General features: G+C 36.8%; 117 protein-coding genes and 1 riboswitch (1 of these 118 only partly in view). Of the genes, 22 read left to right on the top strand and 95 right to left on the bottom strand.

All coding sequences use genetic code 11. From position 1 onward, the window contains the following. Positions 1 to 175: 175 nt before the first annotated feature. From BN6559_RS11045 to BN6559_RS10960, 18 genes are all read right to left on the bottom strand, one after another. Positions 176 to 469 carry a hypothetical protein gene (locus tag BN6559_RS11045; protein ID WP_110954760.1) on the bottom strand — a complete coding sequence of 98 codons (294 nt, stop codon included), beginning with the start codon at positions 467 to 469 and terminating at the stop codon, positions 176 to 178. Further along, positions 462 to 680: a hypothetical protein gene (locus tag BN6559_RS11040; protein WP_110954759.1), complete on the bottom strand. Its 219-nt coding sequence runs from the start codon at positions 678 to 680 to the stop codon at positions 462 to 464. Before BN6559_RS11040 ends, BN6559_RS11045 begins: the two co-directional genes overlap by 8 nt. Before the next feature lie 139 nt (positions 681 to 819). Next, positions 820 to 1,290 (bottom strand): hypothetical protein, encoded by a 471-nt coding sequence (locus BN6559_RS11035; RefSeq protein ID WP_110954758.1) that lies wholly within the window; start codon positions 1,288 to 1,290, stop codon positions 820 to 822. Next, the gene (locus BN6559_RS11030; RefSeq protein WP_110954757.1) at positions 1,277 to 1,465 is read right to left on the bottom strand and encodes a Lar family restriction alleviation protein; all 189 of its coding nucleotides are present in this window, start codon (positions 1,463 to 1,465) and stop codon (positions 1,277 to 1,279) included. Before BN6559_RS11030 ends, BN6559_RS11035 begins: the two co-directional genes overlap by 14 nt. Positions 1,466 to 1,495: 30 nt before the next feature. After that, positions 1,496 to 2,278, bottom strand: coding sequence for a DNA-methyltransferase (locus tag BN6559_RS11025; protein WP_234407833.1), 783 nt, complete (start codon positions 2,276 to 2,278; stop codon positions 1,496 to 1,498). Positions 2,279 to 2,283: 5 nt separating this feature from the next. Further along, entirely contained in the window at positions 2,284 to 3,354 is a 1,071-nt protein-coding gene (locus tag BN6559_RS11020) for a DNA cytosine methyltransferase (RefSeq protein ID WP_110954756.1), read from the bottom strand. Between the two features lie 39 nt (positions 3,355 to 3,393). Continuing rightward, complete coding sequence (locus BN6559_RS11015; RefSeq protein ID WP_110954755.1) at positions 3,394 to 3,828, bottom strand: hypothetical protein; 435 nt, start codon at positions 3,826 to 3,828, stop codon at positions 3,394 to 3,396. Positions 3,829 to 4,236: 408 nt separating this feature from the next. Further along, entirely contained in the window at positions 4,237 to 4,554 is a 318-nt protein-coding gene (locus tag BN6559_RS11005) for a nucleoside triphosphate pyrophosphohydrolase family protein (protein WP_110954753.1), read from the bottom strand. Between the two features lie 142 nt (positions 4,555 to 4,696). Further along, complete coding sequence (locus tag BN6559_RS11000) at positions 4,697 to 5,044, bottom strand: hypothetical protein (RefSeq protein ID WP_110954752.1); 348 nt, start codon at positions 5,042 to 5,044, stop codon at positions 4,697 to 4,699. A gap of 4 nt (positions 5,045 to 5,048) precedes the next feature. Further along, the gene (locus tag BN6559_RS10995; protein ID WP_199883936.1) at positions 5,049 to 5,648 is read right to left on the bottom strand and encodes an ATP-binding protein; all 600 of its coding nucleotides are present in this window, start codon (positions 5,646 to 5,648) and stop codon (positions 5,049 to 5,051) included. Then, the gene (locus BN6559_RS19275; protein WP_199883935.1) at positions 5,638 to 6,513 is read right to left on the bottom strand and encodes a hypothetical protein; all 876 of its coding nucleotides are present in this window, start codon (positions 6,511 to 6,513) and stop codon (positions 5,638 to 5,640) included. Before BN6559_RS19275 ends, BN6559_RS10995 begins: the two co-directional genes overlap by 11 nt. A gap of 48 nt (positions 6,514 to 6,561) precedes the next feature. Further along, a complete protein-coding gene (locus BN6559_RS10990; protein ID WP_110954750.1) occupies positions 6,562 to 7,449 on the bottom strand; it encodes a recombinase RecT in 888 nt (295 codons plus the stop codon). Positions 7,450 to 7,470: 21 nt separating this feature from the next. Beyond that, complete coding sequence (locus BN6559_RS10985; RefSeq protein WP_110954749.1) at positions 7,471 to 8,418, bottom strand: YqaJ viral recombinase family nuclease; 948 nt, start codon at positions 8,416 to 8,418, stop codon at positions 7,471 to 7,473. A 105-nt stretch (positions 8,419 to 8,523) separates the two neighbouring features. Further along, positions 8,524 to 9,507, bottom strand: a complete 984-nt coding sequence (locus BN6559_RS10980) for a DUF7666 domain-containing protein (protein WP_199883934.1) — start codon at positions 9,505 to 9,507, stop codon at positions 8,524 to 8,526. After that, entirely contained in the window at positions 9,504 to 9,869 is a 366-nt protein-coding gene (locus BN6559_RS10975; RefSeq protein WP_110954748.1) for a helix-turn-helix transcriptional regulator, read from the bottom strand. Before BN6559_RS10975 ends, BN6559_RS10980 begins: the two co-directional genes overlap by 4 nt. Before the next feature lie 339 nt (positions 9,870 to 10,208). Continuing rightward, positions 10,209 to 10,718, bottom strand: coding sequence for a helix-turn-helix domain-containing protein (locus BN6559_RS10970; RefSeq protein WP_110954747.1), 510 nt, complete (start codon positions 10,716 to 10,718; stop codon positions 10,209 to 10,211). A 59-nt stretch (positions 10,719 to 10,777) separates the two neighbouring features. Continuing rightward, positions 10,778 to 11,104: a zinc-ribbon domain-containing protein gene (locus BN6559_RS10965; RefSeq protein WP_110954746.1), complete on the bottom strand. Its 327-nt coding sequence runs from the start codon at positions 11,102 to 11,104 to the stop codon at positions 10,778 to 10,780. Positions 11,105 to 11,116: 12 nt separating this feature from the next. Next, complete coding sequence (locus BN6559_RS10960; protein ID WP_110954745.1) at positions 11,117 to 11,878, bottom strand: antA/AntB antirepressor family protein; 762 nt, start codon at positions 11,876 to 11,878, stop codon at positions 11,117 to 11,119. Between the two features lie 96 nt (positions 11,879 to 11,974). Between BN6559_RS10960 and BN6559_RS10955 the strand changes: the two genes are divergently transcribed. Continuing rightward, on the top strand, positions 11,975 to 12,283 hold the full coding sequence (locus BN6559_RS10955; protein ID WP_110954744.1) for a hypothetical protein: 309 nt from the start codon (positions 11,975 to 11,977) through the stop codon (positions 12,281 to 12,283). A gap of 28 nt (positions 12,284 to 12,311) precedes the next feature. On the opposite strand, the gene BN6559_RS19270 is transcribed toward BN6559_RS10955, so the two are convergent. Next, positions 12,312 to 12,476: a hypothetical protein gene (locus tag BN6559_RS19270; RefSeq protein ID WP_199883933.1), complete on the bottom strand. Its 165-nt coding sequence runs from the start codon at positions 12,474 to 12,476 to the stop codon at positions 12,312 to 12,314. Between the two features lie 48 nt (positions 12,477 to 12,524). Between BN6559_RS19270 and BN6559_RS10950 the strand changes: the two genes are divergently transcribed. Beyond that, entirely contained in the window at positions 12,525 to 12,731 is a 207-nt protein-coding gene (locus BN6559_RS10950) for a hypothetical protein (RefSeq protein WP_110954743.1), read from the top strand. A gap of 112 nt (positions 12,732 to 12,843) precedes the next feature. Here BN6559_RS10950 and BN6559_RS10945 read toward each other — a convergent pair whose 3' ends face one another. After that, positions 12,844 to 13,080, bottom strand: a complete 237-nt coding sequence (locus BN6559_RS10945; protein WP_110954742.1) for a helix-turn-helix domain-containing protein — start codon at positions 13,078 to 13,080, stop codon at positions 12,844 to 12,846. Between the two features lie 149 nt (positions 13,081 to 13,229). On the opposite strand from BN6559_RS10945, the gene BN6559_RS10940 reads away from it, so the two are divergent. Beyond that, positions 13,230 to 13,580, top strand: a complete 351-nt coding sequence (locus BN6559_RS10940; RefSeq protein ID WP_110954741.1) for a helix-turn-helix domain-containing protein — start codon at positions 13,230 to 13,232, stop codon at positions 13,578 to 13,580. 7 nt (positions 13,581 to 13,587) lie between these two features. On the opposite strand, the gene BN6559_RS19265 is transcribed toward BN6559_RS10940, so the two are convergent. After that, a complete protein-coding gene (locus BN6559_RS19265) occupies positions 13,588 to 13,743 on the bottom strand; it encodes a hypothetical protein (RefSeq protein WP_199883932.1) in 156 nt (51 codons plus the stop codon). Positions 13,744 to 13,878: 135 nt separating this feature from the next. On the opposite strand from BN6559_RS19265, the gene BN6559_RS10935 reads away from it, so the two are divergent. The 3 genes from BN6559_RS10935 to BN6559_RS10925 all read left to right on the top strand — a co-directional run bounded on the left by BN6559_RS10935 (position 13,879) and on the right by BN6559_RS10925 (position 16,488). Beyond that, entirely contained in the window at positions 13,879 to 14,157 is a 279-nt protein-coding gene (locus BN6559_RS10935) for a hypothetical protein (RefSeq protein WP_110954740.1), read from the top strand. Between the two features lie 172 nt (positions 14,158 to 14,329). After that, complete coding sequence (locus BN6559_RS10930) at positions 14,330 to 15,184, top strand: zinc ribbon domain-containing protein (protein WP_110954739.1); 855 nt, start codon at positions 14,330 to 14,332, stop codon at positions 15,182 to 15,184. A 122-nt stretch (positions 15,185 to 15,306) separates the two neighbouring features. After that, positions 15,307 to 16,488 (top strand): site-specific integrase, encoded by a 1,182-nt coding sequence (locus BN6559_RS10925; RefSeq protein ID WP_110954738.1) that lies wholly within the window; start codon positions 15,307 to 15,309, stop codon positions 16,486 to 16,488. A gap of 308 nt (positions 16,489 to 16,796) precedes the next feature. Here the strand turns inward: BN6559_RS10925 and BN6559_RS10920 are convergent, their stop codons facing one another. The 10 genes from BN6559_RS10920 to BN6559_RS10875 form a co-directional block, all read right to left on the bottom strand. Continuing rightward, entirely contained in the window at positions 16,797 to 17,696 is a 900-nt protein-coding gene (locus tag BN6559_RS10920; protein WP_110954737.1) for a hypothetical protein, read from the bottom strand. A gap of 345 nt (positions 17,697 to 18,041) precedes the next feature. Further along, a complete protein-coding gene (locus BN6559_RS10915; RefSeq protein WP_110954736.1) occupies positions 18,042 to 18,539 on the bottom strand; it encodes a plasmid fertility inhibition factor family protein in 498 nt (165 codons plus the stop codon). Positions 18,540 to 18,847: 308 nt separating this feature from the next. Next, positions 18,848 to 19,741, bottom strand: coding sequence for a sigma-70 family RNA polymerase sigma factor (locus BN6559_RS10910; protein ID WP_110954735.1), 894 nt, complete (start codon positions 19,739 to 19,741; stop codon positions 18,848 to 18,850). Between the two features lie 5 nt (positions 19,742 to 19,746). Beyond that, entirely contained in the window at positions 19,747 to 21,042 is a 1,296-nt protein-coding gene (locus BN6559_RS10905) for a type IV secretion system protein (RefSeq protein WP_110954734.1), read from the bottom strand. Between the two features lie 2 nt (positions 21,043 to 21,044). Next, entirely contained in the window at positions 21,045 to 21,233 is a 189-nt protein-coding gene (locus BN6559_RS10900) for a hypothetical protein (protein ID WP_110954733.1), read from the bottom strand. Beyond that, positions 21,230 to 21,589, bottom strand: coding sequence for a hypothetical protein (locus tag BN6559_RS10895; protein WP_110954732.1), 360 nt, complete (start codon positions 21,587 to 21,589; stop codon positions 21,230 to 21,232). The genes BN6559_RS10900 and BN6559_RS10895 overlap by 4 nt, the downstream gene beginning before the upstream one ends. A 5-nt stretch (positions 21,590 to 21,594) precedes the next feature. After that, a complete protein-coding gene (locus BN6559_RS10890; protein WP_110954731.1) occupies positions 21,595 to 22,350 on the bottom strand; it encodes a hypothetical protein in 756 nt (251 codons plus the stop codon). 459 nt (positions 22,351 to 22,809) lie between these two features. Beyond that, positions 22,810 to 23,736 carry a helix-turn-helix domain-containing protein gene (locus BN6559_RS10885; protein ID WP_110954730.1) on the bottom strand — a complete coding sequence of 309 codons (927 nt, stop codon included), beginning with the start codon at positions 23,734 to 23,736 and terminating at the stop codon, positions 22,810 to 22,812. Positions 23,737 to 23,753: 17 nt separating this feature from the next. Beyond that, on the bottom strand, positions 23,754 to 24,956 hold the full coding sequence (locus BN6559_RS10880; protein ID WP_110954729.1) for a tyrosine-type recombinase/integrase: 1,203 nt from the start codon (positions 24,954 to 24,956) through the stop codon (positions 23,754 to 23,756). After that, positions 24,953 to 25,171 (bottom strand): helix-turn-helix transcriptional regulator, encoded by a 219-nt coding sequence (locus BN6559_RS10875; protein ID WP_110954728.1) that lies wholly within the window; start codon positions 25,169 to 25,171, stop codon positions 24,953 to 24,955. The genes BN6559_RS10880 and BN6559_RS10875 overlap by 4 nt, the downstream gene beginning before the upstream one ends. Positions 25,172 to 25,316: 145 nt before the next feature. Here BN6559_RS10875 and BN6559_RS10870 point away from each other — a divergent pair, with 145 nt between their 5' ends. Continuing rightward, positions 25,317 to 25,922, top strand: a complete 606-nt coding sequence (locus BN6559_RS10870) for a helix-turn-helix domain-containing protein (RefSeq protein ID WP_110954727.1) — start codon at positions 25,317 to 25,319, stop codon at positions 25,920 to 25,922. Between the two features lie 427 nt (positions 25,923 to 26,349). Here BN6559_RS10870 and BN6559_RS10865 read toward each other — a convergent pair whose 3' ends face one another. The 17 genes from BN6559_RS10865 to BN6559_RS19730 form a co-directional block, all read right to left on the bottom strand. Continuing rightward, positions 26,350 to 26,679 carry a tyrosine-type recombinase/integrase gene (locus BN6559_RS10865; RefSeq protein WP_267886728.1) on the bottom strand — a complete coding sequence of 110 codons (330 nt, stop codon included), beginning with the start codon at positions 26,677 to 26,679 and terminating at the stop codon, positions 26,350 to 26,352. 768 nt (positions 26,680 to 27,447) lie between these two features. After that, complete coding sequence (locus BN6559_RS10860) at positions 27,448 to 28,179, bottom strand: Fic family protein (protein ID WP_110954725.1); 732 nt, start codon at positions 28,177 to 28,179, stop codon at positions 27,448 to 27,450. Positions 28,180 to 28,479: 300 nt separating this feature from the next. Beyond that, positions 28,480 to 29,223 carry an RNA polymerase subunit sigma gene (locus tag BN6559_RS10855; protein ID WP_110954724.1) on the bottom strand — a complete coding sequence of 248 codons (744 nt, stop codon included), beginning with the start codon at positions 29,221 to 29,223 and terminating at the stop codon, positions 28,480 to 28,482. A gap of 65 nt (positions 29,224 to 29,288) precedes the next feature. Next, entirely contained in the window at positions 29,289 to 30,032 is a 744-nt protein-coding gene (locus BN6559_RS10850) for a ribosomal L7/L12 family protein (protein ID WP_110954723.1), read from the bottom strand. 242 nt (positions 30,033 to 30,274) lie between these two features. Beyond that, positions 30,275 to 30,880: a peptide chain release factor H gene (gene prfH / locus BN6559_RS10845; RefSeq protein ID WP_110954722.1), complete on the bottom strand. Its 606-nt coding sequence runs from the start codon at positions 30,878 to 30,880 to the stop codon at positions 30,275 to 30,277. A gap of 9 nt (positions 30,881 to 30,889) precedes the next feature. Then, positions 30,890 to 31,957 (bottom strand): RNA ligase RtcB family protein, encoded by a 1,068-nt coding sequence (locus BN6559_RS10840; protein WP_110954721.1) that lies wholly within the window; start codon positions 31,955 to 31,957, stop codon positions 30,890 to 30,892. A gap of 385 nt (positions 31,958 to 32,342) precedes the next feature. Then, positions 32,343 to 33,554: a Na+/H+ antiporter NhaA gene (gene nhaA / locus BN6559_RS10835; RefSeq protein WP_110954720.1), complete on the bottom strand. Its 1,212-nt coding sequence runs from the start codon at positions 33,552 to 33,554 to the stop codon at positions 32,343 to 32,345. Between the two features lie 295 nt (positions 33,555 to 33,849). Then, entirely contained in the window at positions 33,850 to 35,361 is a 1,512-nt protein-coding gene (locus tag BN6559_RS10830) for a CoA-acylating methylmalonate-semialdehyde dehydrogenase (protein ID WP_110954719.1), read from the bottom strand. Between the two features lie 237 nt (positions 35,362 to 35,598). Further along, on the bottom strand, positions 35,599 to 36,843 hold the full coding sequence (locus BN6559_RS10825; RefSeq protein WP_110954718.1) for an HD-GYP domain-containing protein: 1,245 nt from the start codon (positions 36,841 to 36,843) through the stop codon (positions 35,599 to 35,601). A 109-nt stretch (positions 36,844 to 36,952) separates the two neighbouring features. Then, entirely contained in the window at positions 36,953 to 37,627 is a 675-nt protein-coding gene (locus tag BN6559_RS10820) for a uracil-DNA glycosylase (protein ID WP_110954717.1), read from the bottom strand. 85 nt (positions 37,628 to 37,712) lie between these two features. After that, positions 37,713 to 38,237 carry a 2-oxoacid:acceptor oxidoreductase family protein gene (locus BN6559_RS10815; RefSeq protein ID WP_110954716.1) on the bottom strand — a complete coding sequence of 175 codons (525 nt, stop codon included), beginning with the start codon at positions 38,235 to 38,237 and terminating at the stop codon, positions 37,713 to 37,715. Further along, positions 38,234 to 39,049, bottom strand: coding sequence for a 2-oxoacid:ferredoxin oxidoreductase subunit beta (locus tag BN6559_RS10810; protein ID WP_110954715.1), 816 nt, complete (start codon positions 39,047 to 39,049; stop codon positions 38,234 to 38,236). Before BN6559_RS10810 ends, BN6559_RS10815 begins: the two co-directional genes overlap by 4 nt. Beyond that, a complete protein-coding gene (locus BN6559_RS10805; protein WP_110954714.1) occupies positions 39,046 to 40,197 on the bottom strand; it encodes a 2-oxoacid:acceptor oxidoreductase subunit alpha in 1,152 nt (383 codons plus the stop codon). The genes BN6559_RS10810 and BN6559_RS10805 overlap by 4 nt, the downstream gene beginning before the upstream one ends. After that, a complete protein-coding gene (locus BN6559_RS10800; RefSeq protein WP_110954713.1) occupies positions 40,197 to 40,397 on the bottom strand; it encodes a 4Fe-4S binding protein in 201 nt (66 codons plus the stop codon). The genes BN6559_RS10805 and BN6559_RS10800 overlap by 1 nt, the downstream gene beginning before the upstream one ends. A 402-nt stretch (positions 40,398 to 40,799) precedes the next feature. Next, positions 40,800 to 42,506, bottom strand: coding sequence for a phosphoenolpyruvate--protein phosphotransferase (gene ptsP / locus BN6559_RS10795; protein WP_110954712.1), 1,707 nt, complete (start codon positions 42,504 to 42,506; stop codon positions 40,800 to 40,802). Positions 42,507 to 42,520: 14 nt separating this feature from the next. Next, positions 42,521 to 42,784: an HPr family phosphocarrier protein gene (locus tag BN6559_RS10790; protein WP_110954711.1), complete on the bottom strand. Its 264-nt coding sequence runs from the start codon at positions 42,782 to 42,784 to the stop codon at positions 42,521 to 42,523. Between the two features lie 392 nt (positions 42,785 to 43,176). Then, positions 43,177 to 45,195 (bottom strand): sigma 54-interacting transcriptional regulator, encoded by a 2,019-nt coding sequence (locus BN6559_RS19730; protein ID WP_110954710.1) that lies wholly within the window; start codon positions 45,193 to 45,195, stop codon positions 43,177 to 43,179. 226 nt (positions 45,196 to 45,421) lie between these two features. Here BN6559_RS19730 and BN6559_RS10780 point away from each other — a divergent pair, with 226 nt between their 5' ends. The 3 genes from BN6559_RS10780 (at position 45,422) to BN6559_RS10770 (ending at position 48,928) form a co-directional block, all read left to right on the top strand. Continuing rightward, positions 45,422 to 46,543, top strand: a complete 1,122-nt coding sequence (locus tag BN6559_RS10780; protein WP_110954709.1) for a tetratricopeptide repeat protein — start codon at positions 45,422 to 45,424, stop codon at positions 46,541 to 46,543. Further along, positions 46,544 to 47,416, top strand: coding sequence for a PRC-barrel domain-containing protein (locus BN6559_RS10775; RefSeq protein WP_110954708.1), 873 nt, complete (start codon positions 46,544 to 46,546; stop codon positions 47,414 to 47,416). A gap of 186 nt (positions 47,417 to 47,602) precedes the next feature. Then, the gene (locus tag BN6559_RS10770; protein ID WP_199883930.1) at positions 47,603 to 48,928 is read left to right on the top strand and encodes a VanW family protein; all 1,326 of its coding nucleotides are present in this window, start codon (positions 47,603 to 47,605) and stop codon (positions 48,926 to 48,928) included. Between the two features lie 48 nt (positions 48,929 to 48,976). On the opposite strand, the gene BN6559_RS10765 is transcribed toward BN6559_RS10770, so the two are convergent. The 4 genes from BN6559_RS10765 to BN6559_RS10750 all read right to left on the bottom strand — a co-directional run bounded on the left by BN6559_RS10765 (position 48,977) and on the right by BN6559_RS10750 (position 53,439). Then, complete coding sequence (locus tag BN6559_RS10765) at positions 48,977 to 51,010, bottom strand: methyl-accepting chemotaxis protein (protein ID WP_456060652.1); 2,034 nt, start codon at positions 51,008 to 51,010, stop codon at positions 48,977 to 48,979. A 364-nt stretch (positions 51,011 to 51,374) separates the two neighbouring features. Next, positions 51,375 to 52,316 carry an AEC family transporter gene (locus tag BN6559_RS10760; RefSeq protein ID WP_110954705.1) on the bottom strand — a complete coding sequence of 314 codons (942 nt, stop codon included), beginning with the start codon at positions 52,314 to 52,316 and terminating at the stop codon, positions 51,375 to 51,377. A 47-nt stretch (positions 52,317 to 52,363) separates the two neighbouring features. After that, on the bottom strand, positions 52,364 to 52,654 hold the full coding sequence (locus BN6559_RS10755; protein WP_110954704.1) for a hypothetical protein: 291 nt from the start codon (positions 52,652 to 52,654) through the stop codon (positions 52,364 to 52,366). Between the two features lie 221 nt (positions 52,655 to 52,875). Further along, positions 52,876 to 53,439, bottom strand: coding sequence for a nitroreductase family protein (locus BN6559_RS10750; protein WP_199883929.1), 564 nt, complete (start codon positions 53,437 to 53,439; stop codon positions 52,876 to 52,878). A gap of 133 nt (positions 53,440 to 53,572) precedes the next feature. Here BN6559_RS10750 and BN6559_RS10745 point away from each other — a divergent pair, with 133 nt between their 5' ends. Continuing rightward, complete coding sequence (locus tag BN6559_RS10745) at positions 53,573 to 54,280, top strand: DNA alkylation repair protein (protein ID WP_199883928.1); 708 nt, start codon at positions 53,573 to 53,575, stop codon at positions 54,278 to 54,280. On the opposite strand, the gene BN6559_RS10740 is transcribed toward BN6559_RS10745, so the two are convergent. The 6 genes from BN6559_RS10740 to dcuC form a co-directional block, all read right to left on the bottom strand. Then, positions 54,270 to 54,521, bottom strand: a complete 252-nt coding sequence (locus BN6559_RS10740) for a hypothetical protein (RefSeq protein ID WP_110956377.1) — start codon at positions 54,519 to 54,521, stop codon at positions 54,270 to 54,272. The genes BN6559_RS10745 and BN6559_RS10740 overlap by 11 nt on opposite strands. 336 nt (positions 54,522 to 54,857) lie before the next feature. Beyond that, positions 54,858 to 57,917 (bottom strand): efflux RND transporter permease subunit, encoded by a 3,060-nt coding sequence (locus BN6559_RS10735; protein ID WP_110954702.1) that lies wholly within the window; start codon positions 57,915 to 57,917, stop codon positions 54,858 to 54,860. After that, positions 57,914 to 59,005 (bottom strand): efflux RND transporter periplasmic adaptor subunit, encoded by a 1,092-nt coding sequence (locus tag BN6559_RS10730; protein WP_110954701.1) that lies wholly within the window; start codon positions 59,003 to 59,005, stop codon positions 57,914 to 57,916. The genes BN6559_RS10735 and BN6559_RS10730 overlap by 4 nt, the downstream gene beginning before the upstream one ends. After that, positions 58,995 to 59,471 (bottom strand): MarR family winged helix-turn-helix transcriptional regulator, encoded by a 477-nt coding sequence (locus tag BN6559_RS10725; protein WP_110954700.1) that lies wholly within the window; start codon positions 59,469 to 59,471, stop codon positions 58,995 to 58,997. The genes BN6559_RS10730 and BN6559_RS10725 overlap by 11 nt, the downstream gene beginning before the upstream one ends. A 175-nt stretch (positions 59,472 to 59,646) precedes the next feature. Next, positions 59,647 to 60,972, bottom strand: coding sequence for an amidohydrolase (locus tag BN6559_RS10720; protein WP_234407832.1), 1,326 nt, complete (start codon positions 60,970 to 60,972; stop codon positions 59,647 to 59,649). 72 nt (positions 60,973 to 61,044) lie between these two features. Then, the gene (dcuC, locus tag BN6559_RS10715) at positions 61,045 to 62,298 is read right to left on the bottom strand and encodes a C4-dicarboxylate transporter DcuC (RefSeq protein WP_110954699.1); all 1,254 of its coding nucleotides are present in this window, start codon (positions 62,296 to 62,298) and stop codon (positions 61,045 to 61,047) included. 302 nt (positions 62,299 to 62,600) lie between these two features. Between dcuC and BN6559_RS10710 the strand changes: the two genes are divergently transcribed. Beyond that, positions 62,601 to 63,479: a LysR family transcriptional regulator gene (locus BN6559_RS10710; RefSeq protein ID WP_199883927.1), complete on the top strand. Its 879-nt coding sequence runs from the start codon at positions 62,601 to 62,603 to the stop codon at positions 63,477 to 63,479. A 41-nt stretch (positions 63,480 to 63,520) separates the two neighbouring features. On the opposite strand, the gene BN6559_RS10705 is transcribed toward BN6559_RS10710, so the two are convergent. Next, positions 63,521 to 64,438, bottom strand: a complete 918-nt coding sequence (locus BN6559_RS10705; RefSeq protein WP_110954697.1) for a hypothetical protein — start codon at positions 64,436 to 64,438, stop codon at positions 63,521 to 63,523. Positions 64,439 to 64,597: 159 nt separating this feature from the next. Beyond that, complete coding sequence (locus tag BN6559_RS10700; protein WP_110954696.1) at positions 64,598 to 65,023, bottom strand: HutP family protein; 426 nt, start codon at positions 65,021 to 65,023, stop codon at positions 64,598 to 64,600. 378 nt (positions 65,024 to 65,401) lie between these two features. Between BN6559_RS10700 and BN6559_RS10695 the strand changes: the two genes are divergently transcribed. After that, positions 65,402 to 66,115, top strand: coding sequence for a phosphatase (locus BN6559_RS10695; RefSeq protein ID WP_110954695.1), 714 nt, complete (start codon positions 65,402 to 65,404; stop codon positions 66,113 to 66,115). Positions 66,116 to 66,412: 297 nt separating this feature from the next. Here BN6559_RS10695 and BN6559_RS10690 read toward each other — a convergent pair whose 3' ends face one another. The 12 genes from BN6559_RS10690 to BN6559_RS10635 all read right to left on the bottom strand — a co-directional run bounded on the left by BN6559_RS10690 (position 66,413) and on the right by BN6559_RS10635 (position 78,990). Further along, positions 66,413 to 67,570: a mannitol-1-phosphate 5-dehydrogenase gene (locus BN6559_RS10690; protein WP_110954694.1), complete on the bottom strand. Its 1,158-nt coding sequence runs from the start codon at positions 67,568 to 67,570 to the stop codon at positions 66,413 to 66,415. A gap of 1 nt (position 67,571) precedes the next feature. Further along, positions 67,572 to 68,009 carry a PTS sugar transporter subunit IIA gene (locus BN6559_RS10685; protein WP_110954693.1) on the bottom strand — a complete coding sequence of 146 codons (438 nt, stop codon included), beginning with the start codon at positions 68,007 to 68,009 and terminating at the stop codon, positions 67,572 to 67,574. Continuing rightward, a complete protein-coding gene (locus tag BN6559_RS10680; protein ID WP_110954692.1) occupies positions 68,002 to 70,107 on the bottom strand; it encodes a BglG family transcription antiterminator in 2,106 nt (701 codons plus the stop codon). The genes BN6559_RS10685 and BN6559_RS10680 overlap by 8 nt, the downstream gene beginning before the upstream one ends. Before the next feature lie 61 nt (positions 70,108 to 70,168). After that, positions 70,169 to 71,578 carry a PTS mannitol transporter subunit IICB gene (locus BN6559_RS10675; RefSeq protein WP_110954691.1) on the bottom strand — a complete coding sequence of 470 codons (1,410 nt, stop codon included), beginning with the start codon at positions 71,576 to 71,578 and terminating at the stop codon, positions 70,169 to 70,171. 193 nt (positions 71,579 to 71,771) lie between these two features. Further along, positions 71,772 to 73,106 carry an L-cystine transporter gene (locus BN6559_RS10670; protein WP_110954690.1) on the bottom strand — a complete coding sequence of 445 codons (1,335 nt, stop codon included), beginning with the start codon at positions 73,104 to 73,106 and terminating at the stop codon, positions 71,772 to 71,774. A gap of 322 nt (positions 73,107 to 73,428) precedes the next feature. Then, positions 73,429 to 74,073: an amino acid ABC transporter permease gene (locus BN6559_RS10665; protein ID WP_110954689.1), complete on the bottom strand. Its 645-nt coding sequence runs from the start codon at positions 74,071 to 74,073 to the stop codon at positions 73,429 to 73,431. Beyond that, complete coding sequence (locus BN6559_RS10660) at positions 74,070 to 74,741, bottom strand: amino acid ABC transporter permease (protein ID WP_110954688.1); 672 nt, start codon at positions 74,739 to 74,741, stop codon at positions 74,070 to 74,072. The genes BN6559_RS10665 and BN6559_RS10660 overlap by 4 nt, the downstream gene beginning before the upstream one ends. Further along, entirely contained in the window at positions 74,742 to 75,566 is an 825-nt protein-coding gene (locus tag BN6559_RS10655; RefSeq protein WP_110954687.1) for a transporter substrate-binding domain-containing protein, read from the bottom strand. It lies immediately after the preceding gene. A gap of 26 nt (positions 75,567 to 75,592) precedes the next feature. Continuing rightward, positions 75,593 to 76,324 (bottom strand): amino acid ABC transporter ATP-binding protein, encoded by a 732-nt coding sequence (locus BN6559_RS10650; protein ID WP_110954686.1) that lies wholly within the window; start codon positions 76,322 to 76,324, stop codon positions 75,593 to 75,595. Positions 76,325 to 76,702: 378 nt separating this feature from the next. Continuing rightward, positions 76,703 to 77,311, bottom strand: a complete 609-nt coding sequence (locus tag BN6559_RS10645; RefSeq protein WP_110954685.1) for a DNRLRE domain-containing protein — start codon at positions 77,309 to 77,311, stop codon at positions 76,703 to 76,705. Between the two features lie 141 nt (positions 77,312 to 77,452). Next, complete coding sequence (locus BN6559_RS10640; RefSeq protein ID WP_110954684.1) at positions 77,453 to 77,734, bottom strand: hypothetical protein; 282 nt, start codon at positions 77,732 to 77,734, stop codon at positions 77,453 to 77,455. 170 nt (positions 77,735 to 77,904) lie between these two features. Beyond that, the gene (locus BN6559_RS10635; RefSeq protein WP_199883926.1) at positions 77,905 to 78,990 is read right to left on the bottom strand and encodes an HD-GYP domain-containing protein; all 1,086 of its coding nucleotides are present in this window, start codon (positions 78,988 to 78,990) and stop codon (positions 77,905 to 77,907) included. A 253-nt stretch (positions 78,991 to 79,243) separates the two neighbouring features. Here BN6559_RS10635 and BN6559_RS10630 point away from each other — a divergent pair, with 253 nt between their 5' ends. From BN6559_RS10630 to dapA, 8 genes are all read left to right on the top strand, one after another. Further along, a complete protein-coding gene (locus BN6559_RS10630) occupies positions 79,244 to 79,618 on the top strand; it encodes a helix-turn-helix domain-containing protein (protein ID WP_110954682.1) in 375 nt (124 codons plus the stop codon). 215 nt (positions 79,619 to 79,833) lie between these two features. Next, positions 79,834 to 82,665, top strand: coding sequence for a sigma 54-interacting transcriptional regulator (locus tag BN6559_RS10625; RefSeq protein WP_110954681.1), 2,832 nt, complete (start codon positions 79,834 to 79,836; stop codon positions 82,663 to 82,665). 174 nt (positions 82,666 to 82,839) lie between these two features. Beyond that, positions 82,840 to 83,256 (top strand): PTS sugar transporter subunit IIA, encoded by a 417-nt coding sequence (locus BN6559_RS10620; protein ID WP_110954680.1) that lies wholly within the window; start codon positions 82,840 to 82,842, stop codon positions 83,254 to 83,256. Between the two features lie 5 nt (positions 83,257 to 83,261). Further along, on the top strand, positions 83,262 to 83,747 hold the full coding sequence (locus tag BN6559_RS10615) for a PTS system mannose/fructose/N-acetylgalactosamine-transporter subunit IIB (protein ID WP_110954679.1): 486 nt from the start codon (positions 83,262 to 83,264) through the stop codon (positions 83,745 to 83,747). Between the two features lie 17 nt (positions 83,748 to 83,764). Next, positions 83,765 to 84,499 (top strand): PTS mannose/fructose/sorbose/N-acetylgalactosamine transporter subunit IIC, encoded by a 735-nt coding sequence (locus tag BN6559_RS10610; protein WP_110954678.1) that lies wholly within the window; start codon positions 83,765 to 83,767, stop codon positions 84,497 to 84,499. A gap of 14 nt (positions 84,500 to 84,513) precedes the next feature. Further along, positions 84,514 to 85,386, top strand: a complete 873-nt coding sequence (locus BN6559_RS10605; RefSeq protein ID WP_110954677.1) for a PTS system mannose/fructose/sorbose family transporter subunit IID — start codon at positions 84,514 to 84,516, stop codon at positions 85,384 to 85,386. Between the two features lie 69 nt (positions 85,387 to 85,455). Continuing rightward, positions 85,456 to 86,397, top strand: a complete 942-nt coding sequence (locus BN6559_RS10600; protein ID WP_110954676.1) for a phosphoglycerate dehydrogenase — start codon at positions 85,456 to 85,458, stop codon at positions 86,395 to 86,397. A gap of 12 nt (positions 86,398 to 86,409) precedes the next feature. Further along, on the top strand, positions 86,410 to 87,297 hold the full coding sequence (gene dapA / locus BN6559_RS10595) for a 4-hydroxy-tetrahydrodipicolinate synthase (protein WP_110954675.1): 888 nt from the start codon (positions 86,410 to 86,412) through the stop codon (positions 87,295 to 87,297). A 142-nt stretch (positions 87,298 to 87,439) separates the two neighbouring features. Here the strand turns inward: dapA and BN6559_RS10590 are convergent, their stop codons facing one another. From BN6559_RS10590 to BN6559_RS10480, 23 genes are all read right to left on the bottom strand, one after another. After that, the gene (locus BN6559_RS10590; RefSeq protein ID WP_110954674.1) at positions 87,440 to 87,712 is read right to left on the bottom strand and encodes a hypothetical protein; all 273 of its coding nucleotides are present in this window, start codon (positions 87,710 to 87,712) and stop codon (positions 87,440 to 87,442) included. Positions 87,713 to 87,934: 222 nt separating this feature from the next. Next, positions 87,935 to 89,623 (bottom strand): methyl-accepting chemotaxis protein, encoded by a 1,689-nt coding sequence (locus BN6559_RS10585; RefSeq protein ID WP_110954673.1) that lies wholly within the window; start codon positions 89,621 to 89,623, stop codon positions 87,935 to 87,937. A gap of 133 nt (positions 89,624 to 89,756) precedes the next feature. Then, positions 89,757 to 89,843, bottom strand: a riboswitch (cyclic di-GMP riboswitch). A gap of 404 nt (positions 89,844 to 90,247) precedes the next feature. Further along, positions 90,248 to 91,168: a transketolase family protein gene (locus BN6559_RS10580; protein WP_110954672.1), complete on the bottom strand. Its 921-nt coding sequence runs from the start codon at positions 91,166 to 91,168 to the stop codon at positions 90,248 to 90,250. After that, on the bottom strand, positions 91,165 to 91,989 hold the full coding sequence (locus BN6559_RS10575; protein WP_110954671.1) for a transketolase: 825 nt from the start codon (positions 91,987 to 91,989) through the stop codon (positions 91,165 to 91,167). Before BN6559_RS10575 ends, BN6559_RS10580 begins: the two co-directional genes overlap by 4 nt. Before the next feature lie 96 nt (positions 91,990 to 92,085). Then, positions 92,086 to 92,772: an L-ribulose-5-phosphate 4-epimerase gene (locus BN6559_RS10570; RefSeq protein WP_110954670.1), complete on the bottom strand. Its 687-nt coding sequence runs from the start codon at positions 92,770 to 92,772 to the stop codon at positions 92,086 to 92,088. A 71-nt stretch (positions 92,773 to 92,843) separates the two neighbouring features. Continuing rightward, a complete protein-coding gene (locus BN6559_RS10565) occupies positions 92,844 to 93,908 on the bottom strand; it encodes a galactitol-1-phosphate 5-dehydrogenase (RefSeq protein ID WP_199883925.1) in 1,065 nt (354 codons plus the stop codon). A gap of 335 nt (positions 93,909 to 94,243) precedes the next feature. Then, positions 94,244 to 95,659 (bottom strand): PTS galactitol transporter subunit IIC, encoded by a 1,416-nt coding sequence (locus tag BN6559_RS10560; protein ID WP_110954668.1) that lies wholly within the window; start codon positions 95,657 to 95,659, stop codon positions 94,244 to 94,246. Between the two features lie 50 nt (positions 95,660 to 95,709). After that, positions 95,710 to 96,012 carry a PTS sugar transporter subunit IIB gene (locus BN6559_RS10555; protein ID WP_110954667.1) on the bottom strand — a complete coding sequence of 101 codons (303 nt, stop codon included), beginning with the start codon at positions 96,010 to 96,012 and terminating at the stop codon, positions 95,710 to 95,712. 16 nt (positions 96,013 to 96,028) lie between these two features. Beyond that, positions 96,029 to 96,478, bottom strand: a complete 450-nt coding sequence (locus BN6559_RS10550; RefSeq protein ID WP_110954666.1) for a PTS sugar transporter subunit IIA — start codon at positions 96,476 to 96,478, stop codon at positions 96,029 to 96,031. 226 nt (positions 96,479 to 96,704) lie between these two features. Next, positions 96,705 to 99,590, bottom strand: a complete 2,886-nt coding sequence (locus BN6559_RS10545) for a sigma 54-interacting transcriptional regulator (protein WP_199883924.1) — start codon at positions 99,588 to 99,590, stop codon at positions 96,705 to 96,707. Between the two features lie 557 nt (positions 99,591 to 100,147). Continuing rightward, the gene (locus BN6559_RS10540; protein ID WP_110954664.1) at positions 100,148 to 101,722 is read right to left on the bottom strand and encodes an ABC transporter permease/substrate-binding protein; all 1,575 of its coding nucleotides are present in this window, start codon (positions 101,720 to 101,722) and stop codon (positions 100,148 to 100,150) included. 1 nt (position 101,723) lies between these two features. After that, positions 101,724 to 102,851: an ABC transporter ATP-binding protein gene (locus tag BN6559_RS10535; protein WP_110954663.1), complete on the bottom strand. Its 1,128-nt coding sequence runs from the start codon at positions 102,849 to 102,851 to the stop codon at positions 101,724 to 101,726. A 240-nt stretch (positions 102,852 to 103,091) separates the two neighbouring features. Then, complete coding sequence (locus tag BN6559_RS10530; RefSeq protein WP_110954662.1) at positions 103,092 to 103,724, bottom strand: GntR family transcriptional regulator; 633 nt, start codon at positions 103,722 to 103,724, stop codon at positions 103,092 to 103,094. Between the two features lie 309 nt (positions 103,725 to 104,033). After that, positions 104,034 to 105,227 carry an IS110 family RNA-guided transposase gene (locus tag BN6559_RS10525; protein ID WP_234407919.1) on the bottom strand — a complete coding sequence of 398 codons (1,194 nt, stop codon included), beginning with the start codon at positions 105,225 to 105,227 and terminating at the stop codon, positions 104,034 to 104,036. A gap of 468 nt (positions 105,228 to 105,695) precedes the next feature. Beyond that, positions 105,696 to 106,355 carry a ribulose-phosphate 3-epimerase gene (locus BN6559_RS10520; RefSeq protein WP_110954660.1) on the bottom strand — a complete coding sequence of 220 codons (660 nt, stop codon included), beginning with the start codon at positions 106,353 to 106,355 and terminating at the stop codon, positions 105,696 to 105,698. Positions 106,356 to 106,375: 20 nt separating this feature from the next. Further along, positions 106,376 to 106,786 carry a PTS sugar transporter subunit IIA gene (locus BN6559_RS10515; protein ID WP_110954659.1) on the bottom strand — a complete coding sequence of 137 codons (411 nt, stop codon included), beginning with the start codon at positions 106,784 to 106,786 and terminating at the stop codon, positions 106,376 to 106,378. Between the two features lie 18 nt (positions 106,787 to 106,804). After that, positions 106,805 to 107,965: a mannitol dehydrogenase family protein gene (locus BN6559_RS10510; protein ID WP_234407831.1), complete on the bottom strand. Its 1,161-nt coding sequence runs from the start codon at positions 107,963 to 107,965 to the stop codon at positions 106,805 to 106,807. A gap of 4 nt (positions 107,966 to 107,969) precedes the next feature. Continuing rightward, a complete protein-coding gene (locus BN6559_RS10505) occupies positions 107,970 to 109,175 on the bottom strand; it encodes a mannitol dehydrogenase family protein (protein WP_234407830.1) in 1,206 nt (401 codons plus the stop codon). A gap of 3 nt (positions 109,176 to 109,178) precedes the next feature. Next, entirely contained in the window at positions 109,179 to 110,009 is an 831-nt protein-coding gene (locus BN6559_RS10500; protein WP_110954657.1) for a PTS system mannose/fructose/sorbose family transporter subunit IID, read from the bottom strand. Next, positions 110,009 to 110,773: a PTS mannose/fructose/sorbose/N-acetylgalactosamine transporter subunit IIC gene (locus BN6559_RS10495; protein ID WP_110954656.1), complete on the bottom strand. Its 765-nt coding sequence runs from the start codon at positions 110,771 to 110,773 to the stop codon at positions 110,009 to 110,011. Before BN6559_RS10495 ends, BN6559_RS10500 begins: the two co-directional genes overlap by 1 nt. 26 nt (positions 110,774 to 110,799) lie before the next feature. Continuing rightward, entirely contained in the window at positions 110,800 to 111,273 is a 474-nt protein-coding gene (locus BN6559_RS10490) for a PTS system mannose/fructose/N-acetylgalactosamine-transporter subunit IIB (protein WP_110954655.1), read from the bottom strand. 16 nt (positions 111,274 to 111,289) lie between these two features. After that, positions 111,290 to 111,916, bottom strand: coding sequence for a beta/alpha barrel domain-containing protein (locus tag BN6559_RS10485; protein WP_110954654.1), 627 nt, complete (start codon positions 111,914 to 111,916; stop codon positions 111,290 to 111,292). A gap of 13 nt (positions 111,917 to 111,929) precedes the next feature. Beyond that, entirely contained in the window at positions 111,930 to 112,856 is a 927-nt protein-coding gene (locus BN6559_RS10480) for a phosphoglycerate dehydrogenase (RefSeq protein WP_110954653.1), read from the bottom strand. Positions 112,857 to 113,086: 230 nt separating this feature from the next. Here BN6559_RS10480 and BN6559_RS10475 point away from each other — a divergent pair, with 230 nt between their 5' ends. Beyond that, positions 113,087 to 115,343 carry the 5' portion of a sigma-54-dependent transcriptional regulator gene (locus BN6559_RS10475; RefSeq protein ID WP_110954652.1) on the top strand. Its footprint extends 428 nt past the window's final position, so 2,257 of the gene's 2,685 nt are visible here — the first part of the coding sequence; its start codon is at positions 113,087 to 113,089; its stop codon lies beyond the right edge, outside the window.

The following is a 115,343-nucleotide window of genomic DNA, read 5'->3' as shown; positions in this document are numbered from 1 at the left end:
ATAGCAACTATTTTTATAGTCATAATGTATTTTAGCGTTACTGTGCTTAACGTACGGAGAACCGCAGCAGGAACACGATGTACAACATATCTGCACTTCTTTTTTTGTTAAATAGTAATAACAGGTTTTAACCTTTTCCCAAAACGACATTTGATTGTCCATCTACTCACCCCAATCAATTTTTCTCAAACATCGCAATTGCACTATAAAGATGAAGCACAGCCATCTGTGCACTACTGCTCTTGTCGTAAATGCCGTCCAATAATTTAGCTTCAATTTCTACATTGTCTATAAAATCGTCTATTTTATCTTGCTTTTTCACCGCATCTACCGCTATCGTCAATGCATCTATAACGACTTGATATTTATCTATGAGGTATTTATAGCGATTTGATTTTGCAAAGTCTTGATCATATTTTTGATGATTTAATTCGCGTTGTAGCCATTCTAGTGCGCCTTTGTTATCCATTTTGATCACTCACTTTAAATAATTTCTTTCCACAATTGTCACAATAAGCATATTTGCTAATTAGCTTTGTAGAAGTTCCGTCATACACATCGAAGTTGTCTACTTCTTCTCCATCAAATCTTTCTTTATAGTATACAACCCCACTTATACGCGCTTTTGTATAATACTTGTCATGCCCACAGTGCGGGCATTCTGTCATTTTACTATCCATGCTTTTACCTCTCAATCTTTTTATTTTTTTATCTATACATTCATGCTTTTCGCCTACGCGGTACAAGTTTCCGCACTTGTCACATCTGTAGCAGCACATTGAGCGTTGTCTACTAATTTCCCTTTACCTCGCTTTTTCTTTAAATAAAAGTGTTTGTGTCAAACGAAAAAACATTTATACCATTTCTCTTCCAAAAACTTATGCTTACGCTTTTATATATCCCTTCCCTAGCAAAAACATTATCTTTATCTATACGGGATAATAAAAGATATCCTAGTCCAAGTCGTCTATATTTTTCTTTGATATAACACGATAAAAATTTCATTTTTTCATTAACAATGTTCTCAATGTCTTTGCTTAAAAATCTTGTTTCATCAAATGATTTATAATAAACATCATCTACAATACAAACTCCGGTATAGCCAAATTTTCGGTGAACAAGAAAAATAATCTCATAATCTCGATTGATATCTTCTTCAATAATTTCTTTTGACAGATTGTAATTATAAGAATTCTCATTTTCATACAGCTTTTCTGTTAAGATGATTTTTGCGGCTTCGGTTAATCCAGCACCTTTATACTTAACAAAATATTTTTCAGCGTTCTGCATCTTTTACCTCGCTTTTTCTTGTATTCCACTTCTTCACAGTATCCGATTTATCTTCAAAACCTCTAAAGCTAACACACGCACCACACTCGCATAAGATATAGCTAATTCCATATGCTTTGTTTTCATCTATTTTTACTTGCCCTAAACAAAACGGACACGGTTTTAATCTACTCACGTTATCACCCTACTTTCTTCGCATACGCTGTTAAAATAAAGCAGCTTCTTTTTCGTAATTAAGCATCTTATCGGTAGCATCACGATAAAAATTCTTATCAACTTCAAATCCGTAACAATTGCGACCAAGTTCTCCGCACGCTCTTAATGTTGTTCCGCTACCAGCTACAGGGTCTATAACCGTATCGCCTTCATCTGTAAAGATCTCAATGAGTTGCTTTAATAAACTAACAGGCTTTTGAGTTGGATGTATTTTAGGATAAATCTTCGAATTATCTCTTTTCCAGTCAAACCAATTGAAAATCATTTTACCTTTTGTCGTATCGGTTTTACCGTTATTAAATTTCGGCAACTTATCGCGATATAGTACAACTGCATGCTCTGTAGCTCCAACGATTTTCATATTCGCTTTTAGAACTTGCGCTGAATAGTTCTTGATAAAAAATAATGGATAACTCTTACTAAATCCGTGTTTTTCTCCATACTGAATTACGAAGGGTATTTGCTGAAAGGAACAAAATACAATCATTGCTGGTGCTTTCCCTTTTTCTTTTGGCTCTTTTTTTAATAACTTGCTGCAAAAATGAAAGTATTCTGCGATATTGAAGTTATTATCAGTATTAAAGAATGATTTACCCGCTTTATCGCTCTCGCCGTTTTTATTGTCACCGCCAACATACCAGCTAGGATTAGAGCCGTAAGCGTTATTTCCTAGATTATACGGAATATCTGCTATTACTAATTGTGCCTTTGCTGGAATGCCATACGATTTATAATTTTGAAAATTGTCATTGAATAATTTTATTTTAGTCACCGTTATCACCCCTTTACCCCTAACCTATTTCCGATCTCATATATTACGTTTACTGTTACGCTGTTACCGGCTTGCTTGTATAGCTGACTATCGCTAATTCCTGCTTCTTTCGCTCTGTGATAATGTTCATCGGGAAACCCTTGCAGCCTAAAACACTCAAGCGGTATCAATTTTCGTATTCTCGCATTATTAAGCAAATAATTGTTCTCATGATAGCTATGTGATGACACGGTCGGTGCTGTGTCATGTATACCGCCTTTGTTGTTTCCTCGCGGTCTTTGCAATATTGCTACTCCGTGTCTGTCTTGACCGGTCAATGTAAGCATTGGTTCGCCCGGGTTTTTAAATCGTCTGCCGTTTTGTCTTTTTTCTAACCGGTCCGGGGTTAATACCGGCACAACCATTACTTTAGGCTGGTGCCCTCCGCCCTGTGCGGTATCTAGGCAAGTGGAAATTCCATTTATGTTTAAAACATCATTTCTTGATCTAAACTTTCCATCTAATTTTCCAATGATCTTAATAGCTTTTCCGTTTGTTCCTCCGATAGGAAATACTTTTCTGGTACTTGCTCCTCTAAGATGTCCGACAATGAACACTCTTTCGCGGTTTTGTGGCACTCCGAAATTTTTAGAGTTACACACCTGCCATTCCGCATCATACCCGATGTCATCCAAGGCTCTAAGGATGGTCTCGAACGTATCCCCCCCATTGTGATTAAGGAGTCCTCCGACATTTTCAAGGAATAAATATTTAGGTCCGAGTATAGATGCGAAGCGCATAATTTCAAAGAAGAGAGTTCCTCTAGTATCTTCGAATCCTTTTCGTTTGCCAGCAATTGAAAAAGCCTGGCATGGAAATCCTCCGCAGATAATGTCTGTATTTCCGATTCTTCGAACATCGTCATCTGTAACGCTTCTGATATCATGTCTTTCCCACTCCCCTTCTGTATTGAAATTTGCTTTATATGTTTTTCGTGCATATTTGTCTATTTCGCAGAAACCGATGCATTTATGACCTGCTCTTTCCATGCCAAGCCTAAAACCGCCAATTCCTGCGAACAAGTCAATAAAATTCATACCCTCACCCCCTATATTTCCCGACATCAGGGAAATGGTTTACCACTTCTTTTTATCCTTGCCGCGCTTATTAAACACGACAATTTTTTTATCTTTACTTTTCGTCTGCTCTATCAGAGCTTTTTCTAATTTTCTGTTGTAAACCGCTTCTGTTACGTTGCTCCAGTAGCAGGCATCTACATGCATTATTAATGCCCCAACTTCTTTTTCGTACCGTTTAACACGTATGATTCTTGTGATTGTCAGATATCTGTAGCCTACGTCTGTCTGATATTCACTTTCTGTTTCTTCGCCTTTATTGGGTATGCGATCGTCTGGCGGTATGTATATTGCTATCGCATTGCGATATTTCTTCTCTCCACGTGGGTCTTCACGATAGCCTAGACAACCCTCACCTTGTCGGTATCTTACCCTATCACCGTCGCAAGTACCGCCGTGGCTACGCCATCTTTCGCATGTATCGCATTCGGTCATGTCCTCACCCCTAATGCTCTATCAAAATAATCCTTAAGTTGTTGATTGCTTGTACTTTTGACATTGCTGGCACCAGCCTTTCAACAAGGATACCCTTCATGCAACTCATCTGGTCTATCCCTGTATGTGTAAAAACTTTGTTGATACATTTCGCATTCTTCGTTATTGCATTTGTAAATATCTCCGTACACCTTTCCATCTTGATGTGATGCAACACGACCAAAATAATCATCATATATTAATTCACAGCTACAATATGGACATTCCATCATTTACCCCTCACTTTCTCCGCATAAATTCGCTCTAAAGTCCGCTCAATCTTCGCCTGCTTGATTTTTTCGAGCTTACCTAACCTATCTATCCCACTCAAGTATTTGACTTGCTCTAGGACGATTTAAAAGAACCTCTTTAATATTTTCTATTTACGCTATCTGTAAAATTAAATCCATTTGGATATCGTTTTTTCAACTTCTCAACGTTACCAATCAAAACGTCTTCGAGCTTCATTCCCATCAACTCGCAGCACAATGCAATATACCAGCATATATCTCCAAGTTCTTTTATTAATTGATCTTTGTCTAAATCATGACCTTGATGCAGGTGTTTTTTTATTAAATCTGCAACTTCTCCACTCTCACCAGCTAATCCTAAGCCGACATTTGACAAGTCATAACATTTTTCACTAGCTGTCCTCATGGCTAATTTTTGATATTCTTCTGTATCCATCACGCTATCCCCAACCTTTTCCGCAATTTATCCGCCTTGCGCCTGTTTTTGAATGTGTCCGGCCGGCTCATAATCCTACGAAGTTTACTGCAATCGTTAACTTGCTTGTGATTGAGATCGTAGGCTGTGTATCGTTGTTTCATCAAAACGCCACCAACCTTTTACCTCGTGCAAATTTTTCATTTATTTTCATAAACCGATCAAATTTTCCAAAAGAATTAATTCCTCTTGGGATATAAACGCCAACATGCAATAGAATACCTCTCGTGATACGTAAATCATTAACCCAGCTCATATCATCGTTTAAATAATCATCAATGAAATTTTTAATATTTTTCGATAACTCATTCCATGGATCTGCAGGTCTAGCAATTTTAAAATTTTTCTCGAACTGTCTTTTAGTAAAAATACGCTTTTCATCCCAAGGAAACGTTACTATGTACTCATTTTTTAATTCTTCAACTTCAAGACATAGTTCATATCGTTTCATCAGCTTACACCGCCTTTCTTTGCGATTCTCCCCTCAACGTAATTACTTTTGATGTGCTTTTTAGCCTGTCGTATATACGCCCAGAATAGGTTCCTTTCAACTCTTCTGTGTTTAGATTTGTTGTAACGATAATCGGTCTTTGTCTGTTGTATCGGTCAGTAATTATCGAATCTACTTTTGAAGTAATCCAGCTTTGATCTGTGTTTTCACCGCCAAGGTCATCGAGTACAAGTATCGGTGTTGTCCGTATTCTGATTTCGTATCGCGCCCACTCTTCCTTATTTAACTTTTGCATAGTGAACAGGTTATCAATCAAACTGCACATTGGCACGAACATTCCAAACTTTCCACGATCAAGCTGATAACGAAGCACCGCAATTGCAAGCGTAGTTTTAAGGGTCCCTACGCCACCTTTCATAAGGATGCCAATTCCTTGCTCTATGTTGTTGTCTAGATCGTTGGCATAATCACAAACTTGCTGATAAATGTCATTGTATCCGTCCGGAAGTCCATGTTTATGTATTGATTCAAGCGTAATGTTTTGAAACCGCTTGTATATTCCACAACGCTCTAATTCATCTACGGTTACTCTATTAGAGTCCATCCGGCTCATTATTCCAGTCAGTTTCCCTTTTTGAGCCTGCTCTTGTGCCTGTTTTACCCTTTCTATCGCGGCCATTATCGCCGTGTTTGCCGATGTTACTGTTTTCAAAGACATCACTTCCTAACACATATTCTAAAAACGGCTTATCCGGGCCTAAAAACGTCGATGCATTTTTTATATATCGTTCATCCGTGCCTTCGTTCACTTTTGCATAATTTTTAGCCGCTGCTATCATTTCTTCTGCTAAATGCTTTTCCTTAATCCTCGTTCTCCAACACCTATACGCTCTAGCCTTATCTTTCTTTTTTGGATACTGATTCCAAAAATTTAGGAACTCTGTCGGATAATCAGCGCCTTTTGATTTTCCAGTTTCAGCATCCTCATTTGGGATTATTTGATCATTTTGCGCACATATATTATTTAAATTATTACATTGTTTAGTTATTACATTATTGATAGGTGTTAGCTCTTTGTTAGCTCTTTGTTGGTCGTTTGTTAGCTCTTTGTTACCTTCTTTGTTAGGTGTATCATTTTCTACTTGATAAGTCCGCCAATTTACTATAGTTATAAGCCTTCCTTGCTTTGTTGATTCGTTTGTTAAAAAATCGAGTTTTTCAAAACGCTTTAGAGCAGTCCTAACATTCTGTGTTGTTATCCCACTTCCGCAACGAGTCACAATACTATCTAAACTTGTAACAAATTGACCTGGAATAACTTTGAATTTTTTACAATTCCACTCCCAATCATTTTCTTTGTGGCTCGCCATCATGAGGAGTGTGATAAGTATTGTTTTTTGCTCGACTGTCGATTTCAACCAGATCGGCTTATCTAGTAAACAGCGGTGAAGCAATATAAATCCATTCATCCTCTCACCACATTAAATTTTCTTTGCGAGGGCAGTTTGGTTGCTGCCCTATTTAACTGATTCGTCTAAAATTTCATCGTCTGTTTTCTCTGCTGCGTTGCTCATAATTTCGCCAGTTTCAGTATCAACAGTTTGTCCATCAACATCTATCGTGTCTGGGTAATCGATCGTTTCATTGCCATTATCATCAACATTGATCATCGCTCCATCTGCTTGCAGAGCTTCTGCCATACCTGTCTGCATATCGATACTTAATACCCCATATTTGCTAAGCAAAAGTTTTAATACTGTTTTGATTGCCATAGCGTGAAAATCAGTTGACCATAAACTGTTTTTACTGTTGTAATTTTTACTGTATTTAGATCCATGTTTTTTTACTTCATCGAGTGTCATATATAAATATTTTTCAAATCCATTAACTAATTTGAAATAAGCTAAATAACCAATAACCTTATCGCTTGTTCTTTCCCCTTCTTCAAACTCGCCAGTAAAACGATTGATACGACCTATTTCTCCCTCGTATACTTCACAAGCATTAATTGTTTTGTACTGCCCAGTACGCATTGCAAGCTGTATAAATCCTTTGTACCCCATCTGAAATTGAGCATTTATAACACCTGCTTTGTTATCGCGATAAGGCACAATGTAAGCAAATCCAAGGTTTGGTTCGATTGGTAGGTTTAAAACAGCTGCTTTCATCCCTGCCGACATTACTGTCATTGGATTAGCTCCTTTTAGCATCGAATTGCTATTTGCAATGCTAATTAAACTACTAATAAATCCGTTTGCACGTTTACCTAATACCTGTTCAAATTTTTGCTTTATATTAACGCTTTGCATTATATTTGTTAGATTAGCAGGAGTTCCGTTTTCCTTCGCACTAACTTTATTATTTACTTTTTCTAATAATGCTGAATTGTTTCTAACGCTTGCCATTTTTTAAAATCCCCCTAAAATTTATTTGATTGAAAAACGTCTACTTGGTACTCCGTCGTTAGTATACTGTTTACATAAATCCGGATACGCCTTGCCGAATGTTTTACTATCAAAAGTTGATCTTCCTTTTGTTGTTTTCCAATTAACCAAACGTCCTGCTATAGTGCCAGATTCGTTTTCACCGAGCATATTTTGTAGTGTGTTTTGCGCTTCAGTTTTTCGTTCTTTAGCCGCTCGTTCTTCGAAGTCGGCTTGCTCATATTGTTTAATATAAATATCTGCTGTATCCGGCAATTCAATAGAGTTACCATTTCCTTCTGGGAATAATTTTTTTAGTGCTGCCGTACATGCTTCAGTTCCGTTAACGGATGGCATAGTTTTATTTTCAACGTGTTTCCAAAACTCTGCGGCACGTTCAAATATAATTTTTATCATTTCTTCATCACGTTCAACTAATTTATATTTAAATTTCTGTCCTCCGATAAGAACCGCTATATACCAAGATTTATATCCAGTAACAGCCATATAATGCTGACATTGTAAATAATAACTGTCTGGTAATTTATCGTCTTCCCATTCGGAGTTATTGTATGCCGATGTGGTTTTACACTCCAACCCTACATCTTGCCCAACGATCAATCGATCAACATTTGCAAGCATATAAGGTATTTCGGGGTGTTGTAGTATCGCATTGCAACGTCTAACTTTTATCGGATTTCCTTCTTCTGCTGTTCTAATTTCAAATTCTTTTGCAACTAATTCTTCGAGCATGTTTCCCCAGTAAGCGGCTTCTGATTGTTCACCATCTTCTGATTGATCAGTCTTGTCCATCCAAATATCAATAGCGGATTTCCAGTTGTTTATCCCAAGAATTGCACCAATATCGCTACCACCAATTCCTAGTTTACGGGCCTTTAACCAATCTTCACGACTTAGATCTCTTGTGTCAATTAAGCGTATCGCTTCCATCACTCATCATCCTCGCTTTCATTCTCTATAAAGTAATCCGGTGCGTTATCTGATTGATATGGATATGGTGCTGTGTACCAAGGTTGCTGCGTTATGTCGGGAGTGTCATTCATTTTCGGATACCTCCACGAATTCATTGTCTACAAGCATGTACCAAACATTTTCCTTTAAATTTTCACCATCAATTTTGGCGGCTTTAATATTTTTTATTACATATGCGTTATTATTATCGCTCCATTCACGTTCAACAAGCACAATTGCACTTCCTAAATTTGCTTTAGCTTTACACTCGACACCTAGTCCACAAGCTACAGAATGTTTTCCTTCTACACTTGCCGCTGACTGATCTCCTGTATTAGTAGCCGCTGACCGATCTCCTGTATTAGTAGCCGCTGACTGATATCCTGTATTAGTAGCCGCTGACTGATCTCCTGTATTAGTAGCCGCTGACCGATATCCTGTATTAGTAGCCGCTGACTGATCTCCTGTATTAGTAGCCGCTGACTGATCTCCTGTATTAGTAGCCGCTGACTGATCTCCTGTATTAGTAGCCGCTGACTGATCTCCTGTATTAGTAGCCGCTGACTGATATCCTGTATTAGTAGCCGCTGACTGATCTCCTGTATTAGTAGCCGCTGACCGATCTCCTGTATTAGACTTTTTATCATCACCCCAATTAACTCTATCTAAAATAAACTTAACTCCTGCCGAAATTAGTCCGGGTAATTTTATTTCCGCGCCTATGCTAATTTTCGAACAAGATAATTTACTATCACCACCATCTTTGTCAAGATCACCGTTGCATTCGACTTCACAAAAGCGGCTGCTTGCAGGTTCGTAGTAATTAAATACGTCAAGCGGACTTTCGCAAGCATGAAAGCCAGAGTTGCAAGCCTTTACCTCGCCTTTATGCTCGTACTCTTTGCCTACTTCATATTGGAAACCACGACATTTTAAATCTTTATCAAAACCTTTGTATGCTTTAATGGTTGTTGGTTTTGAATCAACATAATCAGCTGAACCATACCCACATTTCGCACATACCATTGCACCGTTTTCTTTGAAAAATTCATGTTCACATTTATTCATCTAACACACTCTCCTATCGTTATTAGTTTTGCTCCGAATTGGGACCGTAATTGAGCTTCTAAAATCTCTTTGTCTACACGAGTTACTTTTATTTGAGTCGGTTTTATTGATCGTTCCGGGAAAACTTCTTCTACAGCCATCCCAAGACCAGTTGCAATACGTTTTTGAAGTGATATACCTGCCGTACGAGTACCTTTTTCGATCATGGTATAAGTTAAGTACAAAATCCCTGCGTGAGCTGCAAATTCTTTCGCTGTTACAAATCCTGCTTGAATTCGCATTTCTCTAAGCGTTAAGTAAGAATCATTTTTACTGCGAATTAATCCAAACCAATTTGCCGGAACCCTTGATGTACTAACCATTTTATTCATCACCTTTCGTTTATTAAAAAATCTTAATACATACCCAAATAACGAATCCCCAAAATACAGCTAGTCCAATTACAATTAATCTCCAAACAGTTGCTCTATCCAATCTACTCACCTCACTAGCCATTCGACTACGTAGCAACCAAGTCCGAGTAACGCTACTACAGCCAAACGGTCCATAAATGCATCAATGTTTATCATTTAATGCACCTGCCGTATACAGAGCAAAATTGCTTTCCTTTTGAGAATTTCACGTAAATCTTTATTTTTCATCAGTTTGCAATATCCGTAACGCATTGATATTACCTCGCTTTCGTGTTATAATTTATTAACTTAAAATTTTCTAAGTCCGCTATCTTGATTGCAGTCGAGATAGCATTTTTTATTTGCCAAATTGGTCATCGGGGCCATTGGTGCTAATAGAATCGAAAAACTTGCTGCTATGAGACTTTTAACTTTATCCATGCATTCATTCCAGACTCTTTGTTCGTGCTTGTCCACTCGATTATCACGACCGATTGACGATATGCTATACTCATTTTTACTTGTGTCTTCTAGCTCGACTCTTAAATCCAAGATACTAGATGACAAGTTGCTGACTTTAATTTCTGGCAAGTATCGTTTACCTATCTCGTTATTGATCTTTAAGTGTTGATACGCTAGGTATGGCACGTTGTAAACGCTTGCCATATCGACAACCACGTCATCATGTGGAATTGTTTCACCCCCTTCGTAGGCTCGTATTGACCTCACACTTATATTTAATAGCTCTGCCGCCTTTTCTTGCGTATAACCTGCACCCATTCTGGCAGTTTGATATATTGTTTTACCTAATCTCGACATGTTACTTCGTCCTTTTCTGCGTTATAATTTATATGAGGTTAATTACCTCACCCTATTTTTTAGCCTGTCTTTTGTAGATAGGCTTTCTTTTTATCATCTAAGTTCATTAGAGTAGTTTGATTACGCTTTGCCCATTCAATAACTTCGCTTGTAATAAACCTCTTATCCGAGCCAACAAAGAAAAACGGTATAGGATCATCAATTGCTAATAATTTATAAAGCATTGACCGTGAAACCTTAATGAATCTCATTAATTCTTCTGTAACCATAATCATTGGAACTTCTTGTTGTTTTTGAAGTTCTTGCATTACAATTACTTTTTCTCCACACTCGGGGCAAAATTTCACATTATCCTCAATTTCTTTTTTGCAAAAAGTACATTGCATCTTTATCACCACCTACGCTACATATCGAATCGTCATTTCTTTGACAATATTGGTGTAGATTTCTTTTAGCCGCGGATCGCTTTCGATTACGTCAAGTTTATTAGCTTTTGCAATTCTGGTTTTCGTTTCGCCGTTGTCTTGCAGACGTTTCTTCAAGTTGCGAAGCCGTGAGTTCAAATCGCATTTCCCTCTTTCTTCAAGGAGTTTATAAGATTCTGACCGTAATTCTTGATGATCAATCCCAACATGTCTAGCAATCTTTCTTAACATTTTATTGATTTCATCACGCCAGTTGTCGTCTCGCTTAATGATTGTGTCTTTAACGAGTGTTAGTCTTCGCTCGACGGTTTCAGTTCTCTCTTGCATTTCGAGCAGATCAATTTGCGTTTTAGCTACGCTCTGATACAAGAGATTAAACATCTGCATCTCTGGTGATAGTTTTGCTATGTTAACTGATTCGGATTGCTGCTTATAACGTTTTTCAACTTCGATAAAGTAGTTGCGTGCTTGTTCTCCGCGAGATGATTTGGAAATCATGCAGAGCTTTTTAGCAAAGTCGATCGATAACCAATAATCCTTACTCGGTCTACCGCCTTGAGGGTTTTCGCCTTTTATGGCTAAAACTCCATAATCCTTGTTTCCTTCTGCAAATTCATTGTCTTCGATATTTGTTTTTGACCATCTCGTATAATGAGTAATGTCTAATCCTAGGAACTCATATAATTCTCTTGCCGTCGTTTTTCCGGATTCATCAATTTTTATCAATTGATTCATGATATACCCCTTTCTATGTTTGATTTTGTACTTTGAAAATTAAAAGGTAATTGTTTCCTCCTGTCGAATTTGGTAATTTGAAGGGAGGTGATAATTATGATAAAAGTTAAAACATTAGAATGCTTTGATAAGTTTGTTGAAATAGCTAAAGCGAACGGTGTTCTTTACCAAGTTATAGGCTCCGAACGTGATGAATCTTCTTCGGTTGAAGTATTCACAGAAGATAAACCAAAACCAGTCAAATTTAAATTAAATTATGTTTTATTCTGTAGCCTTTTCAACGTCTATCTTGAAAAGTCGGTAAAGATTAACGAAAAAACATCATTGTTAGAAAAAGTTAAAAAATATGATGTTGAAAAATTTAATCAAATTACTTTTAAAAACGAAACAATCGAATGTGAGTAACCTTTATCGAATAGCTAATTGGCGTTAGCTATTCGATTTCATTTAGAAATTTCACGGCTTCAATTCTTTCCATACTGCCTTCACTGCTACAAACAAGGTTAAACATTGCTTGCTCTAAAATGAATTTACTTGGATTTTCTTTGTATTTTTTTAATCCTAATAAAGTTTCTTCTCTTCTTGATTTTCCGACCATTTTCTCACCTCCTACGCCTTTTTAGTTAATTATGAAAGGATTGATTTTATGTCTGATATAAAACTAACCCCAGAAAAACGAAGAATGTTAGAAGCGGAAATCCTAGATCCTACTGGAATCAAACGATATCTTGATCGCAAAGAACAGGAAAATAAATCAAAAGAAAAACGAAATTATTATCTTCTTATTCTTGGAACATTTTTTTCTGGAATCGCTGCTGTGGTCACTGTTTACCAAGCGCTAATGACACGTTAATTACGGTCATTGATACGCTGATAATTATGAAAATAACTCCGATCAGGGTTATTTCAGCTTCTGATAATTCTCCGAAAAGCTTTTTTGCTATCTTTTTAAACATTAAGTCCTCCTATGCTGTAGTTTTGATTTCATTCTTAGAATCTAAGACTATATTTTCAAAAAAATATTTAGGATTAACCCCAAGTCCTAAAACACAAACATTTTCAAATTCATCAACAGTTAATTTCCTTCGTTCGTGAAATATTGCATTAAAAGTTTTTGGGTTAAATCCAGCTTTTAACGCGACATGATTTTGTTTTATTCCTTTGTCATCCATATACTGCTTTATACGTTGATATACTTTCATATACGCCCCATCCTTTCTTAGTTTTTAAGAACCTTATGTGTATATATTACATCTTAGAAATTAAGAAGTCAATAGTTTTTTCTAAGTTTTTAAGATAATATTTCTTTAAAACAAAGAATACGTGTAGAATATTCTTAAGAGGTGATTTAATGAGGTCTATTGTTGCCGATCGATTAAAAATGGCTAGAATAAAAAAAGGATTAACCCAAACTGAAGTGTACAGATTAACCGGAATAAACAATAAAACTTTGTCTGGTTACGAGAATCAAGTTAGTGAACCGGATTTGGAAACATTAAAAGTTTTAAGTAACTTATATGGAGTAAAAACAGACTATTTGCTTGGGGTAGAAACAATTACCACAAATCATCCAAATAAGGAATTCGCAAAAATATTAACTGATAACCAAATCGAAAAGTTAGAAGTAACTAAAGATATTTCAATTGAAGAATTAAAAAAAATAGTAGAGTTTTACCACACAATAAAAATAAATAAGGAATAGCAAGGTATTAAACCTCACTATTCCCCTTATCTTTATATTTGTTTTTATTTATGTAAGTTATTTTATTTTTATCTTTTATCCTTAGAACGAATTCTAATTCTTTCGGAAAATCACAAATCAACACAACATCACTATTGGAATCAACAACTACATACTTATCCATATATCACAACTCCAATTATTCGTTATTTTGTTAATCGCGATTAACTTAATTCCATTATACATATACTAAACTTATCTTACAATAAATCGCATTTCATTACAAAAAGCGACAATTTATTACAAAGAGGTTTGATGTATGATAGATAAGGATGAGTTAATCAAAAAATATAAAAATAGTGACGACTACTGGGCTGTAAAGTATTTAACTAAAATAGTTCTGTATGATGTTGATCTCGAAACAGGTTATGTATTTGGTGCTACCATTCCGCACCATGGAGAAAAGATTTATTTTGTAAGGCATCTTGATATAGATGATCGCGGATATCTTTATTTTCCTTTGCATCAAAATAGACACTATCAAGATGAATTTGAATGGCTGCGCACCCCTCCTACTCCGCCGGATGGATATGCGTAAATTACAAGCCTACTATAAAGTAGGTTGTTTTTATTTTAATGTGTATTCGACAAAATTCGATATTATAGGACATATGAACTAGAGTATTATTAAAGTAGAATATTTACAAGTAAAACAACAAGCTCTATTAGCTGATTATATATACTAAAATAAGAATAAGGGTGTGGTATTAATGAAATGCACAAAGTGTAATAATGAAATATCCAACGATTCTTCTTTTTGTCCTAAATGTGGAGTAAAAATAGAATCGCAGCCTCAGGCATCAAAAAATAAGTTGATAAAAGAAATACGTTGTAAAAAATGTGGTATAACTATACCTGCGACAGCAACTAAATGTCCTTTTTGTGGTGAAAAAATAAAACTTTCGCCTGGTTGTATTCCTTTAATTATTTTCTTTTTAATAATTGGTTTTATTTTTCATTCGTGTTTTCTAGATGCTAATCCAAATCAACAGGCAACTTCCAATAAACCAGCACAAATCGTGACTAAGGTACAAAATGGTTCTAATGTTTCGGTTGAGCAGGCGCAAAGAATTGTTGATATATTGAAACAATGCGGAATAACGGAAATAAATGAGATTCAACATGATGAAGCACTTGATAATTTTGAAAATGCTAGCGAGAAAGCATATAGATTAACCATACAAAGTAATATCAAGAATGTTATGTTGTATATTGGGCCAGCTGGATCAGTTTATAATATCCGATATGCGGATAAATATCTTTATCAAAACAACGCTGTATTATTGAGTATGAATGATTTTATTTTAACGAATGATGAAAAAGCTAGCTTAACTGTTACAAGTAAAGATTTAGTAAAAAAGGCTTTAAAATCTCCTAAGTCAGCTGACTTCCCTTGGCCAGATGAATGGTATTGGGCTAAAGAACCAGGCAAAATAACTGTACAATCTCACGTTGATGCTCAAAATTCATTTGGGGCAGAAATTAGAGCAGAATTTGAGATCATATATGATACAAAATCAAAAAAGGTTACATCTTTTATCTTTGAAGGAAAGAAATTAATATAAAATCAACCTAATACATACAAAACTCCAAGCATTGAGTTTATAATATAATATATGAATTAAATTTACCGTCTTCTGCTTTGGGAGACGGTAAAATGTAATATCTCTAGTTAGGAGCAACAGAAATGACTACTGTAAGAATCGAACAGCGATCAAAAAAATCTTTAACATTAATAATTGATCACGGTATTGATAAGGTAACTAAAAAGAGGAAAGCGGACTATATTGCTCTTGATACATTAGATTGGGACGAAGCTGAAATAGAGCGTTTAAAAGTATTAACAAAACTCGCTGCAGGTAATTATGTAAAATCAAATAAATCAACACTTAGTGAATATATTGACTATTGGTTTAAAACTCCTACTGCCAAGGGCCTTGGATCGAAAACGATAGAAGGATATAAACAATGTGCTGAATCAAGAATAAAACCGTGGATCGGTCACATACGGCTTATTAAATTAACTAGAGATGATTTATATAAATTTTGTGAAAGAATAATTGACGAAGGTAATTTATCTAATAAAAAAACAAAAGATAAAATTGGTATAGCTACTGTAGAAAAGAATTATCGATTTATACGCAGAATCTTAAACCACGCAGTTTTTGAAGATGGAATTTTAGAAAACAATGTAGCATTGAGGATGAAATTGCCGGAAATAAAATTGGATAATCAACCTAAAAAAAAGGAAAAAGTCAAAGTTCTTTCTACTGATGAAGTTATAAAATTAGAAAATGATCTAAAAGAAAATGAAAATGAAAACTTAGTAACGGTAGCGCTTAGGACAGGTATGCGCAGAGAAGAATTGTTAGCACTTAGAGATGATGATATAGATGCAGAAAATCATACTGCTGAAATCGATGAAGCTCTCATTTATACTAAAGAAAATGGTTTTGAATTCAAAGAAACAAAAAATAAAAAAAACAGAATAATTGAAATAACCGATATTGTCCTTTCAGCTATAAGAAATCAACAATTAATAAATAAAGCTAACAAACTTCGTTTAGGAGAAAAATATATTGACACTGGATTAATTTTTTGTAATGCTGATGGGACAAACCTACACCCAGACAGAATAAGCGAGTGGTTCCCGAAATTCTGCGTAAAAAGAAAAATAAGCAGATTAACATTTCATTGTTTAAGGCACACCCACGCAAGCCACCTATTAGCGGCTGGTGAAGATATTAGTTATGTATCTAAACGTCTTGGACATAGCAGCATAGAAGTTACATATAAATTGTACTTTCATTTTATTCCAAGAGAAAAACGTGAAGCACTTCAAAAGCTAGATAAAAGATTTTCAATCTGATTTAATGTTTTACTGCATGCATTTCTGCATGCAAACAATAAATACATAAAAATACATACATGTACATTGGATAGATATTCAATACTAAAAACAAATACAAAATAACGTAAAAACAGTTAACAATTCTTTCGTAATGAGTAGGTCGTAGGTTCGAATCCTATTATCAGCTCCATAGAGAATTCAAGGCTTCCGAGGTTTTCCTCAGAAGCCTTTTTTGTGCCTAAAAAAGCAAAATCCCCTTTTTAGTCCCCTATCGAAAGAGCTTTAGAAAAAGATCTACATGCTTTCAATACCACGTACTCATATATTCATTCTACTATTCTATAATCTAAATAGTTTAAATTAGTTATTTGAAAGTTTAAATATTGATTTTTATCTCCATTTACTGTTGGTTTGCTATATATGTAAAAAATTATCTTTTGCCTCGCTCTAACTAAATCATTAAGCATATCGCTCCAAGTGTTTTTTCTCCAATGCTTCTGTATAATTGCATTTGCAATATAAATAGATGGGTGAAGACGCTCGCCATCTTTAATAATATTTCCGACGAACTTGATAATAAAATCATTACTCTTTAAAGGTGTTTTAACTATTGTTGCTTCACCAAAATATATCCTATCATATTGGTTTACCTGTGAGAAATCCAATCCCTCAATATTCACAAACATTTGTGAATAAGGGATATTATTGCCTACAATATTTATAAATCGCTTATCTAATAAATTTTCTCGAATATAACGTTCAAACTTCGAAATCAAAGGTTTTATCGTATTATATTTAGAATTTCTAACGTCATTGTCATCTCTTTCAAGGTATTGTCTTTTTTTCATTCTTTTATGCTTATCACCCAAATTCAAGCCTACATCTTTTCCTAGAGACTTTTTCTTAGGCTTATCAAATAAAAAAATGTCCACTTGAGTATCTATATATTTATTTCTTAATCCAATACGATCATCTTTCACATATGAACTTTTTTTATTCTTTCCTCTAAAAAAATCACATTGATGACCTTCTCCTGGAGTAAAGTATGGATCTCTTTTCATTAAAAATCTTGGCTTATCAATATTAGCGCAAGTCATTTGTCCCGAACAGTTAGGTTCTGGACATTCAAAAAGTTTTTTATCAGTAATAAATCCAGACCAATAAAGGTCATATGCCTTTTCAGCGTCAATAATATCTTCATATTCCAAACTATAAGCTATATCCATGTGTAACTCTTCCTCTCTTTATAATATCATGTTGCTTGAATATCCATTCGTGACATAGATGCTTTTTTGATAGCTATATAACAAAGAGGCTAGCTTAAACTAGCCCCTTAACTGAATAAAATCAGGTCATATTCTTGTGATGCGTTGACTGGTCTGTTACCAACGCATCACTCTTATAGCATTTACCTTAAAAGAGTTACTAACCTAACCTCATTCAACCGAAAACGTTCTCTTAATAAGGTACTTTTAATATTATAAACTTGTCTTATAAGTCTTGTAAACAGGATAATATCCTCTTCAACAAGTCTAAAATAAATTATAAATATTTCCAATAGTTAAATTAAACTATTCAGGTATCAATTCTTGAACAGATTTAAATGCTCTATTGGGTAAACCAGCAAATTTTTGAAGTAATTTCGCTTGATCAATACCGCGACATTCAACAGGAAACTTCTCAGCATTTGCTGTTAACAAATAAATAGTACGAGTAACACCATTACATACATTTATACACGGCTTTTTACCTCCCGAAAAAAACACACTAACTTCAGCAAGTGGAACAGGATTAATTTCACCATGCGAAAAACCATCTTCTGCTTCCGGGAATTTTCTATCTTTCTTCCACGTTGAAATATTCCCATTTGCAATTTCAGAATGATTACGGTCTGTAGTATTACGCCAAAGACTAAGAAACCGTTGTGCATCGACTTCAACAATAAATCTTTCATCATTTAAATCATTTGATCTTTCTATCCTCATGAACATTTCACCATAATCGGTTGGTATACGAAAAACTCCAGCCATAGAATATATGATTTTTTCCAATTTATAAAATGTATCCATAGTAAAAATCTCCTTTTTTATTTGTATTTATTTTTTTAATATCACCAAAAACTTTTTTATTAAAGATTATCGCCTAATTTGAAGCTAATTTTCAACAAAGCTAAAACAAATCGTAAAATTGTTTTAGCGCACCCATACAAATACTAGCTAATCTCCCTAATGAACGTTTTTTGATGGCTATAGCTCACGTTAGGAGCGGAGTGAAGTCAAGTGATCATGGAATAGCGGAACGTAGTGAGCATATGCCGTGAAAGCACTTGACGTAATGAGCACCGACAGTATAATTTCCATCACAAAAAACATTATTTCTAGTGCTTTTTTGAATCGTAAAATTGTTTGAGCTTATTAAGAGCCGTTTTTTCCAGATCCTCAAGAATACATAAATTGAATCTTGTTATACCGATTCTCTTACCAATTGCAGTCCTGGTGTAATCCGAATTGCAACCAATACCAAACTTCATACAAATGACAATACGTTCTTCTTTAGATAGAACCTTTAAAGCTTCTGGGAGCTTATCTATTTTCTTTTGCTGTTCTATTTTAGTTTCATTTTCTAATATTAACTCTTCAGGTGTAGGATCCCAGGATGCAAATAAAGCTGTCTTAGTTCCAGCTTCATCAGTTTTTATTAATCCATCTATATCAATAATTGACTCAGACATATTAGCAGCTGAAACGGTCTTGCTCATAAATTTTAGAGTGCAGTTTAATTCTATTGCTAGTTCATTAATCTTAGGTGCTCGGCCTAAGATTTTTTCTAATTTGTTTCTCGCTGCATTATATTCCATAATTCGCCGAGTCATATATGGTCCGCAAATTGCTGAATAATTGTCGGTTATGTATTGATATATATGTTTTCTTATATTAGGAACAGCATATGTACTAAATCGACATTTTTTCTCTAAAGAAAAGCGTTCTATAGCATCATGTAATCCTTTATAACCTTCTTGAATTAAATCTTCTAATTGGATTAAGCATGATGACCTATATATATAATTTTTTGCAGTAGAATTGTATATTTTTTTCGCTACCATAACAACTAAAGCTCTATTACATATAAATAGTTTGGATCTTGCTGAATCGTCTTTATTCTTACACCATCTATGGAGTAAATCGTATTCTTCTTCTTTATTTAGAGTACGAAATAAAGGCTCTATTAATATCTGCTCTTTTTCATCTTCAAGATCAAAAAATTCTTTCAAGCTTTTCACTCCTTTTTAGTAGGTGGGAGAAATTTTTCTGAATTAAAACTTTTGGTATCCTGGCTTGATGTAAAATTAGGTTTTCCATTTCTTCCTTCGTTTGTTTTTTTATCATCACTTTTAATAAAATTTGATGGATTTTCGGAACTTGAATGATTGGCGCTACTAAAATTATTGTTTTTTTCCGATGAACCTCCCCCCATGAAATTGCTTTTTACTTGACTATTAGAACCATCTGTAGGTGGACTAAAGCCTCCACCACTTGAAGTATTATCTGATGCAGTAAAACCACCTGTATCTTGCATTGCACTTCCACTGTCATTTGCACCTGCAGTTGCAATTCTTAAACTATTTGAAACCCCTCTCACTGTATTTGCCAAACCTCTTGCCGTACTCGAAGCAGCTTGAGAAATTTTAGTGGTTGCAAAACTTGCAGCCATTCCAGCCCCTAAAGCTGATCCTGCTGTCAAGGACGGTGCTCCCCCCATAAATCCAGCAGCCATATTAGGAGCTTTCCATGCTAATAAGGCAACTGAAAATACCCCACTAATTAATCGTAAACAATCAACATTCGTCGGATTTTCAGGGCATGTCCATACCTGCATTAATGGTAATGCTGCAGAAATAACAAAAGTTAAAAACATCATTTTCACACCAAATGCAAAGACCATTCCAATTGCTCTTGTAGCAATAAAAGACGTATATTGAAATGCTGCGAAAGGTATTAATATCGGTAATAATGCAGCTGAAATTTTAAATTCTAATAAAGTCATGAATATTTGCCATGCAATAATATAAAACCCAATAATTAAAACAATACTACTCCCAAAGAAAAATAAGTTAGGAAATAACTTTGCTATGGTTAATTCTCCGTTTAAGGTTGCAGCGATTATTTTAATTGTACTCCCAATAAAACTCCCATCTGGATTTTGAGTAGCAGTAAATGAATATATATTTTCACTTAAGTTGTATCCAATCTCAATTATTTTTGATGGATTTGTTAAATCATCAATTGTAATTCCTCCACCTGCTGCCACCGATCCAGCCATAATTAAACTTTCTATTATGGAATTCATTAAAGTTGAGTAAGATTCTAGGAAAAAGGCAAATGTACCATACTTTAATATTTTAGTTATTAAAAACGCATGTATTTCTACTTGTTCTAATTGTAATAATAGTGAAAAGAAAAAATCTAACGTAACAATAAGAATAAGTAAACTTTGAGCATGGGGCATCAGCAAAATTACCCCATTGTCACATATAGTTTGAAAATTAGCTAATAAGCTAGTAAGCAAGCCCATTTTTATTTTCCTCCTATTTTGCCTATGCCAGCACCTTGATCATATTTTTCCCCCTCAACATGCTGTCTTTTTTCTACTGGAGCTTGTTTCTTATCTTCGTTATTAGCACTATTACCACAGCCGGCAATAAAGCTCAAAGTAAAAATTAAAACTACTGAAAAAGCTACAAATTTTAAACTTTTAACTTTCATGATGTCCCTCCTAAAACGCGAATTATGCCTATCATGTTCCCTAAAAGTAAAACGCCCCAAGCAACTAACAATAAAATTCTAGTGTTAGTAAAAATTCTTTGTTTGGGATTATATTGATAAGCACACCAAATTAAACACGGAAAAATAATAAGTAAAACAAAACTTAATATTTTGCTTGCAGTGGGGAATAAATTAATAGGAATTATTGGAACTCCCCAAATAAATATTGAATAAATAATAAGGCTGCTTACTAGCTCTTTTTTATGAATTACACGACCCGTTTTGACTTCCATAATAAATAAAGCGATAAAAAAAACTACAAGTACGACTGTAAGAAAAACTTGTATATTTTGCACTCATTTCACATCCCTTTAACTTCTTTTTTTCGATATTTTTCTAAGTCTTCTTCCTGTATTTTTCCTACTGGCTTCGAGGTATATTTTTGATTAAGATTTTGCTGACTTCTATCAAATTTTATAAAATTTGTTATATCATCTTTAAAAATATACACGTCAAATTTCTCATTATATTTGCTTAGATCATGAATTTTATGGGCTAGATTTTTATCGCGAACAAAATAGTTTACTTTTTTAACTGAATCGTTAAAAATATATTGATTCAGTATTTTTTTGAGCCTATCTTTATTCTTTTCGCTTATTTCAACTTCAATTGCTTGATCGCGAATAAGTAAATCTGGAATTCTCATTTTCCTTTCATTCAGATCACAATAACCTAAATCTCTTCTTGTTTCTCTGTCGGTTTCAACTTCGCCATCATCTTCTAAATTTTTTAAAAGGCTAAAATATAAATCGATAACGAGCATGTCATGCTCCAAAAAACAACGTTTCACATTTGTTTTTTTACAATTTAAATATTCAGCTCCATTTTCAGCAATTGTTATAATCGCTGGTTCATTTATTTGCAGTTTTGTTCTCATTAAATATTTTGCTTCTACCAAACGTTTCAAAACTCTATTTTGAATGATTTGATAACTTTTTTTATCAATAGGCATGTCCAATAACTGAATTAAATGTTTCTCATTACACCAACCAAACCGACCAATAAAATCTAAAACTTTGAAATCCCTTGGTACTAATAAAATTCTTTTCTCTCTCATGCTATACACTCCATTTTCAATTTTTTCGTTCCCCGTTCTAGGGAGGGTTGTAAGGGAGGGAACGGACCTTACGGAGGTAGTTTGAAGGAGGAAATCCTTCAAGGTCTTCGTCTCTCTTCTCTTAATTTTTATCTTATTTTTTTTATTTTATTTTTAATTACAAAACTAATTTATTACTAATTTTTAAGCCAGTCGCCCCGCCATTTTTCTATGATTCTCTATTTTTCCAGACCTCACCCTAACATAAAGCATGTTGTTCGGGTGAGGTCTGGAAAAATAGAGAACGTAGCCGATAGGCGGAGAATAGGAGAATGGCGGGGCGACTGGCTGACGTATGCATAGAAAAACCGTCGAACCCAAACTAGCTTTTTCTATGCTTTTTTTATGACTTTTCAACAGATTATTGTTCAAAAACACCAGTTTTATTGTTGTGTTTCGCCAATTTTACAAACTAATTTTTCAATCAAATATGTACTTGTATATAACATTTTTTATTATATTTTCTTCCGGATTACGTATATCATTTATATTTTTGTCAATCATACTTATCGTCAAATTATTATCTAGTGCTTTTAATTTATTTTTAATTTGTTCTATTAATGCATTTAGTTCTTGGTCATTTAATGCTGCTATATAATTATTTATTTTTCGATTATCATATTTTGATATTGGTTCTCCAACACTATCTGTTACTTTTTTTCTTATTTTTTCTTGTTTATCAATCTCCATTTTTTGAAATTCATTCAACTGTAAATTATTAATAATGCAATATATAATCCAACCTGCCATATTTGATTTTCCTGATTTATTTTTTTCTCCATAAAAAATATTTTCTATAATTTGTTCTTTGGGATAGTCGTTTACAATTTCATTTATTTTATTTTTTTCAACTCCATGTTGCTCAAGTTTTGCAACAACATCATCATTATGTTGTTGTTGTTTATTATTTATTTTGTTTATATTTACATTTTGTTTGTATTTAACAAGTGCATTTTTACTGATTTCAGCTTTTTCCGATGTCGGTTTTTTTTGATGTCGGTTAGACTTTTTATTTTCGCATGTTGGCTTTTGATACACTGTATATGACCATCCGCAATATTGACCATTTTCTTTTTTCACTCTACTTTTTGTTAAATAGCCTGCATTTTCTAGTTCTTTAACCGCCGTTTTAAGTGTATGAGGCTTGCTATTGCTACGTTTAACGATGTCTTTCATATAGATCGTCCACCCCTTGCCAAAAGATACTAGCATTGCCAGCAATCCTTTTGCATTCAAGCTTAAATTACAATCATCTTGAAAAGCATATGTATACGAGGAAAAAAACGGTAATGGCTCATTATGATTTTCAAACAGCTCATTTCTATCACCTGAATTTTTTAAATTCATCATTTTTCTCCCATAAATCAATAAAGTTTTTCTAACTCTTTCACAGCTATTTCTTGCATATCCGGCAAAATATGTGCGTATATATCCATCGTAACGCTGGTATTTGAGTGTCCAAGTATTCCAGCAATGATATTAACATTTACACCATTTTTAAGTAATTGGGTCGTAAATGAGTGTCTCAATATGTGGAACGTGACATTATCGCTTATACCTGCTGACCGTAACATTTTTCTGAAGTATCTTTTCGTGAAATTTGTAACTGAAACCATCTTCCCAAAGGAATTTGTAAAAACCAATTGATGACTATTAGTAAAAATATCACCCCATTTTTCAGCATATTTCTTTTGATAAAGCTGCCACTCTCTTAATGTTTCTACTGTTTTTTTAGGCAGTAATATATTTCTCTTTGAGGTTAAAGTTTTTGGCGTGTCTAAAACTTGTCCTTTCTCTGCCGATGTAACCATGTTAGTTTTTACGGATAATACTTTTTGTTCCAAGTTAACGTTTTCCCATCTTAATCCGAAAATTTCGCCCTGCCTCATTCCTGTAGTCACCGCTAATAACACCACCGCATAATAACAATTTCGCAAATAAAGCATTCCTTCGTTTTCAATCCAAGTTTGTTTTGCACCATAAAAAATATACGAGCCTTCTTTAGCAACATTTAGCAATTTATTTATTTCAATGTCCGTTAAAGCATTAATTTCGCTTTTAACACGCCTAGGAGGCTTTGTGCGCTTCGCTACGTTATTTTTTATATATCCATACTCAATCGCTGCATTTAGCAAAATTATGAAATGATTTCTAATCGTTAGAACGCTACTAACAGCATGAGTTTCACATAAATCATTTAAAAATTGCTGTATAGGCATTACCTGTAGCTCTTTAAGTTTTATTTTCCCAAAATTCGGAATAATGTGATTCTTGCAGGTTCCTTTATAATTTTCAAAGGTTCGCGTTTTTACACTTGGTTTAATTACATCTTCCTGCCACGTCTTACACCATTTTTCAATTGTCATATTACTAAATGCATCTACTCCGTTATCTTCTATCTCCTGCAAGAATGTTTTTACTTTAAGCTTTAACTCTTTCCTCGCCTTAGCTACGATTTCCTTACGCTTTTTCTCACCATTTAAGTCGGTATAATAACCACGCCAACGCCAACGATCTAAATTTTCGTTATAATCATAGCTCCCTTCACCCCATGCCCTGCGTGTCATACTGTTTGCTGCTCCACTGCACTAGGATTACAATTGGCTTTAGCCAGACATTCTTCCACCCAGTAACTAGGTATTAATTTCTTAGACATAAAAGACACAGAAGGAATTTTCCCCTTTTTGACTAATTGATGAATTGTCGTTTTGCTCAAACTACCCTCAAAAACAAGTTCCTGTACTTGGCTGATTGTGTAAAAATTTTTCTTTTTTTCGCTCATAATGTTCAATCCTTTCTTTTTGATTTAAATTTTGTTAAAATTAACTTAATAATTTTATTTTTGCCCTGTCGTTAAAAACGACGTTCTTTATGCGTTTATTATATTATCTTTATTTGTCGTTGTCAACGACAGAATTGGAGTTTTTATGTTTAATCGTTATTTCTTTTCATATAGATTAAATTTATCTAAAGTAACACATAATTTAACAAATACAAGGTTAGCGGCTTTATTAGGCTTAAAGAGTAGAACTTCTATTAATGATTTTGAATCTCAACGCTCTTTACCATCTGCCGATATTCTATACGACCTCTCCGATTTATTCGGAATTTCTATAGATTGGTTAACAGGTCGTATAGATGATCCATATAACAATGAAATGCTATTAAAATTAGAAGAGCAGCATTTACAGAATTTTTTATCAAAAAAAGCCATATTTATTCCTACAAATTACCAAGACCCTAGTACACGAATCAACTTATATTCTTTAGAAGTCCGTGCTAATATAGTTTTCCTATTTTCTTACGTTCAGCGATTTTTTTCATCCGAAATATTAGAAACCGATCCAACTGAAACTAAAAAGAATTTTGAACAAATCGCTCCATTTATAAAAAGGCTTTCTTTTGAAAATGATCGTATAGTTAGCACCCCAATATCTCCAACACCAACAACAAATCTTGATAAACTAAATGATTTATTGCAAAATCCCACTTCACCTATTTTTGATATAACTAAGCCACCAGAACAAAAATAAGCGACTGGAAATAAATCCAATCGCTTAAAAACTTGATAGTATGAAATTTTCATATCCCCTATTTTATCCCCCATTTTTTATTTTTTTATAGCACATCACGTGATCCACGCTCAAATTTAACAAAATCACATTAAGAATATTACAATATTAGCTGTTCAAATACATAATTCATCTTATTTTGTATATAGTTTTTATTATTTACTTTTCGTAATGAGTAGGTCGTAGGTTCAAATCCTATTATCAGCTCCAGTGAATTCAAGGCTTCCGATCTATCGGAAGCTTTTTTGTTTTATGTTAAAATAGATTTTTATCCCTTATTTGTCCCTTAACGGGATTTTCAAGTCATCTGCTCCTTACTTTTTGCAAATATTGATCCATTTTAACCGATTGGAGAGCTGCACCATATATATTAGCCGTAGTCCAAATGTCAGCATGTCCTAACCAACTGCTTACATTTTTTTAGTGGCACACCAAGCGCAATCAACAATGTAGCCGATAAATGTCGAAGCGCATGAAATCTCATATGCGGCAATCCGTGCCGCTTTAAAAATTTGCGAAACCATTGCGAGGGTGTTGTTGGATACATCGGTCGACCATTCCATTTTGTAAACAACCAGTTTTCATTTACCCATTTATTAGCTAACATAAATTTCTGTTCAAGCTGTTCTCTTTTATACATCTTCAGCAAATCAATCAAACTATTGGATAAAGCTATACGTCTTACCGAACTTTTATTTTTGGGGTCTTTCGTGAAAATCTCCTTACCACTTAATACCTGATTGCTTTTGGTTACTTTATCATCCCTAATAGTCCTTTTTTGTTAACCTCTATAATAGGATTCAGTGTACAATTCAATGCACAAGAAACAATTTGCTAACTCTATTTTTCAATGAATATAATTTTTAACATACCGCACCACAAAACAAAAAATTTATTCGATGCTTCACCGTAAAATGAAATAAAACTGTAACTAAAATAAATAACTGTTTCGGTCAAGCTTTTCAGTTACACTTCAACCTAAAAATTTTTGTATAATCCAAGGAGATTCAAACGGGATATCTGTATAACTATTCGATATTATTTTTGTAAACTCCCCCTACTGCAAAATGATATCAGCCTAATCTAACATTATAAAAATCCAACTGCACTTATATTACCATAATTCCTAATTTAGTAAAGAGTTCATAATAAGCATTCCTAAATACTATATAAAAAATTAAGATTTATAAAAACAGAGCTCCTTCACATATGGTAAAAATGATTGCAAAATATGTTGAATAACAACTCTTATTATATTTGCACATAGTTTCTTAAAATCCAATGTCATATAATAATCCTGAAAAGCACGGCTATACTCGTGAGGTCCTACTCAAAGAACAGGAGCTTTGTTTATTTAAATACACATCCAACTTTAAAAGACATCATCATCGAGCAACCAACACAGTTGTGATGATGATGTCCTCTTTTCTTCTTATTAAGGTCAAGCCCTCGAGGAAATAAATACAAAAATTTCAAGTCAACCATTTTATCCAATCAACCGAATATAATCCCTCTGTGCCTCTACTACCCGTTCCATGATAAGCTGTATAAATAAATCCTCGTTCTCATGTCCCTTTTCTAATGCCGAAATATATTCACTACGGCAAATTGGCGGAATAACTACAATCGGATATCCGTCCTGTAAAAGTGTCATATTCATCAAAAGCCTTGCTACTCTTCCATTCCCATCAACAAAAGGATGAATATAGACAAATTTCTGATGCAGCTTAGCTGCAAAAACAACCGGATGTTCCACTGCTCTTAATTTATTCAGTTTATTTACCATATCCGGCATAAGCACATCTATTTGATCATGTGGTGCGACACTGTATTCAGATCCACTGATAAATACACGTTGTTGCCTATACACCCCTGCATTCTTTTCATCAATCCCTTGATAAAACAATTTATGCAACCGCTTTATATTCTCTTCCGATATCGTTTTTTCTTTTGTTAAACTATACATAAAATCATAAGCTCTTTTATGTCCCACAGCTTCTAAAATATCTTTTAGCGGTTTTCCGCCAACAGTAAGTCCGTCTTCTAAAACAACTTTTGTTTCCGATATGGTGAGCGAATTTCCTTCTAATGCATTGCTACTATAAGTCAACCCAATTGCAAAATAATCCTTTAATTCTTTTTGTTCAATCTCATTTAACGGCCGTTTGCTATTGATTATTTTTTGCAATTCATCTATTTTTTGTAATAACTCATTCATCCAATCACCTCTTTCTAGTTAACTTCTATTATACCATAATATCCCCATATCCCTAGGAATTTACCTAACTATAATTTTGTCCCTTAACCTTTAGAAAATATCCATTACCACTACCAAGAATCACAAATCTTACAACCTTCATTCCAACAAAATCAAGGCTTTACAAAGGTTGTAATTATTCACCAAACACAGTATCCAACATTCGTAATGAGTAGGTCGTAGGTTGAAATCCTATTATCAGCTCCATAGAGAATTCAAGGCTTTTGAGGGAAACCTCAAAAGCCTTTTTATTTTTATTATTTACCACTCATTAATCGCATAAAGTATCGCTAATGTTAATTGATCACGTAAAGCCGAAGTTAACTGTTCATATTCTTTTACCAAATTCATTTCATGCGCTATACAAAGAGGAAGATCATTCCAAGACCCCATCCCGCCAAAAACAGAAGCGGCAGAAACAGCAAGGAAAAGTCTCTTATTCTGATCCGGCAATTGAATAGATATTTTAGATTCAGCAAGAATTTCTCCCTTTGCTGCTAAAATCGCTTTTCGGAATAAACTTGCAAAGTTGTCAACTTCAAGCTGAAGAGCCAATGTTTCTATTTGTTCCAAAATTTTTATAAACGGCTTCGTATTATCGTGAAATTTTGGTTTATCTTGCGACGGATTTTTCCAAACATATTCAGTGTAGGTAATATCCCAACCTTCTTCGTATTCACAGAATTTCCAATCTGCCTGAAAATAAGTAACCAATCCATTTGCATAATAACAAAGTAATAAATTAGAATGCGCATTTGCAAATATATCTAAATTCCACTCATCCATTTTCACTGGTGTTAAAAACTTAATATCAACAATGCCTTTTTTACAGCACTCCTCAAACCATTTTTCTATCGTATCAACTTTACAGCAAGCAGCCGACATCATATGAAAAACAAGGAATTTTTCATATGATGCTGGCTCAAAGATAAACACAGTATTATTTTTAAGTGCTTGCTTCACGCTTGCAACAATATTGCACATCTGGTACATTTCACCGTTCATTTGTACTTATCTCCATTTTATAAAAATATTCAAATCATAATCCCCTTATAAGCATGAACAAAATTTTATGTTTCCAAATCCTCGACAAATTTCTTTGCTTCCCCCAGAGATAAATCCGTATATTTTCGAACTACTTTAATTGCTAAAATAAGATCGCCATTTTTCTTTAATTTCAAAAGCTCTGCTTTGATATCCTCGGAAATTATCAGCTTGCTGTTTTTCTCGTCTTCTCTGCGTTTAAGTTCTTCTGCTACTTTGTGTGCTAATTCCTCCGTCATAACATCATTTTCTACCTTTTGAAATATTACCATTCTCTTAGCGGGTAATCTATCTATGATAAAGCTAAGCAAAGATCCCAAAATAGAATAAGTTATTAAATATTGTATAAAACGGTATAGATACAACCATATCTCACTCAACCGTTCTTTCGATCCATCCGAACCTAAAAGTATAAGATCATTCGAAATAACATATTCCCCCGGTACATAATTATAGATATTCTGTACAATCTGTAATTCGCCAAAAGAAGACAGCAGCCATTCAAGAGGTTTGTTATACACAAAATTGCCAGTGGTATCACCTATCATTCCAATCAGTGAGAATACAGCAATAACATATACAAGATAATTCTGCCACGTAAATCGTTTTAAAAGAACCACTCCAATAAAAATGAATAACAGTGTAATCCCTCTCGCTTCATCATTATGTAAATAAAATTGTATAATCACAGGTATGACCCATCCAAATATCAATATTGTGGCAGCCACCCAAAGAAAGAAGCACAATAAAATAATGGCATTTTTCTTCATAAAATCACATCCTCAAAAATCTCCTATATCTTCTTATCGATATTGACGGAATTCAATAAATCAGCTTTTTAAATGTATAGGAAGACCTAGTATCACATTTTTTTAATTTAAATCATTCATTAACGTAAATTTATTATAATCTATTAAATTAGAAACTTACAACTACATCATATTACAAATAATCAAATTAAAATCCAAAACTCCACGACGATACTATTCACTATGAAAAAGAAATCTTTGAATTATAATATAGATTTTCGTAACCTAAATCCATCTCCTTCATAAATACGAATCGGTTTTCCGCGCTCTACCAATTCGTGCTGAATCCACATAACCTCCTTCATTTTCTGCTCTTGGGCAAAATTTTGCTCCATAATGATTTCATTCAATCTGATTAAAGCTAATTTTTTATTCGTATATTGATCACGCCCTTGCGTTGACACAACGCTAAGACCAGTAGGTATATAGATAACTCGCACCCCGGTTTCGACCTTATTCACATTTTGTCCACCTTTTCCACCACTTCTAAAGGTTTCAAAACGAATAAGGGTACCATCAAAATTTTGTTGTTTATTTTTTTCTATTTCACAGACTCCAATAAACCAGTTTTTTCGCTTATGCTTTGGTCTAAACGGACTTTTTACGATCCATTGAATGGTTCCAATAATGTTTTTAGCTTGCTTGCTATTTATTTCAATAATGACTGATTTATAACAATCCAAATAACCACTTTGCATCTGACTTACTATTTTTAGCCCATCAAACTCTTTTTCTAATACCTTTAAAAATCTTCCAACTGCCAATTCGCATTCTAAGGGTCCTTTTCCAGAACTTATTTGTAGTAACATAGCTATTGATCACCCCTTATATGTCAATACTGGCCGCAGCGTAGCAACAACTTCAATTAATCCAAATTGTAAGAGACTTTCAATGACCGTATCAATATTTTTATAAGCCTCTGGTGCCTCCTGAAACAATAAATCAGTATCATGGCATACTACCTTGCTTTTCAGTTTTGTTTGACGAATTGTATTTCTGTCATACTTATCACGAATGCGCGATTTACACAAACTTCTCGCCCACTTACGACCAGCGCCATGCGATAATGAATACGCTGTTATTTTAGTATTTTCCGTTGGTTTTACAACATAGGTAAGCGCCCCTCTGGATCCCGGTATAACTACAGCTCCCAATTCTGCCGATACAGCTCCTTTACGATGAATAAATACATCATTTCTTTGCTCTATAAAATTGTGCTGACAATCAATAATCTTTTCAATATGTGGAGTATATCCTAAATAACGCAACAATTTATTCGCTACAATGGATCTATTCCTTGACGCCCAAACAACTGCTTGCTCATGTTCTGCCATATAGTCTTGCATCTGCTTACTATTGTTTATAAGTCCTTGCGCTTTATCAAATCGATTTAATATACTTTGCCCATAACCACGCGATCCACTATGTATCAATAACATTAGCATAGATTCATCGATTGACAGTGCTGCAAAGCTTTCTTTGTCATACACTCTATCAACCACCTGAAATTCAGCAAAGTGATTTCCGCCGCCAATCGTTCCCAAATCATAAATTGGACTTGGCTCTTTATATGGGTTTATGGTTTCAACATCGATTAGCTCTCGTATACAATTTAACTTTGTAACCCAACGTTCAAGCTTAAATTTGCGATGTTCAATTCCCGTGGAAAACAACCCCATTCCACAACCAATATCACCGCCAATAATCTGTGGGTATATGCATCCTTTTGTTACAATCACCGCACCAATCGGAGATTTTCCCGCGTGTAAATCCGGCAATCCGACTGCTTGAATTACACTTGGTAACTCGGATAAACATTTTAGTTGGTTTATTGCAGTATCTTCTAACCAATTTTTTTCGTTGGTAATTATTTTTATTTTGCTCATTTGATTCTCCTTAATTAACTATTGCTAAAATGACATAAAAAAGCCGCAGCAACCAAGCTGCGGCCTAGATTACCTTAAAAAAGGCAATAAAAAAACACGATAACCTATCGTGCCATCAAAAAATATTAGGCTTATGGTTGTCTAAAAACTTACTATTAAATTTCGTTCACCGCAAAATTAACAATTACCAACATAATAAAACACTCCTTTAGCCTAATATCTAGATTATTTTTAATAATACATTTCATGGATATATTTGTCAAGCATTTTTATTTTAACTAGAACGGTATTTGTCAGTATGAACCAACAGATTTCTCGTGAAAAATTATTTACCAAATTTCTAAAAATAGTTTTATTTTGGCAATCAATACATCCACTCTTAAAATTATGTATTTTTTTTCACCTTATGGTTCCATGCAATGATTTTAAAAATCAAAATCCCTATCAACCCCGACAATATCGATGCACAAATAATACTCAATTTTGCTGTCATCAAAATCTTCGGGTCAGAAAAAGCCAATGAGGCGATAAACAGTGACATTGTGAAACCAATTCCGCCGAGTACACCAGCTCCACCAAAATAGCAAAAGTTAAGTTTCTCCGGCATCTTTATTAGCTTGAATTTTATCAATAAGTAAGCACTGCCAAAAATGCCAATTGGCTTTCCGAGACAAAGCCCCAACAATATTCCTAAACCAACGGGCGTAAAAATACTTGTAAAAGCTTCGGCGTCAATTCGGATTCCTGCATTGGCAAGTGCAAACAACGGCATGATAGCATAAGAAGACCATCTTCCAAGAATGGTTTCCAACTTATGCATCATCGAATTTTCCCCATTGGCTGGTATCATAAAACCAAGTATTACACCGGCAATCGTTGGATGGATACCAGCTTGCAAAAAAGCATACCAAGCAAGCAATCCACTGAATATATAAGCACTGATAAACTGCACCTTCGCACGATTTAATAAAAATGCAATGATTAAAAACCCCATGCCAAAAAGTAGTGCAATCCAGGATAGGTTACTCGTATAAAATAATGCAATCACAATAATTGCTCCGAGGTCATCTACTATTGCTAAAGCTGTCAAAAATATAGCAATACTACGCGGCGCATTTCCAGCTGCAAAGGCAAGAATGCCAATGGCGAAAGCAATATCTGTTGCCATTGGTACACCCCAGCCGCTAATTGTAATCTCTCCCCAATTGATCAATATATATATCCCTGCTGGAACAATCATACCGCCAATGGCTGCAACAATTGGCAAAATGGTTGCCGACAATGATTTTAACTCCCCAAATAAAACCTCACGCTTAATTTCCATCCCAATAACAAAGAAAAAAACGGCCATCAACGCATCATTGATCCAGTGCAATACGGACATCGATAGAGAAAAATTTGCAATTCCAATACTTATATCTCGATGCAATAGCGCCTCATACTTTACAAACAACGAAGAATTTGCAATTACCATAGCAACGACTGCACATAGTAACAGTATAATCCCACTCGTTGTCTCCCGTTGAAAAAAATGCATAAAATCACACGTTAGCTGTCTAACACGTTTTTTTACAATATAGTTGGTCTTTTTTTTCATTATTTTACCTCTACTTTATTCCAAAATACTATTAAAAAAACATAAAAGGAGCCTGTAATGACAGCCTCCTCCTAAAAAACATTATTCACTTACATGTTTTAAAAATAATTCATTTATTATTATAATGGATTGCGACTAAAAAAGCTATCCTATTCTATATTATGATCTATAAAGTAAGATAGAATTCATTCACAAATATGATGTCTAAATCTTTTAAAATAGAGTAACATTCCCCCATTACCCTACAATAAATTTTTAGACTGTAGTAAAAAAGTAGAGGTATTTTTAAGGATCGTTAAATCGTTCCATCCCAAGTGCTTACGGTCTTTGATTTTTTCTCATGTTCATCAAACCAATGTGTAGTTACAACTTTTCTTTCCGTGTAAAAGCGATAACCGTCTTTACCAAGGCAATGCAAATCGCCAAAGAAGGATTTTTTATGCCCATTGAATGGGAACATCCCCACTGGTACTGGAATACCAACATTTACACCGACCATTCCACCATCTGTATGGCGGACGAATTCTCTAGCATAATACCCATTTTGCGTGAAAATTACCGAACCATTTGCATAAGGATTATCATTCATGATGGACAATCCTTCTTCAAAGGTTTTTACCCTTTTAATACAAAGTACAGGCCCGAAAATTTCTCTCGTCCCTACACTCATCCCTTCCTTAACATGATCTAAAATTGTTGGCCCAATATAAAAACCTTTTTCATGCCCTTTTACGGTAACATCTCGTCCATCAAGCACAAGCTGCGCACCTTCATCAAGCCCTTTCTGAATCCAATTTAAAACTGATTTTTTATGTTCATCATTAATAACAGGTCCAAGTCTGGTTGTTTTATCATAAGCAGGTCCTATCGTCAATTTCTTGGCCTGCTCAATGATCGCTTTCACCAGCGCATCTGCGATGCTTTCCTGCACAACCACAACTGGCAAAGCCATACAACGTTCGCCAGCGCAACCAAACGCAGCATTCACAATACCTGCGGCAGTCCGTTCAATCGGTGCATCCTCTAAGACCAAAGCATGATTTTTTGCTTCACATAAAGCCTGTACTCTTTTTCCTGCCGCTGCAGCAGTTGCATAGATATGTAGCCCAACGTCTGTAGAACCAACGAAGGTAATCCCTTTTACGTCTGGATGAGACAATAAAATTTCAGCTTCATGCCTAGAGCATGTGACAATATTAATGACACCATCCGGCAAACCAGCTTCTTTATATAATTCTGCCACACGCATACAAGTTTGTGGTGTAAACGTAGCCGCTTTTAATACAATTGTATTTCCGCAAGCAATACAGATTGGTGTCATCCATCCCATAGGAATCATCGCAGGAAAATTAAAGGGAACAATTCCGGCGAATACACCAATCGGTTCACGATAAGCAACAGTATCATAGCCTTTTGAAGCATCCAAAAGACTTTCACTCATCATGAGAGAAGGTGCTGCTAAAGCTTGTTCAGTTCCTTCTTTTGCCTTTAAAACATCTCCCTCTGCTTCTCCCCATGCTTTTCCATTTTCTAATGCTACCAAATGTGTGAGCTCTTCCATATTTTTGACTAGGAGTTCACGAAATTTATATAATATCTGAACTCTTTTCAGTACGGGAGTTGCCGACCAGCCTGGGTATGCAGCCTTTGCACTGGCAATGGCTTCTTCTACTTCACTCGGCGTACAGCGTGGTACTTTCGCTATAATCTCTCCCGTGCTTGGATCAAAGGCGTCCGAATAAACTTCGGTTTTAGAGGTTTTGAATTCTCCGTTTACGTAGTACTGCAATCTTTTTACTTCATGCATAGTAATACAACCTTCTTCCTCAAAAGTAATAAAACGCTAACTACATGATAACATTTTAGTTCATACAATACAATATTTTTGTTATATTTTTATTTTATATTGATTATATTTTGATGATATTGTGGTTATATTAATATATTTGCAAATTCTCAAAAATGATCTTAGCAGCAACAAACCTCAATTATTTTTGCCGCTAACTAGCGAATCTGAAGACCAATACCTTGGTCTGTCATTTAACTATACCGTGCCTACTTTTAAATCACGCATAAGATACAATGCTTGTTGGTAGTTTTCAAACAATTCATATACGATAGATTTATCAATTTTACCTTTTGCTACCAGATCTAAAATAATTCTCTTTACACGTTCTTCCGGTAAACTCTTTCGATAGGGTCTATCTTCCGTAAGCGCAACAAATATGTCTGCAACGGCAACGATCCTCGAACCAAGCGGGAGTGAATCCTTCCCGATTCTAAAAGGATATCCCTGCCCGTCCAAAGTTTCATGATGATATGCCGCCCACTTCGCAATCATATCAAAGCCATCAATTTCTTGTAAAATACGATATGTATAATATGTATGCTGCCTAATAATAATAACTTCTTCTTTATTTAAATTTCCTGGTTTCTCTAAAATCTCATTTGGTACTGCCAGCTTCCCCAGATCATGCAAAAGTCCAGCAATTTTCATGTTTTTAACTTCATCAGCACTGAAACCTTTTACTTCTGCCAACAACGCAGCAATTTTAGCAACACTTCGTGAATGTGTTGCAGTAAAAGTACTCATTTTATCAATGATCGTTGCAAAAATTTCAGCGATACGAATTGCGTCATCCAATGAATATCGAATGGATCCATATATGTCTATATTTCTGAAAAATACTTCATAATAGTTAGGGTTCACAAGATCAAGCCAAAAACTTTCCTTTTGGGCCAATTTTTTCACCGCTTCTACTAAAAATGGATCAAAATCTCTTCCACTTCCCGCTTCAATCGAGTGCAAAATATGCTTACATTGATTGAAAATAAATTCATGATCATGGATTAAAACCTCAATGCGATCCGCAATATGTATAATGCGACTTGTTAAAGGGATCTGCTCTCCCATAAGACCAGAACAATTTTCCCCTGCCCATTTATCGTGATGATATCGAATCGGTTTTGCTAAGTCTCCCAACTGCACTGAATCTTTTAATAGCTGATACCCATCTTCAGCATGCCGATAAATTCCATATCGATCAAATTGTTCAGGCGCAATGATTTTTTGGCGTTCACTCCAGCTCGATGCAGCCCCAATATCATGTAGTAATGCGGCATAGACTAATTGCTGATGTTCAACTGCATTTAAGTTTATTTGTCGCGCAATCCTATCGCTGATCAGTGCTGTACGCCAATGGTGGATTGACATACCATTGACAGCAAGTTCAAGTGCCATTGACAGTGCTTTTATTAGATTTACTGGATGTATGTCAAAAGAATGCATGCTAAAAATACTCCTCTATCCATAATTTTCAACTCTATTCATACAAAATTCCACTTATTTTTCAACTTCTATATTGCCAGACGCTTCAAACATCTGCAAACTTCACAAATTATAGATTTGGTAATTGCCAATCAACAGGCGTCTTTTGATGGTTTACAAGAAAATCATTTGTTTTAGAAAATGGCTTACTGCCGAAAAAGCCGCGATGTGCCGATAATGGACTAGGGTGTACAGACTCTAGAATATAATGATTTGGATTTGTAATCATCATTTTTTTCTTTTGTGCAGGTTTTCCCCAAAGAATAAACACCAAAGGATCTGTTCGTTCGTTGAGCAGAGCAATCACTTTATCCGTGAAAGTTTCCCAACCGAGGCCTTGATGTGAGTTTGCCTGACGTTCACGAACAGTAAGTACTGCATTTAAAAGTAAAACACCCTGCTTTGCCCATGGAATTAAGCACCCGTTATTCGGTATCGTACAACCTAAATCGTCTTTCAGTTCTTTAAAAATATTCACTAAAGACGGCGGTGCTTCTACACCCGGCTGCACTGAAAAGCTAAGTCCATGAGCTTGTCTTGGTCCATGGTAGGGATCTTGCCCTAAAATCACTACTTTTGTATCTTTATAACTGGTGTAATGCAGTGCATTAAAAATATCATACATGCTGGGAAATATAGTGCGTGTTTTGTATTCACGAATCAAAAATTCCCGCAGTTTTATATAATAAGTTTCTTCCAGCTCGGCATTTAAATAATTTGCCCAATCATTTTTAAATATCTCCATCCTCGATCCGTCCTTATCCTCATTATAATAAAAAATCCCATTGCTCTTATTTTATCATATTGCAATGGGATTTTTTTATATAAATTTATTTAACCGCATCAAAGCCAAGCTTTAAAGCTGTTGTATTTTTTTCAATCGTCGCTGGCGGCACACGATTTGCTACAGTTTCCTTAATGACATCAAAAGAAACTAATTTTGATACTTTTACAAGTAAACCTAAAGCAACCATATTCGCAAACAGTACTTTTCCAACTTGTTCAACAGCAATCCGTGTAATAGGCACTTTAATTACATTTGGAAAATCCGGCACATTCGGCACTAAATCCTCGTCAACGATTAAAATTCCATCTCCATGCAAATCACCATAATATTTATCTGCTGCTTGTTGTGTCATCGCAAGAACAATGTCCGGCGTTGTAACTTTAGGATGATAGATCGTACGATCTGAAATAATCACTTCTGCTTTTGATGCCCCGCCGCGAGCTTCCGGACCATAAGATTGCGATTGTACAGCTTCTTTACCCTCTTTGACTGCACCTTCGGCAAAAATAATGGCTGCCGTAATCACGCCCTGTCCGCCTGATCCAGATAACCGTATTTGCTTCATTATTTCGCACCTCCAGCCAAGTCAATTACTTTTTGATACGCAGTTGTGTATTCAGTAAATGAACTATTATAAAATATACCGATCGGGAACTTCCCTTCTTTTTTCTCCGCTGGCAATTTATCGTAAGCTGCTTTCATTACCGCTGTATCACGCATCCATTTAAGCATCTCAGCAGCATCACCCAACTTATTTTTACGGCCGTAAGAAATCGGACACTGCGTAATTGCTTCAATAAAGGAAAAACCTGCATTATCCATACCAGTTGAAATCATATCACTTAAATGCTTCACGTGAAAAGCCGTACTGCGAGCCACATAGGTTGCACCAGCTGCCTCTGCCAGATGACAAGGATCAAATGGTCTGTCTACCGTCCCATAAGGCGCAGTCGTAGCTTTTTTATCTAGTGGCGTTAACGGAGATGCCTGCCCGCCAGTCATACCATAAATATTATTATTAAATAAAATAACTGTTAAATCAACATTTCTCCTAGCACCATGAATAAAATGATTACCGCCAATTGCGGTACAGTCACCGTCCCCAGTGATTACAATTACATTTAATTCTGGATTTGCCAGTTTAATTCCCGTTGCAAAAGGAATCGCTCTGCCATGCGCGGTATGCAAAGTATCAAAATTCATATACCCGGATGCTCTAGACGAACAACCAATACCAGAAACAATTACGGTTTTATCTTGATCTAAACCTTTTTGCTCAATCGCCTGTACAATTGCCTTCATCACTATCCCATTGCCACAGCCGGGACACCACATATGCGGCAACCTATTTTCACGAAAATATTTATCATAGCTTCTCATGATTCAGCCACCTCCACAGTCAAAGCTTCAACTGCATTGCAAATCTCATCTGGTGTAAAGATTTCTGTATTATATTTGGCTAGAAGTTTTACTTTCGCTCTCCCGCCTGCAACACGTTCGACTTCATTGACAAGCTGTCCATAATTCAATTCAGGAACCAAAATTGCCTTGACTTTTTCAGCAGTATCTCGAATGACTTTATCAGCAAAAGGCCATATTGTCATTAAGCGAATCATGCCTACCTTTATGCCATTTTGCCGTGCTTTTTCTACTGCGGCATAGGCAGTACGCGCCGTACCACCATACGCAACTACGGCATATTCGGCATCTTCCATAAAAAATGCATCATAATGCGTAATTTCGTCTTGCGCGATTTCAATTTTTTCATGCAGCCGACGAATACACTCTTCTGTAACTTTTGGGCTGCCGGATGGGAAGCCGGTTTCATCATGCACAAGACCCGTAACATGAATACGATTGCCTGTGCCAAAATCCGCAACATTCGGCACTAAATCAGCCGCAGGTCTGAATGGTTGATAGCCTTCATCACGTGTACACTCAGGTTTTCTGCGCGGATAAATTATAATATCTTCCGCTTCAGGAAGCTCTACTTTTTCGCGTAAATGTCCGATAATTTCATCAAGTAAAATGATCACCGGTGTTCTAAAGCGTTCCGCATAATTCACGGCTTTTATTGCCACTTCAAAACTTTCTTTTACAGACCATGGTGACAATGCAATCATTGGATGGTCGCCATGTGTTCCCCAACGGGCTTGCATCACATCACCTTGCGCTGGCGACGTTGGCTGCCCAGTGGAAGGACCGACACGCTGTACATTGGCAATTACAAGCGGAATTTCAGCAATGGCTGCATAGCCGATCAATTCTTGTTTCAAAGAAAAACCTGGTCCCGATGTTGCAGTTAAAACTTTCTTTCCGGCAAGCGATGCGCCCAAAACGACTGCAATTCCTGCAATTTCATCTTCCATTTGAATAAATTTACCGCCCACTTTTGGCAACATAACCGCCATAGATTCAGCAATCTCTGTAGACGGCGTGATCGGATATCCACCAAAAAAACGAACCCCTGCTGCAATTGCACCTTCAGCACAAGCTTCATTTCCTTGCATAAGTTTTATTTTTCCCATTATGCATGCACCTTCTTATCTACATAAATTGCATAGTCCGGACAACGCAGCTCACATTGTCCACAGGCAATACATGCCTCCGCTCTGATTACCTGAACTTTCCCCAAAGTATCTAATTGCAGAACCTCTTTTGGGCAAAATGCAACACAGATATTACAACCTTTGCATCTCTCTTTTTTAATTCGTATCTCCGCTTTCATAGAGCAGCCTCCTTACACACTACAATAAATTAAGTCCGATAAAAACTTCCAGCCATAACGAAACTTTCCAGCTCGCGCTCTTCCTCATAAAGATGAACGATCCATTTATAAAATTACACATTTCCCTGTATTAAAATGCTATAAACAATAATAACAAATAACGCTATAAAAATCTATCCTATTTGTAAATTTATTTAAAATAAATTCAATCATAAAATACTTTTATCCCTGTTTTTTCATACATCCTATTGCATTATTTTCCTAATAAATCTCTTAATCCCTAGTGTTTATCTGCTTTTTCAACTATTTTCTTGTTATTTTTTACACCATATTCCACTATTTCTCGCAAACAAAAAAAGACAAGACATTTTTGCAAATGTCTTGTCTTTTTTATCATAAAAATCACAAATTCTTGTATAAATATTCTTTCACAGCTTCACTATCTTCCAAGGTAAGAACTTCATCCAAAATCTCTTTCGCTTTCGTTGAGCTTATGGAACGGATTTTTTCTTTTACTCTTGGAATTGACGGTGCACTCATACTAAGCTCATGGATACCCATTGCCATTAAGATAACAGCAGCATATGGGTCGCTTGCCATTTCGCCGCACATTCCAGCCCAAATACCATTTTCCCGCGCGGACTGAATCGTTGTATGAATAAGACGTAAAACAGCAGGATGAAAATGGCTATATAAATAACTTACATTATGATTCACACGATCAACTGCAAGTGTATATTGCACTAAATCATTGGTTCCAATACTAAAGAAATCAACGTGTTTTGCCAACACAGGTGTCAAAACAGCAGCTGCTGGCGTTTCTACCATGATTCCTAATGGAACAGTATCAGAAAATGCTTTACCTTCATGCGCTAATTCTAATTTTGCTTGTGCGATTAATTCTTTGACTTGTTTTACTTCTGCTACACTAATCACCATAGGTAACATAATTGCAGCTTTACCAAAAACACCCGCACGAAGAATTGCTTTTAACTGCGGCATAAACAGTTCACGTCTAGCCAAACTAATACGGATCGCCCGCCAACCTAGAAATGGATTTTCTTCCTTTGGAATATCTAAATAAGCAAGTGGTTTATCACCACCGATATCCATTGTACGAATTACGCAAATATTGCCGGCGCATTTTTCAATTGCTTCTTTATAAGCTTTATATTGATCTTCCTCTGTTGGGATATCTTCTCTGCCCATAAATACAAATTCAGTTCTAAATAAACCTACACCTTCACAGCCATAAGATAACGCGCTGTCCATATCGGTATGCGCACCAATATTTGCTGCCAGTTGTACCTTAACACCATCTGTAGTTTCTGCTGGCAATGGAGCAAGTTTCGCATAATATGCCTTTAACTCTTGTTGCTTTTTCAGTTTTTCTTGATAAGTTTCTACAATCTCATCGGATGGATTCAAAACGATTTCGCCAGTTTCACCGTCAAGTAAAACACTTGAACCATCTGCAATCCCCTTTACTTTTTCACCAAGTCCAACAACCGTTGCAATCGCTCTTGCCTTCGCAATAATAACAGCATGACAGGTTGTACTGCCTTGCCCCAGAATAACCCCTTGAATTTTTTCAGTTGGGATATTGGCAATGACAGAAGGTTCAATTTCATTACCGCAAAGAATCACAGCTTCATCACCAAGCTCTGGTTCCTTAACCCCTAGAATATATTTCGCAATCCTTCTGCCTACATCACGGATATCAACTGCGCGTTCACGAAAATATGCATCATCCATATTTTCAAACAAAGTCGCAGATTCTTCGCTTGCCGCAAGTACAGCACGCGGTGCATTCACACCATCTTGTACTTTTGCCAGAATCGATTCTTCCATCATCGGATCCTGCGCCATCATACGATGCGCTTCCATAATTGCAGCCTGCTCAGGCATGTTTTTTTCTTGTAAAGTTTTTACATTGGTTTGTAATATTTCTGTAACATCTTTTAAAGCTTTTTTAACTTTTTCAAGTTCCGCTTGTATATCGCCTGCTCCATAAGCAGAAAGATAACCATCGATATTCTGACTTACAAGCATAATTTTGCCAATAGCAATTCCAGAAATAACACCTTTCCCTCGTAACACTTCTGGCATACTTGTGAGCCTCCTTATTCTTCGCCGAATTTTGATTCCACTAATTCTTTAAGTGCTTTTACTGCTGCGTCTGCATCTGCGCCTTCTGCACTAATTACAACTTCTGTACCTTTTACTAAGCCAAGACTCATGATCATTAAAATGCTTTTTGCATCAATGCTTTTGCCTTTTGCCTCTAATTTAATTTTGCTTTGAAATTTTGTTGCTGCTTGCACCAACATAGATGCTGGTCTTGCATGAATTCCTGCTTTATTTGCGATAACTACTTTTGCTTCCATAATTCAAATCTCTCCATTCCAAATTTAATATTTTAAAATTTTTAATGAAACGAACCTGTCATACATTTTAAATAACATCATGTATTATTTGCGATATTTCTAAATTTATTAAATTCAAAAACTTCAATGTACAACCTATGTTATTTATATGCAAGTGTTATGCCAACTCTTTAGAAAAAATTAAAACTGCAGAAAAACATTTACATTACCCTTAGTTTTTCTACATTTTTCGCGAAAATACAACCTAAATTATAAAACTTTGCAATTAATATCGCTTATATCATAATATAAAAAACAAGCAACACCTAGTAAAAAGTATCAATTTTTCATAATAAGTTGATACTTTTTACTAGGTGTTGCTACTTTTTTACTAGGACTTATCTCTTGCCAAATTATACCAAACCGTATTTTTTGGCTTTTGTCGCTACTGTTTTATGCGTTAGCTTTAGCATTTTACTCGCCGCATTAAAACTACCACATCGTTTTAATGCGTTGCTGATAATCTGTTTCTCATATTCTTCCCAAGGAAGAACCGCACCACATTCAAATTTTTTAACTTCCCTTTTAACGGTTTCACCAGTTATATAGGAAGGTAGATGTTCAATTGCAATATAATCAGATTCCATCAGCGTAATAACGCGTTCAATGATGTTCTCTAATTCTCGAACGTTTCCCGGCCATTTATAGGCCATGAGAACTTCCAATGCCTCCGGTGTAATCGATCTCACCTGTTTGCCGGATTGTTCATTTATTTTCTTTATAAAATGTTCTGTCAATAGCGGAATATCTTCCACTCGCTCGCGAAGAGGTGGCAAAAATAAAGGAATAACATTTAAACGATAATAAAGATCATCACGAAAAGTTCCCTGCCGAACCATTTCTTCTAAAGATCGATTCGTTGCTGCAATAATACGTACATCGACTTTGATTGTATTTTCTCCGCCCACACGGTCGAACTCTTTCTGTTGTAAAGCGCGTAATAATTTAACCTGCATATTTTTATCCATTTCACCAATTTCATCAAGAAAAATCGTTCCGTGATTTGCAAGTTCAAATTTACCAAGTTTGCGCTTCACCGCACCTGTAAAAGCACCTTTTTCATGTCCGAAAAGTTCACTCTCTAATAAAGCAGAAGGAATCGCCCCGCAATTTACACGAATAAACGGTCCTTTTGATCGATGACTGGCATAATGAATCCCCTCAGCAACAAGTTCTTTCCCCGTACCACTTTCACCACGAATTAGCACAGTCGCTGTACTCTCAGCAGCTTTTGTTGCCATTGCAAGCACGTCCAAAATACGTCCGCTTGAACCAATATAATTTTCAAATGCCTTATTGGTTTTCTTTGTTCTCATCAGCTCTTGCTCTAAGTATTCGGCTTTTGCTGACATCGTGCTCAGCTTTTCCATCAAATTCTGGACTTCAGTAATATTTTTAATAACCGAGACAACACCGGAAATTTCGCCATCTATCATAATCGGATTTACATTCGCTACAACCATCGTCCCATCACGCTTTTTACTAAAGCTATTGATTTCTGGTTTTCCAGTCTTCAGCACGCTGCATCTTGTACCATTTGGCGCAACTTCATAGACATTGGTACCAAGAACCTGTTCACGTTCTCGATGAACAATCCGCAAATATGAAGAATTTACATAATTAACTTCACCAGTCTTACTTACAACACAAATTCCATCCTGCACAGACTCTAAAATCAATTGTAAGCGTTCTTGCAATTCTTTTACTTCGTAAAATTCCCATTTAATTTTTTCCAATGCAGAAATATCTTCAAAAACGGCAATTGCGCCTCGCACCTCACCATTAATCACAATCGGGGTACGATTCGTTATCGTCAACGACTTGCCCATCATTTGTCTAGATGCAATTTCACCTTCACCAGTCTTATTGACAATATTCAACCGAGTATTTGGCACAACATCTTCCACATTCTTACCAATCGCAGCAGACTCGTGAATACCGATAATTCTTGCTGCAGCGGGGTTACAAACCGTAATGATATCGTGCTGATTGGTAACAATTAAACCATTTGCCATGTTTGCAAAAATTTGCTCTGCCGTAAACGCATTCTCATGTAATAGTTGATCTACAGCACGCATTTCATTTGGTGTATGCACCGTAAAATCACTTTCAAGAAATACAACCATTGCTTCCACAGCTTGCTCGGCTTTTTCTCCCTTTGCCGAAACCCACACAACATCTCCGCAAACGATTTTCAATGCCACAATCGGCATAAGTGCTTGTATTTCCAATCGTTCACTTTGTCTGGTTCGCAGCTGCATTTTGCACTTATATTTTTGATAAATTTCAATTGATTTTTGCACGATCATCGCAGCAACACGCGCATGAACACCACTTTTATGCTTAATTGTCGCTTGTCTTTCAAACAACATATGTCAAACCTCTTTCCAAGCAAGATGTTACGTATAAACTAGCTTTTATTATACCGCATACGATACTTTTATACCAAAAAATTTTTATACATAGTGCAAAAGTCCTCTTGATTTTTTTTACTTTTTTTATATAATTCAAAATTTATTGCAAAAATTACAGGATTTCTGTAAATTTTGTCGAATTCAAACCAAAATCAAGATAATTTATTTATATGGTGATGTGAAAGTGGACTATATCATAATTACATTCTTGTCAATCGCAATCGGCCTTTTTGGTGCATTTAAAATTGCAAAATATATTGGACTCGAATTAAATGCAAAACCTTTGTTGTTATGCGTTCTCTGTGCGATTTTATTGATTAGCACACTGCCAATGAGCAGAACATATTTGAATCCGTATCATGACCTTGTGATTTTAGGCGTTACAATTTTATTGGCGTATTTTATCGCCCGTTACAATTCACATCTTATTTCACATAAAGCAACTGTACAGAATTTAGTTTTAGAAACAGCAGAGGCGCAAACTACGCTAGATAATGAAATCCCTATGCCGAAAAAAGCTGAAATAATGAAAACCTTTGCTCCTATAAAAACAAAAAATGTGCAAACAGAAAGCATGAATCTGGCAAAGCCTTTGTCAGCAGTCAAAGAGCCGATGCCTACTAAATCTGAAGTTGGGACCAATTGCGATAGTTTCATTGAAAAGACTGCAATGAAACTTGCAAAAAGTCAGAAAATGCCGACACTTAAGAAACAAGAACCATCGGAAAGTAAGCCCACTTTATATTTAGTCTCAAATGAACAAAAAACTACAGTGATCAGCCCACCGTTGATTACGGCTTTAAACACAGAAAAAACTTTCGTGGATACAGAATCACCAGATGTGAAAAATCAGAAAAAAATCTCCACAATGAATCAAATTTCTAAGCTTGAAGCGCTAGACGATTTATTAGACTATGCTTTTGATCAAGTAAGCAAAAACGAGCATGACTGCGCACTTTATGCTTTTAAAAAGGCATTAAAATTATATCAGCATGATGCGTATGCTCCATTTATCGTTATTGAAATAGGAAATATTTATAAAACTGCTGGTTTATATGACGATGCCATTGTAATATATAATAAAGCTCTTAAATTACCAGCCTTAATTCAAAATGAGGATTTAAAAAGAGAGTTTATTAATAACATTGCGTATTTGCGTATTATAAAAAATGCTTTGCTTAGGCGCAATATTACACGCAAGCCATTTAAAGATATTTCACAGAATATGTTTGGTGAAATCGAACGCGAGTTTCAAAGCTGGCGAACCAAAAACGACTTACAAATTCAGAATCTAGGGGGATTATAAATGAAAAAAAGTGTACATATTTTAGGATTGCCAATCATAAGTATTACTGAAGGTAAAGAATTAGGAATCAGTAAATCGTTGGTAATCGATGCTGCAAATGGTATCATTACCGCTCTGATCATTGAAGATGAAGATTGGTACCGCGGCGTTAAAATATTACCTTATACTTCCGTAATCGCAATTGGTGACGATGCGATTACAATTACAAGCAGTGAAAGTATTTTAACTGTAGACGAAGCTACTGAATTCGAACCATTACTGACAGCAAACATCAAAGTAATCGGTACAAAGGCAATTACGAAAGCAGGTAGTATTCACGGAATTGTAAATGAAATCATTGTTGACGACAATGGAAAAATTGCCAAATGTGAAATCATGACGCCTTCAAATGAAATCAGCGAAGTCTCTGCCGAGCAGGTATCCGTTTTCGGTAAACAAGTTACCGTAATCGACAGCGAAGTCCCTGAAAGAGATCTTAGTGAGCAAATAAAAACTGTAAAACCAGCTGAAACAACTGTTGCAGTCGAAAAAGAACAACAATCGGTGACGGCGACAACTTCTAAAGTGGAAGTTAAGCCAGAGACACCTAATCCAATAGAAAAAGTGGAAGCACCAAAGGCAGAACCACCTAAAACTGAAACGAAAACTGAAGAACCTGCAGCTGATCCAAAAGTAACAGCAGCTAAACAACCAGCAGATAAAATAGCAGATGACAGACATCGTCGTTTCTTGCTTGGCAAAAAAGCAAGTCGTCGCATTACAACTGATAATGGTATTGTTATTGTTGAAGCGGGCGCAGATATTACTGAAGAAGTTTTACAAAAAGCGAAATTAGCAAATAAATTCGTTGAACTTTCTATGAATATTCAATAATAAAATGCCAGCCTTTTGGTAATAATAAACCCCTGCTCATGCAGGGGTTTTCTATGCTCACGCTGTCTATTACTGCAAAAGGAGGAATATAGTATTTTTAATAAAATTTCTCAAAATGCAAAAATGTGTCTCATTTTCTCTATTATTATTCTTTTATTCTCTTCCATCATTCTCATTAGCTTCAGTATGGCTTTATCTGTATCTGAACGTATTTTCTATGGCGTAACAGCAGCAGATATACCAATTGGCGGACACACTGTACAAGAAGCCCAAACTAAGCTGGAGCAAATCTATCATAGTAAATTAGATAAAAAAGCAATCATTCGACTTCATTATAAAGATAAATCTTGGAATATCATGCCAAGCGATATTGATTTCTATATAAATTTTGAACAAACTGCAAAAAATGCTTATCAAATTGGTCGTGGAAACAACATATTGCAAAGTTTCTGGGAAAGATTCAGGAGCGCACATCATGGAATTAAAATTCCTTATGTGATCACTTACGACGAAACAAAATTAAGAGCAATCCTCTGGCAGATTGGTCTTGAAACGGCAACAGAAAGAAAAGACGCTTACATAGAATTAGAAAATGATATCATTTCCATCGTGCCTGAAGTTACCGGGCAGAAATTGAATCATGAAGATTTACTTTCTACACTTGCACAAAAACTTTTTGACTTTGAGCTTCCTGTTTCACTTGAATTGCCAGTTGTAGAAGATGTGCCAAATGTAACGAAAACCGCTCTAGAAAAGATTGATACGGTTTTATCTGTATACAGCTCTAATTTTAATCATTTTAACACAAATCGCAGTGAAAACATCCGCATTGCTGCCAATAGTATCAATCATTTGCTATTAAGACCAGATGAAGTTATATCTTTTAATGATTTGACAGGCTTACGCATTGCCGAGGCTGGTTTTAAAGAAGCACCTGTTATCATCGAGGGGAAAACTGTCCCTGATATCGGCGGAGGCGTTTGCCAAGTCAGCAGCACTCTATACAATTCTATCCTGCTTGCCGACATGAAACCCGTTGAACGGACCCCGCATTTTCATCCACTGGGTTACGTTCCAATTGGACTAGATGCAACGGTTGCAGATCATTTACTCGATTTTAAGTTTAAAAATACGCTAGCCAACAACGCGTATATTATAGCAAAAGTGGCAGACGGAACTTTAACCATTGCTATTTTAGGAAACTTAAGCGATCGCAGCAAGGAAACAATCACGTTGACCTCAAATGTAGATAAAACCCTCTCACCTGGTACCGTAAATAAATATGATCCAAATTTACCTGCCGGCAAGATGGTTGTTGAGGATAAAGGATTAACGGGCTATATTGTCTCGTCTTACCGTATTAAAAGTATCAATGGACAGGAAATAAGCCGTGAGTTACTTTATGTCGATGAATACAGTCCGGAAGATCAAATCGTTGTTGTAGGAACGAAATTATCTGAAGAAACGTTTTCCCCCAAAAAAAGCGATCGAAAAAGATCTACAAAAAAATAAAAAATTAAAGCTGAGGGATAATCCCCTCAGCTTTAATTTTTATCTTATTTAAATTTTAAATCTAGAAATTGCTCTCTTCAATTCAGTAGAAAGATTGGCTAAATTTTGACTTGCTGATGCAATCTCTTGCATTGCTGCTGATTGTTCTTCCGTCGCAGCCGATACAGACTGCACTTCAGCTGCATTTTTCTTACTTACTTCATCAATTTGCTGCATCGCTGTTAACATATCGTTGCTGCCGATTGCCATCGTATTGATTGATTTTGATATATCAGCGATCTCATCTGACAAATGGCTGATCACATTCACAATGTTTTTAAATGTTTCATCGGCCGAATTCACCGCTTCAATTCCTTTGCCAATACCAACCGTACCGGCCTGACTTGCCGAAACAGCCTTTTCCATATCAATTTGATTGCGTTTCACCAATTCGCCGATCTTTTGCGATGAAAGATGGGATTCCTCAGCCAACTTTCTTACTTCTTCAGCAACGACCGCAAAACCGCGCCCTTGTTCTCCAGCACGTGCTGCTTCAATTGCAGCATTCAACGCTAAAAGATTTGTTTGTCCGGCAATATTAGAAATCAAATCAACGATATTACTGATTTCTTGAGACCCTTGTTCCAATTTATGTATGGCTTGCTGTACTTCTTCAGCACCTGATCCAATTTGCTGCATTTGCTCCACTGCACTCGCAATCGCCGTACGCCCAAGCTCCACATCGTCATTTGCTGTGTGCGCAACTTCTGCTACATTTTTTGATTTATGTGCAATTTCCTCAGAAATGTTGGCGACTTCCTTTGCCACACCATTTACATTTTTTGCAGATAACGATTGTTTTTCTACGCCTTGCGCAATATCCGTAATTGATACCGCGACCTGATTTGATGCTTCTGCAGATTGCCCTGCACTTTCATGCAGCATTTCACTCGATGCTGCGACCTCTTCAGCTTCCCCTTGTATTTTCTTTATTAAATCTCGTAAATTGTTTCTCATTTCATGGAAACCTTTTGCCAATTGACCAATTTCATCATCACTATCAACACTAACTGGTCTATCTTTAAAGTCGCCATCTTTTAAACGCATACAATCATCACGAATGATCTCTATCGGTTTAGAAATATTTTTAGCAAACACATAAATACAAATAATAGCTAACAATATAAAGAAGATGGAAATGCCAAACATATAGTTTGCCAATCGTTTTACAGGCGCCGTCACTTCAGACTCTGGCGCAGTAATTACCATAACCCAGCGTTGTCCAAAAAGATCGATCGGCGTCAATACTGCAACATCGTCTCTTCCCAGTACATTTTTGTAATAACAGCTCATCGCTTCACCAGTTTCAACGACTTGTTTAAAAGTTCGCATTAAGTCCTCATCTAACTCCGTCGCCACTGTTTTAAGTTCTGGGTTAATTGTTTTTTCTGACAAGTCCAATTTGTTGATAAATTCTGGTGCTTTATTGTTTGCAATTACCTTCCCTTTGTTTTCCACAATATAACCATACCCAGAATCTCTGAATTTTACCTGATCTAAAACTTTAGATAATTTCTCTAAGGTAATACTCCCCATCATCATGCCAACAAACTGTCCATTTTCAAAGGCAGGTGCAGTTAATACAAGGATTAATTTACCCGTAACACCTGATACAACAGGCTGCGGTACATATGCTTTTTGTGTATCCAGCACTTTTTTGAAATATTCACGATCTGCACGATTAAATTTTTTACCATCGGCACGAATACAATTTCCTTTTAAATCTGAATAATATAAAGAATCAAAGCCTAATCGCTTTTGCGAATTTGCCAGATACGCAACTTTTGCCTGCTCATCATTGCCCCGCAGGACGCTATCAACACCTAACTCTTCCAATCTGATAATACGCTCATTGATGCCTTCCTGTACCTGCATCGAAGATTCTCTTCCCATTGTTCTTATCGTTTCATCTGCTGCTTCATTCAAAGCTTCATTTGCTAAGTAATAACTTACTACAGATAAAACAACAAAACTAAGAATAAATAACGGTAATAAAACTACTAGAAATTTTGTTTTAACATTCTGAAATCGCAAAAATTTCACTCTCCTTTATCATACACTATGAAAATATAAATAAGATTTTTTGTTTGGTTTAAAACAAAATTCAGCAATAAACGTTTATGCATCATTGAGTCCAGATTGACCAGTGCAACCGTTTTAATGTGAAACCTTGATGCCCTATAGATTTCTTACAGACTTGCAGCGCTTCATTAAACGGTCACAATAAACCCTTTTGCTCCTAAAACTCTACATATCTGTTTTATTTCTTAATTATCTTATCATAATCCTATACATAGATTATACTATATTTTCCTGTATTTCCTTATTAGTAATAGTTATATCATATATAGGTAAAAACTATCATCAAGTGAACTATGTTATGTTTCATTCTGCGACGTCAAAATATTTAAGATATAATCTCCATAAACAAAGGAATGGTTAGAATAGATGCCAGTGTACTAAGCGACACCAAAATTGTCGCATATTCACTATCTGCCTTGTAAAAACTTGCTAAAATAACAGTCTGCGCCATAGCTGGCAGAGACGCTTGTATAATGAACACCTTACGCATAAGTTCAGGAATCGGAATAAAATAAGTAATCACGACAATACTAAGCGGGCTGATCACAAATCTACCCAACATTACCAGCAAAATATCTTTATCCAGTCTAATCTTTTTCAAATCAACGCCATGCAAAATAACACCGATAAAAATAATGGCAAGCGGTGTTGTCATATTCCCCATATACCTTGCCGTTTTAAGCAAAAAATCAGGTAAAGATAACTCTAACATAATAAGAAAAATAGCAAATAAAAATCCAAGTATCGGTGCAGAGAATACCTTTTTAACAGTTTCCATACTAAACAGCATCGCCTTATGCTTTTCACCATCTGAACTAATATAATAATTACCAACCGTCCAAAAAAATAGCGTATTGGCAAAGAAATATAACAACGTATATGGTAAAGACTCTTCGCCAAACAATGCAATATTTACCGGAATCCCAACAAATATAGAATTGGATGTAACAAAAGTGCTATGAAAGATTCCAATGTGCCGTTTATTTACTTTACACAATTTTCCTAATACTAAACTAACTACAAAACACATCATCATCGACAACATTGGCACAATTACACCGTACATCATGTGAATCAAATCATCACGGTGAAATGTTGTAATTAGATTACATAGCAAAAACAATGGCAATGACACATACGTAACGAGTTTTGGAAGTAAAGCGGAAGTCTCTTTATTAAACCAGCCTTTTCTTGCCAATATATAGCCAACAAGCCCCATTAAAAGTAAACTAAGAACTCCTTCAATTGCGTGCAATAGTATCATCATATCTCCTACTTTCTATAACTACAATACAATATGAAACTATACTACTCCTAACTACAGCCTTTGTCGAGATACGATTTCAATGCTTTTAATGCACATTCTTTCGTTATACTATTTATTTTTCCCACATCATTTGTTTGTGCTTTAAAAAAACCGCCTTGTTGATCATCTCGCATAAATTCAATACGATATACATAGCGATCTTCTACACCTGACGCATCAATGTAATCTTTTGAATTCCAACCAAAATATTTCATCGACAAACGTACATTCATTGCAGTGATGTCATCTACTTCTTCAAAATATTTAATTGTCTTACTAACAGAAATATTGAAAAACATTTTTTTCTCCTTCTATCTTTCTTTTGTTGTGTTAAAATTAACATAAATCACCAAGCATGTAAATACAAAATTAAACGTATCCCTATTGTAGGCCACATTTTTATGTATATAAAAATCTCCCGCCAAATAATCGGCGGGAGACCAAAACTACAATCCATAGCAAAATATTTACAAGCGTAAATACGCGCTATCGAATCTCATTTCACTTATAAAAGCTCCATTTATTTTATAAAATCAGCAATATTTCCCTTTCGAATGATAGGTGGAAGATCAGGCTGATCAGAATATCCAACGGCTAAGCACCCACACACTGTTTCTTGTTTTCCAATTCCCAATTTCTCAAGATATGTTTTTATGGCTTCGTTATCTGCTAACCATTTTAATTGATTAATCCAACATGTTCCGATATTCAATTCCGCCGCCATAAGCATCATATTGCCTAATGCAAGTGAACAATCTGCCATTGCATTGCCATACCCGCGAAGATTTGTTGCAATAATGAAAGCGGGTGCATTATACATAAAATTATATTTTCCCTTTTTTGATAAGGTAATGGAAGTTTTAATGCTACCATATGTATTTTCATCAATCTCCATTTTGGCAAATTCATGTTTCACCAATTCCCGTAATTCGTCTAAAATTTCTACTTTTTGAATCACAACGAAGTGCGAAGTTTGATTGTTACTGCCGCTTGGTGCAAGCTGTCCAGCTTCAACGATCTGTTTCATTTCCTGATCTGTAATTGGCTCCTGCTTAAACTTTCTTACACTTCTACGTTTTTTCATAATTTCTAAAATACTCAGGACAATCACTCCCCTCAAATTATCTATCTTGATTATATCATTCCCTACAGATTTATACTGCATGCTTTTTATTCAATATGCTATAATTTATTCAATAAAAATAAGGAGTACAATCATGCAATCCATTCAAACACGTTTATTTTCCTTATCCGATGAAACCTATCGCCAATTTCATAGCAAATTATGCCCAAACACAAAGAATATCATTGGCGTTCGAATGCCATTACTAAAAAATCTGGCCAAAGAACTGGCTAGAGAAGACTGGCGTACTTATTTAAAAACAGCCGAAGATACATATTATGAAGAAATCTTACTACAAGGCTTGATCATTGGCTATGCCAAAGCTGATATTGAAGAAATATTAGCGTACACCACTTCTTTTATTCCTAAAATAGACAATTGGGCAATCTGCGATAGCTTTTGCAGTAACCTAAAAATTATAAAAAAACATCCTGCGCGCGTTAGAACATTTTTGCAACCTTATTTACAATCGAATCAAGAATTCGAAATACGGTTTGCCGTTGTCATATTACTGCAATTTTATATTACCGATTCCTATGTTACTGAAACGCTTTCTGCGTTAGACGAGATTCGGCATGATGGCTACTATGTTAAAATGGCCGTAGCTTGGGCAATTTCTATTTGCTTTATAAAATATGCGGAGAAAACAATGCATTATTTAGACCACAATACCTTAGACGATTTTACTTACAACAAAGCACTACAAAAAATAACAGACTCGCTTCGTATCGACCGGCAAACCAAAGAAATCATTCGCAAGATGAAACGTAATACCCCTACCCTAAAGAAAATCAACGAATAATAAGAACAGCAAACATCAGTAGAGCCAGTCCTAAGGTACCGTATTCTATCTTTTTCATATAATATAAATATTCCAATTTTATTGGTAAAACGCGCGGAATATTACTGCACAATAATGAAATCGCCATGAAAATATCAAATAACACAGAATACAACGGTAAACTATGAAAGAAAATGATCGACTTACCCAACAAATAAATCGAAAACGCAATAATAAAATAACTCACTTTTTCACTCAACATACCTGCACATCCAATCAAAAATTCTCCCTATATTATATCATACCATATTATCCTGTTCCTAAGAAACATAGACAGATCGGCAGCGGGTCGGTGATAAGCACTCATCTGCGTCGTTACAGAAAGATGCTGCTCGCCCTAGTACAGAAGTACGACTTCTTCACAACCTCTTTCTGTGCCTAGCATCTGAGCACTTCTCACCAACCGGCAACCTATCTTCGTACTAATTTTTAAGTAGAACGGCTTTCGTTATTTTCTAAATTATCAACATGAATATGTTATTTTTCTAGAGTTTGGGGTATGCCACATTAAGATGTGACATACCCCTTAGTTTTTTACCTAGCCTTTTTCATTCGGTTCTTTTACTTTAAACCAAGCAGCATACATGGTTGGTAAAACAAGCAGTGTTAACACAGTGGCACAAAACAAGCCGCTGGCAATTGCTACTGCCATTGGTCCCCAGAAATTATTGCGCATCAATGGAATCATACCTAAAATTGCCGCTGCGGCAGTTAACATAATCGGTCTGAAACGAAGAATTGCTGAATCAATAATTGCCTGCCACACATCCTGCCCATCGGCAATATGTTTTTCAATTTGATCCACCAAAATAACCGAATTTCGAATAATCATTCCACTCAGTGCCAAAATTCCAAGTTCAGCAACAAATCCCATGGATTGATTCGTCAATAACATGCCAAAACTAACGCCGATAATTCCAAGCGGAGCAGTCATTAAAGTCAGGAACATAAGAGACATTCGCTTCAGTTGCAGCATCAACAATGTAACAATGACGATGATCATCGCAGGAACTGGAGCCAACATTAACCGCATTGCCTTTCCGCTGTTTTCCAATGCACCATCCACTTTCACAGTATATCCCATTGGCAGGCTGTCACGAAGCTCTTTCGTTGCATCATACACTTGTTGTGTTGCATCATTGCCCGTGATTCCATCCATAATATTAGCTCTCACAGTAATCGTTGGCTTTAAATCCCGCCGCCAAATAAGTCCATCCTCCGCCCCATAACGAATTTTGGCAATTTGTTCAAGTGGAACATAGCTGCCATTGCCGATTGCGATCGGCATATCTTTGACTTTTGATAAATCGCTGCGATCTTCATCATGCATTCTAAACACAATATCAATTGTTTTATCTTGTTCATAATACTCGGCAACCGCAGCACCTGACAATTGTGTCTGCAATGCTGTGGCCAGAGACTGTCCATCAATCCCTAACACTCTTAGCTTATCTTGGTCTAAATCAAGCTGCATCACTTTGCTTTTTTCATTCCAGTCAAAGTGCACTTGACGTAGATTTGGATTGGCCGTCATTTTCTCCGCAACTTGATTGGCAATTTCACGAACTTTTTCATGATCGTATCCTGAAACACGAAGCATCACCGGATACGCTGCCGGCGGACCCGTTTGAATTAATTTCACATTGCTGCGAACACCTGGCATATCTTCTGCCATAATCGTCTGAATCTTTTCTGTGAGCTGTTTTCTTGCGTCCAAATCTTTGGCAACGATAATAAATTGCGCATAATTATTTGCAGGTAACACCGGCTCCGTTGTCAAGACAAATCTTGGCGCCCCTTTTCCCACGTAAAAACTGTAATTTTTAATTGCCGCATCGCCATCAAGTCGTGCAGCAAATTGTTTAGCTGCATCTTCTGTTGCTTTTATTGAAGCGCCCTCCGGCAGATTTAATTCTACAATTACTTCTGGTCGAATCGATGGCGGAAAGAATTCTTGCTTAATAAATTTCATCATAAAGATCGACACAAAAAAGCATATTGCTGTACCGACTAAAACAATTCTGCGGTGCTGCAGACACCAAGTTAAAATCCTGCGAAACATTTTATAAAACTTACTTTGATATGCTTTATTTTCTTTTGATGTATCATGCACTTTTACTTTGATTAAATGATAACCAAATAAGGGTGCTACCATCACTGATACAACCCAAGATATAATCAAAGCAATGGCAATTACCGGGAAAAGACTGCTTGTAAACTCAGCTGCCATACCCTTAGAAAATCCAACGGGGATAAACCCGGCACAAGTAATCAAAGTTCCAGTCAGCATTGGCAATGCAGTTACTGTATACGCGTAGCATGCCGCTTTAAATCGATCGTATCCTTCTTCCAGTTTGACTGCCATCATTTCCACGGCAATAATTGCATCGTCGACCAAAAGCCCCAGTGAAATAATGAGTGCACCTAGCGAAACCTTATGCAGATCAATCCCCAGCATTTCCATCGCTAGAAAAACACCTGTAATAACCAATGGTATACATAGTGCTACCACAAGCCCGGTGCGCACACCTAAGCTTAAGAAACTCACAACAAGTACAATGATAATTGCTTCACGCAAGGTGCTAATAAAATCATCAATTGCATCCTTTACCACTTCAGGCTGATCAGAAGCCTGATGAATTTCAAGTCCTAATGGCAAATCCTTTTTTATTAAATTAACTGTTTTCTTTAAATCATCACCCAAATCTAAAACATTGCCGCCACTTTCCATCGACACCGCAATGCCAACGGCAGGTTGACCATTAAAATACATTTTAGGCTCTGCCGGCTCTACATATTTACGTTCTACCGTTGCAATATCACCCAAACGGAAGATTCTTTCATTGGCTTGAATCGGCAAATTACGAATTGCTTCGATATCATCAAATTGCCCTGTCATTCTCAAATAAACATTATCCGTACTCGTATCAAGCATACCAGCCGGGGTCATCGCATTTTGCTTTGCTATAACATTTGCAATCGTGCTTGGATTTATCCCCAATTGCGCAAGTTTGCTATTTTCGATTTCAATATAAATTTTTTCCGCCTGCTGACCAATTAATTCAACTTTTTTAACATTGTCTATATCAAACAACATCTGACGAATTTTTTCTGCTTCTACGCGCATTTCTTCATAACTATACCCGTCTGCTGTAATTGCATAAATCGATCCATAGACATCATCAAACCGATCATTAAAAGTTGGCCCGATTACCCCTTGTGGCAAATCAGCTTTCATATCATTGACTAAATTTCTAGCCTCTAGCCAGGTGGAACGAATCGTACTTGCCTTTGTATCTTCACGCAAAGTCACATAAATAACAGATGCCCCCGGACGAGAATAACTTTTCAGATAATCCATTCCCGGTAAATCCTGCAGCTTCTTTTCTATTTTATCTGTAACTTGTTCTTCAATTTGCTTCGCACTTGCCCCCGGCCATGCAACCGTCACTACCATTTGCCGAATCGTAAACTCGGGATCTTCCATCCGTCCTAATTTCGTATAGGAAAAACACCCCATCAAAAAAATGACAAGAATAAAATAACAGACAAGTGATTTATTTTTTAAAGCGATCTCTGTCAGGTTAAACTTTTTCATTTACCTTCACCTTCTAACACTCTCACTTCCTGCCCAGCCCTTAATTTGTGTATACCGGCAGTAACAATTACATCGCCATGATTTAGCCCAGAGGTTACTTTAACCTGATTATTTCCGAATGCTTCTATCGTTACAGGCTGTAAATTGACCACGCCATCTTGCACGACCCAAACCTGCGGCACATCCCCGGTCTGATAAATTGCCGTCAAAGGAATCGTAGTTATCCCTAAGAGCTGTGCATCACCAACAGCAATTGCTACATTTGCTGTCATACCTAGTTTAATTTGCTCGGAAGGATTCACTAACCCTATTCGAACTTTATAAGTACGTGATACTTTATCTGCCATTGGAGCAATCTCACGAATCGTGCCATCAATAACCATATCATTGAGTGCCCAAAAAGATACTGCAACATGTTGACTGGCCTTTAATTCTTCCAAACGATTTTCGGGAACACTGATTTCCACTTCTAAGTCTCCGGCTTTGACAAGCGTAACCATAGCTTGCCCCGCGGAAACGACTTGCCCAACTTCTGCATGAACTGCAGAAATAACACCCGTGCTATCTGCAACCAATTTACTATATTCCAAACTATTATTTCCTTGTGTATACTGTGCCTCTGCTTGCCTTAGCGCAGCCAGTGCAGACTCATAGGACGTCTGATATTGCTCATACTGCGCTGCACTCACTGCTGATTGTTCATAGAGCTGCCGATAACGATTTAAATTTGCCTCTGCTAAATTCAATTGCGCCCTTGCAGCATCAACTTGCGCCGAGCCAATATTTACATTTTGAAGAATATCTTTACGATCTATTTCCATGAGCACCTCACCAGCATTTACACTGCTGCCGAGATCTACATGACGTGCAATGATCTTTCCACTTACCTGAAATGCCAATTGCGACTCATAACGCCCATGAACCTCCCCAGCATAATTCATTGTAGTTGCTAGATTTCCCATAACAACCTTCTCTGTCTTTACAAGTGGAATATCCTGCTCCGCTTCTGACTTTTTACCGCAACCACTTACAATAAATACACTGATTAAACAAAAAATAAGACCTAATTTCACTAAATTATTCTTCATTTTCCACCCCTCCTCTATTTTGCCTTTCAAATAACAGACTACATTCCCTACTGCTCGCTTTTTCAGCCAAAATACGCAGTCCTTTTCTCACTGTTTCAAAAGTTTCTTGATCCATTCCATCACTAAGAAAATGCATCCATTGCTTTAACATTTTAAATACAGGCGCCTTGGTTTCTTCACCTTTTGCGGTTAAATATAATTTTTTAACTCGTTTATCCTCTTTATCCTGTTTGCGTAAGATAAAGCCCTTTTCTTCAAGTAATTTAATCGTCCTTGCCGTGGCAGCTTTATCGATAAATAAAACTGTGGACATATCTTCCTGGTTGATTCCTTCACGGCGATATAAATTCATCAACAGCACACATTCCGAAAAACCAATGCCCAGATCACTGCAAGCATTCGTAATAAAAGTCTGCGATTGCCGATTTAAAATACCAAATTGTCTCGCAATATCTAAATTATCCATTCCCATTCACTCCAATTTATTTTTGCAGGTTTATTATACTACAAACTAGTTGACTCAATCAACTAGTTAAATATAAAAACATCATAAAGTACACGCTTATTTTCCAAAGTTTATGATATAACAAACTTTAGAATTTTATGCATTGAACTTTATGATGCCTTATTTAAAACAATATTTATTTATTTATTAGCAGATCAACTGCAGATGCCGTAATTAATTTCGTCGCTAAATCCAGGGCCTTTTCATCAAAATCAAAATATGAATCGTGATGCCCCGCAGCTAAATCTGCGCCAACCATCATATAAGCTGCTTGACCGCCATTTTGCTGAACGCGTTCCATGAAATAAGAGAAGTCTTCGCTCGCACCAAAATTACATTCTGGTACAATCTCATGAAAGATTGCAAGACGCTGTGCCACTTTCGTGATTTTATCTGCAAGTTCTACAGTATTATTTCCGCCTGCAGCACCACCCATTTCAGTAACTTTGACATCAACATCATACATCACAGCTGCAGCTTGAATAATTCTCTTTGCTTCCGCTGCCATATATTCGTTGATTTTGCTTGTTGCGCCGCGTGTTTCTAATTTTAGAATTGCATTTGGCGGAATTACATTACGACCACTGCCAGCATTTAATATACCTACATTAATGCGCGAAGCGCCATCACTATGGCGGGAAATCGCATGCAGATTTAATGCTGCCGCTGCTGCCGCAAGCAAAGCATTTTTGCCTGTTTCAGGTGCTGCACCAGCATGCGCTGGCAAACCTGTAAATTCAGCATCAAATTTACTTGTCGCTAAAAATCCAGTTACGTTACAAGCAAGTTGTCCCGTTTTTTTCATTTGGAAACCAAAATGTGCTCCCAACATATAGTCAACATCATCTACAATACCTTTTTGTACCATAGCTTTTGCTCCGCGAACACCTTCTTCGGCTGGTTGGAAAACCAATTTGACTGTACCGGTTAATTCATCTTTCAATTGCATCAAGATTTCTGCAACTGCAAGACCAACAGCCGTATGTCCATCATGACCGCAGGCATGCATTGCACCTTTATTGATTGAACAAAATCCATCTTTTCTTGGACGGTGATTTTCATCTTCGGTTTCAATGGCATCATTAGAATCCATATCAAAACGTAACCCTACCGTTGGTCCAGGTTTAGCAAATTTTAAAACGCCAACCACGCCGGTCTTACCACCAGCCATTTTTTCCACCCAATTAGGATTTGCGCCTTGTGAAATCGCACGTTCGACATGCTCTGCGAGCACAGTTCCCTTAGGAACCCCCATCATTGCCGCTTCATCCACTACATCAGCGCCAAGACTTACTTCATATCCCAATGCAGTTAATTGATCCGCAACGAAAGAAGCCGTACGGAACTCTGTCCAAGCAGTTTCTGGATGTTGATGCAAATCTCTCCGACGTGCAACCGTCTGCTCAGTTAAATTTTCTGCTAAATCTTTAATTTTCTTGTCTAAATCTAAAACACTCATCATAATAAAACTTCCCTCGTATTCTTACTTTTTCAAAAGAACCGTTTTACTTGTAATCTAGTACTAAGATAGGTTCTACATTAACAATACAAACATTCCGACGATCATTGCCCCTACCATAGGCAAGCAATTGCGTTTTGCAATTTCCATCGGATTTACACCTGCGATGCCGGCAACAATAATTGTTGCACCAGCAATTGGTGACATTGTACGACCTAATGTACCCCCTAGTGTCGCCATACTACCCATTTGCACTTGTGAAAGACCAAATTCAGCTGCATGCGGCGTAATCGCTTCATTGAAAGCAAAGGTAGCTGCATCGCCAGAACCTACAACTAAGCCAAGTAAGAATGGTCCAACCGCTGCGCAAACTTTAACAATTGCCGGATTGTTCAACATAACATCCATGAAAGATTTTACAACTCCCATAGCTGTTAACCCAGATACAAATACACCTGCCGAAATAATAATCCCTAAAATTGTTCCATATGCTTTTCCCATTCCATCGAAAAATGCATTACTTAACTCAACAGGATTTTTTCTCGTCGCAAGTAAAGCTACAGCTGCGCCGATTACCATAGCCTGAGGAACACCCATTTTAAACACTGGTACAAGTCCTGTTGAACCCAAAATTAATATTGCAATTGGCAGGATCGGCATCAACGCATATAGAAAATTCACTTTGAAATTTGCTTCTGCTTGCAGACCCTCTGCTTTATATCCTTTATGCTCTTTCAAATAATACGCTGTCAATGTAATTAATATTGCTGCAACAATAAGGGATGCTATATTCGCTTTATAGTGAAAACTAATAACATCCATAACGTCCACACCAGCGATTTTTGCCACAAAAGGATTATGTGCTAATCCTGGATTCAGCATACTTCCGTAAGTACCACACTTTACGGCAGCTGCTGCCATCGCAGGATGAATACCTGTTGACATCATCAACGGTACAAAAATTGCCCCTGCCGCTGCTGCTGTTCCTGCCGCACTCGGAAGTGCAACGTTTACCGCATACGTACCAATAACTACCCCAGGAATTAAAAATGGACGAAATCTTGATAGCCCTTTTGCCATGGAGTTAATCAGATGCTTATCACATTCTGTATACCGCATGACCATAGCAAAACCCATTACCGAACATACCGCTTGAATCAAGCCGCCGTTTGTCATATTTTTTGCAAAAGAATTTAATGATTCCATCGGATTTCCCGCAATACAAGCCATAATAATACCGGAAGCTAATAAGATCAACCGTGCATCGTAACGCTTGAATAAAAAATAAATGGTGACTATAACAATAGCTAGTCCCAACCATGTCATCATAAAAAATGACCTCCCCTTAAAAATAATTCTTAATAAATATTTAAAATTCCATATCTTACAAAATCCAAGATTTTCTGCCCTAAATCCTGTTCTTATAAGATATTTCTCTATTATTTTATCATTTATAAAAACAATTTACATACAATATTTTTATACTAGCATTATAAAATCAAATAGAATGAAGTTTATCAGTAAAAAAATTTTTTAACTTGATTTATCTTATGCTATAATAATCAATATATATGGATTTTAATTATATTTTGACACTAAAATTCATTTTTTATTAATGGAGTAATATGCTTATGGAATTAAAACAGCTAGAATGCTTTCTTATGGTCAGCAAATTGAAGAGTTTCACACTTGCTGCCGAACAACTTTATATTTCACAACCGGGTGTGACGACCGCCATCAAAAAGTTAGAAGAAGAGCTTGGCGTTCAACTTTTTGTCCGCAATAAGAAAAACGCTATTTTAACCGCAGAAGGGCGAGTATTTTTTAATCATATCGAGATTATCATGCATGATGTATCGCAAGCAATCACAAAAGTAACTGAATTGAAAAATCTCAATAGTGGAACAATTTCAATTGGCATATCACCTGTGACCGGTATATCGGTGGTGTCTTTTTTGCTTGCCAAATTTCGTAATCTGTATCCGGCACTTAACTTGATTTTTGTTGAGGCTGGTTCCACTAGCATTCAAAAACAGCTTGAGGAGGATAAACTTGATCTCGGTTTAATCATAGCAAACGAAAATACAGAAATGCTCGAAACGGTTGACCTAGGTATACAAGAGCTGGTCGCTTGTCTGCCTTCTTATCATATGTTAAAGGGTAAAGAGAATTTATCTTTTTCCGCTTTAGAAAAAGAATGCTTTATTTTATTTAAAGAGGATTGTCCAATTCAGAAACTGATTCTGCAAGCTTTCAAAACACTTGATATTACACCGCATGTCAGTTTCGAATCCAATGCAATTCAAACCATCAAGCGTTTGATTGTTTGTGGAGCCGGTATTGCAATCTTACCAACGGAAGCAATTGAAAACGACAATAACTTTGTCGGAGTTCCTCTCTCTCCACCGCTTCACGTGCCAATTCATCTCGCACATAAAAAAAGCAAGCATCTCTCGCATGCCGCCCAAACACTTTATGATTTTATTAAAACCTCTTACAATCCAGAATAAAGAAGGTCGCAAGTAGTAGTTTTGCTATTACTTGCGACCTTTTAAATTTGATGTGAAAGATTTGTTATCTTATCACTCAAACAATTGATATTTTCTAAAGTCTTTACAATTTCATTACTGGAAGAATTCTCTTCGCTTTTCTTTCTTTCTTCAGCTTGATCATGGGTATGATCGAACATCATAATATCGGGCGATATTTGATTTGCAAAAGATTTCATAACAACATCGTGCATCGTAAGCATGGAAGTATTACTCTCTGCCATAAGTTTTTCCAAATCGTCGGCAACACTTGCTAATTTACGTCCATAATCACTCTCTTTTGCATGGACAACAGATGACTTCATCTTATTGGTCAAAGTCGTTACCTGCTTTGAAATAAACTGGTGAAAATAAGTCGCTACCCATTGAATCAGCATACATGCTGATTGCATAGATGCAACACGAGTCGTACCTATAATAACAACATCTTCACGGAGATACGATGCATATTTTTCTGACAATAAAATCGTTTCACCCACCAGTCTCTTGATTCCAATGATATATTTCGCCTTCTTTAATGCGGCAATTACTTCATCCTGCGGCATTGCCTCATAAGCAACGCTAATGAAATTCACTTCAATCCCCAGCTTCTTGCAAGCTTTTGCCAGACGAGCAGGATATCGTAAGTTGGAATTAAAAATATAGACATCTTCCCCCGCAGGAATTCGTGCAACTTGTACAAAAAATTGGGATGTCGGCATAAGATCAAGCACGATGATTTTATTTTGTGGAACAACCTTTTTCAAAGTTTCCGCCTGCGTTGCAGCACAAATAAATAAATCCGCAAAATCATCACATTTTATTTCATTGGTAATGACTGTTGTAAATATTGCCGAATCGCCAATAATTAATTTTGCTGCGCCTAAGACTTCCTCTGCATTTAATTGATTGCTACCAGCCACAGCTATTCTTATTTTCATTCTTTAAACTCCTTTCTAAACAAAAATCGGCTATATTTAGGAAACATTCCGATACCTCATTTACAATAAGTATTATAGATGATGAAACGCATAATCGTCAACGAAAGTATTTTGTACACCGGCAAAATTCTCTGCCAAATTTTGCACGATCACAAATCTCTATTTATAAATTGACCGATGCGCGAGACCAACACACATCTCGTTTAAATTAAGTACACCGACCCCCATATAAATGGCTACACATAGATGCTCATCATATCGGGCAATACCAATTTTCCCTCCGACGTTGAAACCAATCGCCTTATGTTTGATTTGCTCTAAAGCCGCACCTGCAGCACCAGCAACTGCTCCCGAACCAACATGTGTATCCGGTACCAAGCCCTGCCTCTGTGCGGCTACTACTGCACGCTCAACAATCTTGACGATAGAATGAATAAATTCGCCGCCAAAATCGACAGCTGCAACTGCGATGCCTTGCTTGGCTAACATTTGTTTTATCTCATTTTCTTCTGTACGACTCGCTGTCACAGCAATTTTTAGCGCTGCTCGGCCAATATCAATACTGGTATATTGGGATTCTTCCATCTACGATCGTCTCCTTATCCTACTGTCCGCTCTATTTTTACGACTGAAAGTATAAACTCCATATAAAAAAAATTTTTTTCAACAAAAATCACCATACAATGCTGCATGTCGCAGGCACAATAAAACAACTTCACAAAACAAGAAACTTTTTAAATTCGTATCATTAATATAGATATAAAATTTAACACAATTGCAATCGACAGCTATTAATCTCATTATAGCAAATCCTACAAAAAAAGTATTCCTTATGTAATAAAACAATATTACAAGAACCTTACAAAACTTTAAACAATTCATAACAACATAAAATTGACAAAATAAAAAAAAGCTCCTAGTATTATTTATATACAAAGATGAATTACAGAAAGAAGGCCTTCTATGAAAGATGTTTTAGATACACACACGCATACGATCGTCAGCGGGCATGCCTACAATACATTAAAAGAGATGGCATTATCCGCTGCTGATAAGAAACTCGAACTGCTGGGTATTACAGAACATGCCCCTTCCATGCCAGGAACCTGTCATGAATTCTACTTTGCCAACCTTCGTGCCGTTGATCGGACGGCTTATGGTGTTGAATTGATTTTAGGCGCTGAACTGAATATCCTCGACTACTGCGGCAATATCGACTTGGCAGAAGACAAATTAAAAAAACTGGATTATGCAGTTGCCAGCATGCATGACTTATGTATAGATTCCGGCACAAGAGAAGAAAATACAGCTGCAATCATCGGTGCCATCAAAAATCCTTACGTCAATATCATCGGACACCCTGATGACGGTTTCTATCCGCTCGACTATGAAGCAATTGCTCGAGCAGCCAAGGAACATCATGTGCTGCTCGAAATTAACAATAGCTCTTTACGCCCTGACAGCCATCGCGTTAACGCCTGGGAAAATGACACAACCATGCTCAATTTTTGCAAACAATATGGAACATCAATCGTCATGAACAGCGATGCACATGCAGAAACGGCTGTAGGAGATCACAAATATGCAAAAAAACTCTTGGAAAAAATTCATTTTCCTGAAGAACTGGTTGTAAACACTTCTGTACAAAAATTTAAATCCTTTTTGAAGAAACCTTAAAAATTATTTGAAATTTACTACCTATTTCCTATTTTTCTTCGACGTTGTTTCCGACAAACCGACGAATGTCGAAAAATAATTTTCCTGTTTGACAAATTTAGACAAAATACACCATTGTATTTTTTGGAAATTCGTACTATTATAATAAGTAAGGACCCTAATTCCTTTCCACTTTAAGAAAAAGATTTATAAGAACAAGCAGAAAGAGCCTTCCTGTATCATGCAGGAGGCTCTTTCTGGTTATTTTGTAAAAACAGGACCATTCACTAGCGGTGAGAGGAAGAGAATCTATCTATTTTATTTTTCTGACAATCTGCGCAACATTTGATAGTTTTCCACGATTGATTTAAAAAGCTGCGTATCTTTTGCAATGCCTGTATATGCTTCAATCGTCTTTTCAAGACCGACTTTACAAATAGAAGCTTGGATTTCTACAGCATCTTGATCCTCTTTATAATCAAATAATAATGCTGCTGCAATAACGACTGGCAGACCGATTAAATCAATTCCAAATTGCATCGCTTGCGTAGCCGGGCTAACCAAACGATCCTTTGCAGATAATTTCCGAATTGGGGACCGCCCCACACGCGTAACCTCATCAGAAATATAAGGGTTTTTGAAACGACTTATAATCTTTTTAATATAAGCTGCATGCTTCTCTTCTGCAAACTGATATTTTTTTACTAAGAGACTACCGGTTTCTTGTAAAACAGTTTCGGTTATCTTTAAAACATCGGTATTTTTGATTGCTTGATCAATGCTCTTGAGCCCGTGTAAATAACCTAGATAAGCAACCGTTGCATGCCCAGTATTCACTGTAAATAATTTCCGCTCAATAAAAGGTTTTAAATCATCGACGTACGTAACACCTTCAATCACAGGAACTACGCCGACCATTTGCGAGCGATTTACGACCCATTCATAAAATGGTTCTACCGATACAAATAGTTTATCCTCGTTTTTCTGCAAAGGAACAATACGATCTACTGCAGCATCAGGAAACCCTATATTTTCTTGCGCTGCTTGTTTATCCGTATCACTTAGATGTTCATATACAAAAGATTTCAGTGCAGAACTGCCGCCAATCATATTTTCACAGGCAATTACATTCAATGGTTTACGATTCTGCTTCACTCTTAACGAAATTCCCTTTGCAATAATCGGTGCAATAAATTTAAGAATATTAGGGCCAATCGCTGTTGTAACAAGATCAGCCTCAGCAATTGCTTTTACCACTGCTTCTTCATTTTTCCCATCAATTGCTTTTACGTTTTTTACAACAGAAGCAGTTTTTTCTTCCGAAGCAAGCATAACCGTATACTCTTTTTTTGCATTGATTTCTTCAACCAATTCTTGATTCACATCGACAAAACAAACTTCATAGCCTGCTTGATACAACAATTGTCCAATAAATCCTCTGCCAATATTACCGGCACCATAATGAACTGCTAACATATTATAGCCCCCCTTTGAGGATTGCTATAACCTCTTCGTCTCGTGTTGCCTGCACAAGTTTTTTTACATTTTCTTCTTCCGAACATACAATTGCAATGCTTGACAGCATTTCCAAATGTTCATCACCAACACCGGCGATACCAATTAATAAATACGCCATATTGCCGCCGCCAAAATCTACACCTTCTGGTATTTGCACAATAGAAATGCCGGAAGACTTAATAAACGCTTTAGATTCATTTGTTCCATGCGGTATCGCAACTCCATTGCCAATATACGTTGTCGACAACGCCTCACGATCCTGCATTTTATCAATATATTCTTTCGTTACATACTGCCCTTGTACAAGCAGATCGCCTGCCAAAGCAATTGCTTCGCTTTTATTTTTTACACTGGCATTTAACTTGATTTGCTCTTTTGATAACACAAAATTACTCATAATGATCTCCCTTTTTTATTTTTGTTACGATATGTTTATATAAATGCGTAAGGCAATATGAAGTGATCTGCTGATGATTTTTACCGTTTAAAACGTCGATAAATTCACTCTCGATTAACAGTGAACTCATCTCACTTAAAACTTCTAATCCCTCTTTTTTAATATGTGTCGGTGCCAATAAGAGAAGAATCTTATCCACACTGACATATTGATCATCCATAGATTCAATACACAACGAATTCTCTAAATAATATAATCGAACTACGGGTTCGCTTATCATTGCGATTTTGCCATGCAGTAATGCGATCTGTGCATTGGGGATTCCCAACCCACCTAACTTCTTCCGTTCCATGAGTTTTTCAATTACTTCATTTTTATCACTGAGGATATGTTCGTCTTCCATCTGCTTACAAATCCAATAAATCAAATCTTCCATCTGCATATTTTGGTTCGCTATGGTGTCAAAGCGAAATTTCTCAATCATCGAACAGGTAACAGATATATATTGCTGCCAGCCTTTTAAATTGCCTAGCAGGCAATCACTGTTTAGATGATGTATCGTCTTTAAGTTTTTAGGTTGCTTAATTTGACTAATAAACAGATTGATATTGTGAATATCTTCTTTTGTCAAAAGCGGTGTAACCAAAACATACTCTTTTTTTCCTAAAGATAGCGGTACTGTGGATATAATTAAATCATACGTTTCCTCTGGTATCTTCTGAATATCAAATAATGAAATATTTTTTGCAATTCCGATATAGGGCAATTCCTTTTCAATGCGGCTAGCCAAAATTCGCGAAGATCCAATTCCGCTTGAACAAACAACCAATGCACGATATTGGAGCCGATTCACCTGCCCCATTCTCTCTAAAGCTGCACCTATATGCATGACCAAATAGCCAATTTCCGCTTCTGGAACCTCAAGTTCAGTGAAAACCTCTTCCACCGCTGATTCGAGTACCAAAAACAACGTATGATACCGCTCTTTAATCTCTTCTAAAAGCGGATTTCTGATATTCATATTTTTTTTAATGCGAAATAACGCTGGCTCAATATGCGTCAGCAGTCCCTGCACCAAAACAGTATCCTCATGAAATGAGACATTGAACGCTTCTTCACAATATGCTATCAATTGGTGAACTTTAGCAATCAATGCAGCGTTTTTAAATTCAAAACCATCATCATAAGAGTTTCGCAACTTAGCGCCTCTTAAATGCATCGTGATATATCCGATTTCAGAATCTGGAATATCCATTTGAAATAGATTCCGCAATCTTTCAATCATCACGCTGGCCGCTTCAAATTCCGGTGTACCTTTAAGCTCCTGCAAATGTTCCTCGGCAAAAACAATTTGTTCACCTTTTTCAATGCGTTCAATCGCTAGTGCCAAATGAATGACTAACCCGATAAAAGAACTATCCGCCAATGGATAAGGCAGCTCATTCTCCAAGTTACGCAGGGCGTTTTCAATCATAATTAATTTTTCTTTTTCTATTAAAGTCAATAACCGTTCAGAGACCGTATTGATATTCTTCGTTGATTTACTCTGGATATTGTCTTTTATAAACCCTAAAAGCTCAAACTCATCTAAATTTTCAGCGATAAGATCACTCATCGCCTTGCGTTTCGCCGATTCGTCGCCCGTTAATTCTACCCCATACCCACGTCTCCGAATTAAACGTAATTTATAATGATCCATCCAACGCGCAATTTCATCTAAATCATAACTGATTGTTGCTGTTGTAACCTTTAAATCATAAGCTAGAGAAATCAGTTTGACCGGCTCGGTCGCCTCTAGTAACTGGCAAAGGATTAATAATTTTCTTTCTTCTGGTAAATATTCTACTGTCGTTTGATTAAACAGCGACAATCGTAAATTCTCTTTTTGTACAGCACTTCCCTCGATTACAACACCGATTCCAGATTTTTTAACCAACTGCAACTGAAACGGGTTTAACACAAAATCAATATCATTGAGCTCCCGATGCACAGTACGCGTGCTTACAGCGATGCGATCTGCAATCTGCTTAATCGTAATCTCCCCGGGTTCCGTTAATAAAATATTCAAAATCATGCGTTGTCTCGAACTGACACTCATCGTTATAACTCCTCATAAGCAAAGAGTTCACGCTAGTTAATTTAACTAGCGTGATTTTTATTTAAGATAACCGCTGAACGAGTGCTTCATATTCCGGACTATTTAAGAAATTTTCAATTGAGATATGTTCAGCTTGCGGAACTCTTTCTCTTGCCCGATCTGTTAAAGTTTTCTGCGTAACCACAATATCTGCGTCTGCCGGTATCTCATTAATTGCCGTATTAATTACTGTAATGCTTTCTAAACCGGCTTCTTTAAATTTTTTACGCAAAATCGAAGCCCCCATCGCACTAGACCCCATGCCCGCATCACAAGCAAAAACGACCTTGTTCACATTTACTGCAGCAGTAGCTGCACTCTCTTGTACTTTCGTACCTTTTAACGCTTGCATTTTTGCACTTGCTTGTTCTAAATCTTCATCTTCATTCTGCCCGCTCATTTTAAGCAGAGCAGATGCAATCAAGAAAGATACAATTGACGCCACTGCAACACCGGCTAGTACGGCAAATAAACCGCCTTTAGGTGCCATTGCAATCAGTGCAAAGATACTCCCTGGTGCAGGAACCGCGACTAAACCAGCGCCTAATAATTGGAATGTCAAAGTCCCTGCAACTCCGCCGCCCATAACAGCTAAAAGAAGTCTAGGATTCATTAAAACATAAGGGAAATAAATTTCATGAATACCACCAAGGAAGTGAATAATCATCGCACCCGGTGCAGATTGACGTGCATTGCCTTTTCCGACGAAATAATACGCTAATAATACACCTAAACCAGGTCCCGGATTCGGTTCAAGCAAGAAAATGATCGAACTGCCTGCACTTGCTGCCTGATCCATTCCAATTGGACTAAAAATCCCGTGATTGATGGCATTATTTAAGAATAGAATTTTTGCAGGTTCTACAAATAAATTCGCCAATGGCAATAACCCTGCCGCAACAACCACATCTACAGCAGCTACTAAAGCTTTGGTAATTCCCAACATAATTGGGCTGATACCAAGAAACGCTAAAACAGCTAAAATAGCACCCAAAATTCCGGCTGAAAAATTGTTCACTAACATTTCAAAACCAGAAGGAATATTTCCTTCAAATAATTTATCAACCTTTTTCATGGCCCAGCCGGCAAACGGCCCCATTACCATAGCACCTAAAAACATCGGCTGGGATGCACCAACGATAATTCCCATTGTCGCTACAGCTGCAACGACACCGCCTCTGACATCATAAATCATTTTACCACCAGTATACGCGATCAGCAGCGGTAAAAGAAACTGGATCATTGGGCCAACCAACTTAGCCAAATCTTCATTCGGCAGCCACCCAGTAGGAATAAATAAGGCCGTAATAAATCCCCAAGCAATAAAAGCAGCAATATTCGGCATAACCATTCCACTCAAAAATCTACCAAACTTTTGAATTACAATACGAGCTCCAACTCTTTCCGTTTGCGCAATTGAAGCATTCTGCATTTGATATACCCCCTTTTATTTTGCCCTTGTTGACAAATTTTAAATACTTTTTATATCTATAACTATAATCCATGATATAAACCTGATCAAGTAAATGAAAATTATCTTTTGTCATACAACTTGTTGCCAAGATTTAATTTACGAGCATAAAAATAGACTGCGGTAAATGTTTTACAGCAGTCTATTTTTGTATTTATTTTTTCTCTCCGGATAATTTTTCGGCAAGCAATGCTGTTGTCATTGCCCCACTGACATTTAATGCAGTTCTTCCCATATCAATTAGTGGCTCAATTGCAATTAGTAGTCCTACAAGAGCCACTGGTAATCCCATCGTCGAAAGCACAACCAGTGCCGCAAATGTTGCTCCCCCGCCCACACCGGCAATTCCAAAAGAACTTAGTGCAACGACAATCACCAGTTTAATTAAAAACATTGGGGTCAACGGATCAATTCCAACCGTTGGTGCAATCATAACCGCCAACATCGCCGGATAGATTCCCGCACAGCCATTTTGCCCAATACTTACACCAAAAGAAGCAGCCAAATTGGCAATTCCCTGTGAAACATTTAATTTCTTGATCAGCGCATCTACGGTAAGCGGTAATGTGCCTGCACTTGTTCGCGAAGTAAAAGCAAAGGCCAACACAGGAAATGACTTCTTTATATATTGTACCGGACTAAAACCTGCAGCGATTAGTAAAAGTAAATGTACACCAAACATAAGGATAAGTGCCACATAAGAAGCAAATACAAATTGAACTAATTTCAATATTTCCTCCATATTACTTGTTGAAACAAATTTTGTAATCAATGCAAGCACACCATACGGCGTGAGCAAAAGTACGAAATCAACAACTTGCATTACAATATCCTGCAGCGCCTGCATACCCTTTGTCAAAAACTCTGCGGTCTCTGGCTTATATTGTCTGATTTTTAAAATACTAATTCCGAGAATTGCTGCGATAAATACAACAGACAATGTATCCGCACCACCTTGCCCGGTCATAGACTGAAAAATATTTGTAGGAATAATCTCAATGAGTTGCTGCTGTATTGGTTTGGCCTGAAAAGAATCAAGCTTTGTTTCAATTTTTTTTGCTGCTCCAAGTTGTGCATCACCAGCTTCCATCCCATTGGCAGATAGCTGAAACCCAAGTGCCGATGCAGCACCAATCGATGCAGCAATCGCAGTCGTAAATAATAAAATTGCAATCACAAGAACGCCTGTTTTTCTAAATGTTTTCAAATCCTTAATATGAATGATCGACGATGTTATGGAAACAAGAACCAATGGAACAACGATCATTTTCAGTAATCGTACATAACCCGTACCTACAATATCAATCCAACGATTGATTTCTTTCACAACAGGTGATGTTCCGCCGAAAATCCATTGAAGTCCTATGCCGAGTACTACACCTGCAAACAGTCCAAAAATTACACGTTTTCCAAAATCCACTTGTTTTTTTTGCATATAATAAATTGCGTAAAACACCAATCCAATAAAAATAATATTGATAAGAACCATAAACTTTCCCTCCCTAACCGATCTAAATTTTGTTTCATTCCAGTATCCGAAATGAAACACTAACAAATTTTTACTACAAAACTATATCACAAAGAAAGTTCGTGGTCAATAAAACATATATGAAAACAATGTATTATTTTCATATAAAAAGGCGTTGCATTTCTTTAACAAGAAATACAACGCCCAGCGTGTAGACAAACTATGGACAGATAGGTTGCGGGTCGGCGATAAGCACTCATCTTCGTACTAGTTTATAAGTGGAACGAATTTCGGTTTTTTCTAAGTTATCAACATAAATATATGATTTGTCTACACGCTAAAATTAATAACTTTTGCATACCAACCTGCTTTGTACCCGGCGCGAATAGCAAGAAAGTGCATAATTGATCACAAAATATGCAGTTGCAATCATACCAAACAACGTGAATACCTGTTCCGTTGTTCCATAACGTCCCATAATAATCATACCTTTTCCTGTAAGATCCTCGATTCCTACCGCCCATACAAAAGAAGTATCTTTAATCACCGTTGTACATTGGGAAACAAGCGGCGGAATCACATTACGCAACGCCTGCGGCAAAACAATATAACGTAAAGTTTCCCAAGCACTAAAGCCTTGCGCAATTGCAGCTTCCCACTGCCCTTTATGAATGGATTTCAACCCGCCGCGAACAATTTCAGCAATAATCGCTGTTGTAAATACCGTCATCGCCACAATACCAGCCTGCACGGGTGGCAGCGGTGTCATGAAACGAAATACCAAAATGAACAATAATAAGGGTGTATTTCGAACGATCTCAATATAAAAAGTCGCTAAATGCCCCTGTAATCCACCATGAAATCTCATAATTCCAAAGAATATGCCGAGAATTAAGCTTAGAATTATGGAGGCAGCTGCGATATAAATTGTAGTTAATAGTCCTTGCCCTAGAAAGAGCAGTACAGATGGTTGGAAAAGTTCATTCATGCTGTTACCTCCAACCGGCGTTCCAGGCGTTTTGCATAGGTGGCTAAAGGAAGACAAATTGCAATATAAAGTAAACCTGTTACGATATAAGCTGGGCCGTAATATAAGTTTGCACTGGCCCAAGAATCCGCATGATACATCAATTCGCCACCGGCAATCATCGCCATAACCGAAGTATTTTTAATTAAATTGACCGCTAAATTGGTGAGTGGCGGATACGCCATCCTTTTAGCCTGCGGCAAAATAATATAACGCATCGCACTCCAATAGGAAAACCCTTGCGCAGAAGCTGATTCAAACTGCCCCTTAGGAATTGACAATATTCCCGCGCGTACAACCTCAGCTACATAAGCACCATGATAAATACCAATACCAAGCATACCTACCCAAAACACTGGCAGCATCAAACCTAAATAAGGTAACCCATTATAAAGGAAAAAAATCTGAATTACGAGCGGTGTATTTTGAATAAACTCTACATAGACTCGATTGATATAACGCAGCAACTTTTGGTGCGCTGTTCCCATAATTCCGAATAAAATCCCCAAAGCTAGAGCCAGCAATAAAGCCAATGCAGCCACAAGCAACGTCATACCAAACCCCTCTGCGAAAATCCGCCAATCTGCAAAAACTGCCTGCCACTTAAAAAGGGCAAACGGGCCAGACACTTACTTCAACCCCCATTTCGTGATAATTTTATCCAAGTCACCCGAGGACTGCATTTCTTTTACGCTGTCGTTTGCAATTTTAGCCAAGCCTTCATTGCTTTTTTTCGATGCAATGCCATAAAGTTGCGGTGCATAACGTGCCGGTAAGATAACCGTACTATCATCAACATACCCCGCCAAAATTGCTGCATCTACAGAAAAGCAATCCACGCGTCCAGAATCCAAAGCTGTTTTAATTTCCGGATACGTACCAAATTCAAGAATATCAACTTTTAAATTTTGTTGTTTAATTTCATCCAACAATGCTTTTTTACTTGTTGCGCTTTGTGCAACACCGATTTTTTTACCATTCAGCCCTGCTAAATCTGTAATTCCAGCATCTTTTTTCACCATGAGCGCTACGCCATCTTTAAAATAGGCTTCCGAAAAATTATAACTTTGTTTACGTTCTTCCGTAATTGTAAACGTTGCAATTACATAATCAACTTCACCATTATCTAAAAGCGGCCCGCGTGTCTTAGCCGTAACTGGCTGGAACTCTACTTTTGTTTCATCCCCCAAAATCTTTTTCGCAATCGTTTTTGCAATATCAATTTCCATCCCATCGATTTGACCAGTAGAAGGATCTTTAAAGCCAAACTTAGGCACATCCACTTTAACGCCTACTTTCAAGACACCACGCTCTTTTACCGTTTTTATATCGACACTTTCTCCACTGCCATTAGAAGATGCTGCCTTAGAATTGTCTGTTCCACCACATCCAGCTGTAAACACCAGACTAAGCCCCATCATCAATACAATTCCTAAAATAAATACCTTTTTCATGTTCAATCACCCTTCCTAAAATTAAATTAAACCGCGTGTGCAATTCTGCTTAAAAACTGTTTCGTTCTATCATGCGCAGGATTTGTAAAAAATTTCTCGGGCGTATTCTCTTCTACGATACCGCCATCTGCCATGAAAATCACGCGATCAGCAACTCTTCGTGCAAATCCCATTTCATGTGTTACCACAACCATCGTAATCCCTTCATCTGCTAATTGAATCATAACATCCAAAACTTCCTGAATCATCTCTGGGTCTAGCGCCGAAGTCGGTTCATCAAACAGCATAATCTTCGGCTTCATATTTAAAGCTCTGGCAATCGCCACCCGCTGCTGCTGCCCACCGGAAAGCTGCGCCGGATAGGCGTTTGCCTTGTCTTTTAAACCTACACGTTCTAAATAATGCATTCCTGAAGCAATCGCTTCTTCACGTCGAATTCCTTTCAGTTTCATGGGCGCTAAAATCAAGTTCTCCAATACAGTCATATGCGGATACAAATTGAACTGTTGAAATACCATTCCCATCGACTGCCTTACTTTCGCAATGGCCCCCGGAGTAGATAGTAAATCTATCTGATCCACCACAACACTACCTTCTTCTGGTGTTTCCAAAAGATTTATACACCGAATCAATGTACTTTTTCCTGAACCGCTTGGTCCAATAATAACCACCTTCTCGCCCTCAGCCACCCGGAGACTGACTCCATTTAATACATGCAACTCGCCAAAATATTTATGAATATGATCTAAGTTTATCAAGCTGCACCCCTCCCTTTCTGCTTTCAACAAAACAAAAAGAAGCCACAAACCTAAAAATCCATCATCTGAGGTCTGCCAGCTTCTTTGCTGAATAAACGCTATCTAATTTTTGTTTGCTAAAGATCCTTCATTATCTCTTTATATTAATATGATATATCATATCAATACGAACTATCCTTTGCAATAAAATTGCCTAATGTATACACTATACATCAATTTATTAACAAATTATGAGAAATTCGTAAACTTTTTAGTTCGATCTAAACACCTTATATCCAATTGCAAAACAAATTTAATAAATTTTTATGTAAACATGTTGTATCCTAGTATATAATCTTATCAAAAACATATAACACTGATTTAAAGGTTTGCTACAACTTATAAATTGTAGTAATCCGTTTGCTCCGGTATTTGCATCGCAGTATAAGTCAAATTAGGCACTGGAAGAACACCACCAGAATTTGATTTAAAATGCACTCTTATAAATGGTATTAGCATATTATCTTTATTGTACGCCGACCCAAAACAAGTATGACTTAAAATACAGGGTTTCGTATATACACCATCCTTTATAACAACGCCTCTATTGACTAAAGTGTTTTCCAGCCATTTTCGAAAGATAGTCGTTATGTCAATTTCAATGGCAACTTTTTTCGTGAACGGTAGAAACTCTCGTTTTAGTTCTGGATCTGAATCTATTAAACAATCATTTTCATAGGTTGAAAAGGAACTGAATTGTTCACGTAAAGGATTCATCAAAAATCGCTGTGTTGGAGAATTAAAGAAATCAGCAAGTTTAAATAATACGAGCACTGCCGACAATACTACAATATCACCAGCGATTCCATTCATATCAAAAAAAAGATAACTAAAATACGTGTACTTTCCTTCACTGCCAACGATGATCTTTTTATCTTGTATATTCCCCGTAGGAATCTTATTCGTCAGTGTTAAGCTTTTACTTGCCGGGATGTTGATAACTGCCATTTATCAGCACTCCTTGTATAAAAATCTCTCAATTTTAACTTCTTATCATCAGACGCATCCCACGCCTTCAGCGGGCATAAGAAATTATACAGTTATTCTATGTAAGAGGGTTTGAAATTGTTTTTCACCCCCCCAAAAAAGTTAAATTGTATTAAGAAAACTAATTCCAACATGTAGATTATTTGCATCATATGTTTCATTGTCAATTGATAAATTAAAGGACGTAGATGCTTCTGCTGCTAGGGTAGTTACCGATTCTGACCAAATATACTCTGTCGTAGTTCCCGCATAAATGGCAGTTACAATAAAGTTCGCAACTGCTGCTCCTCCCGCAGCATTATTATTGGTTAGTGTGATTTGAATAATCGAGCCCTGATTTTCACTGCTAATTCCCTCTGTTGCATTATAGATAAGAGATGGCATGATTCTCCTCCTAAATGAATTTATAAATTTAAATTGGTCTTTACGACCGAACTTATATTACATAATATGCAGACAATAAAAAACAGTTCTCTTGTAAATAGCAGCCTTTTAAATTCCAATACAACGACCTATTTTAATTGATCATCTTTTATTAGGGCGTGTCTGAAACGTCATATGAATTTTATAATCTCAATAATGGATAAATGCTCTATTTTATTTAAATCCAATAAAGTCCCCCGCGTATCTTTTATGGTCGGTTTCATTGACATGAAGTTATCGAAGTGAAGCACCTCTGCTTGTGTTTTATCATTTAGTATAACCGTTGTATTGATGAATGTAGATATCGCGTTTTGGATAAAAACCCCACAATATTTTAAATCAAGTTTTGTAAACATCTGGCTCTGTAAATTTTCTAAAGCTTGAAAGGGTGTCATACTTTTCTGGTAAAAAAAATTTGAAGTCATCTCATCATAGACATTGGCTATTGCAAGAATTTTTGCAAAATCACTGATTTTCTCCTCGCCTATTCCCATAGGATACCCACTCCCATCACGGCACTCATGCTGCTCTAAAACAGCTCGCTGAAGCGCTGGCATACTATGACGAACACTTTTGATCATCGTGTAGCTGTAGAGTGGATGCAATCTAAACAAGGTCTGTTCATCAGCATCTAGCGCACCAAAATTATCTAAAATAAATTTAGGTATTTTCACCTTGCCGATATCATGCAGTAACCCGCCTAAAATTAAAGCGCGCACAATACGCTCGGGAAAATCATTCCAACGCGCGATAAGCCCCGCTATGAGTCCTACGTTTACCGCATGAAAATATACATCATCTAGCATTGGTTTCAATCTATACAAATAAGCCAATATTTTTTTCTCATGCAAAAGTTCATACAAATCCCGGTCTGCCAACTCACGAAAAATATCATACGGCAAATATTGATTTTTTCGTGTATAGGTAAAAAGGCTTTTACTTTTATTACATACAACAGCATATTTTTCAATAAAACAGGTATCCACATCTTCTAAATTTTTCTTTAAAAAAGGCATATCTCCGCAACTTAGAATTTGCGTTTCATCAAAACTTTCTATCCAAATAGATTCTATCCTCCACATATTCAGCAGATGAATGATATGACTTGTCATGCTTATATCACGTTCCAAAATAAGCGCTCCATCTCTTGAAAAAACAGCTTCTGCAGTAACCATTCCAGGAATAACTTCCGATAAGGCAATATTGATCTTGTTCATGATTTTACACATCCTCAACTTCAACAATCCATGCATGCCTCCATGCCAATCTTTAGAAAACGTTCGTAAAACAATCATAATGAGTAATTAAATTACAATTTTATTATATTTTCCAAGTAATCACGCTTAAATTATAGTAGCGTTACGCAACTATGTCAATGCTTATCATTCTTTATCGTGCCTTATTGCGACAAAACATTTTAGTACGAAACTGCTGCCTATATAATAATTACAGGAAAGGTTGTGATGAGCTTTGTTAGGAAAAAATTTGAAAAATTTAAGATTGGGCAAAGGCTTAACACAACAGAAGTTAGCTGAAATTTTAGGTATTCCGCGCGGGACATATGCACATTATGAAATCGGCAAACGAGAACCTGATCATGCGACATTATTGCTGCTCGCTAATTTCTTTAAAGTCAGCGTTGATTTTCTCTTAAATAATGATACGAGTAAATTGCAAAACGTTCACCAACGATATAAACCTGCAAATGACATTATCAAAGTACTTGAACAACCAGAAGTCTTTTGTAACGGAACACCATTAACTGAAGAAGACAAAGCCAAAATAAAGGCTTCACTTGATATAATTTTCTGGGATGCCAGAAAAAACAAACAGGAAAAATCTTAATTAAAAAGATTTTTCCTGTTTTTATTTAATTATGACTAGATTTCTTAATAAAAAATCTTTAGCCGCTAAAAATTCAGTTTTTTCTGTCAATTAAAGATTGCTAAAAATCTTCAAATTGTGTTATCGTGTTGATATTAAGAAGAAAATTTTCTAAAAATCAAAGTCTGAACTGCAATAATACTTGCAAACACGGTCATGCAATAAGGAGGATCACGATGTCAAGAAAACAGATGATATATGATGCACTATATGGATTATGCCAAAAAGTTAATCTTGAAAATTTCAAGCAAGGATTTTCCGGCTTTGATGCAGCACAAATCAGCAAAATATGCGGCATCATTCGCAACAATGTCAGCAAGGACTTAAATCAATTAACACGAGAAAAAAAGATACTAAAAGTGAAAGGACATCCCGTTTATTTTTTTGACCGTAAACGACTCGAATACTTGCTAGGAAACATAACTATAGAAAAAACTGAAGTAGAATCTATCCAAGAAATGATCCACAGCCGCCCAAATTTTTCTCAAATAGATCTTGATATATTTCACCAGATCATTGGTGCAAACATGAGTCTTGATCTGGCGATAAAACAAGCAAAAGCGGCGATCTTTTATCCTCCGCACGGCCTTCATTCCATTTTAATCGGCCCAACGGGCAGCGGCAAAACAACCTTTGCAGAAATTATGTATCAATATGCCTTGCAATCCAAAACCCTAAAAGAAGATGCTCAGTTTGTGATTTTCAACTGTGCAGAGTATGCAGATAATCCACAGCTCATTCTATCTCAGCTGTTTGGTCATGTAAAAGGTGCCTTTACAAGTGCAGTGAAAGATAATCCGGGGCTCATTGAAAAAGCAGATGGCGGCATTCTCCTATTAGATGAAGTTCATCGCCTCCCGCCTGAAGGGCAGGAAATGCTGTTCACGCTCATGGACAAACATAAATATCGTCGCGTGGGAGAAACAAATACGACACGCTCTGCTGATGTGCTTTTTATTGCCGCAACGACGGAAGATGTAGAATCTGTTCTATTAAAGACATTTCTACGACGAATTCCCATGGTAATTAAGCTCCCTTCTCTTCCAGAACGCACACTGGAAGAGCGTTATGAACTTATCAGTAAATTTTTTTCTGTTCAATCGGAAATCATCCAGGCAAAAATACGCGTTTATCGAGAAGTCATGAAAGCATTACTGCTTTATGAATGCAAAGGAAATATCGGTCAGCTCAAAAGCGATATACAGCTTATTTGTGCGCGCGGCTTTCTTGAATATAAGACGCATGGAAAAGCTAGAATTGAAATTGATACCCCGCTATTACCCGAACATGTATATAATGGATTATTGCATAATCAGAAAAAACGTAATCGCATCTTTGAAATCATGGGATCCGATCATCAAACTTATTATGATTTTCCCCAAGATAATTTTAATCGAACCTACTTAAATGATAATGATCTCGGCTCTGACAAAGTTTATTTTGAACTGACTGAAACGTATCAACTATACAGCAACCGTGGATATTCTCAAGAAAAAATCAACAGAAAAATGAATAAAGTTGTCGAGAAATACTTGCAAAAACTTTTACATAAATTAGATGCAAATGAATCAAATCATGAAAACGAAAAATTATTTAAATTCATCAGTCCCCGCGTATATGATGCCGTACAATCTGCATTAAAAATCGCAGCTGATATGTTAAAAAAACCAATTCAAAAAAAAGTAATCATTGCCTTAGCGATGCACATTGATGCACTATCCAAACGAAAAACAGAAAACAATACCTATCCTATGGAACGCCTCAGAAAAATTGCCGTAACAAATCCGACGGAATATGCAGCGGCTAAAGCAGTCCGTAGTGCCTTGGAATCGTTATTGCAAATTTCTATCCCCGAAATTGAAGAAGCTTTCATTACGATGTTCCTTACAACAGTTAATTTAGAGCATAGGGAACGTCACATCGGTGTATTAATCGTGACACATGGACGCAGCACTGCTTCTAGTATTGCTGAGGTTTGCAATAATTTGTTGGGCACAAACCATTGTAAAGCAATTGATATGGCATTAGATGAAAAAATTGAAACCATTTTTGAAAAAACAATGGATTATGTAAAATCAATTGATGAGGGTCATGGTGTTCTACTTTTAGTTGATATGGGCTCACTCGCTGCTTTCGATAAAATTATCACTGAGAGAACCGGTATCAGAGTAGAAACGATTGATATGGTTTCTACCCCTTTAGCACTTGATGCGGTGCGAAAAAGTTTGATTCCCGGCATGACCTTGCCGCAGCTCACAGCTGATTTATATGAACTCATAGGATCAAAAAGGACCACAACAACTGTGCCAATCCCCACAGAATTTTCAGGCATTTATGCAAAGACGATTGTTACTGTATGCATGACTTCAAAAGGAACTGCAGTTAAACTTGCCGAACTCATCCAGACCTCCATTCCCAATATGATCCAGCGCAATATCACTGTGCAGCCAATGACAATCGATAAAATCCAAACTTTAAGCAATGAAAAATTAGAGACTATATTTTTATTTGTAGGCAGCTTAAATCCAAGAATTCCATCTATTCCTTATATCTCCACAGATGAAATTGTCATCGATCATGGGTTAGAACGAATTCGAACAATGATTGAAGGTAAATATATCAGTTCTGAACAAAAGGCGATCCCAAACCTCACCATGGATATCATCGAAGAAACCTTAGATTTTCTCAACCCGCAAAAGGCTTATCCACTCTTAGAAACAGCTTTACAAGAAATCGTTGCCCTTGCAGGTATCGAAAAAAATAATCATTTAAAGACGGCATTTTTTATGCATTGCACTTGCATGATTGAGCGCTCCATCCGCAAAGAATATCTTCCTTATAAGGGCGCCGATACGCACATTGCACACCATCAAGAGCTCTACCATCATTTACGTAAAGTTTTCAAAACAATCGAAGAAAATTTCGGTACGATCATTTCCGATACAGAGATCTGTTATGTCATTGATATGCTCGATACAGAAGAGCGCACTATCAATAAAATTGTTTAAAATAAAACTATGCTCGTAAAAAAAGAAAACGTGAAGCGCCGACAAGACTATGTTTTACAGGCCTTACACGTTTTCTTCTTTTATTTTCTAATGCGCGCACTTTAGTTGGCATACTTCTTGCTCTTTAATGCAGTGTGAGGATTTGCAAACTAGTAGAAGAAAGGAGCGGATACGATGGGAAAAAAATCATGGATTTTTGTCATAACACATGGGCATGCAGGAGAAGCACTCATCGAAAGTGCAGAAATGATCATGGGAAAATTAAACAATGCAGCAAGTTTTTCTCTTGCACCCGGCATGTCACCAGAAACTCTCATACAGCAAGTGCAAAAAAAGCTCAATGAAATTCAAAGCCCTGTTCTCATTCTCACAGATTTATATGGAGGAACACCCTTTAATGTCGCTATGGCTTTATCACAAACCTACGATATTCAGCTGATCTGCGGACTAAACTTATCAATGATTATTGAAGGCGACCTATTACGAACTACCTTATATGGCAAAGCTCTCGCTGAAGCCGTACAAAAAGTTGGCAGCGAAGCCTGCTGCGTAGCAACACTGCCTAATAAAATACAAGCGAAAGAAGCGTGATTCAAATGGCACAAATCGTATTTACAAGAATTGATTTTAGGCTCATCCATGGGCAGGTTATTACCCGTTGGTTAAAACAAACAAACGCTGATCGCATCCTTGTCATAGATAATAAACTTTCAAAAGATCCCTTCATGAGCCAAGTTTATGTTATGGCAGCACCACCGGGTGTGCAGGTAGAAATGATCTCTATAGAAGATGCCGTAGCCGGTTGGGAAAAAGATCAGTTAGGCAAAGGAAAGCTACTCGTTCTCTTCAAAACAGTAAAAACTGCATTGCAGGCTGTAGAGAAAGGCTTTCCGCTCAATAAACTTCAAGTGGGCGGACTCGGTGCCGGACCTGGAAGAAAAGTCGTATATAATCAAATTACACTGGATCAAAAAGATGCCGATGCGCTGGCAACAATTGAAGAACAAGGTATCGAAGTTATATTTCAAACGGTTCCAGAGGAAACGCCCGCAACCTTAGAAAAAATCCTGAAAAAATTATAATAAAAGGAATGATTCAGATGATTATACAAGCAGCGTTAGTTGGAATTTTATATTTTTTAGCAACGAATCGCATTTGGTATGGCTGGTCTATGCTGATCCGCCAACCATTATCTTTGTCTGTTTTTATTGGCCTGATTTATGGTGATATGACGACAGCACTCATTACCGGTGCCAGCCTGCAAATGATGTATTTAGGAGCAATCGCACCCGGCGGAAATATTCCTGCTGATGAAGCCCTTGCCGCTTGTGTCGCAATTCCTATTGCAATCTTGGCAAATGTTTCTCCTGAAATGGCAATTGCAATTGCAGTTCCTGTCGGTCTGCTCGGCGTAATGCTTGATCAATTAAGAAGAACACTCTGCACAGGTTTTATGCATGTCGCTGATAAAGCCGCGCTAGAAGCAAATGCAGCTAAAATACGCAGACTAGCCTTTATTTATCCCCTTCTCATGGTATTTCCATTGCGTTTTATTCCCGCATTTTTGGCAAATGTATTCGGCGTAGATGCCGTTCAACTCTTTATGAGCAATGTCCCGCATTGGGTTACACAAGGACTCAGCATTGCCGGTGGTCTTTTGCCAGCATTGGGCTTTGCCTTAACAATTGTTATCATCGGCAAAAAAAATCTTCTGCCGTTTTTTATCATGGGATTTTTCTTTGTTGCTTATTCAGGTATCAGCGTAGTCGGTGTTGCAATCTTCGGATTCTGTATAGCAATGCTTTACACGCATTTTCAGCCAGTTAAACAATAAAAGGAGGCATCATTATGGAACAGCAAATTGAAACCACACAAAATTCACAACCTGAAAAAATTACAAAGCGCGACGTCACTTTAGCATGGATTCGTTGGTTTGCTTATTCTGAAGTATCTAATAACTACGAGCGTTTACAGGCACTAGCTTTTTGCGGCGCGATGACAGGAATATTAGAAAAACTTTATAAAAAGAAAGAAGATTTATCAGCGGCTCTATCGCGGCATCTAGGCATGTTCAATACACAAGCGAACTGGGGCTCCATTATTCCAGGCATCACGATTGCCCTTGAAGAAAAAGCGGCAGCGAATGAAGCGGAAGATGACGATGAGGAAGATAGTGATGCAGTCTCCGGGGAAGCGATTGTTGGTATTAAAACCGGTCTTATGGGACCGCTTGCCGGTATAGGCGACACGCTTGATTATGGAACACTGCGGCCAATCCTCATGGGAATCTTTATTCCCTTCGCCTTAAATGGATCTATCATTGCCGCACTCATGCCACTCATCATTCAAACGACAACAACCGCAATCATTGGCTACACATTATTTCATCAAGGCTATTCCACAGGGAAAAAATCAATTATCGATATCTTACAATCCGGAAAAATTCAGCAAGTCATTACCAGCGCCAGTGTTTTAGGTATGTTCATGATGGGTGCATTGTCCGCCTCTTATGTCAAACTTTCAACCCCACTCATGATTCACACAGCAGTAGAACCGCTGAAATTACAGGCTCTCATTGATTCTTTAGCACCTAAGCTGCTGCCGCTGCTTGCCGTTATGGGCGTGTATATTTTCTTATTAAAAGTTGGGCCAAAATATGTTCGTATCGTAGGATTCTTAATCGTATTTAGCCTAGTTGGTGCTGCGATTGGCCTTTTTTAAGATACAACAAACCTCATTTTAAACAGTAAATTTACTTTATACGACTATAAATCAAAGGTGTGAAATTATATGAAAAAAATCCTTATAACACCAAGATCTTTTTCTCGGTATGGAAATCAGTCCGTTCAATACATACAGTCAAAAGGATATGAGGTGATCATAAATCAAACAGGCGCCCCCTATTCTTATGAAGAATTTTGCAAACTTGCCTCTGATGTGGAAGGTATTATTCTCGGCGTTGATCTTGTCGATAAGCCAATGCTACAAAAAGCAAAAAATCTGCGAGCCATATCACGATTTGGTGTCGGTATCGATAATATCGATGTAGAAACTGCCAATCAGTTGGGAATTAAAATTGCAAGAGCGGTTGGCTCTAACAGTACTTCCGTTGCAGAATTAACCGTCGGCTTTCTTTTTATGCTGGCTCGCAACCTCATTGACAACGTCAATGCTGTCAAAACTGGTCTGTGGGAAAAAAACTCCGGCAATGAACTTTGCGGTAAAACAATCGGACTGATTGGGCTCGGTGCAATCGGTCGCAAAGTTGCCGCTATAACACAAGGGCTGGGTATGGAAACGATCGGCTATGATCCTTTTGTTGATAAGGACGAAGTAAAACAACAATCTAACATTGATGTTTTGGACTTTAACGATGTCTTAAGAAAAAGCGACTATATTTCTTTGCACCTGCCGCTAAATACCAATACCGAAGGCATTATGAACAAAGCCTCTTTTGCGTTGATGAAAAATTCTGCTTATTTGATCAATACGGCACGCGGCGGTCTTATCAATGAAGATGATTTATACGATGCGCTTGCAGATTACAAAATCGCCGGCGCAGCCGCAGATGTCTTAGCCACCGAACCACCCGATAAAAACGCAAAACTTTTGACGCTAAAGAATTTTTTTCTTTCACCCCATATTGCTTCTTTAACTTTGGCGGCTGAAAAAAATACAATTGATTTAGCCACGAAAAATTTATTGCAAATGTTAGAAAATGAATTGATATAAGGAGGTCTTTCCATGGAAATCAAAGGAATCATCACAGCGATGGTCACACCATTTGACCAAAATCAAAATTTAAATTTAACAGCAACAAAACAACTCGTGAACACACTGATAGATAAAGGTATAAATGGTCTGTTCATACTCGGCTCTAACGGTGAGTTTCACGTACTTAATGAAGAAGAAAAACTTAAATTCGCCGAAACGGTCATAAAAACAGCCAACAAACGTGTACCTGTTTTTGTTGGAACAGGAGGAAACAGCACCAGCCAAGTCATCACCTTATCAAAAAAAATGGAGACACTGGGCGCCGATGCCTTATCTGTCATAACACCCTATTTTATCGTACCGTCTCAAGCCGAACTTCTTCGACATTATCAAGCAATCGCAGACGCAGTATCTATCCCCATTGTAATGTATAATATTCCTAAAAATACTGGCATAAATCTCGAGCCAGAAACAGTTACAGAACTAGCTAGAGTTAAAAATATTATTGCCATAAAAGATAGCAGTGGAAAACTCGAAAATATGAAAAAATATATAGAACTTACAAAGAATCAAGCTTTTTCCGTAATCACTGGTTCCGATTCGCTTATTCTCCCCGCTTTCAAACTCGGCGCGACTGCCGCGATTGCTGCTACTTCTAATTTAATTACAGAGCTGGATATTTCAATCTATAAAAACTTTAAAGCTGGTAATATCGAGGCCGCAGAGAAAAGTCAACAATCCATTGAAAAATTACGCCATGTACTGCATATGGGAACCGTGCCTTCCGTCATAAAAAAAGCAATTTCACTCACAGGCATTCCTGTAGGTGATGCAAGACTACCGTCCATTGCACCTACAGAGGAGATCGTGAAAGAGATTAAAACAATGCTAGATTTTTACAAAATTAAATATAGATAATAAAAAACAAACTACCTCTTAAACGATAAAACGCCTATGAGGTAGTTTTTCTCATGTCTTAGAATTGTAACTATATTAAAACAAAAAATAAAGATATCGGCCCCATGCCAATACCTTGTGTGCATTACAATGATTAATTTTTTTATTTTACTGCCTTTAAAACGCGCAAATCGGCTTCTTGTTGAAACAATCGGTCATTCAATACATCAAACTTTGCATCCAGTTTTACAATGGATTCTTTGTTTGCCGTCCCCATTTCCAATGCCTCTAACTTTGCAATACCAAACTCTTGATTATGCCGAACAGCCTTAATAATATCCGTATTTTCTCTAACTTGCTCTTCTAGGCGATCTAAACGCGTATCTATTCCGCCTAATTTTTCTAATACGAGTCTTTGGAATTCCTCGTTGGTCATCACCTTACACCTCGCTTAAAACTTGTCTCCATTTTATCATTAAATGCAATCATTGTATATAAACTTTTATCAAAATACATAGGGGACACCTTTTGGTATGTCTTTCGCCATAAATTGTTATTTAGCGACGTGCAAAATTCCTCTTATCCTATATAATTTAACAAAAAATATGATAAGAGGAACTTTATGCACCACATATTTTACTTTTGAAAAACCATGTCGCTAAATTTTAAATCTTTGAACGACATTTTGCAATTCCTCTGCCATTTTTGCCAGTGCTTGGCTAGAAGATGCGATTTCTTCCATCGAAGCAGATTGCTGCTGTGTCGCAGCTGAAACATTTTCGGTTTCGGCAGCAGCATTTTGACTGATTTGCTCAATATCACGTACCGCAGAAACAATCTTTTTACTGCCAAATACCATTTTTTGAATCGCTTCTTTACTTTCTTCAAGTTGTGCGGAAACATCATCAACCAAAGATACAATATCTTTGAAGGCACGACCTGCATGATTCACGACTTCACTGCCATAACTCACTTCTTGTGTCCCTTTTTGCATTGCACTCACAGCACTGTCTGTCTCCGATTGTATTTCTGATATAAGTGTAGCGATTTTATGCGCTGCTTCTTGTGATTGCTCTGCTAATTTTCTAACTTCTTCTGCAACTACAGCAAAGCCTTTTCCCTGTTCACCTGCCCGTGCTGCTTCAATCGCAGCATTTAACGCTAATAGATTGGTCTGCCCTGCGATTCCAGAGATCGTCTCAACAATTTGCCCGATTTCTGATGAACGCTGTCCTAATTTTGTAACAACCTCGGCTGAATTAACCACAGTATGCTCAATACTCTGCATCTGATCCATCGCCGCTTCAACAGCTTTTTCTCCCTCTGCAGCAGCCTCTGAAGTCTTGTTAGCCATACTCGAAGCAGCATCAGCATTCGTTGCGACTTGTTGAATATTATTTGACATTTCTTCAACAATTTCCGTTGTCACATTCACTGTAGATGCCTGTTTTTCAGCACCTTGCGCAACCTCAGAAATAGACTCAGCTACCTGATTTGTCGCTAGTGCAGATTGTTCTGCGCTAGCCGTCAATTCTTCGGAAGATGCAGCGACCTGCTCTGTCGTAATCATAACCTTACGAATTATCGTTTGCAGATTATCTTTCATCTGATTAAAAGCACTTGCCAATTCACCGATCTCATCGGCTGAATTCACTACAAGGTCATCCTCTTGTAAATTGCCATCCGCCAAGGTATTCGCTGACACCGTTAGTCTGCGAATTGGTCCTGCAATTGATTTACTAATCCAAGTACCAAGTACTAAGGCAAAAATCAACACAACAAGATTGATGCCCAGCAGCATAGATTGCATCTGATCAGCCTTATCTGACTGAACTTTTTGTTCTTTTTGAATCGTTTCTTTGACAACTTGCAAAAATTGTTCTGCAGACTCCATAGTTGCTTTGTACGGAGTTCCGGCTTCCTGCATATATTGTCCTACCATAGCAATATCATTTATTTTTTTCGCCGCAATAGATTTTTCGGCGATCCCCTCATATTCTGCCTTCAAAATCTTAATATTTGCGATAATTTTTTTACCTTTTTCATCCTTTGTGGTTTTCTCTAGTTCAGCAATTCCTTCATCCGCTTTTTTACGATATGTATTAAACAAATCTATATCAGAAAGATCTCCTGTAAAATTAAATCGACGCATAGCAACTGCCTCATTTGCAACAGCCAGAGAAATCCCTTGCGTCAATTCAATCTTTTGCAGCTCTACCGCAATAAGATCTTCATAAGAATCATTGATATTTCCTATTTTAAAATACGTAAACAGGCTCATCATTGCAACAAGTACTACAACAATTAAAAAGCCTCCTGTAATCTTTTTTCCTACTGTAATTTTCATCTTCCAATACTCCCTTCTAAGCTCTTGTAACTACAAATGTAATTATTAACATTACAGCGATGCGTTTGATCTTCACCTCTTCATCTATATTTGTTTATAAAAAATAAGTCAACAAACTACAAAGCATATACATAAATGCGGCTTGGCAGTCATTGACTTAATCATCTTTAGACCCATAGCTTTGCGTCTTTACCTTTCGATAAATTTGCCAACTATCCTATATTTTTTTGTATCCTTATTCCATTATGTAAGTTGCTAAGAACGTCTATTACTTTGGTATTATTATCAATAATACCATACTACAATATAAATGTATATTTATTTTTATCATTTAAATATTCTGTCATATTAGACCATCGTCACAAATCATATATTTTATTAACCACCCGATGATTCGCCAAATATCTGGTTCTACGAGATTCAAATGATTTAAAAATCAAAATCCTATTTAGCTCCCATAAAAAATAGGACAAATAGACTATGTCAGCCTATTTGTCCTATTTTGATTTTATCTGGCCTCTAACGCGCTTGCTTTTGTACACAAAGCGCAAAGAATGGTTAAATTGCGAATAATTTCAACCTTAATTCAGGTGACGTTAAAACACGATCTGAAGTAACGTTCCTTTATTTTATCGTTTTTACTGCATCAATGATATCATTTGTTGTTAAGCCGTACTGTTTCAACAACTCATCCGGTTTCCCTGAAGTTCCGAATTGATCCTTGATTCCGACCATTGCCACTTTGGTTGGATATTCTTGTGACAACACTTCACATACCGCAGAACCTAAGCCACCGATCACACTATGTTCCTCAGCTGTTACAATCTTCCCTGTCAATTTTGCAGTTTTTACAATTAATTCTCTGTCTATTGGTTTAATGGTATGCATATTAATAACGGTTGCCGCTATATTTTCTTCTTGTAACCGCTCTGCGGCTTCTAAAGCTTTTGCTACCATAATTCCAGTTGCTATAATGGCTACGTCACTGCCCTCACGCAGTACATCTCCTTTTCCGATCTCAAATTTATAATTTTCATCATAAATTTTCGGAGTTGCCGCTCTGCCTAAGCGGATATACATAGGACCATAATGTGCAACTGCTGCTAAAATTGCTTGTTTTGCCTCAACTTCATCGGCTGGATTTAAAACAACCATATTCGGAATGCTTCTCATTAAAGAAATATCTTCAATCGCCTGATGACTTCCGCCATCTTCACCAACTGTGAGCCCCGCATGTGTTGCAGCAATTTTTACGTTTAAATTCGGATAAGCAATTGAATTACGAACTTGTTCAAAGGCTCTGCCTGCTGCGAAAATCGCAAAAGTACTAGCAAAAGGTATTTTGCCGCAAGTTGCAAATCCAGCCGCTGTTCCCAGCATGTCCTGCTCTGAAATTCCCATATCAAAAAATCTTTCCGGACATACTTTTTTAAATGCAATCGTTTTTGTGGCCTTTGCCAAATCAGCATCGAGCACTACCACCTGAGGGTTTTTACTAAGTTCAGCTAAAGTTTCACCATATGCATCTCTTGTCGCTTTACTCATTTTGTAACACTCCCTTTCAACGCGGCAATCGCTTCTTCTTTCTGCTGTTGGTTCGGTGCAGAGCCATGCCAGCTCACCTGATTTTCCATAAAAGGAACACCTTTTCCTTTTATGGTTTTAGCAATAATTGCGGTTGGTTTACATGTCAAATTCTTGGCTAAATCAATCGCCGCTCTTATTTGCGCAAAATCATGTCCGTCAATTTCGATTACATGCCAGCCAAAGGCTTTAAACTTATCCCCTATGGACTCCACATTCATTACTTCTTCATTTGTACCATCAATTTGCAAGCCATTATGATCGACAAATAACGTAATGTTATCCAAATGATAATGTGCGCTGCTCATTGCTGCTTCCCATATTTGACCTTCTTGTAACTCTCCGTCACCAGCAATTACATATACTTGATATGCCTTTTTATCTAATTTAGCCGATAATGCCATACCATTCGCTACAGATAGTCCTTGACCTAAAGACCCCGTTGACATATCGATTCCCGGTGTCCGTTTCATATCCGGATGCCCTTGTAACATTGCATTTGTTTTTCTCAAATTCATGAGTTCTGCTTTAGAGAAATAACCCCGTTCCGCTAACACACTATACAGGCCAGGTGCTGCATGTCCTTTGGACAATACAAAACGATCGCGGTCTTCCCATTTAGGTGCATCTGGGCGTATCGCCATTTTCTCAAAATATAAGACAGTCAAAATATCGATCATCGACAATGACCCGCCCGGATGTCCAGAACCAGCGGCAGCTAGCATATCAATCACATTGATCCGAATGGATTGTGCTAATTTTTTCAATGCATCAGTTTCCATAGTTTCCCCTCATCTATCTAAATCTTTTTCTACACATTATTTCATTATTCTATTTGTTATGCTTCCTCATATGCTTAGATAAAGCGTTTTAAGCGTCTATTTTTGTCCGTAATATGCATTTTTCCCATGTTTTCTTGAAAAATGTTTATTCATTAAAATTTTATCCATTACATTATTCGGTGACATTAATTCTGTATAATAAGCCATACGCGATACTTCTTCCAAAACGACCGCATTATGCACTGCTTCGTTTGCACTTTTGCCCCAAGCAAATGGTCCATGATCATTGACAACTACGCCTGGACAATGAATTGGATTTCTTCCCATGAAAGTTTCAATGATTACATTGCCTGTTTCCAGTTCATAATTGTGTTGAATTTCTTCTTTATTCAATTTTCTTGTACAAGGGATTTCGCCATAAAAATAATCTGCGTGTGTTGTACCACAAGCAGGAATAGATTTTCCGATCTGTGCCCAAATCGTAGCCCAGCTGGAATGTGTATGCACGATCCCTCCCACTTCTTCAAATTCTCTATATAACGCCAGATGTGTAGCCGTATCTGAAGAAGGATTGAGTTTCCCTTCCACACGATTTCCTTCTAAATCAACGACAACTAGATCGTCAATGGTCATAGCATTGTATTCAACGCCACTTGGTTTGATGACAACCAACCCTTTTTCCCGATCAATTCCGCTTACATTGCCCCATGTATACGTAATCAATCCTCTAGCTGGCAATTCTAAATTTGCTGCCAAGACTTCTTTTTTTAACGTTTCTAACATATAACTTACCTCTCTCCAATAAATTTTTAAATCAATCAAACGGACTGCAGACAAATAACCTATCTTTTTTCTTAGTCAATCTTTACTAAAACTTTATTAAATTCAATTTCACGTTTCGCCATCTTCTTCAAATAATCACCCAATTCTTCAAGGGAAATGATATGCGAAATCATCGGTTTAAAAGCAATCTCACCTTTATGCATAAAGTCTAAAGTCGCCGTCCAAGCTCTGCCTGGATAAGGCTGCGTATAAGAATTCCAAGATCCCTTAATCGTCAATTCTCCACGCAAAATACTTTCTGCAGCATTCGCACTTAAAGGTAATTCTGTATGAGAAATTCCAACAAAAACAATCGTGCCCTTTTTCCTAGCAATCGTCAAAGACTGCTCTTGCGTAAATCTACTGCCAGCAGTTTCAATCACGACATCAGCACCACCATGCGTCATCTCTTTGATTGCAGCTACAGCATCTACTTCTTTTGCATTTACACTATCTGTTGCACCCAATTTTTTCGCAAGTTCCAACTTGTCATTAAAAATATCCACAGCGATTACTTTTGCTGCACCAAAGATTTTTGCCCATTGCACGGCAAATTGTCCAATCGGACCGCATCCTAAGACAACGACTTGATCACCGACTTTAATTTCAGCCTTAGCAACCCCGTGATAAGCAATTGTCGCTGGTTCAATACCCGCTGCAGTCTCATAATCAAGTCCTTCAGGTAATTTAAGCAGATGCTCAGATTTTACTTTAACAAACTCAGCAAATGCTCCATTTACTCTAGTTCCAATAATTTCATAATCCCCACATAAGCCAAAATCCCCGGATTTACAATATTCACAATGTCCGCATGGAACAAGTGGTGCAACCGCTACTTTGTCACCAACTTGGAAAGCGGTAACTTCTTCACCAGTTTTTACAATTTGTCCTGAAAATTCATGACCTAAGATTAAAGGATATGCTGCATTCCCACTTAGACCACTCACCATAGAACGCGGTAAATCAGATCCGCAAATTCCTGCATATTTAACCTTAATCAATGCCTCATCGACAGCAATTTCCGGTATATCTACCATTTCACATTTAACATCAGCAATTCCATGTAATACTGAAGCTTTCATTTTGTTTGACATCATAATTTCTCCTTCCATAAATAAGCGATAAAACTCTTATAGCAAATTAATATAGCAAATCTCATGCCAAACAAAAATAAAATAAAAAAACCTGCCATACCTTGACGATTCATCTGCTCTTGCAAATCACAATACATTTAATACAACTCTATTACATAATGAAAGTATGCTTTCGCATTATGTTTATAGTTACAACATCATGTACTGCTTTTTAGAAATTTTATTAGAAGCGATCTTACATAAAATAAAAAATACCGATTTACGTTAAAGCCTGTAAATGATTTTACAGCACTTTGTAAATCGGTATTTCCTCAAATCAATTGAATATTTAATGCGATTTAAGCACTCACTTGATTTTGTGGTTCATCCGCAACATTCTTTAATGCTTGTTGATCCAAATAATCGGAAACCTTGGATTTGTTCTTTTTGTATAAAACCCATAGCACAGCATAAACAACTACTGTAATTCCAATAAGAACTGGGCTTGCTGTTAAAAACGCAAAGAATACTAATCCCATCAAAGGTTTTCCTAAGATATTAAAGCTTGTAATTAACATTGCACCGGCTGGAATCGCAACACCAATTGCCAATGCCATATCAGTAAATAAAGGAGCAGTTAACGTACAAATATACAAGCCTAGTGCAAACCAAATTGTTCCGGAAAAAAGAATTTTCGCAATATTCCCATTATGAACCGCAACAAGTCCTTGCACCATATAAGGAATCGCCAACAAGTCAACAACCGGTAAAACTTGGTTACCCGGCAATAGAATCGCTACAACGAGCATAATTGGAATCAAAATTAAACCTGACATCAATGTCGCTGGTTCACCATATCCCACTGCATCGTTTACCGCAATATACCATTCTCTGTTCCCTGCTTTTTGCATCATTTTTCTTGCAGCTTCAGTAATTGGTGCAAATGCTTGCGCAAACATACTTGCAACTTTAGGGAAAATAGCCATAACAGCACTGGTAGATATACCTACCTTCATGATTTCGCCCCAAGCAGCCAATGTATCAATTCTATTTACATTACCTAAAATACCAATAAACATCCCAAGGAAAAGCCCCAATGTCATCGGTTCACCAAGAAAGCCAAATTTTTTCTCTAATTCAGCTGGATTTAATTTAATTTTATTTAATCCTAATGCATTATAAATTGGATCAGCAATCACTGCAAAAATGGATGGTTCAACATTATGCATTGCAATAATTGTACAGTTTGGATACTTATAATAGGTAGACCATCTTTTTGCTACCAATTCTGAAATTAGCAAACTATATAAATTGAGTAAAACCATGCAGGCAATCCCTAATGCGAAACTTCCTGTCACCCCAATTACCATAGCACCCCAAACCATATAGGAGTAATTGTTCCATAAATCTGATGGCTGAAAAACATCTGTCCACTTAACTAAAAATAAGATCGTCTGTAAAGCAATACCTAATCCTAGATAAATCATCCCAGCACTTGTAGAAAAAGCTACTAAAGATGTCGCCTGCCAGCCAACATCAAATACTGGTAACTGTACTCCTGTACTTTGCACCATTTGATTAATAACCGGTGTAATAATAGGAGTAAACGAATTTAGAATCAATACAAAGCCCTGCAGTGCTACCCCAGCATAGATTGCCGAAAGAAAAGATTTTTTTGTGGTAACTTTAAATACTTTAGCGATAATAAAGATAATAAATGGCACAATAATCGCCGAACCAAATGAATCAATAATAGACTTCATAAATTCCAACATGGGTACAACCTCCTTAAGTTCTGATAAATCTTGAATTTATCAATCAATATTTACTTTTTCAGTTCACGAACCACTTTAAGCACTTCCTCAAAGAATTCATCTTCTCCCATGCCAGTTAAGCAAGCAAAAGCATTAATCGTTGGAATTCCATAATCACCTGACTGTAGTGGACTCGTATACGTGATAAAGTCAAAACGTCCGGATTGTGCTAAATTTAACGCTTCTGTTGGTCTTGCTTCCGTCGTGGAAACTTTGATTCCTTGTTTCTCTAAAGTTTCTTTTAATTTGCCTGCTACCATAGATGATGTTACAGTTCCAGAACCACATACCGATAAAACATTAACCTGAATCATGATAACGCCCCCTCTTTTATTCGACTTTAATAAAATTTAATAATTCTCCAATTTCGTCTTTGCTTTTTGCGCTTTTTATTTGCTTCATTAGTTCCACATTTTGAAAGACCTTCATCAAGCTTCCCAATAAACCAACTTGCGCTTTTGCATCTTTTACTGCCAGTAAAAAAACTAATCCAATCTCCAATTCCTTTGTTGGATCACTCATGGAATGAAAAGCTACTGGATTTTTTAATATACCTACAGCAAAATTAGATTTATTCACGTGTTCAGAATCCGTATGCGGAATCGCTACACAAAACGCTCCCAGATCTAGTCCGGTCGGTAGTTTACTTTCTCGATTGAGTACCGCTGTAATATAAGAATCTTTCACGTAATTTTTTGCTAACATTCTTTGTCCTAGTTCTTTAATGATGCTTTCACTATTCAGTGCCTCAACATCTAATGCGATTAAATCTAAATCCATTTCATATCCTCCTTTCTCAATTCTTAAGGAATAAATCTTTACACTTTACTATTAAGCAAGAACCGTGCCAAACAAAATTTTCTTCATTTTTCTGAATCAAGACTTGAATTTTCAAGCGTTCCATCTCATCTCATACATTTAAGCCATAAACGTACATTTTTGAAATCTTGTTCAACATTATGTGAGATTGCCCCCACGGTTAGGTTTCTGCTTTTAAAACTACATACTACATTGCAGCAAGCTTGTCCAAAATAATTGTCTGGAAACTCTCTTTATCTACACACCCCTTTATCTTTGTCATAAACACATGATCGCGCAAAATTTTAAGCATGTCTTTTACATTTTCTTTATCGGTTGATTTAAATACTGGCATAAAGACAAAATTAACATTTCCAACGCCCCAATCAATTGGATTTTTAAGTTTGACAAATACAAAACTCGTCCGATTTACACCAATAGAATTTCCATGTGGAACAGCTGTATTACCTTCAGTAAATGTCGGTAAAAGCGCTTCTCTGTCTAAAACAGATTGCAAATATTCTTTTTCTACATACCCTTTGTTAATTAACAATGAACAAATATATTCTAACAAATCCGATTTAAAGTAAATTTCCGGTTCAAAGATCATTAAATCTTGATCAATCATTCGATGATGTTGCTGCACGTTTTGCAATTCTTTTTTTGCAGATAGATGAATATCAATATTTTTCAACAGATTTTCATCATAATCAATAAAGCATATTCCCGGAATTTTCGGATTAATCGTTCCAACCACGAGCACATGATAGTCCTTTTGCAATTCTGTAATTTTCGTGACCAAAAGCTCATCCATCGCACTGATTGCATGGCAAGGTAAATCTTTATATTTACTCTCAATCATACGGCTGATTTGTTTTGCATTCCCTTCCCCAGTCAGACAAATGGTGACAACAAGATCCGGTTTTTGGTCGCTTTCTTTTTCATTGACATACAGATATTCGAACTTATCTTTTTTCAAATAAAAATAAATTTCTTCTAAAGTATCCTCCCCCAAGGATACGCGTCTTGTAGCCTCAAGTGCAAGCACGACATCGACTCGATCTAAAGTTTTTGCTTTTATATTGGTCTGATTGTATACGATATCACCAATATTACTCAATGAGCCCATATCTACTAAAAACAATACGCCTCTTCCTTGATCGATGACTTTTGCCAGTTCAATCGCCTTATTATAAATATGAATCGGCTTTTCATTTAATGGCATATCAATTGCGATTGGAAAATTCGTACCTAAAAGTTCTTTAATGACCTTTACAGTTTCAGTCGCGATATAGCCATGTGAAATCATGATCAATCCGACTCTTTTCTTCAATGTATCTTGACTCAGCGCAGATTTGAGATACAAAGTAATAAACCCAACTTCATCCGCAGGAATTTTTACCCCTTCACTCTCTTCAACCTTCTTAGCAAATTCTAAACAGACTGCATACTCTTTGGCAAATTCTTTTTTAATTTTCTCAAGATTGATATTAATAATTTTTTGATTGAGGCGAATTCGCTTGATTGCTTCATCTAGATGAATCGCCAAATATTTAAAGGCATGTTTATTGATTTCGCCATTTGGTTCTTTTTCCATGACCTGTTTCATCAACTGTTTCACTGCACGTACAATATTTTGTCCAACAAAACTGTATAAATCATTCATGGAAAGTGCATCTTGCTGTTTATTCATATTGAATTTTAAGTTCGTAAAATTATTTAAAATAAAAGCCCACAAGATATTTTCGGTTTCACTATCTGGTAAGTTTAATAATTTTAAATCGTAATATTTTTCTTCAATACTTCTATAAATATCATGTTCAACATAGTTATCTCTTTCTATATCTTCATCAATAGATAAATGATTGCATTTAAATGGAATTAGCATTAAATTATTTAAATATTTTCTTATCTCAGAATAATTCCCATCTAATAAAGACGTTTCATTGAAAGAATCCATCAACTTTAATATCTCATTTACATCAATAGAAACCAATCGGTCTTCTTTCTTATTGATCACCTGCATAAAAGATCTTGCACACAATACCTGAATCATATTTTTTAATTGTCCAATATTTCCACTAAATTTATTTAAAGCTAAAATTTCCACTACATTTTTATCTACAAAAATTTTTGAGTTGATTCGATTACATTCTTGTTGAAAAATTCGATAAATTAAATCTACCTTCTCTTTCAAAAAACGATCTCTTAACGAAGGCAAGTAGATCACCATAGGTATACGCCTTCTGAATGTAAGCAATAAATTCGTCTCAATATTCTCTGTTGTTGCTCCAATCAGCATAACACTTACTTTTCGTTCCACATTGGTTTCACCAAGCCGTCTAAAACAGCCTCGATCTAGGATGGAAAACAAAATTTCCTGACCTTTAGGCGGCAGCCGATGTATTTCATCTAAAAATAACATTCCACCATCTGCTTCTTCAACCAAACCCGGACTATCATTCACCGCTCCAGTAAACGCACCTTTTTTATAACCAAATAACAACGAAAGCAATAGTTGGGGATTATCAGCATAATCAGCGCAATTAAATACAACCAAGCTCGAATTCTCATATAAAATGCCTTCTTGCCGTGCAAAATCATACATTTTTTTTGAAAATAAGCTCTTACCAACGCCACTTTCACCGACAATCAACGTTGGCAAACCTTTTGGCGGGTACATAATCGCCGATTTGGCCTGTTCTATCGCATTTTTCAAACTGCCATTATGGCCAATCAACGTTGCAAAAGGATCTCTTTTTTCTGTTTTTTCTTCTGTCGGTTCAAGCTCCACTTCTTCTCGCGACAAGACTTCTTCAACGACTCTCCTTGAGATATCAAAACCTTGTTCTAATAACTCTCTTGTTATATCTGAAATATTAATCGTTTTTGCATTCTTTTTTATCGCTAAGATTGCAGCTTTTAAATATGGATATCGTCGTTGTCTGGAATTATTGATATTCAATTCTTTTCTGATATTTGTTATATTTTCACGTGTAGTATTCAAGAATTTAGCAATTTGAATATCAGTCAGCGGATCTTTTTTATTTTCAGTATTAATGATATTAATGAGCTTCGTTTGTATATCCATCATGAAATCTCCTTTTTTTTAATTTTATATGCAAAATTTGTGCCATACTTTTACCAATCTACACTACACAGGAAACAGTGAATTCGCCTTCCCTACAGAAAATTTTATACAAATTGTGAATATCTTATTTTTGATCATTTTGTAATGAACAAAATGTATAGTTATTGAATATACAAATACTTACATTCCTAAACATAAGATACTAAAATTCATCAATTGCTATTCATTCACTTATCATAACAAAAACAACCCCCGCAGGAAAACCTGCGAGGGTTCATACTATAGATAAACTGTGGACAGATAGGTGGCGGGTCGGCGATAAGTACTCATCTGCGTCGTTACTGCAAAGGGCTGCTCGCCCTAGTACAGCAGTACGACTCCTTCACATCCCCTTGCTGCGCCTAGCATCTGGGCACTTCTCACCAACCGGCAACCTATCTTCGTACTAGTTTATAAGTGGAACGATTTTATCTATTTTTATTTATTATCATAGATATTTATTTTATTGACAAATTCAGTTTACATCAGAAAAACGACTAATAAATTTTATATAAAATTTATTAGATTAAATTTTTTTCAGTTAAAAAATCGTGGGCAACTGCTTTAGGGTCTTTCTTTAATTCATCGACTTGATAATTCAAATCCTTCATTACCTCTTCTGTCAGCATCGCTCCTAGCTCCTCAACAATTGGAACAATTTCAGGATACTTCTCTGCTGTTTCAGCACGTACTAAAGGAATCGCATAATATGGCGGGAAGAAATGCTGATCATCCTCTAAAACAGTTAAATCGTATTTTTTTAATAGCCCGTCGGTAGAAAATGCATCGGTAACGTCACTTTCTTTATTGATGAGTGCAGCATACTTCGGACTTCCGTCAATACCAATTTCATTTCTAAAATTAAACTGATATTTTTTCTTTAATCCGATAACTCCATCGTCCCGATTTAAAAATTCTAAAGAAGTAGCAGCAGTTAATTGCTGACCGACTTTTGCCAAGTCACTGATTGATTTTAAATTATATTTTTCAGCGGTTTCCTTTGTTACTGCTAACGTATAGGTATTGTTAAATGACATTTGTTTTAAAACATCAATCTCATATTTTTCTTTTAAATCCTTTTTCACTGTATCGTATACCTTTTCTACGTCAGAAATCGGTGGATATTTCAACATGTCACCATAGGCAGTCCCACTATAATCAACATACAAATCAATATCTCCAGATTTTAATGCAGTAAAACAGACCTGCGTACCACCGAGCGCTAATTTACGATCTACGGCAATGTCAGTTTTCGTCTCAATAAGCTCCGCCAACAAATTCCCGATAATCTCTTGTTCTGTCCAATCCTTACTTCCTATCGCAATGACTTTATCTTGCGTATATCCTTGTGAAATTCCATTCACTACAAATAATCCAGCTAAAAAACAGGCTGCAACTGTTAAAATTGCCTTTTGTATTTTACTCTTCCCAACTTTAGATAGATTACTTCTTTCCTGATTCTTTTGTAAACTCACAGGTGTAACCAAATTCTCAATAATCGCAAATAGACCATCTACACCAAGTGCCAATATACAAGCAGGAATCGCTCCCGCTAAAATCTGCTCTGTATTAACCGTCCGAATCCCGGAAAAAACCAAATAACCAAGTCCGCCACCGCCAATAAAAGCAGCCATCGTCATTAAGCCAACCGCTGTAACCGCCGCAATCCTAACACCGGACATAATCACCGGCAATGCAAGTGGAAGCTCTATTTTAAATAAAATTTGCCACTTTTTCATGCCCATTCCTTTTGCAGCTTCCACCATTTGTGGATTAATACCATTAATTCCAGTCGTCGTATTTTTTATAATCGGCAATAAAGAATATAAAATAACCATTACCACGGCCGGGACTGTCCCAATTCCCAATAATGGAATTGCAAACCCTAATAATGCTAGACTTGGAATAGCTTGAATGATGCTAGCAATGCCAAGAACAGGCTTATTTAGCTTCTTTATATAGCTGATAAGTATGCCCACAGGCATTCCAATTAAAATTGCTAGTCCAACTGAAAAAGCTGTAAGCTCTATATGCTCGATTGTTAAAGAGATGATCTGCCCTTTGATACTAAATAAATAACTCAATAATTCAGTCATATCAAATCACCTCCTCGGTATCTAAAAACTGCTGACTTAGCGTCGTTACCAGACTGCTTTTCGTAATTAAACCTTTCAACACGCCTCGTTCATCAACAACTGGTACCTGTGCTATTTTATTTTGCTTCACAATCTCAAGAATATTAACAATCGTATCTTCAGGACTAACTTTTACAAAATCATGATTCATGATAGTTGATACTGGAGCACTTCTATCCGTCTTATTTTGTATTTGTTTCGCTGCAAGAATTCCTAAAATATGACGATCATAATCAACAACCATTAAACTATCAACCTTTGCACTTCTCATCTTTTCCATGCATTTTAATAAAGATAAATTTTTATAACACGTAATTGGCTCCTCAATCATGATATCTTTTGCTCTGATAAATTCAGGCGATGACCAAATTCTATTTTTGCCAATGAACGTACTCACAAAATCATCATAAGGATTTTTTAGAATATTTTCTGGTGTATCATACTGCACGATATGACCTTGATGCATAATGCAAATTCGATCTGCAATCTTAATCGCCTCGTCCATATCATGCGTTACAAAAGCAATCGTTTTTTTTACTTTTGTTTGCAGCTCAATCAACTCATCTTGCAACTGTAATCGCGTAATTGGATCAAGTGCACTAAACGGCTCATCCATTAAAATAATTTTAGGATCCGTAGCAAACGCTCTGGCAATTCCTACTCTTTGCTGCTGCCCACCACTGAGTTCCGTAGGATAACGATCCAAATATTCCTCACTGCTAAGGCCCACCATGTCCATCAATTCACAAGTTTTTGTCAAAATCTTTTCTTTATCCAAATTCTCAAGTCGCGGAATCACTTCAATATTTTCTCGTACCGTCATATGGGGAAACAAGCCTGTTTGCTGAATTACATAACCAATATTTCTTCTCAATTGAATCATATCCAAGGAAGAAATATCGTTTCCCTGTATGAAAACCTTTCCTGTCGAAGGCTCAATCAAGCGATTGATCATCTTCAACATTGTCGTTTTCCCGCAGCCACTTGCTCCAATAATCGCAACAAGCTCGCCCTCATTTATCTCAAAAGAAATATCTTTTAGAATTTGTTTATCTTTAAAACTTTTACTTACATTCTCAAACTTTATCATCAAAGTCCCCCTTTTTTCGACAACTTTTACGAAATTTAAAGTTGTCACTTTCTTCATCTTCATACTAACAACTTTAATAATATCATAAAGTTGTTAGTATTTCAATAAGTAACAACTCATTATTTTTATAAGGTTGTTTGTTTATTATATATTATTTTCTTCATAAACTTTATTATTTTACCCAAAAAACCAAATAAAAATAGTCTAAGAATTCGCATATTGTGAATTCCTAGACTATTTTTAGCTGTCCGGATAAAGAAATTTTTCCACTCGCTCATAACAAATTTCATCTCCGACAAAATAAAATATATCATTTTTTTTCAAAACTGCATAAGGTCCTGGTGACAGTTCAAGGCAATTGTCCCGTTTTATCCCAACGATCGTCGCTATCGTATTATGCCAAAAATTAATTTCAGCAACTGTTTTTTCAATATACGGCGTTTTTTCTGTTATCCTGATTTCAAAAGGAATAAATGGATTAATCGATTTAAATCGTTCGGTTTTATCCAGCATTTCAATAAGTTGCGCCTTTAAATAGTCATTCTCTTGTTTCTGACGCTCCAGACTACTTAATATATCTTGCTTCAAATCGTTGACCGTCTTAATATCATCATATTGTTTCACTAACTTAATTGCGTTTTCAACAGAACGAATCACCACGCCGCTGCCTTTGTTAACATCAACGATTTCCATATCCGATAAAATTGCAATAGCCCGTCTTGCCGTCTCCGGCGAAACACCATATTGACTGGCAAGCACTGAACGCGCATACATTCTAGAACCAATTTCATAATGTCCATTCGCAATTTTAGACGCAATGTCCACTGCAATCTGCTGATATACCGGACTCACAATTTTCATTTTCTTCTCCATTTAATAAAAACCTCGTATTATTTTATCATAGAGTATATTCTATCATAAAATTTAGGGATTATCATCTAAACTCAATTTTTATCACAACTAAAAATTTATTCATCTGCTTCATTACGAAATTTAGTAATCTATACGGTATTACAAAAAATCATTACCTGAAAAATCAGGCAATAAATCTGGATACTAAAACCTGCTAATAAAAATCAATAGTTTTTTAATAAAAAATTCTAAAAATATTTCATTGAAAAAAGGCATGGCTAAGCAGTCCGGTTAAATTCTAAAAAACCAGATTTCAAAAGTTTATTGGAATTAACCTGCTATTGTCTCTTTTACACGTGTATAATAAATTCTTAGAAATTTGTTCAACCCCGCGATTTTAGCAACCTTCTTCGGTTTACCTTCTGACTCTTTCTTGAGGATATATTTGTATACAGCATTATCATAATCTGGTTTGACTGTCTTTAAGCACTTCATAACTTCATATCCTGTTTTACGTAAAATAGACGAGCCTCGCTTAGAAATTTTTCTTTTTGTTGCTGTAAATCGTCCGGATTCATAAGGTGGTGTATCTAAACCTGCATATGCAATTAAAGAACTTCCGTTATGAAACCTACGTACATCTCCGATTTCGGCAATCAAACGTGGTGCTAACTTTTCACCGACACCCGGCATTGCACGGACAATTCTGTATTCTTTCAATCTCTTTGCTAACTCATTCATTCGTGCTAAAATATTGTGTAAGGACTTCTCTGTTTGGAGAAGTACCTTGACAGCTTCTTGTACGAGCATTTTGGTCGATGGCGTACTGGAAGGCAATGTTGGGATACCTGTTTGAGCTAAAGCATATATTTGATGTGCTTTTTTCTCATTAGCTTGGTATCCCTTTTTATTTGCCCACTTCACATATGTATCTACAAATTGTTTTTCTCCTTTGTTAGTGATTATGTCATAATGCCAAAATCTAAAAGCAAAATCTCCAATTTTATTACGAGAAAAATCATCAGAAGAACTTTTAAGTAAGTCCTTGATTCCTGGCATTGTACGATCAAGCATACAAGTAAGAGTACTCTTTGTTTTTACATACATTCCCATGAATTGAATGTACTGACGTCCCAGTATTTTTAATTCATCATATATTTTTTCATCAGGACGGTAATTGGTTAAATCAAACCAATGGTCAATACCGAAGTTAGCAATTTTGCCAGCGTCTATTTTATCCGTCTTTGCTTTACGCAATGAAACATTGATATATTTTTTCATAACTAAAGGATTAACTACCGAAACAAAGATACCGTTTTCTTTCATAAACGCTAGAACGGGCAGATGGTAATAGCCAGTTGCCTCCAATACAACGCGTGTTTCCTCGTTAAAGTTCTTAATTGTTTTTACCAATGATGTTAACTCTTCTACCGTGTGCATAATTTCAAATGGACGCTGAATAATTTCGCCATAAGGCTTTAAAATACAGACGGTACTCTTACCTTTTGAAACGTCAATTCCCACACTGATCAAGGGGATATACCTCCTAATATAATATTTGTAAATGGTATCCACTCCTACTTATTACTCTTCATTTTAGTTCGTTACGCGAAAGCCAGAGAATGGTTTCAACCTACTTAATCGAAGATTCATAATAAGAGGATGGCAGACTGTTTTTGTCACGGATGCGAAATCCAAAGAACCGTACGTCTGACCATATACTTCTCTTATTATAATAAAAATAAGTGCAAACAACTAAATTTTTATATTTAGTGTTCACACTTTTATAGTACTAAAAGAACTGTTGCACTAAAAATTTTCAACAGCTTTTGGTCACTCGCCCGATCTTTTCCGGAAAAATACGTTTCAAAGGATGAAAAAATAACGCCTCGCGTAAAGAAATCTGTTTGTTTGAACGAAGTGAGTTCACAGATTTTAGCAAGTCGTTATTTTTTAAGTGTTTTGGAGTACCGATGCTATTGTTTAAAAATTTTACATACTTCTTAAATCCTCAAGAAGACTAGCATAATCTCTTGATTTTTGAAAAAGTGCGGATGTTCCTAATACAAAACCATCTACGCCTTTCTCGCTTAATGTTTTAATTTTTTCCGGTGAGCAGGCACCATCAATTATGATCTTATAATCATATTTGCTTTTGTCCTTGCGCAGACTCAATAACATCTCTATTTTATCATCGACAAAATCTAAATAGCTCTGGCCCGCAAACCCAGGAACGACTGTCATCACAAGGACATAGTCCACGATGGACAACATCGGATGGATTGCGGCAATACCAAACTCCGGACTGACCGCAATTCCAGCCTTCATACCAAGTGCTCGAATCTCCTGCAGCGCTTTGATCGGCTGCGTTTCTGTCTGCGGATGGATATAGAGGATAGACACCCCCAAATCTGCAAACATTTTAATATAACGGCCTGGTCTTTGCATCATGAGATGCACATCTACCGGTTTATTTGCTACTTTGCAAATAAGTGCCGTATCTTGCAATCCCATTCCTATATTGGGAACAAAATCCCCATCCATGATATCTATATGAAAGATATCAATGCCTGCTTGTTCCAGCAACATGACTTCTCGTTCTAAATTCTCATAATTCGCACACATCATAGAAGGGCATAATAATTTTTCCATTATCCGCTCCTCATTTCATTTTAAAATTCAAACTTTTCTCTTAAGCTTAAAATACTGTTTGTTCCTTGCATTTTGCAATGCTCCGCTAGTTCTTTTAAAGTCATCGCATTTTGCATAGAAATCGCTTCCAGCAAGATTGGCAGATTGACGCCGACGATACATTCCACTTTATTTGTATTCTCCAAGGCTTTTATTGCAAGGGCTATTTTGTTACAAGGGCTTCCACCCAACAAATCTGTCAGCATCAAGATTCCATCGCCCTCATCCTGCGCTTGTACAAATTCTTCTATTCTTCTTTGCAGTAACTCAATATTATCTCCATGATACAATCCGAAAGCAGTCGTATGATTCGTCTTACCCAAAATTAAATCCGCAGTTTCTATCAATGCTTCTCCCAATGGTCCATGCGTAACAATCAAAATTTTTACCATATAACTTCTCTCTCCAGACTATAATTTTAGTTTTTCATTTAATATTGCTCGAATAGAAATAGCAGCGCGGTTTTGGTGAATACATTCTAAATAAAAGTTAACTTTTTTTATCACTGCATCATCTTCAGCTACATGCAAAATTTCGCAAAGTATTTTATTTGTCGGCTGTTCCATCGCTGGCTCTGCGCCCTGCATCGCTTGCTCTTCCCAATAGCATAAAGCTGCAGCCGCATTAAAGCAAAGGATATCATAATCTCCTTGATTCGCCTCTATGATTCGTAACGGCGCGAAGATTCTTTCCGTCGGTCCGAGTTTACGTCTAGGTGCTCTACCGTTTTTCAAGATATAATCGAGAATATTTTTATTTTTAAATTTATCTAACGCTTTTTGTGAGAATTCCACTTGCTCTTGTTCGGAGATATCAAAATATTTTGCAAGAGCTGGATTTAATTCTTGTAGCAATACATCCATCAGCCAGGAAATTTCTTCGTCATTGGCCGCCTCCCCATACACTTGATAGCCCTTCACATATCCACAATAGGAAATGAGCCCAGCTAAACAGTTATAGGTATAAATCTTTCGTTTTAAAAATTTCTCAAACTCATGAACTGGCTCTGCGCCTCTAATTTCTAATTGGCCTGCATAACCATCTGCATCATAAGGAAAGAAATTTTCGTTTTGAGAAAGTATATCTAATCTCGTACGAACCAAATTTACCGTAGAACAAAACTCCGCCGTTTGCGATATGAAAATTTTGCTTTTGTCAAATCCACCAGCCGCTTCTAAAGCTTCTGCCAAACGTTTGCCTGGATTAATTCCATTCTCACAAGTAATCATCACCACAGGCGATAGCCGCTCTGCTAAAGATTTTTGTATTCGCTTCGCTACTTCGGGTAGATTTTGCTCCCCCGTTGCTGTAAAAATAAAATCTGCTTCCTTTATTACCCGGTCAACTTCTGCATCCTCAAGCTGTAAAGCCTTATAATCTTCTACAATCACCGGAGTTCTATCTTTATCATAAAAATGCACTGAAAAATGTCCATCTGTACATAATAAATCTACCAGCGCTTGTTTCTTTTCGATAAAAATGATTTCATACCCAATCTCAGCCAGCAACCGTCCAATGTATCCACGCCCCGCTTGTCCAGCGCCAATTACAACCGCTTTTTTCATTCCCATTGATTTATTCTCCTTTTAGCCATCCTTTGTCTTTAAGAATTTGCCTACTGTCTAAAATAAGTTTATAAAGCACATCTTCTTCTGAAATCTCGCAAATCTCCTGTAAGACCTTTCGAGCTCCATGTTCTTTTCTCATGTTTGTTAAGTTTACTGCATCTTCATCTTCTTCATAATCAAAATACAGCGCTGCCGCGATCGCTAGTGCAATCGCTTTTGGCGTTGTCCCCGTTTTAAGTGCCAACTGCGCAGGGCCGATTAAACGATCTGAAGGCTTCAGCTTGCGGATCGGATCTCTGGCAATTCGGACGACTAGATCAATAATATTTCGATCCTGGTACTTTTCTTTTGCTCGTTTAGAAAATTTCAGTTGACTCTCTTCAGTTACCCCGAGTCCATGAATTAATGCTGCATTAATTTCCCTATACGCCTCTTCCAATATCGGCACAATTTCCGGATCATTGGCTGCATCAGCGACATAGACATGTCCCTTTAGATATCCCAAATAAGCAATCAACGCTACACTTGTATTATTCGTATAAATTTTTTGCTGCAAAAGATCTGCAAAACCGTCAATAAAGTCAAAATACTGCCAAGCAGGAACCTCTCCTAAAATTCGTTCTCGATCAACAGGCAGATACCAAAAATCTTGTACCCACGTGTCTACTGGATTCTTTAAATCTGTATTTGGGGGAGCAGCTGCGCCGGTCGCCATAACAACCGACTCACTGACACCAATATGTTTAACAAATGCTTCTCTGCTGCCTTCAGGCAATGCATCCAAAATAGCGGCTTGGAGCTTACTTGCTGGCTCTATCCAATTCTCACAGGTCACAATATTTTTATAATACATTCCCTCTGGTTTCGCCGAAGCCTGAAAAGCGTCTGCCAATAATTTAGCAACTGTCGTCAAATTTTTCCCACCAACAGCAGTAAAAATAAAATCCGCGCTCTCCCATTCACGTACTAAGGCTTCCTGCTCTGCAATAGAATAGGCTTGATAGCCATGCACAACTGTATTCTTCGATTCATCTCCCAATACATGAATTGTATAACTCTTTCTTTCATTCATACTTTTTACAAGCGCATCATTATACTCAAAGAACGTAATATCCACTTCATTTTTCCATAGTAATCCTGTTACAAAGCCACGACCAATTCGTCCCGCCCCTAAAATCAATGCTTTCACTTTGACATCTCCTATCTCACTCACTTGTTAAAAAGCTCCTAGTAAAACACCGAATGCGCCTAATGCGATCAAAACCACTAAAATTTTAGAAGCACTCAATTTCTTTTTGAATAACCAAACCGTAAAGAAAATAACCAATAATGGAATCAAATTGATCAGAATATTATCCAATAGTTTTTGAATGACCAATTTATTTTCTCCCAGCAGCAAGACAGCACCGGTTTGCACTTTCACCGTAGTTGCGGCCAAGCCACCAATCGTGGTAGCCCCAACCAGTGTTGCAAACGTCATGAACTTTTCCAGCTGTCCACTTTGGAAGATATCACTAATCCCTTCTTTACCCTTTTGATAAGCTTTCTTAAAAAATATATACGACACACCATGATTTAACGCTAACGTGAGTATCATATAAAAAATGGGTGCTACAAAATTGCCCGAGAGTCCTAAAGTAATCGCAATTGATCCGATAATCGGAATCAAGGTACCTTGCCGAAGCGTATCACCGATCCCTGCCATCGGCCCCATTAAACCAGTTTTTACCCCATTGATATCCTCATCTTCAATTGGCAGTCCATTGGCACGTTCTTCTTCCATAGAAAGCGTAATACCAACAACCCCCGGTCCTGTAAGCCATGGCTCTGTATTGAAAAATTCCATATGACGTTTAAGTGCCGCTTTACGCGCTTCTTCATCATCAGGATACAACCGCTCTATCGCCGGAATCATTGCCGCCACAAAGCCCGGTGCTTGTAATCTTTCGAAACTATACGTGGCCTGCGCCATACAGCACCATAACCAGAAGGATTTATTCAAGTCGCTGTTTGTCAGACTTTTTTCATTCTTCAACTCTTCACTCATCACGCTTCCTCCTCTTTATTGAATTTAACAGAAACATAGAACCAAGCAAAAATTGTTGCGAAAATTGCAAGTACTAAAATTGGAATTTTTGCATAAGACAATACGAAAAATCCTAAAAGAAATGCCGGATAAATGCCCTTACGATTACTAATCATACGCAAGGTCATTGCGATCCCAAGTGCAGGAAGTATTCCGCCAATCGTTTTTAACATAAATAACGGTGTTCCCGTTAACATTTCAAGAATACGACTGACAGCATCGCCGCCAAAATATACGATCGCTGCGACTGGAACTGCCGAAAGCAGTAAAGTCATAAGCTGTGCTGGCACAAACTCAACAAACAGCATTTTCTTAAAATCGCCTTTAGCTGCCAGCTCATCTAACCAATGAACAAATATACTATTTACCGTCATACGCACATTCCAAATCAACGTCCCCAATAAACCAAACGGAACCGCTAATGAAACTGCAAGTTCTGGTGAAGAACTCGTCATAATCGTCAACGCTGTACCGATAATACCCGCGATACCTGGTTCACTGGCTACAGTACCGCCCGCTGAAATAAAACCCAAAAACAAGGTGTTGATTGTAGCGCCAATGATTAAGCCCTCTAACGGCTGTCCCAGAATAATACCAACAATCGTGCCCGCTACAATCGGCTGCCGCAGCGAAACACTGCCTAACCCGCCTAGCCAAGGCGGAGCCGCAACAGTCATATAATATAAAAGACCAATAATACAAGCTTGAAATAAACTTACTTCCATTTTTACGCCTCCTAATATTTTAAATTTTACAATACGCTTTTTAAGTCTACGCGATCACTATCTGGAATGACTTGAATAAACGCGTCGATTCCTTGCTGAAGCAGCTCTTTGAGAACTGCTCTTTCCTCCTCACTTGCAGCAATATTTCTGTATAGTTTTGTCCGATCTGCTTTAGCGCCCATTCCGCCTACACCGATCTGCTTAATGTCAACGCCCTTTTTTATCAATTCAGCCAGCACAATTGGCGTTTTCACCAGTAAAAATAACTTTTCATCATCGGCATCTTTTTGTAAATAACTAGCTGCATCATCAATTCCAAGAATCTTCAACTTAATTTTTGCCGGCATAGACGCTTGCATGATACTTGCCATAAACATGTCCTTGGCTACCTTATCGTCTATAACCACCACTTTAGAAGCACCCGTATATTGAATCCAGCCCGTCATGACCTGCCCATGAATTAAACGATCATCTACTCTTGTAAAAACAATATTCTTCATTTTTTCCACCTCTTCGTTATATTTTTACCTGTTCAACAAACTGCAATGTTTTTTCCCGAATTAAATCACCCTCTTCCGCACTGTAATTGGTCAGTTCCCCGCCAATTCCAACAGCAAATGCACCCGCTTTGAACCACTCAGCCATACTCGTTAGATTGATTTGTCCAGTAACCATGAAATGTGCTTGTGGAAATGGCCCCTTTAAATCTTTGATGATGCTTTTGGTGAATTGATTTCCCGGGAACAACTTCATTACATCCACCCCAGACGCTAAGCAATCTTTTATATCATTTGCAGATTGTATCCCCGGGATATATGCTTTTCTATATAAATTACAAAGTTTCGCAGTGTCTGTATCAAAAGAAGGCGCTACAATAAAATCAGCTCCATGCAAAAGGGCAATTCTTGCCGAAACTGCATCTAAAACGGTTCCCGCTCCAATCACTGCGCCTGTTCCCGCATACCTTTGCTTTGCTTTTTCCAAAATATAAATCGAATCCGGCATAGTCAGTGTAACTTCAATAAAATGAATGCCTCCGCTTATAATGGCATCGATTTTTTTTAAGGCCGAGTCTGCATCTGTTCTAATTACAGAAACTAATTTATCTTTTTTAAGCTGCAATAAACTATCTAATTTATCCATAAGTCCAACCTCCTCATCTCACCTGAAAGTAGTTCAAAATATTTTCCACTGCCATCTCAGACATCTTAATGCTTGCTTCCAAGCTAACCGCTGCATTATGTGGGGTAAGGGTAAAACGATCCAGGTTATGATATCGTTGATCAATTTGTGTAAAACGAAGCTGGGCATCGCTTGCCCCAGCAAAGACTTTCCCACTTTGAAGCCCCGCAATAAGCGCGTCCGCATCGATCAGAGAAGTGCGTGCTGTATTGATCAAAACGACATTATGCTTCATACGGCAAATTTCCTTTTCTCCGATTAAAGCTTTATCGTTAGGCAGCGCCGGCAAATGTAGGGTAATAATATCGGCCTGCTGATAAATTTCTTCCAAAGAAGCTTCCTGTACGTGATAGTGCTGACAACCTGCATGATCAAAACGCACATCATAGCCCAATACCTTGCAATCAAACCCCGACAACCTTTTAGCAACGCCCATTCCAATGGAACCTAACCCAATGATACCAACGGTTTTTTTATATAAATCCGGCCCAACAACCTTTTCCCATTTTCCTTCATACAAATTACGCGTACTCAAACTAATTCCACGCAGTGCATCCAACATCAAACCTATTGTATAATCAGCGACCGCCTGACTATTGCAATTTCTAGCAACTGCAAAACCAATGTTTCTACGCTTAAGCTCCGCCAAATCCATATTGTCAGTCCCCACGCCATAGCGTGAAACAAATTTGAGAGTGTCTGCTTTTTCAATCACCTCCTTATCCAATAGTTCAGTTCCTAAAATAACGATATCCATCCCCTGTATCGCGCTTGAAAATTCTTTTTCATTCATGATGCGTCCGTATGGATTATCAAAGCGTTCAAATCCATGCCGCTCCAAGGTCGTTCTTGCTTGTCCATCGTATTTACCGAAACTGTTTGCTGTAACCAACACTTTCATCCATCACACCTCAAATTATCATGCTGTATTAAATTTGTTTGTCCATATACAATGCAAATGCAATGCCAACTCATGTGTGTAAATACAAACCTAGCTATTTCAATACTTTCAATAGATTTATTTATAGTTACACTGTTTGTGTGTATAAAATAAATCATATGTGTAATTTTTTTCGACAAATTATGCTATAATAAATCATCAAATAATTTAAAAAATTCTGGAGAATGTGTATGAAAAAATCAAATACAACAAAGAAACAACAAATTTTTGATTTTCTAAATTCCCATCAGAATCTTACGCCAAATGCAAAGTTACTCCATGAAATGAATGAAATCATGAAGTTTGGCTGCTCAGCAGAAACGATTTCTCAAACCTTAAATCTCGATAGAAGTAATGCCAGCCGAGATTTAAATACTTTATTTAAGGAAAATAGGCTCTTGAAAATTGCGGGAAAACCCGTTCTTTATTTTTCTAAAGAGCTCTTAGAAAAGTTGCTAAACATGCCTTTTCCTAAATGTTTATTTCCCTCTAAAAATGAATTTATGGAGACATTAAAAGAAAGCAACTATATTTTTCAAAGAAATAGCACTGCATTTACTTCTAGCAGCCTGACAGAACCAAAGCACTTACAGCAAAAACAGGCCGAACATATTTTTTCTGGCATTATTGGCTATAACACCAGTCTGAAAGAAAAAATAGAACAAGCCATTGCCGCGATGATTTATCCACCAAACGGATTACACACATTGCTTTTGGGTTCTACCGGCACAGGAAAGACTACGTTTGCCGGTTTCATGTACCAATACGCTGTAGCTTCTGGATGCCTTTTGCCCAACGCTCCTTATATCATTTTTAACTGTGCCGATTATTCAGGCAATCAACAGCTGCTGCTTTCCTATCTTTTTGGCTATATTAAAGGTGCCTTTACCGGAGCAGATAAAGAAAAGCCAGGACTTGTTGATGAGGCGGACGGCGGTATATTGTTTTTAGACGAAGTACACCGATTACCTCCGGAAGGGCAAGAAATGCTCTTTTCCTTAATAGACCGTGGCAGCTTTAGACGATTGGGAGAAACCAATAATTTGCGAAAAGCAAATATTCGCCTAATTTTAGCTACAACAGAAAATCCAGATTCTAATATGCTTACAACATTCATGCGCCGAATCCCCTGCACCATATTGATTCCAGATTTATCTGCCCGTCCGCTTGAAGACAGGCTGAATCTCATTTATAGCTTTTTTGCCGAAGAATCCAAAAAGATTAATCTCCCAATCACGGTTTCCGTCGAAGTAATGAAATTGCTGCTATTATATGACTGCCAAGGAAATATCGGACAGTTAAAAAACGACATAAAAATCACCTGTGCAAAAGCACTGGTAGAATATATCACGGAACAGCAGCCCCACGTAACTATTAAGTTGTCCCAAATGATAAAGAATTTTTTAAATGATAAAATGTCTACTTATAAAAAATACGCCAACTCAACTGAATTTTTTATTTTAAACAAACTAACAAACGTAACATTCCATCCACAAGATTTCACCCCAAATCAGCTGTTCCAAAACCTCATAGCTTCTCCTGATTACCAAACTGAAGAGGATTTTTACGCAACCATCCTCAAATCTTCAAAAACTTATTTTGACCAAGGTATTTCTATCACTGATATGAAAAAAAATATCAACTTACAAGTAGAAAACTATTTTCATCGCTACACTTATGGAAATAAGAAAAAAGAAAATTTTCCATCTGAGTTAGCACTTACCTCCATTATCGATGGAAAAATAATTGATACTGTCAAGTCTATTTTAGAGGATACACTGGGAGATTCCGGCACACATACACACAATAAAATTATCTACAGTTTGGCACTACATCTTGAAACCTTATTAGAACGCATAAAAAACGGTATTTCTGTTGATAAGACAAAATTGCCTTATGCCTTAAATCTTTCAGATCATGATTCTTCCATCACACAAAAAATCAAAAAAAAATTAGAGGATTCTTTTTCTATCGCCATTCCTCAAGAAGAGGCATTTTTTATTACCGTCTTTTTAAATGCCCTAAAAAGCAATACGGTGAGTGAAAAAAACTTTATCGGTGTACTCGTCGTTACACATGGCGATACAACTGCCAGCAGCATGGTAGACGTAGCCAATGAACTTCTCAAAACCAAGCATGTAAAAGCACTCAATATGCCCTTAAGTGAATCCATTCAAAATACGGTAAACAAGGCCATTCAGATTGTTCAACAAATGAATACACCTAAGGGCTGCCTGCTTTTAGTCGATATGGGATCACTCACATCGCTCGGTGATATTATTGAGAAAAAAGCTGGCGTAAAAACAAAGACACTGAAAATGGTCAGTACCCCAATGGTAATAGAAGCCGCCCGCAGATCCATGATGCCAAACACTTCATTATCTGCACTCGTTAATGAAGTAGAAATATCAAGCAAACTGATCGGAAACAGCAGTACCATACTGCCCG

The sequence above is a fragment of the Massilibacillus massiliensis genome (genome assembly GCF_900086705.1).
Lineage (GTDB): Bacteria > Bacillota > Negativicutes > FLKF01 > FLKF01 > Massilibacillus > Massilibacillus massiliensis.
The sequence above is the reverse complement of the archived record's forward strand: the minus strand, read 5'-3'. Positions and strand labels throughout refer to the sequence as shown.

What these genes read in the sequence shown, in the direction of transcription:
- BN6559_RS11045 (WP_110954760.1), bottom strand. Translation starts at nt 469, where the DNA reads ATGGATAACAAAGGCGCACTAGAATGGCTACAACGCGAATTAAATCAT.
- BN6559_RS11040 (WP_110954759.1), bottom strand. Translation starts at nt 680, where the DNA reads ATGGATAGTAAAATGACAGAATGCCCGCACTGTGGGCATGACAAGTAT.
- BN6559_RS11035 (WP_110954758.1), bottom strand. Translation starts at nt 1,290, where the DNA reads ATGCAGAACGCTGAAAAATATTTTGTTAAGTATAAAGGTGCTGGATTA.
- BN6559_RS11020 (WP_110954756.1), bottom strand. Translation starts at nt 3,354, where the DNA reads ATGAATTTTATTGACTTGTTCGCAGGAATTGGCGGTTTTAGGCTTGGC.
- BN6559_RS11015 (WP_110954755.1), bottom strand. Translation starts at nt 3,828, where the DNA reads ATGACCGAATGCGATACATGCGAAAGATGGCGTAGCCACGGCGGTACT.
- BN6559_RS11005 (WP_110954753.1), bottom strand. Translation starts at nt 4,554, where the DNA reads ATGGATACAGAAGAATATCAAAAATTAGCCATGAGGACAGCTAGTGAA.
- BN6559_RS11000 (WP_110954752.1), bottom strand. Translation starts at nt 5,044, where the DNA reads ATGAAACGATATGAACTATGTCTTGAAGTTGAAGAATTAAAAAATGAG.
- BN6559_RS10995 (WP_199883936.1), bottom strand. Translation starts at nt 5,648, where the DNA reads ATGGACTCTAATAGAGTAACCGTAGATGAATTAGAGCGTTGTGGAATA.
- BN6559_RS19275 (WP_199883935.1), bottom strand. Translation starts at nt 6,513, where the DNA reads ATGAATGGATTTATATTGCTTCACCGCTGTTTACTAGATAAGCCGATC.
- BN6559_RS10990 (WP_110954750.1), bottom strand. Translation starts at nt 7,449, where the DNA reads ATGGCAAGCGTTAGAAACAATTCAGCATTATTAGAAAAAGTAAATAAT.
- BN6559_RS10985 (WP_110954749.1), bottom strand. Translation starts at nt 8,418, where the DNA reads ATGGAAGCGATACGCTTAATTGACACAAGAGATCTAAGTCGTGAAGAT.
- BN6559_RS10980 (WP_199883934.1), bottom strand. Translation starts at nt 9,507, where the DNA reads ATGAATAAATGTGAACATGAATTTTTCAAAGAAAACGGTGCAATGGTA.
- BN6559_RS10975 (WP_110954748.1), bottom strand. Translation starts at nt 9,869, where the DNA reads ATGGTTAGTACATCAAGGGTTCCGGCAAATTGGTTTGGATTAATTCGC.
- BN6559_RS10970 (WP_110954747.1), bottom strand. Translation starts at nt 10,718, where the DNA reads ATGTCGAGATTAGGTAAAACAATATATCAAACTGCCAGAATGGGTGCA.
- BN6559_RS10965 (WP_110954746.1), bottom strand. Translation starts at nt 11,104, where the DNA reads ATGCAATGTACTTTTTGCAAAAAAGAAATTGAGGATAATGTGAAATTT.
- BN6559_RS10960 (WP_110954745.1), bottom strand. Translation starts at nt 11,878, where the DNA reads ATGAATCAATTGATAAAAATTGATGAATCCGGAAAAACGACGGCAAGA.
- BN6559_RS10955 (WP_110954744.1), top strand. Translation starts at nt 11,975, where the DNA reads ATGATAAAAGTTAAAACATTAGAATGCTTTGATAAGTTTGTTGAAATA.
- BN6559_RS19270 (WP_199883933.1), bottom strand. Translation starts at nt 12,476, where the DNA reads ATGGTCGGAAAATCAAGAAGAGAAGAAACTTTATTAGGATTAAAAAAA.
- BN6559_RS10950 (WP_110954743.1), top strand. Translation starts at nt 12,525, where the DNA reads ATGTCTGATATAAAACTAACCCCAGAAAAACGAAGAATGTTAGAAGCG.
- BN6559_RS10945 (WP_110954742.1), bottom strand. Translation starts at nt 13,080, where the DNA reads ATGAAAGTATATCAACGTATAAAGCAGTATATGGATGACAAAGGAATA.
- BN6559_RS10940 (WP_110954741.1), top strand. Translation starts at nt 13,230, where the DNA reads ATGAGGTCTATTGTTGCCGATCGATTAAAAATGGCTAGAATAAAAAAA.
- BN6559_RS19265 (WP_199883932.1), bottom strand. Translation starts at nt 13,743, where the DNA reads ATGGATAAGTATGTAGTTGTTGATTCCAATAGTGATGTTGTGTTGATT.
- BN6559_RS10935 (WP_110954740.1), top strand. Translation starts at nt 13,879, where the DNA reads ATGATAGATAAGGATGAGTTAATCAAAAAATATAAAAATAGTGACGAC.
- BN6559_RS10930 (WP_110954739.1), top strand. Translation starts at nt 14,330, where the DNA reads ATGAAATGCACAAAGTGTAATAATGAAATATCCAACGATTCTTCTTTT.
- BN6559_RS10925 (WP_110954738.1), top strand. Translation starts at nt 15,307, where the DNA reads ATGACTACTGTAAGAATCGAACAGCGATCAAAAAAATCTTTAACATTA.
- BN6559_RS10920 (WP_110954737.1), bottom strand. Translation starts at nt 17,696, where the DNA reads ATGGATATAGCTTATAGTTTGGAATATGAAGATATTATTGACGCTGAA.
- BN6559_RS10915 (WP_110954736.1), bottom strand. Translation starts at nt 18,539, where the DNA reads ATGGATACATTTTATAAATTGGAAAAAATCATATATTCTATGGCTGGA.
- BN6559_RS10905 (WP_110954734.1), bottom strand. Translation starts at nt 21,042, where the DNA reads ATGGGCTTGCTTACTAGCTTATTAGCTAATTTTCAAACTATATGTGAC.
- BN6559_RS10900 (WP_110954733.1), bottom strand. Translation starts at nt 21,233, where the DNA reads ATGAAAGTTAAAAGTTTAAAATTTGTAGCTTTTTCAGTAGTTTTAATT.
- BN6559_RS10890 (WP_110954731.1), bottom strand. Translation starts at nt 22,350, where the DNA reads ATGAGAGAGAAAAGAATTTTATTAGTACCAAGGGATTTCAAAGTTTTA.
- BN6559_RS10885 (WP_110954730.1), bottom strand. Translation starts at nt 23,736, where the DNA reads ATGAATTTAAAAAATTCAGGTGATAGAAATGAGCTGTTTGAAAATCAT.
- BN6559_RS10880 (WP_110954729.1), bottom strand. Translation starts at nt 24,956, where the DNA reads ATGACACGCAGGGCATGGGGTGAAGGGAGCTATGATTATAACGAAAAT.
- BN6559_RS10875 (WP_110954728.1), bottom strand. Translation starts at nt 25,171, where the DNA reads ATGAGCGAAAAAAAGAAAAATTTTTACACAATCAGCCAAGTACAGGAA.
- BN6559_RS10870 (WP_110954727.1), top strand. Translation starts at nt 25,317, where the DNA reads ATGTTTAATCGTTATTTCTTTTCATATAGATTAAATTTATCTAAAGTA.
- BN6559_RS10860 (WP_110954725.1), bottom strand. Translation starts at nt 28,179, where the DNA reads ATGAATGAGTTATTACAAAAAATAGATGAATTGCAAAAAATAATCAAT.
- BN6559_RS10855 (WP_110954724.1), bottom strand. Translation starts at nt 29,223, where the DNA reads ATGAACGGTGAAATGTACCAGATGTGCAATATTGTTGCAAGCGTGAAG.
- BN6559_RS10850 (WP_110954723.1), bottom strand. Translation starts at nt 30,032, where the DNA reads ATGAAGAAAAATGCCATTATTTTATTGTGCTTCTTTCTTTGGGTGGCT.
- prfH (WP_110954722.1), bottom strand. Translation starts at nt 30,880, where the DNA reads ATGTTACTACAAATAAGTTCTGGAAAAGGACCCTTAGAATGCGAATTG.
- BN6559_RS10840 (WP_110954721.1), bottom strand. Translation starts at nt 31,957, where the DNA reads ATGAGCAAAATAAAAATAATTACCAACGAAAAAAATTGGTTAGAAGAT.
- nhaA (WP_110954720.1), bottom strand. Translation starts at nt 33,554, where the DNA reads ATGAAAAAAAAGACCAACTATATTGTAAAAAAACGTGTTAGACAGCTA.
- BN6559_RS10830 (WP_110954719.1), bottom strand. Translation starts at nt 35,361, where the DNA reads ATGCATGAAGTAAAAAGATTGCAGTACTACGTAAACGGAGAATTCAAA.
- BN6559_RS10825 (WP_110954718.1), bottom strand. Translation starts at nt 36,843, where the DNA reads ATGCATTCTTTTGACATACATCCAGTAAATCTAATAAAAGCACTGTCA.
- BN6559_RS10820 (WP_110954717.1), bottom strand. Translation starts at nt 37,627, where the DNA reads ATGGAGATATTTAAAAATGATTGGGCAAATTATTTAAATGCCGAGCTG.
- BN6559_RS10810 (WP_110954715.1), bottom strand. Translation starts at nt 39,049, where the DNA reads ATGAGAAGCTATGATAAATATTTTCGTGAAAATAGGTTGCCGCATATG.
- BN6559_RS10805 (WP_110954714.1), bottom strand. Translation starts at nt 40,197, where the DNA reads ATGGGAAAAATAAAACTTATGCAAGGAAATGAAGCTTGTGCTGAAGGT.
- BN6559_RS10800 (WP_110954713.1), bottom strand. Translation starts at nt 40,397, where the DNA reads ATGAAAGCGGAGATACGAATTAAAAAAGAGAGATGCAAAGGTTGTAAT.
- ptsP (WP_110954712.1), bottom strand. Translation starts at nt 42,506, where the DNA reads ATGCCAGAAGTGTTACGAGGGAAAGGTGTTATTTCTGGAATTGCTATT.
- BN6559_RS10790 (WP_110954711.1), bottom strand. Translation starts at nt 42,784, where the DNA reads ATGGAAGCAAAAGTAGTTATCGCAAATAAAGCAGGAATTCATGCAAGA.
- BN6559_RS19730 (WP_110954710.1), bottom strand. Translation starts at nt 45,195, where the DNA reads ATGTTGTTTGAAAGACAAGCGACAATTAAGCATAAAAGTGGTGTTCAT.
- BN6559_RS10775 (WP_110954708.1), top strand. Translation starts at nt 46,544, where the DNA reads ATGAAAAAAAGTGTACATATTTTAGGATTGCCAATCATAAGTATTACT.
- BN6559_RS10770 (WP_199883930.1), top strand. Translation starts at nt 47,603, where the DNA reads ATGGCTTTATCTGTATCTGAACGTATTTTCTATGGCGTAACAGCAGCA.
- BN6559_RS10760 (WP_110954705.1), bottom strand. Translation starts at nt 52,316, where the DNA reads ATGATGATACTATTGCACGCAATTGAAGGAGTTCTTAGTTTACTTTTA.
- BN6559_RS10755 (WP_110954704.1), bottom strand. Translation starts at nt 52,654, where the DNA reads ATGTTTTTCAATATTTCTGTTAGTAAGACAATTAAATATTTTGAAGAA.
- BN6559_RS10750 (WP_199883929.1), bottom strand. Translation starts at nt 53,439, where the DNA reads ATGAAAAAACGTAGAAGTGTAAGAAAGTTTAAGCAGGAGCCAATTACA.
- BN6559_RS10745 (WP_199883928.1), top strand. Translation starts at nt 53,573, where the DNA reads ATGCAATCCATTCAAACACGTTTATTTTCCTTATCCGATGAAACCTAT.
- BN6559_RS10740 (WP_110956377.1), bottom strand. Translation starts at nt 54,521, where the DNA reads ATGTTGAGTGAAAAAGTGAGTTATTTTATTATTGCGTTTTCGATTTAT.
- BN6559_RS10735 (WP_110954702.1), bottom strand. Translation starts at nt 57,917, where the DNA reads ATGAAAAAGTTTAACCTGACAGAGATCGCTTTAAAAAATAAATCACTT.
- BN6559_RS10730 (WP_110954701.1), bottom strand. Translation starts at nt 59,005, where the DNA reads ATGAAGAATAATTTAGTGAAATTAGGTCTTATTTTTTGTTTAATCAGT.
- BN6559_RS10725 (WP_110954700.1), bottom strand. Translation starts at nt 59,471, where the DNA reads ATGGATAATTTAGATATTGCGAGACAATTTGGTATTTTAAATCGGCAA.
- BN6559_RS10720 (WP_234407832.1), bottom strand. Translation starts at nt 60,972, where the DNA reads ATGATGAGTGTTTTAGATTTAGACAAGAAAATTAAAGATTTAGCAGAA.
- dcuC (WP_110954699.1), bottom strand. Translation starts at nt 62,298, where the DNA reads ATGATGACATGGTTGGGACTAGCTATTGTTATAGTCACCATTTATTTT.
- BN6559_RS10710 (WP_199883927.1), top strand. Translation starts at nt 62,601, where the DNA reads ATGGAATTAAAACAGCTAGAATGCTTTCTTATGGTCAGCAAATTGAAG.
- BN6559_RS10705 (WP_110954697.1), bottom strand. Translation starts at nt 64,438, where the DNA reads ATGAAAATAAGAATAGCTGTGGCTGGTAGCAATCAATTAAATGCAGAG.
- BN6559_RS10700 (WP_110954696.1), bottom strand. Translation starts at nt 65,023, where the DNA reads ATGGAAGAATCCCAATATACCAGTATTGATATTGGCCGAGCAGCGCTA.
- BN6559_RS10695 (WP_110954695.1), top strand. Translation starts at nt 65,402, where the DNA reads ATGAAAGATGTTTTAGATACACACACGCATACGATCGTCAGCGGGCAT.
- BN6559_RS10690 (WP_110954694.1), bottom strand. Translation starts at nt 67,570, where the DNA reads ATGTTAGCAGTTCATTATGGTGCCGGTAATATTGGCAGAGGATTTATT.
- BN6559_RS10685 (WP_110954693.1), bottom strand. Translation starts at nt 68,009, where the DNA reads ATGAGTAATTTTGTGTTATCAAAAGAGCAAATCAAGTTAAATGCCAGT.
- BN6559_RS10680 (WP_110954692.1), bottom strand. Translation starts at nt 70,107, where the DNA reads ATGAGTGTCAGTTCGAGACAACGCATGATTTTGAATATTTTATTAACG.
- BN6559_RS10675 (WP_110954691.1), bottom strand. Translation starts at nt 71,578, where the DNA reads ATGCAGAATGCTTCAATTGCGCAAACGGAAAGAGTTGGAGCTCGTATT.
- BN6559_RS10670 (WP_110954690.1), bottom strand. Translation starts at nt 73,106, where the DNA reads ATGGTTCTTATCAATATTATTTTTATTGGATTGGTGTTTTACGCAATT.
- BN6559_RS10665 (WP_110954689.1), bottom strand. Translation starts at nt 74,073, where the DNA reads ATGAATGAACTTTTCCAACCATCTGTACTGCTCTTTCTAGGGCAAGGA.
- BN6559_RS10655 (WP_110954687.1), bottom strand. Translation starts at nt 75,566, where the DNA reads ATGAAAAAGGTATTTATTTTAGGAATTGTATTGATGATGGGGCTTAGT.
- BN6559_RS10645 (WP_110954685.1), bottom strand. Translation starts at nt 77,311, where the DNA reads ATGGCAGTTATCAACATCCCGGCAAGTAAAAGCTTAACACTGACGAAT.
- BN6559_RS10640 (WP_110954684.1), bottom strand. Translation starts at nt 77,734, where the DNA reads ATGCCATCTCTTATCTATAATGCAACAGAGGGAATTAGCAGTGAAAAT.
- BN6559_RS10635 (WP_199883926.1), bottom strand. Translation starts at nt 78,990, where the DNA reads ATGAACAAGATCAATATTGCCTTATCGGAAGTTATTCCTGGAATGGTT.
- BN6559_RS10625 (WP_110954681.1), top strand. Translation starts at nt 79,834, where the DNA reads ATGTCAAGAAAACAGATGATATATGATGCACTATATGGATTATGCCAA.
- BN6559_RS10620 (WP_110954680.1), top strand. Translation starts at nt 82,840, where the DNA reads ATGGGAAAAAAATCATGGATTTTTGTCATAACACATGGGCATGCAGGA.
- BN6559_RS10615 (WP_110954679.1), top strand. Translation starts at nt 83,262, where the DNA reads ATGGCACAAATCGTATTTACAAGAATTGATTTTAGGCTCATCCATGGG.
- BN6559_RS10610 (WP_110954678.1), top strand. Translation starts at nt 83,765, where the DNA reads ATGATTATACAAGCAGCGTTAGTTGGAATTTTATATTTTTTAGCAACG.
- BN6559_RS10605 (WP_110954677.1), top strand. Translation starts at nt 84,514, where the DNA reads ATGGAACAGCAAATTGAAACCACACAAAATTCACAACCTGAAAAAATT.
- BN6559_RS10600 (WP_110954676.1), top strand. Translation starts at nt 85,456, where the DNA reads ATGAAAAAAATCCTTATAACACCAAGATCTTTTTCTCGGTATGGAAAT.
- dapA (WP_110954675.1), top strand. Translation starts at nt 86,410, where the DNA reads ATGGAAATCAAAGGAATCATCACAGCGATGGTCACACCATTTGACCAA.
- BN6559_RS10590 (WP_110954674.1), bottom strand. Translation starts at nt 87,712, where the DNA reads ATGACCAACGAGGAATTCCAAAGACTCGTATTAGAAAAATTAGGCGGA.
- BN6559_RS10585 (WP_110954673.1), bottom strand. Translation starts at nt 89,623, where the DNA reads ATGAAAATTACAGTAGGAAAAAAGATTACAGGAGGCTTTTTAATTGTT.
- BN6559_RS10580 (WP_110954672.1), bottom strand. Translation starts at nt 91,168, where the DNA reads ATGAGTAAAGCGACAAGAGATGCATATGGTGAAACTTTAGCTGAACTT.
- BN6559_RS10575 (WP_110954671.1), bottom strand. Translation starts at nt 91,989, where the DNA reads ATGGAAACTGATGCATTGAAAAAATTAGCACAATCCATTCGGATCAAT.
- BN6559_RS10570 (WP_110954670.1), bottom strand. Translation starts at nt 92,772, where the DNA reads ATGTTAGAAACGTTAAAAAAAGAAGTCTTGGCAGCAAATTTAGAATTG.
- BN6559_RS10565 (WP_199883925.1), bottom strand. Translation starts at nt 93,908, where the DNA reads ATGATGTCAAACAAAATGAAAGCTTCAGTATTACATGGAATTGCTGAT.
- BN6559_RS10560 (WP_110954668.1), bottom strand. Translation starts at nt 95,659, where the DNA reads ATGTTGGAATTTATGAAGTCTATTATTGATTCATTTGGTTCGGCGATT.
- BN6559_RS10555 (WP_110954667.1), bottom strand. Translation starts at nt 96,012, where the DNA reads ATGATTCAGGTTAATGTTTTATCGGTATGTGGTTCTGGAACTGTAACA.
- BN6559_RS10550 (WP_110954666.1), bottom strand. Translation starts at nt 96,478, where the DNA reads ATGGATTTAGATTTAATCGCATTAGATGTTGAGGCACTGAATAGTGAA.
- BN6559_RS10545 (WP_199883924.1), bottom strand. Translation starts at nt 99,590, where the DNA reads ATGATGGATATACAAACGAAGCTCATTAATATCATTAATACTGAAAAT.
- BN6559_RS10540 (WP_110954664.1), bottom strand. Translation starts at nt 101,722, where the DNA reads ATGACTGAATTATTGAGTTATTTATTTAGTATCAAAGGGCAGATCATC.
- BN6559_RS10535 (WP_110954663.1), bottom strand. Translation starts at nt 102,851, where the DNA reads ATGATAAAGTTTGAGAATGTAAGTAAAAGTTTTAAAGATAAACAAATT.
- BN6559_RS10530 (WP_110954662.1), bottom strand. Translation starts at nt 103,724, where the DNA reads ATGGAGAAGAAAATGAAAATTGTGAGTCCGGTATATCAGCAGATTGCA.
- BN6559_RS10520 (WP_110954660.1), bottom strand. Translation starts at nt 106,355, where the DNA reads ATGGAAAAATTATTATGCCCTTCTATGATGTGTGCGAATTATGAGAAT.
- BN6559_RS10515 (WP_110954659.1), bottom strand. Translation starts at nt 106,786, where the DNA reads ATGGTAAAAATTTTGATTGTTACGCATGGACCATTGGGAGAAGCATTG.
- BN6559_RS10510 (WP_234407831.1), bottom strand. Translation starts at nt 107,965, where the DNA reads ATGGGAATGAAAAAAGCGGTTGTAATTGGCGCTGGACAAGCGGGGCGT.
- BN6559_RS10500 (WP_110954657.1), bottom strand. Translation starts at nt 110,009, where the DNA reads ATGAGTGAAGAGTTGAAGAATGAAAAAAGTCTGACAAACAGCGACTTG.
- BN6559_RS10495 (WP_110954656.1), bottom strand. Translation starts at nt 110,773, where the DNA reads ATGGAAGTAAGTTTATTTCAAGCTTGTATTATTGGTCTTTTATATTAT.
- BN6559_RS10490 (WP_110954655.1), bottom strand. Translation starts at nt 111,273, where the DNA reads ATGAAGAATATTGTTTTTACAAGAGTAGATGATCGTTTAATTCATGGG.
- BN6559_RS10485 (WP_110954654.1), bottom strand. Translation starts at nt 111,916, where the DNA reads ATGGATAAATTAGATAGTTTATTGCAGCTTAAAAAAGATAAATTAGTT.
- BN6559_RS10480 (WP_110954653.1), bottom strand. Translation starts at nt 112,856, where the DNA reads ATGAAAGTGTTGGTTACAGCAAACAGTTTCGGTAAATACGATGGACAA.